Origin of the sequence: Rhodobacter sp. 24-YEA-8, assembly GCF_900105075.1 — a bacterium.
In the GTDB taxonomy this organism is placed as follows: domain Bacteria; phylum Pseudomonadota; class Alphaproteobacteria; order Rhodobacterales; family Rhodobacteraceae; genus Pseudogemmobacter.
On record NZ_FNSK01000006.1, the window covers coordinates 1 to 113,618 of the forward strand.

Annotated in this window: 99 protein-coding genes and 1 pseudogene (1 of these 100 running past the window's edge); 52 read left to right on the forward strand and 48 right to left on the reverse strand. The window is 63.4% G+C overall.

The window, feature by feature from the left end:
* The 3 genes from BLW25_RS22685 to BLW25_RS22695 all read right to left on the reverse strand — a co-directional run.
* A partial coding sequence (locus BLW25_RS22685) for an ABC transporter permease subunit (protein WP_092904465.1) occupies positions 1 to 1,575 on the reverse strand: 1,575 nt, incomplete at its 3' end.
* On the reverse strand, positions 1,572 to 2,564 hold the full coding sequence (locus tag BLW25_RS22690; protein ID WP_092904786.1) for an ABC transporter ATP-binding protein: 993 nt from the start codon (positions 2,562 to 2,564) through the stop codon (positions 1,572 to 1,574). The genes BLW25_RS22685 and BLW25_RS22690, both read right to left, overlap by 4 nt.
* A gap of 89 nt (positions 2,565 to 2,653) precedes the next feature.
* Positions 2,654 to 3,658, reverse strand: coding sequence for an ABC transporter substrate-binding protein (locus BLW25_RS22695; RefSeq protein ID WP_092904467.1), 1,005 nt, complete (start codon positions 3,656 to 3,658; stop codon positions 2,654 to 2,656).
* A 173-nt stretch (positions 3,659 to 3,831) separates the two neighbouring features.
* On the opposite strand from BLW25_RS22695, the gene hisN reads away from it, so the two are divergent.
* The 3 genes from hisN (at position 3,832) to BLW25_RS22710 (ending at position 6,985) form a co-directional block, all read left to right on the forward strand.
* Positions 3,832 to 4,602 carry a histidinol-phosphatase gene (gene hisN, locus BLW25_RS22700; RefSeq protein WP_216279498.1) on the forward strand — a complete coding sequence of 257 codons (771 nt, stop codon included), beginning with the start codon at positions 3,832 to 3,834 and terminating at the stop codon, positions 4,600 to 4,602.
* Positions 4,603 to 4,619: 17 nt separating this feature from the next.
* Complete coding sequence (locus BLW25_RS22705; RefSeq protein WP_092904470.1) at positions 4,620 to 5,414, forward strand: DeoR/GlpR family DNA-binding transcription regulator; 795 nt, start codon at positions 4,620 to 4,622, stop codon at positions 5,412 to 5,414.
* A gap of 89 nt (positions 5,415 to 5,503) precedes the next feature.
* Complete coding sequence (locus BLW25_RS22710) at positions 5,504 to 6,985, forward strand: phospholipase D-like domain-containing protein (RefSeq protein ID WP_092904472.1); 1,482 nt, start codon at positions 5,504 to 5,506, stop codon at positions 6,983 to 6,985.
* Between the two features lie 83 nt (positions 6,986 to 7,068).
* Here BLW25_RS22710 and BLW25_RS22715 read toward each other — a convergent pair whose 3' ends face one another.
* From BLW25_RS22715 to BLW25_RS22730, 4 genes are all read right to left on the reverse strand, one after another.
* Positions 7,069 to 7,512 (reverse strand): TspO/MBR family protein, encoded by a 444-nt coding sequence (locus BLW25_RS22715; protein ID WP_092904474.1) that lies wholly within the window; start codon positions 7,510 to 7,512, stop codon positions 7,069 to 7,071.
* A gap of 142 nt (positions 7,513 to 7,654) precedes the next feature.
* Positions 7,655 to 7,972: a hypothetical protein gene (locus BLW25_RS22720; RefSeq protein WP_092904477.1), complete on the reverse strand. Its 318-nt coding sequence runs from the start codon at positions 7,970 to 7,972 to the stop codon at positions 7,655 to 7,657.
* Positions 7,973 to 8,033: 61 nt separating this feature from the next.
* Positions 8,034 to 9,485 (reverse strand): UdgX family uracil-DNA binding protein, encoded by a 1,452-nt coding sequence (locus tag BLW25_RS22725; protein WP_092904478.1) that lies wholly within the window; start codon positions 9,483 to 9,485, stop codon positions 8,034 to 8,036.
* Positions 9,482 to 10,711, reverse strand: a complete 1,230-nt coding sequence (locus BLW25_RS22730) for a putative DNA modification/repair radical SAM protein (protein ID WP_092904480.1) — start codon at positions 10,709 to 10,711, stop codon at positions 9,482 to 9,484. The genes BLW25_RS22725 and BLW25_RS22730 overlap by 4 nt, the downstream gene beginning before the upstream one ends.
* 387 nt (positions 10,712 to 11,098) lie before the next feature.
* Here BLW25_RS22730 and BLW25_RS22735 point away from each other — a divergent pair, with 387 nt between their 5' ends.
* The 4 genes from BLW25_RS22735 to BLW25_RS22750 are packed head-to-tail and all read left to right on the forward strand — an operon-like array spanning position 11,099 to position 14,461.
* Positions 11,099 to 12,022 (forward strand): branched-chain amino acid ABC transporter permease, encoded by a 924-nt coding sequence (locus tag BLW25_RS22735; RefSeq protein ID WP_092904482.1) that lies wholly within the window; start codon positions 11,099 to 11,101, stop codon positions 12,020 to 12,022.
* Positions 12,019 to 13,008, forward strand: coding sequence for a branched-chain amino acid ABC transporter permease (locus BLW25_RS22740; RefSeq protein WP_092904484.1), 990 nt, complete (start codon positions 12,019 to 12,021; stop codon positions 13,006 to 13,008). Before BLW25_RS22735 ends, BLW25_RS22740 begins: the two co-directional genes overlap by 4 nt.
* Positions 13,005 to 13,763, forward strand: a complete 759-nt coding sequence (locus BLW25_RS22745; RefSeq protein WP_092904486.1) for an ABC transporter ATP-binding protein — start codon at positions 13,005 to 13,007, stop codon at positions 13,761 to 13,763. Before BLW25_RS22740 ends, BLW25_RS22745 begins: the two co-directional genes overlap by 4 nt.
* A complete protein-coding gene (locus BLW25_RS22750; RefSeq protein ID WP_092904488.1) occupies positions 13,763 to 14,461 on the forward strand; it encodes an ABC transporter ATP-binding protein in 699 nt (232 codons plus the stop codon). Before BLW25_RS22745 ends, BLW25_RS22750 begins: the two co-directional genes overlap by 1 nt.
* A 21-nt stretch (positions 14,462 to 14,482) precedes the next feature.
* Here the strand turns inward: BLW25_RS22750 and BLW25_RS22755 are convergent, their stop codons facing one another.
* Positions 14,483 to 15,535: an AraC family transcriptional regulator gene (locus BLW25_RS22755; protein ID WP_092904490.1), complete on the reverse strand. Its 1,053-nt coding sequence runs from the start codon at positions 15,533 to 15,535 to the stop codon at positions 14,483 to 14,485.
* Between the two features lie 299 nt (positions 15,536 to 15,834).
* Here BLW25_RS22755 and BLW25_RS22760 point away from each other — a divergent pair, with 299 nt between their 5' ends.
* From BLW25_RS22760 to BLW25_RS22770, 3 genes are all read left to right on the forward strand, one after another.
* Complete coding sequence (locus tag BLW25_RS22760; protein ID WP_092904492.1) at positions 15,835 to 17,073, forward strand: flavin-dependent oxidoreductase; 1,239 nt, start codon at positions 15,835 to 15,837, stop codon at positions 17,071 to 17,073.
* A 65-nt stretch (positions 17,074 to 17,138) separates the two neighbouring features.
* Entirely contained in the window at positions 17,139 to 17,615 is a 477-nt protein-coding gene (locus tag BLW25_RS22765; RefSeq protein ID WP_249497191.1) for a cupin domain-containing protein, read from the forward strand.
* Between the two features lie 116 nt (positions 17,616 to 17,731).
* Entirely contained in the window at positions 17,732 to 18,901 is a 1,170-nt protein-coding gene (locus BLW25_RS22770) for an ABC transporter substrate-binding protein (RefSeq protein WP_092904494.1), read from the forward strand.
* Positions 18,902 to 18,982: 81 nt separating this feature from the next.
* Here BLW25_RS22770 and BLW25_RS22775 read toward each other — a convergent pair whose 3' ends face one another.
* Positions 18,983 to 19,699 carry a LuxR C-terminal-related transcriptional regulator gene (locus BLW25_RS22775; RefSeq protein WP_171909723.1) on the reverse strand — a complete coding sequence of 239 codons (717 nt, stop codon included), beginning with the start codon at positions 19,697 to 19,699 and terminating at the stop codon, positions 18,983 to 18,985.
* Between the two features lie 322 nt (positions 19,700 to 20,021).
* Between BLW25_RS22775 and BLW25_RS22780 the strand changes: the two genes are divergently transcribed.
* From BLW25_RS22780 to BLW25_RS22800, 4 genes are all read left to right on the forward strand, one after another.
* The gene (locus BLW25_RS22780; protein ID WP_092904498.1) at positions 20,022 to 21,242 is read left to right on the forward strand and encodes an acyl-CoA dehydrogenase family protein; all 1,221 of its coding nucleotides are present in this window, start codon (positions 20,022 to 20,024) and stop codon (positions 21,240 to 21,242) included.
* Between the two features lies 1 nt (position 21,243).
* Entirely contained in the window at positions 21,244 to 21,783 is a 540-nt protein-coding gene (locus BLW25_RS22785; protein WP_253188627.1) for an NAD(P)H-dependent oxidoreductase, read from the forward strand.
* Between the two features lie 32 nt (positions 21,784 to 21,815).
* Entirely contained in the window at positions 21,816 to 23,060 is a 1,245-nt protein-coding gene (locus tag BLW25_RS25435) for an alpha/beta fold hydrolase (protein WP_216279499.1), read from the forward strand.
* A gap of 85 nt (positions 23,061 to 23,145) precedes the next feature.
* Positions 23,146 to 24,411, forward strand: a complete 1,266-nt coding sequence (locus tag BLW25_RS22800) for an MFS transporter (RefSeq protein WP_216279500.1) — start codon at positions 23,146 to 23,148, stop codon at positions 24,409 to 24,411.
* A gap of 51 nt (positions 24,412 to 24,462) precedes the next feature.
* Here the strand turns inward: BLW25_RS22800 and BLW25_RS22805 are convergent, their stop codons facing one another.
* From BLW25_RS22805 to BLW25_RS22815, 3 genes are all read right to left on the reverse strand, one after another.
* A complete protein-coding gene (locus tag BLW25_RS22805; RefSeq protein WP_092904502.1) occupies positions 24,463 to 25,296 on the reverse strand; it encodes an alpha/beta hydrolase in 834 nt (277 codons plus the stop codon).
* An 11-nt stretch (positions 25,297 to 25,307) separates the two neighbouring features.
* Positions 25,308 to 25,514: a hypothetical protein gene (locus tag BLW25_RS22810; protein WP_143040598.1), complete on the reverse strand. Its 207-nt coding sequence runs from the start codon at positions 25,512 to 25,514 to the stop codon at positions 25,308 to 25,310.
* 150 nt (positions 25,515 to 25,664) lie between these two features.
* Complete coding sequence (locus BLW25_RS22815) at positions 25,665 to 26,129, reverse strand: MarR family winged helix-turn-helix transcriptional regulator (RefSeq protein ID WP_253188628.1); 465 nt, start codon at positions 26,127 to 26,129, stop codon at positions 25,665 to 25,667.
* A 129-nt stretch (positions 26,130 to 26,258) separates the two neighbouring features.
* Between BLW25_RS22815 and BLW25_RS22820 the strand changes: the two are divergent.
* Positions 26,259 to 26,569, forward strand: a pseudogene (locus BLW25_RS22820) (IS5/IS1182 family transposase); the annotation flags it as partial.
* Positions 26,570 to 26,709: 140 nt separating this feature from the next.
* On the opposite strand, the gene BLW25_RS22825 reads toward BLW25_RS22820, so the two are convergent.
* The 4 genes from BLW25_RS22825 to BLW25_RS22840 form a co-directional block, all read right to left on the reverse strand.
* Entirely contained in the window at positions 26,710 to 27,420 is a 711-nt protein-coding gene (locus BLW25_RS22825) for a metallophosphoesterase (RefSeq protein ID WP_092904796.1), read from the reverse strand.
* 396 nt (positions 27,421 to 27,816) lie between these two features.
* Entirely contained in the window at positions 27,817 to 29,859 is a 2,043-nt protein-coding gene (locus BLW25_RS22830) for a VWD domain-containing protein (protein WP_092904506.1), read from the reverse strand.
* A gap of 10 nt (positions 29,860 to 29,869) precedes the next feature.
* Positions 29,870 to 30,433: a hypothetical protein gene (locus tag BLW25_RS24570; RefSeq protein WP_092904508.1), complete on the reverse strand. Its 564-nt coding sequence runs from the start codon at positions 30,431 to 30,433 to the stop codon at positions 29,870 to 29,872.
* 1 nt (position 30,434) lies between these two features.
* A complete protein-coding gene (locus BLW25_RS22840) occupies positions 30,435 to 30,899 on the reverse strand; it encodes a hypothetical protein (RefSeq protein ID WP_216279501.1) in 465 nt (154 codons plus the stop codon).
* 171 nt (positions 30,900 to 31,070) lie between these two features.
* Here BLW25_RS22840 and BLW25_RS22845 point away from each other — a divergent pair, with 171 nt between their 5' ends.
* Complete coding sequence (locus BLW25_RS22845; RefSeq protein WP_092904510.1) at positions 31,071 to 32,180, forward strand: helix-turn-helix transcriptional regulator; 1,110 nt, start codon at positions 31,071 to 31,073, stop codon at positions 32,178 to 32,180.
* 8 nt (positions 32,181 to 32,188) lie between these two features.
* On the opposite strand, the gene BLW25_RS22850 is transcribed toward BLW25_RS22845, so the two are convergent.
* A complete protein-coding gene (locus BLW25_RS22850; RefSeq protein ID WP_143040600.1) occupies positions 32,189 to 33,175 on the reverse strand; it encodes an AraC family transcriptional regulator in 987 nt (328 codons plus the stop codon).
* Between the two features lie 100 nt (positions 33,176 to 33,275).
* Between BLW25_RS22850 and BLW25_RS22855 the strand changes: the two genes are divergently transcribed.
* Complete coding sequence (locus BLW25_RS22855) at positions 33,276 to 34,472, forward strand: MFS transporter (protein ID WP_092904512.1); 1,197 nt, start codon at positions 33,276 to 33,278, stop codon at positions 34,470 to 34,472.
* 377 nt (positions 34,473 to 34,849) lie between these two features.
* Complete coding sequence (locus BLW25_RS22860; RefSeq protein ID WP_092904514.1) at positions 34,850 to 36,220, forward strand: NtaA/DmoA family FMN-dependent monooxygenase; 1,371 nt, start codon at positions 34,850 to 34,852, stop codon at positions 36,218 to 36,220.
* Positions 36,221 to 36,246: 26 nt separating this feature from the next.
* Here BLW25_RS22860 and BLW25_RS22865 read toward each other — a convergent pair whose 3' ends face one another.
* From BLW25_RS22865 to BLW25_RS22905, 9 genes are all read right to left on the reverse strand, one after another.
* Positions 36,247 to 37,134, reverse strand: coding sequence for an NAD(P)/FAD-dependent oxidoreductase (locus tag BLW25_RS22865; RefSeq protein WP_092904516.1), 888 nt, complete (start codon positions 37,132 to 37,134; stop codon positions 36,247 to 36,249).
* A 4-nt stretch (positions 37,135 to 37,138) separates the two neighbouring features.
* The gene (locus BLW25_RS22870) at positions 37,139 to 37,582 is read right to left on the reverse strand and encodes an Rrf2 family transcriptional regulator (protein ID WP_092904518.1); all 444 of its coding nucleotides are present in this window, start codon (positions 37,580 to 37,582) and stop codon (positions 37,139 to 37,141) included.
* A 90-nt stretch (positions 37,583 to 37,672) separates the two neighbouring features.
* Positions 37,673 to 38,995, reverse strand: coding sequence for a type II toxin-antitoxin system HipA family toxin (locus BLW25_RS22875; protein ID WP_092904520.1), 1,323 nt, complete (start codon positions 38,993 to 38,995; stop codon positions 37,673 to 37,675).
* Entirely contained in the window at positions 38,985 to 39,377 is a 393-nt protein-coding gene (locus tag BLW25_RS22880; protein WP_253188629.1) for a helix-turn-helix transcriptional regulator, read from the reverse strand. Before BLW25_RS22880 ends, BLW25_RS22875 begins: the two co-directional genes overlap by 11 nt.
* Positions 39,378 to 39,437: 60 nt before the next feature.
* Complete coding sequence (locus tag BLW25_RS22885; RefSeq protein ID WP_171909724.1) at positions 39,438 to 39,797, reverse strand: DUF3325 domain-containing protein; 360 nt, start codon at positions 39,795 to 39,797, stop codon at positions 39,438 to 39,440.
* A gap of 2 nt (positions 39,798 to 39,799) precedes the next feature.
* Positions 39,800 to 41,392 carry a PepSY-associated TM helix domain-containing protein gene (locus tag BLW25_RS22890; protein ID WP_092904524.1) on the reverse strand — a complete coding sequence of 531 codons (1,593 nt, stop codon included), beginning with the start codon at positions 41,390 to 41,392 and terminating at the stop codon, positions 39,800 to 39,802.
* Positions 41,389 to 41,721: a DUF3649 domain-containing protein gene (locus BLW25_RS22895; RefSeq protein ID WP_092904526.1), complete on the reverse strand. Its 333-nt coding sequence runs from the start codon at positions 41,719 to 41,721 to the stop codon at positions 41,389 to 41,391. Before BLW25_RS22895 ends, BLW25_RS22890 begins: the two co-directional genes overlap by 4 nt.
* Positions 41,722 to 41,838: 117 nt before the next feature.
* Positions 41,839 to 43,200 carry a Vgb family protein gene (locus BLW25_RS22900; RefSeq protein ID WP_092904528.1) on the reverse strand — a complete coding sequence of 454 codons (1,362 nt, stop codon included), beginning with the start codon at positions 43,198 to 43,200 and terminating at the stop codon, positions 41,839 to 41,841.
* 66 nt (positions 43,201 to 43,266) lie between these two features.
* Positions 43,267 to 45,345, reverse strand: a complete 2,079-nt coding sequence (locus tag BLW25_RS22905; RefSeq protein WP_253188630.1) for a TonB-dependent receptor domain-containing protein — start codon at positions 45,343 to 45,345, stop codon at positions 43,267 to 43,269.
* Between the two features lie 267 nt (positions 45,346 to 45,612).
* On the opposite strand from BLW25_RS22905, the gene BLW25_RS22910 reads away from it, so the two are divergent.
* The 3 genes from BLW25_RS22910 (at position 45,613) to BLW25_RS22920 (ending at position 49,542) form a co-directional block, all read left to right on the forward strand.
* Positions 45,613 to 46,155 carry an RNA polymerase sigma factor gene (locus BLW25_RS22910; protein WP_171909725.1) on the forward strand — a complete coding sequence of 181 codons (543 nt, stop codon included), beginning with the start codon at positions 45,613 to 45,615 and terminating at the stop codon, positions 46,153 to 46,155.
* The gene (locus BLW25_RS22915) at positions 46,152 to 47,123 is read left to right on the forward strand and encodes a FecR family protein (RefSeq protein WP_092904532.1); all 972 of its coding nucleotides are present in this window, start codon (positions 46,152 to 46,154) and stop codon (positions 47,121 to 47,123) included. The genes BLW25_RS22910 and BLW25_RS22915 overlap by 4 nt, the downstream gene beginning before the upstream one ends.
* Positions 47,124 to 47,376: 253 nt before the next feature.
* Positions 47,377 to 49,542 (forward strand): TonB-dependent receptor, encoded by a 2,166-nt coding sequence (locus BLW25_RS22920; RefSeq protein ID WP_171909726.1) that lies wholly within the window; start codon positions 47,377 to 47,379, stop codon positions 49,540 to 49,542.
* A 34-nt stretch (positions 49,543 to 49,576) separates the two neighbouring features.
* Here BLW25_RS22920 and BLW25_RS22925 read toward each other — a convergent pair whose 3' ends face one another.
* Together BLW25_RS22925 and BLW25_RS22930 are read right to left on the reverse strand one after the other, a co-directional pair.
* Positions 49,577 to 50,884 carry an NtaA/DmoA family FMN-dependent monooxygenase gene (locus BLW25_RS22925; RefSeq protein WP_092904536.1) on the reverse strand — a complete coding sequence of 436 codons (1,308 nt, stop codon included), beginning with the start codon at positions 50,882 to 50,884 and terminating at the stop codon, positions 49,577 to 49,579.
* 70 nt (positions 50,885 to 50,954) lie between these two features.
* Complete coding sequence (locus tag BLW25_RS22930; RefSeq protein ID WP_092904538.1) at positions 50,955 to 53,039, reverse strand: TonB-dependent receptor; 2,085 nt, start codon at positions 53,037 to 53,039, stop codon at positions 50,955 to 50,957.
* A gap of 196 nt (positions 53,040 to 53,235) precedes the next feature.
* Here BLW25_RS22930 and BLW25_RS22935 point away from each other — a divergent pair, with 196 nt between their 5' ends.
* Positions 53,236 to 54,039, forward strand: a complete 804-nt coding sequence (locus BLW25_RS22935) for an IclR family transcriptional regulator (RefSeq protein WP_092904540.1) — start codon at positions 53,236 to 53,238, stop codon at positions 54,037 to 54,039.
* On the opposite strand, the gene BLW25_RS22940 is transcribed toward BLW25_RS22935, so the two are convergent.
* On the reverse strand, positions 54,030 to 54,824 hold the full coding sequence (locus BLW25_RS22940; RefSeq protein ID WP_092904542.1) for an ABC transporter ATP-binding protein: 795 nt from the start codon (positions 54,822 to 54,824) through the stop codon (positions 54,030 to 54,032). The two genes, BLW25_RS22935 and BLW25_RS22940, sit on opposite strands and share 10 nt — an antisense overlap.
* Before the next feature lie 208 nt (positions 54,825 to 55,032).
* Between BLW25_RS22940 and BLW25_RS22945 the strand changes: the two genes are divergently transcribed.
* The 6 genes from BLW25_RS22945 (at position 55,033) to BLW25_RS22970 (ending at position 62,924) form a co-directional block, all read left to right on the forward strand.
* Positions 55,033 to 55,896 (forward strand): siderophore-interacting protein, encoded by an 864-nt coding sequence (locus tag BLW25_RS22945; protein ID WP_216279502.1) that lies wholly within the window; start codon positions 55,033 to 55,035, stop codon positions 55,894 to 55,896.
* Positions 55,897 to 55,916: 20 nt separating this feature from the next.
* Entirely contained in the window at positions 55,917 to 56,855 is a 939-nt protein-coding gene (fepB, locus tag BLW25_RS22950) for a Fe2+-enterobactin ABC transporter substrate-binding protein (RefSeq protein ID WP_092904806.1), read from the forward strand.
* A 50-nt stretch (positions 56,856 to 56,905) separates the two neighbouring features.
* Positions 56,906 to 57,865 carry a FecCD family ABC transporter permease gene (locus BLW25_RS22955; RefSeq protein WP_253188631.1) on the forward strand — a complete coding sequence of 320 codons (960 nt, stop codon included), beginning with the start codon at positions 56,906 to 56,908 and terminating at the stop codon, positions 57,863 to 57,865.
* Positions 57,862 to 58,902: a FecCD family ABC transporter permease gene (locus BLW25_RS22960; protein WP_253188632.1), complete on the forward strand. Its 1,041-nt coding sequence runs from the start codon at positions 57,862 to 57,864 to the stop codon at positions 58,900 to 58,902. Before BLW25_RS22955 ends, BLW25_RS22960 begins: the two co-directional genes overlap by 4 nt.
* Positions 58,903 to 59,151: 249 nt before the next feature.
* Entirely contained in the window at positions 59,152 to 60,276 is a 1,125-nt protein-coding gene (locus BLW25_RS22965) for a metallophosphoesterase family protein (protein WP_092904808.1), read from the forward strand.
* A complete protein-coding gene (locus BLW25_RS22970) occupies positions 60,273 to 62,924 on the forward strand; it encodes an AAA family ATPase (protein ID WP_092904548.1) in 2,652 nt (883 codons plus the stop codon). The genes BLW25_RS22965 and BLW25_RS22970 overlap by 4 nt, the downstream gene beginning before the upstream one ends.
* Before the next feature lie 186 nt (positions 62,925 to 63,110).
* On the opposite strand, the gene BLW25_RS22975 is transcribed toward BLW25_RS22970, so the two are convergent.
* The 10 genes from BLW25_RS22975 to BLW25_RS23020 all read right to left on the reverse strand — a co-directional run bounded on the left by BLW25_RS22975 (position 63,111) and on the right by BLW25_RS23020 (position 72,980).
* On the reverse strand, positions 63,111 to 64,076 hold the full coding sequence (locus BLW25_RS22975; protein WP_092904550.1) for a branched-chain amino acid ABC transporter permease: 966 nt from the start codon (positions 64,074 to 64,076) through the stop codon (positions 63,111 to 63,113).
* Between the two features lie 48 nt (positions 64,077 to 64,124).
* On the reverse strand, positions 64,125 to 65,009 hold the full coding sequence (locus BLW25_RS22980; protein WP_092904552.1) for a branched-chain amino acid ABC transporter permease: 885 nt from the start codon (positions 65,007 to 65,009) through the stop codon (positions 64,125 to 64,127).
* Positions 65,010 to 65,018: 9 nt separating this feature from the next.
* Positions 65,019 to 65,738, reverse strand: coding sequence for an ABC transporter ATP-binding protein (locus BLW25_RS22985; RefSeq protein ID WP_092904554.1), 720 nt, complete (start codon positions 65,736 to 65,738; stop codon positions 65,019 to 65,021).
* Entirely contained in the window at positions 65,731 to 66,489 is a 759-nt protein-coding gene (locus tag BLW25_RS22990) for an ABC transporter ATP-binding protein (RefSeq protein ID WP_092904556.1), read from the reverse strand. The genes BLW25_RS22985 and BLW25_RS22990 overlap by 8 nt, the downstream gene beginning before the upstream one ends.
* A 72-nt stretch (positions 66,490 to 66,561) precedes the next feature.
* Entirely contained in the window at positions 66,562 to 67,752 is a 1,191-nt protein-coding gene (locus tag BLW25_RS22995; protein WP_216279503.1) for an ABC transporter substrate-binding protein, read from the reverse strand.
* A 93-nt stretch (positions 67,753 to 67,845) separates the two neighbouring features.
* Positions 67,846 to 68,625 carry an SDR family oxidoreductase gene (locus tag BLW25_RS23000; protein WP_092904560.1) on the reverse strand — a complete coding sequence of 260 codons (780 nt, stop codon included), beginning with the start codon at positions 68,623 to 68,625 and terminating at the stop codon, positions 67,846 to 67,848.
* A gap of 21 nt (positions 68,626 to 68,646) precedes the next feature.
* On the reverse strand, positions 68,647 to 69,426 hold the full coding sequence (locus BLW25_RS23005; protein WP_092904561.1) for an enoyl-CoA hydratase-related protein: 780 nt from the start codon (positions 69,424 to 69,426) through the stop codon (positions 68,647 to 68,649).
* On the reverse strand, positions 69,426 to 70,628 hold the full coding sequence (gene pcaF / locus BLW25_RS23010; protein ID WP_092904563.1) for a 3-oxoadipyl-CoA thiolase: 1,203 nt from the start codon (positions 70,626 to 70,628) through the stop codon (positions 69,426 to 69,428). Before pcaF ends, BLW25_RS23005 begins: the two co-directional genes overlap by 1 nt.
* Before the next feature lie 13 nt (positions 70,629 to 70,641).
* A complete protein-coding gene (locus tag BLW25_RS23015; protein WP_092904565.1) occupies positions 70,642 to 71,451 on the reverse strand; it encodes an enoyl-CoA hydratase/isomerase family protein in 810 nt (269 codons plus the stop codon).
* Positions 71,448 to 72,980, reverse strand: a complete 1,533-nt coding sequence (locus BLW25_RS23020; RefSeq protein ID WP_092904567.1) for a class I adenylate-forming enzyme family protein — start codon at positions 72,978 to 72,980, stop codon at positions 71,448 to 71,450. The genes BLW25_RS23015 and BLW25_RS23020 overlap by 4 nt, the downstream gene beginning before the upstream one ends.
* A gap of 129 nt (positions 72,981 to 73,109) precedes the next feature.
* Here BLW25_RS23020 and BLW25_RS23025 point away from each other — a divergent pair, with 129 nt between their 5' ends.
* Positions 73,110 to 73,853: an IclR family transcriptional regulator gene (locus tag BLW25_RS23025; RefSeq protein WP_092904569.1), complete on the forward strand. Its 744-nt coding sequence runs from the start codon at positions 73,110 to 73,112 to the stop codon at positions 73,851 to 73,853.
* A gap of 36 nt (positions 73,854 to 73,889) precedes the next feature.
* On the opposite strand, the gene BLW25_RS23030 is transcribed toward BLW25_RS23025, so the two are convergent.
* The 3 genes from BLW25_RS23030 to BLW25_RS23040 form a co-directional block, all read right to left on the reverse strand.
* The gene (locus tag BLW25_RS23030) at positions 73,890 to 75,383 is read right to left on the reverse strand and encodes a 3-hydroxyacyl-CoA dehydrogenase (protein WP_092904571.1); all 1,494 of its coding nucleotides are present in this window, start codon (positions 75,381 to 75,383) and stop codon (positions 73,890 to 73,892) included.
* Between the two features lie 113 nt (positions 75,384 to 75,496).
* Positions 75,497 to 76,288 (reverse strand): enoyl-CoA hydratase-related protein, encoded by a 792-nt coding sequence (locus BLW25_RS23035; protein WP_092904573.1) that lies wholly within the window; start codon positions 76,286 to 76,288, stop codon positions 75,497 to 75,499.
* A 223-nt stretch (positions 76,289 to 76,511) separates the two neighbouring features.
* On the reverse strand, positions 76,512 to 77,888 hold the full coding sequence (locus BLW25_RS23040) for an aminotransferase-like domain-containing protein (RefSeq protein WP_092904574.1): 1,377 nt from the start codon (positions 77,886 to 77,888) through the stop codon (positions 76,512 to 76,514).
* A 449-nt stretch (positions 77,889 to 78,337) separates the two neighbouring features.
* Between BLW25_RS23040 and BLW25_RS23045 the strand changes: the two genes are divergently transcribed.
* The 6 genes from BLW25_RS23045 to BLW25_RS23070 all read left to right on the forward strand — a co-directional run bounded on the left by BLW25_RS23045 (position 78,338) and on the right by BLW25_RS23070 (position 85,442).
* Positions 78,338 to 79,315, forward strand: coding sequence for an ABC transporter ATP-binding protein (locus tag BLW25_RS23045; RefSeq protein WP_092904576.1), 978 nt, complete (start codon positions 78,338 to 78,340; stop codon positions 79,313 to 79,315).
* A 1-nt stretch (position 79,316) separates the two neighbouring features.
* Entirely contained in the window at positions 79,317 to 80,300 is a 984-nt protein-coding gene (locus BLW25_RS23050; RefSeq protein WP_171909728.1) for an oligopeptide/dipeptide ABC transporter ATP-binding protein, read from the forward strand.
* 57 nt (positions 80,301 to 80,357) lie between these two features.
* Positions 80,358 to 81,953, forward strand: coding sequence for an ABC transporter substrate-binding protein (locus BLW25_RS23055; protein WP_092904580.1), 1,596 nt, complete (start codon positions 80,358 to 80,360; stop codon positions 81,951 to 81,953).
* 100 nt (positions 81,954 to 82,053) lie between these two features.
* Positions 82,054 to 83,004 (forward strand): ABC transporter permease, encoded by a 951-nt coding sequence (locus BLW25_RS23060; protein WP_216279504.1) that lies wholly within the window; start codon positions 82,054 to 82,056, stop codon positions 83,002 to 83,004.
* Positions 83,005 to 83,007: 3 nt separating this feature from the next.
* Entirely contained in the window at positions 83,008 to 83,922 is a 915-nt protein-coding gene (locus tag BLW25_RS23065; protein WP_092904582.1) for an ABC transporter permease, read from the forward strand.
* A 50-nt stretch (positions 83,923 to 83,972) separates the two neighbouring features.
* Entirely contained in the window at positions 83,973 to 85,442 is a 1,470-nt protein-coding gene (locus BLW25_RS23070) for an amidohydrolase family protein (protein WP_092904812.1), read from the forward strand.
* Between the two features lie 77 nt (positions 85,443 to 85,519).
* Here BLW25_RS23070 and BLW25_RS23075 read toward each other — a convergent pair whose 3' ends face one another.
* Positions 85,520 to 86,326, reverse strand: a complete 807-nt coding sequence (locus BLW25_RS23075) for an FCD domain-containing protein (RefSeq protein WP_092904584.1) — start codon at positions 86,324 to 86,326, stop codon at positions 85,520 to 85,522.
* A 179-nt stretch (positions 86,327 to 86,505) separates the two neighbouring features.
* On the opposite strand from BLW25_RS23075, the gene BLW25_RS23080 reads away from it, so the two are divergent.
* Genes BLW25_RS23080 through glcF form a run of 3 tightly spaced genes read left to right on the forward strand, consistent with a single transcriptional unit; the run spans position 86,506 to position 90,381 of the window.
* Entirely contained in the window at positions 86,506 to 87,954 is a 1,449-nt protein-coding gene (locus BLW25_RS23080) for an FAD-binding oxidoreductase (protein ID WP_216279517.1), read from the forward strand.
* Positions 87,951 to 89,084, forward strand: a complete 1,134-nt coding sequence (locus BLW25_RS23085; protein WP_092904588.1) for an FAD-binding protein — start codon at positions 87,951 to 87,953, stop codon at positions 89,082 to 89,084. The genes BLW25_RS23080 and BLW25_RS23085 overlap by 4 nt, the downstream gene beginning before the upstream one ends.
* Entirely contained in the window at positions 89,074 to 90,381 is a 1,308-nt protein-coding gene (gene glcF / locus BLW25_RS23090) for a glycolate oxidase subunit GlcF (RefSeq protein ID WP_092904590.1), read from the forward strand. Before BLW25_RS23085 ends, glcF begins: the two co-directional genes overlap by 11 nt.
* 4 nt (positions 90,382 to 90,385) lie before the next feature.
* On the opposite strand, the gene BLW25_RS23095 is transcribed toward glcF, so the two are convergent.
* On the reverse strand, positions 90,386 to 91,210 hold the full coding sequence (locus tag BLW25_RS23095; RefSeq protein ID WP_092904592.1) for an IclR family transcriptional regulator: 825 nt from the start codon (positions 91,208 to 91,210) through the stop codon (positions 90,386 to 90,388).
* 124 nt (positions 91,211 to 91,334) lie between these two features.
* Here BLW25_RS23095 and BLW25_RS23100 point away from each other — a divergent pair, with 124 nt between their 5' ends.
* Positions 91,335 to 93,491: a malate synthase G gene (locus tag BLW25_RS23100; RefSeq protein WP_092904594.1), complete on the forward strand. Its 2,157-nt coding sequence runs from the start codon at positions 91,335 to 91,337 to the stop codon at positions 93,489 to 93,491.
* A 46-nt stretch (positions 93,492 to 93,537) separates the two neighbouring features.
* On the opposite strand, the gene BLW25_RS23105 is transcribed toward BLW25_RS23100, so the two are convergent.
* From BLW25_RS23105 to BLW25_RS23125, 4 genes are all read right to left on the reverse strand, one after another.
* Positions 93,538 to 93,696: a DUF2474 domain-containing protein gene (locus tag BLW25_RS23105; protein ID WP_216279505.1), complete on the reverse strand. Its 159-nt coding sequence runs from the start codon at positions 93,694 to 93,696 to the stop codon at positions 93,538 to 93,540.
* Positions 93,696 to 94,706: a cytochrome d ubiquinol oxidase subunit II gene (gene cydB / locus BLW25_RS23110; RefSeq protein ID WP_092904596.1), complete on the reverse strand. Its 1,011-nt coding sequence runs from the start codon at positions 94,704 to 94,706 to the stop codon at positions 93,696 to 93,698. The genes BLW25_RS23105 and cydB overlap by 1 nt, the downstream gene beginning before the upstream one ends.
* 3 nt (positions 94,707 to 94,709) lie before the next feature.
* Positions 94,710 to 96,119, reverse strand: a complete 1,410-nt coding sequence (locus BLW25_RS23115; RefSeq protein WP_092904598.1) for a cytochrome ubiquinol oxidase subunit I — start codon at positions 96,117 to 96,119, stop codon at positions 94,710 to 94,712.
* Between the two features lie 514 nt (positions 96,120 to 96,633).
* A complete protein-coding gene (locus BLW25_RS23125; RefSeq protein WP_143040601.1) occupies positions 96,634 to 97,311 on the reverse strand; it encodes a GntR family transcriptional regulator in 678 nt (225 codons plus the stop codon).
* Positions 97,312 to 97,506: 195 nt separating this feature from the next.
* On the opposite strand from BLW25_RS23125, the gene BLW25_RS23130 reads away from it, so the two are divergent.
* The 13 genes from BLW25_RS23130 to BLW25_RS23190 all read left to right on the forward strand — a co-directional run.
* The gene (locus BLW25_RS23130) at positions 97,507 to 98,853 is read left to right on the forward strand and encodes an aminotransferase family protein (RefSeq protein WP_092904604.1); all 1,347 of its coding nucleotides are present in this window, start codon (positions 97,507 to 97,509) and stop codon (positions 98,851 to 98,853) included.
* Positions 98,854 to 98,893: 40 nt separating this feature from the next.
* Entirely contained in the window at positions 98,894 to 99,847 is a 954-nt protein-coding gene (locus tag BLW25_RS23135) for a TRAP transporter substrate-binding protein (RefSeq protein ID WP_171909729.1), read from the forward strand.
* 94 nt (positions 99,848 to 99,941) lie between these two features.
* On the forward strand, positions 99,942 to 100,448 hold the full coding sequence (locus BLW25_RS23140; RefSeq protein WP_171909730.1) for a TRAP transporter small permease: 507 nt from the start codon (positions 99,942 to 99,944) through the stop codon (positions 100,446 to 100,448).
* A gap of 3 nt (positions 100,449 to 100,451) precedes the next feature.
* Positions 100,452 to 101,732, forward strand: coding sequence for a TRAP transporter large permease (locus tag BLW25_RS23145; RefSeq protein ID WP_092904609.1), 1,281 nt, complete (start codon positions 100,452 to 100,454; stop codon positions 101,730 to 101,732).
* A 435-nt stretch (positions 101,733 to 102,167) separates the two neighbouring features.
* Positions 102,168 to 103,661, forward strand: a complete 1,494-nt coding sequence (locus BLW25_RS23150; RefSeq protein WP_171909731.1) for an aminotransferase-like domain-containing protein — start codon at positions 102,168 to 102,170, stop codon at positions 103,659 to 103,661.
* Between the two features lie 318 nt (positions 103,662 to 103,979).
* A complete protein-coding gene (locus BLW25_RS23155) occupies positions 103,980 to 105,776 on the forward strand; it encodes a hydantoinase B/oxoprolinase family protein (protein ID WP_092904613.1) in 1,797 nt (598 codons plus the stop codon).
* 1 nt (position 105,777) lies between these two features.
* Positions 105,778 to 107,850 carry a hydantoinase/oxoprolinase family protein gene (locus BLW25_RS23160; RefSeq protein WP_171909732.1) on the forward strand — a complete coding sequence of 691 codons (2,073 nt, stop codon included), beginning with the start codon at positions 105,778 to 105,780 and terminating at the stop codon, positions 107,848 to 107,850.
* A 29-nt stretch (positions 107,851 to 107,879) separates the two neighbouring features.
* Positions 107,880 to 109,082 (forward strand): ABC transporter substrate-binding protein, encoded by a 1,203-nt coding sequence (locus BLW25_RS23165; RefSeq protein WP_171909733.1) that lies wholly within the window; start codon positions 107,880 to 107,882, stop codon positions 109,080 to 109,082.
* A 23-nt stretch (positions 109,083 to 109,105) separates the two neighbouring features.
* A complete protein-coding gene (locus BLW25_RS23170; protein ID WP_216279506.1) occupies positions 109,106 to 109,846 on the forward strand; it encodes an ABC transporter ATP-binding protein in 741 nt (246 codons plus the stop codon).
* On the forward strand, positions 109,839 to 110,543 hold the full coding sequence (locus BLW25_RS23175; RefSeq protein ID WP_092904621.1) for an ABC transporter ATP-binding protein: 705 nt from the start codon (positions 109,839 to 109,841) through the stop codon (positions 110,541 to 110,543). Before BLW25_RS23170 ends, BLW25_RS23175 begins: the two co-directional genes overlap by 8 nt.
* On the forward strand, positions 110,540 to 111,451 hold the full coding sequence (locus BLW25_RS23180) for a branched-chain amino acid ABC transporter permease (protein WP_253188633.1): 912 nt from the start codon (positions 110,540 to 110,542) through the stop codon (positions 111,449 to 111,451). Before BLW25_RS23175 ends, BLW25_RS23180 begins: the two co-directional genes overlap by 4 nt.
* Positions 111,452 to 111,454: 3 nt before the next feature.
* Positions 111,455 to 112,474 carry a branched-chain amino acid ABC transporter permease gene (locus BLW25_RS23185; RefSeq protein WP_092904625.1) on the forward strand — a complete coding sequence of 340 codons (1,020 nt, stop codon included), beginning with the start codon at positions 111,455 to 111,457 and terminating at the stop codon, positions 112,472 to 112,474.
* A gap of 12 nt (positions 112,475 to 112,486) precedes the next feature.
* Positions 112,487 to 113,618 carry the 5' portion of an NtaA/DmoA family FMN-dependent monooxygenase gene (locus tag BLW25_RS23190; protein WP_092904627.1) on the forward strand. It continues 200 nt past the right edge of the window, so 1,132 of the gene's 1,332 nt are visible here — the first part of the coding sequence; its start codon is at positions 112,487 to 112,489; its stop codon lies beyond the right edge, outside the window.

Consider the following 113,618-nt stretch of genomic DNA (forward strand, 5'->3'; position numbering starts at 1 on the left):
CGCGGCCTGTGTCGATGAGCCTGCCTGATCAAGCCGCATCACCGAAACCGCGCCGACACTCAGCTTCGGGGTGATCAGGAAAATCACCGCCGACAGTGTCACCATCCCGCGCATGAACAGGAAGAAGAACACCGAAATCAGCGTTGGCACCATGATCGGAATGATCGCATCGCGCAGGTTGGCCCAGACACCGCCACCGATCGTGGTCACGGTTTCCTCAAGCTGTCGCGGCACATTGCGCACGCCCGTTACCATCGTCAGGAACCCCTGCGAGTGGTAATGGTAGAAGTTGCAAAATGCGATCAGCAGGGCCGAGCCGTAAAGAATGCCGGGAAAGACCGGCTTCACATTGAAGGACAGCACGTAGGAAAGCCCCAGCACCAGACCGGGCACGCCAACCGGAATGATCGCCAGCAGATAGACAAGCCTTGCCGGGCCGCGCGACATCTTGCGTTGCGCCAGAACCAGGGCGAACAACATCAGGGTGCCAAACGTCGCGGTGATCAGCGAGGCATAAAGTGAGGTCCAGAGCGGATCATAGCCGCCATGGGTGGTGATATTATAGTTCTTCAGCGTCAGGCTCATTTTATAGGGCCAGAGCTGCACAAAGCTTGCGAAGATCACCACGGCGACAATCGCGATCAGGAAAAGCGCGGTCAGGTAGCTGGCGGCCCAAAGCGGAATATCGCGCGGCGCCCAGCGGTCGGGCTCGACCGGGATCGCGCCTTCCTGGGTGCCGCCGCGCTGTGCGGCGACTTTTTCAAGATAAAAGGCCAGCAAAGTGGGGATCAGCAGCAGGATCCCGACCACCGCCCCCATGTTGAAATTCATCTGGCCGACGACCTGAGCGTAAATCTCGGATGCCAGCACCCGGTAATTGCCGCCGATCACCGCCGCATTGCCGAAATCGGTGATGGTCACGGTGAAACAGACAAAACCCGCGCTCAGAAGGCCGAACCGCAGCGATGGCAGCGTGATATCGACAAAACGCCGCCAGGGCGAGGCGCCCAGCACCAGCGCCGCATCATACTGGCGCCGGTCGGCATAGCGCAGCGCGACCGCAAGGATCATTACGGCCTGGGGCAAAGCATACATCGAATTGGCGATCACCAGGCCGGGCAGACCGTAGATCTGCATTTGCATCCCGGTCAGATAATTCAGCAGGCCATTGCGGCCAAACATGAAGATCAGACCAAGCGCCTGTACCAGCGAGGGCGCCAGCAGTGGCAGGATCAGTGCCAGCGAGACCAGCCAGCGCAGCGGTATCCTGCTGCGGCTCATCGCATAGGCGATCACAAGGCCAAGGCTGACACAGATCAGCGCGGTCAGACCGCTCATCACCATCGAATTCCACACCACGCGCCAGAGGTGATCAAGCGCGAGGATCTCGCGGTAATTGCCAAAGCCCACCGCCCCGTCGCGTTGCAACAGGCTGCGCCAGATCACAATCGCCAGCGGATAGAGGAAGAAAAGCGCCAGCCCCGCCAGCGGCACCAGCAGCACCACGCGCTGAAAAAGCCGCTCTTCAAACGGGGTATCCAGGCCGCGCGCGACGCGTTTACCTGCAATGCTCATGGCTGAACCCAGACACCGGCACCCGCCTGCAGGCTGAGGTCAACCGAAGCGCCTTCGCTGAAACCGGGCAGGCGGTGGGTTTCGGCCAGGATGGTTTCGCCCTGCCAGTCCACCTCGACGCGGCTGACATTGCCGAGGAAGGTGATCGACCGCACCCGGCCCGTGGCTGCCGCATCCTCGCGGATAAGCACATCTTCCGGACGCAGTGCGAAAAGGCTGTCGCCCTGGCCCTGGGGCGGCGTGACGCCGAACCCCGCCGCGCGCGCGGCGCTTAACAGGGTCGAACTGCCGACGAAATCTGCGACAAAGCGGGTCGCCGGCCGCGCGTAGATTTCCGCCGGAGAGCCGATCTGCTCGATCCGGCCCGCGCTCATGCAGACCACGCGGTCCGACATGGTCAGCGCCTCTTCCTGGTCATGGGTCACCATGATGGTCGGGATGCCAAGCCGCTTCTGCATCTGACGGATCTCGGTCCTGAGCCCGGCCCGTACCCGCGCATCCAGCGCCGAAAGCGGCTCGTCCAGCAGCAAAAGCGCCGGCTGAACTGCCAGGGCGCGCGCAATCGCCACCCTTTGCTGCTGCCCGCCGGAAAGCTGCCAGGGCAGGCGGTCGGCGAATTGTTCCAGTCTGACCAGCGCCAGAAGTTCTTCGACCCGCGCAGAGATCTCGGCCCGGGGGCGCTGCCGCAATTTCAGCCCATAGCCGATATTCTGCGCCGCAGTCATCTGCGGGAACAGCGAATAGGACTGGAAGACGATGCCGAAACCGCGATCCCGCGCCCCGATCGTGGCAAGATCGCGCCCGCCCAGGATCATCTCGCCGGTCTCAAAGCTTTCCAGCCCGGCGATCACCCGCAGAAGCGTGGTCTTGCCGCAGCCCGAAGGCCCGAGCAGACAAACGAATTCACTGTCGCCGACCGAGAGATCGATCTCGTTCAGCGCCTGAAATGTGCCATAGAACTTCGACAGCCCTCGGATGTCCAGGGTCATCATACCTCACTCAATACGGAGTTTCTGTGCAGCGGCAGCTGGTGAAGACGGGATGCGGAAAAGGCGCCGCATCCCACAGATCAGGCGTCTCAGCGCCCGACGGTCTCGCGCCATTTGGTGAGGATCGCGTCACGCGCCTCGCCCGAAGCTGCGAAATTCATCGGGAAAAGCACCGAGGAAAGATCTTCCGGCAGACCGGCTTTTTCCGCCTGGGGCGACCGCGGCACACCGGGAATGGTGACCAGATCCTTGCGCGCCGCATAGGCTTCGGCCGCGCCTTCTCCGAGCGTCCAGTCAAGGAAACGTTTGGCATCATCGGGATTTTTCGCCGAAGCCATCAGCCCGTTGGCCTCCAGCTCAAAGCCGGCGTAATCCGAGGGGATCACCATCTGGATCGGATAGCCCTCATCAATTCCCTGCATCGCCACGTAGGAAAGTGATGCCCCGATGGCGAATTCACCGGCCTGAGCCATGCGGCAGGGCCGCGAGCCAGAGGTGGTATATTGTGCCATATTCGGGTCGATATCCTTGATCAGCTGCCAGCCGGCCTCATCCCCCGCGCCCTGCAGGATCGCCGCGATCTGCAGATAGCCGGTGCCCGAAGAGGACGGATCAGGCATCACCACCTCGCCCTTATAGGCGGGGTTCTTCAGATCTTCCCAGGAGGTGGGGACCGGCGCGCCCAGCTGGGCCAGACGTTCGGTATTGACGCAGAAAGCGCCGACATAGCCCGTGGGCGCGAACCAGCGGCCATCCTTGTCGCGGAACTGCGCGCCAAGGGCATCTTCGCCTTTGGCGTCATAGCCCGCAAGCTGATCATAGATCGCCGGGTTAAGCATATTGGTGAGGGCAAAGCCCCAGATGACATCGGCCTGCGGATTGCCGGCCTCGGCGATCAGCCGCGCGCCAAGGTCGCCGGTCGAAAGCCGCAGCAGGTTGACGGTGACATCCGGCATATCGGCGGCTGCCCGCTCCAGGTAGGCAGCAATCTCGTCTTCTTCCAGCGCTGAATAGACCGTGATCTCGCCCGCCAGTGCCGGTAATGCCGCCACCCCGAGAGCAAGCCCGGCAAGAAGTGAAATAGTATTCTTCATAAGCCTTCTCCTGTTGATTGGTTTTATTTTTCAGAAACGGTAACGCAGGCTTGACGATGTGGCAATCTGTGCATTTGTGCTATATTGAGGTTTTTTAAAAATCATCATTCCAGCACGGGAGTTGTCCGGACATGGTTACAGACGCGCCAGGAAATCGGACAGTTCCGGCCGAAATGGCTGATTATGCGTTCAAAATCGCGACCGAGGCCGGAAGGCTGGGGATGCAATGGTTTCGCAAGCCGGTCGCAATTGACATCAAAGAAGACCAGAGCCCCGTCACCGAAGCAGATCGCGCGGTCGAGGCCTTTCTGCGCGAGAGACTGCGCGCGGCCTTTCCGGAACACGCAATTCTGGGCGAAGAATTCGGCCTGGAAGGCCAGTCCGGCGCTCCGACCTGGGTCGTCGATCCGATTGACGGCACTCGGAGCTTTATCACCGGCTGGCCGATCTGGGGCACCCTGATGGCGCTGACCACCGATGATCGCCCGCAGCTTGGCATCGTGCATATGCCGGCCCTTGGCGAAACCTGGGTCGCAAGCGCCGGCAATGGTTGTCGCTTTCACGGCGCTGACGGAACAAGCAGTGCCGCGCGCACCAGCAGCTGTGAAGACCTGGCCCAGGCGCGGTTCTACACTACATCTCCCGACTATTTCGACAGCAGCGAACGCTCGCATTACGAGGCGATCCGCGATGCGTCCCGGGTCCGGCGGTTCGGCGGAGACTGCTATGGATACGGCTTGCTTGCCTCGGGACATATCGACCTCATTGTCGAAAGCCGCCTGCAGCCTTATGATTTCCTTGCCATCGCGCCCGTGGTCACCGAGGCTGGCGGCGTCATCACTGACTGGCAGGGCAAACCATTGACCCCAGGCTCCGGCGAGCAGGTCATCGCTGCCGCAACGCCCGCATTGCACCGCGAAGCCCTGGCCTTTTTGAACAGCTAACAAAAGGTCTTCGCCCCATGTGGCAGGCAAAGCGTCATCAGCGGATCCGCGCCCTACTGGAAACTTTTGGTCAGGTCAGCATCGACAGGATCGTCACCGAACTTGGCGTCTCACGCGAGACGGTGCGGCGCGACCTGAAAGAGCTGGAAGAAGCGGGGGCCCTGCGGCGCGTTCATGGCGGTATCGTACCGTCACATGCCGAGAATGAAGCACCATATCCTGAACGGACCCGCCAGAATCTGCGCGAAAAGCGGGCGATTGCCGGGGCTTGCCTCGGGCTTGTCAGCCCCGGCCAGACCTTGCTGATCGATGCGGGCAGCACCACCGCCTGCCTTGCCGGGCAACTGGCCGGGCTGAGCGGCCTGCTGGTCTTCACCAATTCGGTCGAGGTCGCCAATCATCTGAGCACGGCCACATCGCGCGCGCGCCAGAATCGCGCCATTCTGTTTGGCGGCGATTTCATTTCTGCACCGGCCTCGACCTGTGGCATGACGACCCTTGCCGCAATCGCCAATGTGCGGGCCGATATCGCGTTTTCATCGCCCTATGGCCTGAGCGCGGCGGATGGCGCGACCAGCATGCTCGTTGAAGAGGCCGAGATCGCGCGGGCTGTCTTTGCCAGCGCCACGCGCCGGATCCTTTTGGCAGACGGATCGAAACTGGGGCGCTGCGGGCGCATCTCTTTTGCATCGGCCGGTGAACCCGACCATATCATCATGGACGCCGCCGCGCAGGAACATCCCCATTTCACGCTGCTGCAGGAAAAAAGCGGGAACCGCATCATTTGCGCGGGTGCAGAAACGCCGCAGTGACGCGCTGAAGGCCGATGCCCGTGCCGGTTGCGAGGGAACCTCTGCCAGGTCCGGGCGTTGCCGATATGATGCTTGCGGTGTGAGGGAAAATGTCCGAAAGCCCACTGCTGCGACCAGGTGAAACCTGCTGGAGGGTCGAGACCGCGCAGCGATTTGCCTTTGTCGTTGATGGCGCGGATTATTTCGTATCCCTGCGCAAGGCGCTTCTTCAGGCCCGGCATTCGATCATGCTGGTGGGCTGGGATTTCGACACCCGGATCACCTTTGGTGACAGCGGGGACGGGGGGCCCGAGCGGCTGGGGGATTTTATCCTCTGGCTGGCGGATCGGACGCCGTCGCTTGAGATCAGGCTGCTTCGCTGGGATACCGGTGCCTTCAGGGCGATGCTGCGCGGCAATACGATCTTCACCATTCTGCGCTGGAAGGCGCATCCCCGGATCACGCTGAAGCTTGATGCCAAGCATCCGCTGGCTGGATCGCATCACCAGAAGATCGTGGCGATCGACGACAGTATCGCCTTTGCGGGCGGCATTGATCTGACCATGCAGCGATGGGACACACGCGATCATCTTGATGATGATCCGCGCCGTGTCGGCCCGGGCGGACGGCCCACGGATCCCTGGCATGATGCGACCAGCGCCTTTGACGGGGACGCCGCGCGGGCCATCGGCGATCTGGCGCGGGCGCGCTGGCTGACTGCCACCGGGGAAAGCCTTGAACCCTGTTCGCAGTGTCACGACTGCTGGCCCGAAGGCCTGGCGACTTCATTCACAAAGATGCGGCTTGGTATTTCGCGGACCATCCCGAAGATGGACGGGCAGGAGCCGGTCCATGAGATCGAGGCCGCCTGGATCGATATGATCGCGCGGGCAAAGCGGATGATCTATGCCGAAAGCCAGTATTTCGCCTCGCGCAGGATCGCGCATGCCATTGCCGAACGGCTTGCAGAGGCGGACCCGCCGGAGATCGTTATCATCATGCCGCATACCGCCCATGGCTGGCTGGAACCGCTGGCGATGGACACTGCCCGCGCGAAGCTGGTCGAAGCGTTGCAGCGGATCGACCACCACGGCCGTCTGCGCATCTGGCATCCGCAGACCGCAGGCGGGCAGCCGATCTATGTCCATGCCAAGGTGATGGTTGTGGACGATCAGATCCTGCGGGTGGGATCTTCGAATTTCAACAACCGCTCGATGCGGCTCGACAGTGAATGCGATGTGATCCTCTCGGCGGATGAGGCGGGCAATGCGGATCTGAAGGATGAAATCGCGGCGCTGCGCAATGATCTGCTGGCCGAACATCTGGGCGTCACACCAGCAGAGGTTGCCGCCAGCCTGAAGGCGACCGGCTCGCTGATCGCCACGGTCGGGGCGCTGCGCGGACCAGGTCGCAGCCTCGTCCCGTATGAGGTTCCGGACCTCTCTGCCATCGGAGCATGGCTTGCCGAGAATGAGATCCTCGACCCGAACGGCCCGGACGAGATGTTCGAGAGCCCCTCAAAACGCGGGATCTTTAAAGGGTGGGAGCGGTTGAAAAGCCGCTTCCGCCGCCCGAAAAAGGGTCAGCGGTAGCTCCGTCCTTTCAGAAGCTCAATGATCAGCACCGATTTCTCTGCCTGGGTGCGCAGCGTGGGAGTGGTTATTCGCGTTTCGGCTCAGTTCAGGCGCCAGATCGCGATATTGAGCAGTGAAGCAAAGGCGACCCAGGCGATATAGGGCAGAAACAGGAGGGCTGAGACCGGCTCTCTCGTCCTGGCTCTCAGACTGAAGGCGATCAGCGTTGCGAGCAGGGCAAGGATGATGACCAATGCAAGCGCAATGTTCTGCAGCCCGAAAAAGGCGGGCGACCAGGCGAAGTTCAGCCCCAGCTGCAGGGCCCAGAGCCAGCGGAGCGGCTGATCCTGTATTCTGTCAAAGACCCTCCAGCCGACGATGCCGATCAAAACATAAAGAACGGTCCAGACCGGGCCGAAAACCTGGTTTGGTGGGTTGAAGCCGGGCTTTGCGAGGCTCTCATACCAGGCACCGGGGATGTTGAGCCAGCCAATCAACAACCCGGCCAGGACCACCGGCATGACGAATAAAAGAGGTCTCAGCATGGTTGGGGCTCTCCTTCGGGCTGTCCTGGTCGCGAGGCCATAAGGGCGCGGCCCGCGTTTAAATACACGGGCCGCAGCAGGCCGGGGCGGGGCAGGGAGAGGGAGGAGGCCGGGCCCCGGCCATCAGATGCCGAAAGAGGCGTCAGCGCCGGCGATCACTGGCGCAAAGTCCTGCCAGCACAAAGCCCGCTGCAACGCCCATCAGGCCAACGGAGGTCAGAACGGTTGCCGTTGTGCCGGGGTTTTCGCGCATGGCGCCGACCGTAAGACTGGCCTGTTCGCGAACTTGCGACGCGACCTGACGCGCACGGCCTTTGCCTTCCTCGAAGGCATCTTCCGCGTCATCCATCGCGTCTGACGCCCGCGACGCGAGAGATTTGCTCATTCTGGAAACTTCTTTCTTCAGATCGGTGATCTGCTTCTCCAGATTGGCGCGGATATCGTCTGCTGCCTCTGCCATAGTCAGCTCTCCTTTTAGAACAAGTAAACGAACTCACACCTGTCCAACGGTAAAGCGGCTCTCAGGTTCCCTGGGATGACGTCACGTTCATTAGGGGGTGATGGCGCGCCGTCGCAATATCGGCTGCAAGGTCTTCGGTCATCCGGGCCCGGGCCCCGGGGTCCTGCTGCCGGAGGACTGCCGATGGATGCCAGGTGATCAGCACCGGCCCGCCATGAAGGCCGGTTTCGATCTGCCCGCGCCGTGCGGTCATCGGAGCCTCGCTGCCGGTCAGGGCGAACGCCGCCGTGGCGCCAAGCGCCAGCACAAGATCTGGCCGGATAAAGCCCAGTTCCAGCCCGAGCCACCAGCGGCAGTGCAGGATTTCCTGCCGGTCCGGGTTTTGATGCAGGCGCTGTTTGCCGCGCGGGCTGAATTTGAAATGCTTTACCGCATTGGTAAGCCAGACCGAAGCCGGGTCGAGGCCTGCCGAGGCCATGCTCTGCCGCAAAAGCTGCCCGGTGGGGCCGATGAAGGGGCGCCCCTCCAGATCCTCGCGGTCGCCGGGCTGTTCGCCGACCAGCATCAGGCGGGCGGTCGCAGAGCCCTCTCCCCAGACAGTCTGAGTAGCCGCCTCGCACAAACCGCAGCGACGGCATTGCAGCGCCGCATGCTGCGCCGCCGCCAGCGTCTCTGGCAGATCCTGTGCGACGGGCATCGAGGCGCGGTAGCGGGTCGAAACAGCGGCGGCACCGGGGCGCGGTGCGCTGGCCGCAGCCTCGCGCATCCGCTGTACCCGCGCTTCCGCATCCTTCAGCATATCAGGGATCAGCCGCGTCTCGGGCAGGTTCTTCCAGTATTTCTTCGGCATCTCCGAACGCATTGCATCAAGTTTCACCCGTGCCGGGTTGAAGATATTGGCGAAATAGGTGGCCCAGAGGCTTTCTGACGCATCTTCGGGAAGATCGGGGCGCGCCCCGCCGGGATGAAAGGCAAGCTGCCCGGCCTCGAACCGGGCGGTCAGGCGCGGCGTGGCGATCATCCAGTCCATATCGGCAAAGCGTTTTGCGAAAAAGCTGCTGCCGGGTTCCAGCGTGTTATGCCCGGGCTCGAACCAGGCCGCAAAACGGCGCCTGCCTTCGGAGGGCAGTTCGCGAAACCGCACGAAAGCGTGCATCTTGTGGATGTCGCGGCCCACGGCCTTTGCCATCAGGTTCAGCCGCCGCCCCAGCGGATCGGTTTGCGACAGAGGGTCCCCCTCGCGCGCGTCCAGTCGCCAAAGCGCCTGATAGAGCAGGGCGAACCGCTCTGGCGCAGAATGCCAGATGACCGAGCCTGCCAGTTTCACGAATTGCTCGGGCACCCTTGCCTGATGCGGGCCGGGGCTGTCCGGCAGCGGATCGGCCGCGAAAAGCCCCGCCCCGCCGGTCCAGTCGATATCGCCTGGGGGGATGCGGTGGCTGATCGCAAGCCGTGCCGCCTGCCGCCAGGCCCCGAACTGCCCCTGTTCGGGCAGGGTGACGGCGAAGCTCATAAAAGCGACAGCTGCTCTGGCGGTGGCGCGAAACAGGCGCGCAGGCCGGCGCTGTCAGTCAGCCCGCCCGGCGACCAGCCCGGGGCCGTGATGAAGGGCCGCGCTTTTTTCATCAGAGCGCCCATCCGCACGAGATCCTCATAGCGTAAGCCGCGCGAGCGGCGCGCCGCCAGGATGCGGTCGACCGTACGGGTGCCAAAGCCCGGAACCCGCAACAGCATATCCTTTGCGGCCCGGTTCACATCCAGCGGGAAGAGCCCGCGATGCTGCAGCGCCCAGGCCAGTTTCGGGTCGATCTCCAGATCCAGATGCCCGGCAGTCGTGCCGGTCGCGATCTCTTCGGCGCTGAAGCCGTAAAAGCGCAAAAGCCAGTCTGCCTGATACAGCCGGTGTTCGCGCAACAGCGGCGGCTGGACCAGGGGCAGGGCCGATGACGCATCCGGGATCGGCGAGAAGGCCGAGTAATAGACCCGCCGCAGCTTGTAGCCGGTGTAAAGCCGGGTCGAGCTTTGCAGGATTGTCACATCATCGGTGCCATCTGCGCCGATGATCATCTGCGTCGACTGGCCGGCAGGGGCAAAGCGCGGCGGGCGCCTGCCGGTCAGGGTTTTCTCTTTCGCGGCCTCCCCCTCGATCCGCACCTGCGCCATGGCAGAGCGTATTGTCTCGGGGCGTTTTTCCGGAGCGAAGCGGCGCACCGAGGCATCGGCGGGCAATTCGACATTGATCGAGAGGCGGTCGGCATAAAGCCCTGCCTCGCGGATCAGATCCGGGCTGGCATCGGGAATGGTCTTCAGATGGATATAGCCCCTGAAACCGTGATCCTGGCGCAGGACCCGTGCGATGCGGGCCATATCCGCCATGGTCTGATCGGGCGAACGGATGATCCCCGAAGACAGGAACAGCCCTTCGATGTAATTGCGCCGGTAGAATTCCAGCGTGAGCGTGACGACCTCATCGACCGAAAACCGCGCGCGCTCGACATTCGAAGAGACGCGGTTGATGCAATAGGCGCAGTCGAAGATGCAGAAATTGGTCATCAGGATTTTTAAAAGGCTGATACAGCGCCCGTCCGGCGTGTAGGCGTGGCAGATGCCGGCGCCGCCCGAAGACCCGATGCCACCCTTGCGGGAATCGCGCTTCTCGCCTCCGCTGGAGGCGCAGGAGGCATCATATTTTGCCGCGTCCGAAAGGATCGCCAGCTTGTCCTGAAGGGGTCTTGCCATGCGCAGGACAATATATGTTCACTATATGTTCGTCAATTTCCTCTCTGCCTTATGAGCTGAAATGTGACTGGCGGCCCTGGAGAGCGACCGCCCTATCCGCCAGGTACCACAAATGGCCTTGCCGCACGCACCGCGCCGGGGATTTTTCCCGCCAGAGCTGAAAAATGCCCTTCCCGGGCCCTGCCCGCATGTAAAAAATTGCGTGGGGGGCCGCATTCCGATTGAATCGAGATGTTTCGTATATAAAATAAATTGCAGAACCGGCGCGGCATGACGCTGGAAGCGAACTGCAAACAGAGAGGAAGCCATGATGATGAGAGCTTGCGGCGATCCGGCCGGGGCGCGCGCTCCCTTTGGAAAGGTGGCCTCCTGGCAAGGAGGGCTCGTATGAGCACCCTGCTTTTGTTGCAGGTCATGAATGGCGTTCAGTTCGGGATCCTCCTCTTCCTCGTTGCTGCCGGCCTGACGCTGATCTTCGGGATCATGGATTTCATCAACCTGGCCCATGGCGCGCTGTACATGGTCGGGGCTTATCTGATGGCGACTTTCGCCGCGACGACCGGCAATTTCTGGCTCGGGCTGGCGCTGACCCTGCCGGCGATGCTGGTGGTCGGATTGTTGCTCGAACTCGGGATCTTCCGAAGACTCTATCAGCGACCGCATCTCGATCAGGTTCTGGCGACCTTCGCGCTGGTGCTGATCACCTCTGAGCTGGTCAAGATGATCTGGGGGGCGGCACCACTGAACGTCCCGATGCCCGAGAGCCTTTCGGGCTCGATGCCGCTGGCCGGGCCGATGCGCTTTCCGGTCTACCGGCTGGCGATTATCCTTGCGGGGCTCGGTCTCGCGCTTGGGCTCTGGTATGTGATCGGGCGCACAAGGCTCGGGATGCTGCTCAGGGCAGGCGCCTCGAACCGCAATATGGTCTCGGCACTTGGCATTGATATTTCACGTCTTTTCACCGTGGTCTTCGCCTTTGGCGCCATGCTGGCCGGCTTTGCAGGGGCCATTGTCTCGCCCATCCTCTCGGTCGATCCGGGGATGGGAGATTCGATCCTGATCCTCGCCTTCGTGGTGATCGTGATTGGCGGCGTCGGCTCGGTCCGGGGGGCCTTTATCGCCGCGCTGCTGGTCGGCATCATCGATACGGTCGGGCGGATTTTCGGGCCGATGCTTCTGAAAATGGCCTTTGATCCGGCGGTGGCCAATCAACTGGGCCGTACCCTTGCCCCCATGCTGGTCTATCTTCTGATGATCGCCATTCTCTGCTGGCGCCCGAACGGGCTTTTCGGTCGGAGCCATGCCAAATGACCCAGATCCCCTCGCAGATTACCCGCACCGGCGACCCGCGCATCCGCATCGCATTATGCATCTTCGTGGCCCTTGCCATCGTGCCGCCGCTCCTCAACCTTGCCGGGCTGGACTATTACACCTCGGTCGTCACTCGGATGATGATCTATGCCATCGCCGCGCTGTCACTGGATCTGATCCTGGGCTATGGCGCGCTGGTTTCCTTTGGCCATGCTGCCTTTTTCGGGATCGGCGCCTATGCGGCGCTGTTCCTGCAAACAAGGGGGATCACCGATTTCTTCCTGCATCTCGCGGGGGCAAGTCTTGCAGCCACAGCCTTCGCGCTGGTGACCGGGGCCATCGCTTTGCGCACCCGCGGGGTTTATTTTATCATGATTTCGCTGGCCTTCGGCCAGATGGCGTTCTTCTTCTTCATCTCGCTCTCGGCCTTTGGCGGCGATGACGGGATGAGCCTGCCGCGCGCCACCCTTTTCGGCCAGGACTTGCTGCGCAGTGAGATCACACTGTTCTATCTGGTCCTCGCAATCCTCGTGGTGATCTTCGGCTTTCTCTGCCGCCTGACCCGGTCGCGCTTTGGCAGGGTGCTGATCGGCACCCGCGAAGACAGCCTCAGGATGGAGGCGATCGGCTATCGGATCATGCCTTATCAGATGGTCGCCTATGTGATCTCGGCCGTGATCTGCGCCATCGCCGGGGTGCTGATCGCGAACCAGCTGCAATATGTCTCGCCAACGCTTTCAAGCTGGCAGCGTTCGGGCGAATTCATCATCATGGTCGTGCTGGGCGGCGTCGGAAACCTCGTCGGGGCGCTGGCCGGTGCCCTCCTGACCATCGGCCTCGAAGAGGCGCTCGCGCGGTTCTCGGAACACTGGAAGCTCTGGTTCGGTATCCTGCTTCTGGCGGTCGTTCTGTTCTCGCCCGGTGGCCTGACCCGCCTCGTGGAGCGCGTCGGCGGGCGCGTCAGCGGCAAGGGAGATGACAGATGAGCCAGCCCCTGCTTGAAGTCACGTCGCTGCGCAAATCCTTTGGCGCGCTTGCCGTCACCAATGACGTTTCGCTGAAGGTCTTTCCCGGTCAGATCCACGCGATCATCGGGCCGAACGGGGCAGGCAAGACCACGCTGATCTCGCAGCTTTCCGGCCAGCTTGCGCCCGACAGCGGCGAAGTGCGTTATGATGGCGAGACCATCACCCATCTCGACATGGCGGGGCGGGTGCGCCGCGGCCTTGCGCGGTCGTTTCAGCTGACGCGGATCCTGCCCGGGCTGTCGGTGCTGGAAAATGTCGCCATCGCGGTTCAGGCGCGGACGGGATCCTCCTTTCGCTTCTGGCAGGTTGCCGCCCAGGAACGCGCGCTGAATGACGAGGCCATGGCCTGCCTGACCGAGGTCGGGCTGGACGCCCAGGCCCAGCGGCCGGCCCGCACCCTGTCGCATGGCGAGAAACGCCAGCTTGAAATCGCGATTGCCCTGGCGACAAAGCCACGCCTTTTGCTGCTGGATGAACCCCTTGCCGGCACCGGCCCGGAAGAGGCCGAGATCCTCGTCGCGCTGATGCTCAGGCTGAAATCCCGCGTCACCATGATGCTGATCGAGCATGACATGAGCGCGGTGTTCCAGCTTGCCGACTGGATCTCGGTGCTGGTTTACGGCGAAATCGTCGCCGGCGGCACCGCCGAAGACATCCGCAATCACCCGAAGGTGCGCGAGGCTTACCTCGGCGAAGAAGAGGAGGGCACCTGATGCTGCTGGTCGAGGATCTCGAGGCCTCTTATGGCGACAGCAAGGTGCTCTTCGGCATGTCCCTGTCCATCAGCCAGGGCGAGGTCGTCACGCTTCTGGGCCGCAACGGCATGGGCAAGACCACGACGATCAACACGATCTTCGGCCTTGTAAAACCACGCGGGGGCCGGATCTCGGTGCATGGCCGTGACGTCGCCGGCCTGTCGCCGCACAGGATCGCGCGGATGGGGCTTGGGCTGGTGCCCGAGGGGCGGATGATCTTCCCTAATCTCACCGTCGCCGAAAACCTGATCGCCACCGCCCGTACCGGCGGAAAGAAGGGCAAATGGACGCTTGAGCGCGTCTGCGCACTTTTCCCGCGCCTGAAAGAGCGGGCGTCGAATATGGGCAACCAGCTCTCGGGCGGTGAACAGCAGATGCTGGCCATCGGGCGGGCGCTGATGACCAACCCGGATCTTGTGGTGCTGGACGAGGCGACCGAAGGGCTCGCGCCGCTGATCCGCGATCAGATCTGGGATTGCCTTGCAAAACTGAAAGCGGAAGGTGAGGCGATCCTTGTCATCGACAAGAATGTCGATGCGCTGACCCGCTTCGCTGACCGCCATTATGTCGTGGAAAAGGGCCGGGTCGTCTGGTCAGGAACCACGCAGGCGCTGAAAGACAGCCCCGGGATCAAGGATCGGTTTCTCAAGGTCTGAGGCGGGCCAGCACCCCGTAAGTCAGCGCTGCGCGTGGCGGCGGGACAGCTCGGATGGCGGCGCCCCGAAGCGGCGACGGAAATCAGTGGCGAAAGCGCCAAGATGGTTGAAGCCAAAGCGCAGTGCCAGATCGGTGATGCCATTTGGCGGACAAAGACCGGCCTCGATCTCGGCCCGCACGCGCTGCAGGCGCATCTCTTTCAGGGCTGCCAGCGGCGTGGTGCCGCGCTTGTCACGCATCAGCCGGTGCAGGCTGCGCACACTTGTCCCGACCGCCTGCGCTATCGCCGCCGGGTCGATCACCTGGTCAAGATGGCTGGCCATGAACGCCTCGGCACGCAAAAGCATTCTGTCACTTTGCGAGCTGGTGTTCGGCGACTGAACGGCCACAGCGCCGGGCTGAGGGGGCAGAGCCGCTTCTGCGGCGGCGCCCCAGGCCGCGCCGCGCCTGCCGCCCGCCGGCATATGGGCTTTCAACGCGCGGGCGATGGCGCCGATCAGGCTTTGCTCCAGGCCAAGCGCCAGCGGGCTGTCGCCCACCAGCACCCCGGATTCCAGTTCCGTCAGAAGATATTGCGCCAGCCGCCACAGCTGCGCACCTTCCGGCGTGGCAAGCGAAAGACTGCCCGAGGGCAGCGGCCCACAGGCCAGTGCCGTGATCTGCGGCGCGCTCAGATCGACGATGAGCATCCGGCTGTCCTGGGAGAAATCCAGATCCAGCGCGGTTGGCGCATCGACCACCTGGGCCTCAAGGCCCGAGCGGAAGCTCTCCTCTCCCCTTCGCCCGCTGCGCGCAAGGAAGGTGCCCCCGACGGGGATCTGCAACAGCGAAATGGCCCGGTCCGGCGCCACCCTGACCGAAGCGGGCGCGCCCAGGCGCACCGCCGTCAGCCCCAGTCCATTGACCCGCTGATGCAGGATCTCGGTCCGGTATCCGCGCCGCGCCTTGCCCCGCACCCGGCAGGGGCGCAAGAGATCAGACATCACCGCCTCGAATTCCTCGAGCGAGCTGCTGCGCTTCCACAAAGGGGGCGGCGACAGAGGCGGCAAGGGCGGCGGCGGCAAGGTGTGCATTAACGCGATCAACCGGGTCAGTGAGGGGCGGAATTTATTTCAGGCTTATAGTTTCAGACGGCAATTCAACCATGGGCCGGGCGACCTTTGCAAAAGCTTTCTGCACAGGATGCCTCTGACCGCGCAGGTCTTTTGTCCCCTCACGGGCCTGCATGCGGGAAAAAGCGTATCAGATGGCGCTCTGCTGATAGTCTGGCGCTGTGGCGATAGCTGGCGCGGCCCCAGCCCTCAAGCATCGGCCCAAATGACGGCCGCAGGCAATAACAGCAGGCAGCCGCGACAGGGAAGTGAGGAAAGACATGAATGTATTGGTGAGTGGCGCCGGCATTGGCGGGCTGACGCTGGCCCTGATGTTGCAGGCGCGCGGCATTTCCTGCCAGATTTTCGAGGCCGCCCCCGAAATGCGCGAACTGGGCGTTGGCATCAATGTGCTGCCGCATGCGATCCGCGAGCTCACCGAGCTGGGCCTTTTGCCCGAGCTGGACCGGATCGCCATTCGCACCAGCGAATTGCGTTACCAGACAAGGCAGGGCCAGGAGGTCTGGCGCGAACCGCGCGGTGTCGAGGCTGGCGGCGACTACCCGCAATTCTCGATCCATCGCGGGCGGCTGCATAATATGCTGCGCGAGGCGGTGCTGGACCGGCTTGGCCCTGCTGCCGTGCAGCTTTCGCGTCGCAGCACCGGATTCCACCAGGATGCGGATGGCGTCAGGCTGGAATTCGACACCGGCCAGTCAGCACAGGGCGATCTTCTGGTCGCGGCGGATGGGGTGCATTCGCCGATCCGCGCACAGCTTTACCCGAACGAACCCGGCCTGAAATGGAATGGCGTCATGATGTGGCGCGGCGCGGTCGAAACGGATGCTTTCGCAGATGGCCGCACCATGATCGTTGCAGGCGGCTTTACCTATAAACTGGTGCTCTACCCGATCGCACCCGGATCCGCACCCGGCAAGGTGCTGATGAACTGGGTCGTAACCTACCGCCCCGGTGCCGAAGGCAGCCCGACCCCGAAACGCGAGGACTGGAACCGTCAGGGCACGCTGGAAGAGCTGATCCCGCATGTGCGCGCCTTTGATGTGAATGTGATCGACCTTGAGGCGCTGGTGCGCGCCACGCCGGTCTTTCTGGAATATCCGATGTGCGACCGCGATCCGCTGCCGGGCTGGAGCCATGACCGTGTGACGCTGATCGGCGATGCCGCGCATCCGATGTATCCGGTCGGATCAAACGGCGCGAGCCAGGCGATCCTTGATACCAGAGCACTGGCGGATCTGCTGGCCGGGGCGACGACACCGGATGCCATCCGGGCCGCACTTGCCGCCTATGATGCGGCACGCCGCCCTGTCACCGCCGAGATCGTGCGGCTGAACCGGCTTGGCGGCCCCGAAGGGCTGATCGACGAGGTCGAGCGCCGGGCGCCGGCGGGCTTCTCCGATCTCGACCAGGTGATCACGCCTGAGGAACGCGCCGCCATCGTGCGCGGCTATGCTTCGACCGCCGGTTTTTCGGATGACCAGACCCGGAAACGCCAGTGAGGCGCAGAAATAGCTTTACACACAAAATTTTTAAATCTGAATGAGATGAAGAAGGAGAGCAAAAGATGACCACCCCGACCTATCCGCTGCCGCCCGTTCCCATGCCCCCCGGTGTGGTCGCCGGTGAAGATGGCATCAAAGGCATCGTCTGGAACATTCTGGGCCAGACCTATACGCCGAAATCCTGCAGCGAAAGCTCGATGTCCTGGCATGCGGTTTTCCCGCCCGGCACCTTTGTGCCGCATCACATTCATTTCACCCAGGATGAATTCGTCTATATCCTCTCGGGCGAACTCGAGGCCGAGGTCGGCGGCAAGCTGCGCCGTGCTGGCCCGGGCGATCTGGTTGTCCTGCCGCGCGGCATTGCGCATGGGCTCTTCAACCGGTCGGGGGCGGATGTGGTCGCAATGTTCTGGGTTTCCCCGACGGCAAAGCTGTGGGAAATGTTTTCTTTGATCCATAATGTGCCGGACCCGGCCGAAGTGGTGCGGATCGCCGGCTTCCACGAGCTGGAATTCGTGCCGCCCCCGGCGCTTGACTGATCACGAGACCTGACGGCGCGCGCCCGCCTGGCGCGCGCGCGTCCAACAAAAATTGGCCGCCAACAGACCGGCCACCAGAAAACACTGGGCGCCAACAGGCCCGATGGAGGTAATAAATGAATAAAGTGAAAGCATCCCTGCTGGCTGGCAGCATCCTCGCCGGGCTCGCATCCGTGGCCCGGGCCGATGATGATGTTGTCCGGATCGGCCTGATCTACACGCTGTCGGGACCGGCGGCCGTTCTGGGCGAACAGGCGCGCGACGGCTTCCAGCTGGCGCTTGACGATCTGGGCGGCCAGATCGGCGGCAGGCAGGTCGAGCTGATCATTGTCGATGACGAACAAAAGCCCGAAGTCGCCGTCAGCCGGGCGCGCGAGCTGGTCGAGGGCAATAAGGTCGATTTTGTGGTCGGCCCGATCTTTTCCAACATCCTGAACGCGATCATGCCGCCGGTCACAGAAGGCGGCGCCTTCCTGATTTCGACCAATGCCGGCACCTCGACGCTGGCGGGCAAAGAATGCAACGCGAACCTCTTCGTGACCTCCTATCAGAATGACCAGATCCACGAGGTTTCGGGCAAGGTAGCCCAGGATCGCGGTTACCAGAATGTCTATCTGCTGGCGCCGAACTATCAGGCCGGCAAAGACGCGATGGAAGGCTTCAAGCATTCCTATAAAGGCGGCATTGCCGATGAGATGCTGGTCCCGCTGGGGCAACTGGATTTCTCGGCCGAGCTGGCACAGATCGCCGCGACCGGCCCGGATGCGATCTATGCCTTCATGCCGGGCGGCATGGGTGTTAATCTGGTCAAGCAGTTCAACCAGGCCGGCATGAGCGGCATTCCCTTCCTCTCGGCCTTTACGGTGGACGAATCCACCCTTCCGGCGCAGCAGGATGCCGCGCTTGAGATGTTTGCCGGGTCGAACTGGGCACCTGATCTCGACACGCCGCAATCACTGGCTTTCACCGATGCTTTTATCGCCAAATATGACAAAGTGCCCGCGACTTTCGCGATGCAGGCCTATGATGCGGCGCTGCTGATCGACAGCGCGGTCAAAGCGGTGGATGGCAAAATGTCGGACCGGGACGGGCTGCGCACCGCGATGCAGAAAGCCGAGTTCACCTCGCTGCGCGGCGATTTCTCGTTCGGCAAGAACCACTTCCCGATTCAGGATTTCTACCTGACCAAAGTCGTGAAACGGGAAGATGGCCGCTATGCCACCTCGGTGGTCGAGAAGATCTTCGATGACTACCAGGACACCTATGTCAATGATTGCGGCTTGTAAGCCGGAGCATCGGCCCTGACCCGAAAAGACCGCCCCCGGGCGGTCTTTTTTGCTTCTGCCCCCCGGGCCAGATCCCCCGGCCTAATGCAAAAACCCCTGGCGCAGCAGGGCGACGGCAAGAGCGGTGCGATTGTCGGCCCGCAGCCTTTGCGCAAGGCGCTGGACATATTCCTTGATCGTATGTTCCGAAAGCCCCACGGCCCGGGCGATTTCCTTGTTTGAAAACCCTTCGCAGACGAGGGCAGCAACCCGCGCCTGCTGCGGCGGCAGGTCGCCCGCGACAGGGGTAGGCCGCACCAGCGAGCGCAGTGCGATCCCGGCGCCCCGGCACAAAAAAACCAGCTGCTCACGCGCCTGGGGCGTGAAAGGTCCGGTGCGCTGCAGCGTGGCAGTATAGATGACCCCCATCGTCGCCGCGTCGATCGGGATCAGCCCGCACATATTATGCCCAAGCCCCCAGGAGCTGAGCAATTCTCGCAACCCGCTGCGCGCCCAGTCCGCCTCGCCAAGACAGGTCCGGCCATCGGTGACGGGCACCTGCGCGCTCAGCTGCCGGATCAGCGGATCATCGGTGCCGTAAAGCGTTGCATAATCTTCCAGAAAACCACCCGGCACACCGCTGGAATACAGCAGTTCCGGCACGCCGCTGCGCAGAACATAGATCCCCATCCCCGAAGCGCCGCAATGCCGTTCCAGCGCGGCATGACATTGCGCGCCAAGCAACGGGATGGAGGCCGCAGAAATAACCTCCATCAGCTCCGCAGCGCTGAGATCGGCAGAGAGTGGCGCTGCGGTCATGGTCCAGTCCGAAAGTGCGGCCGGAAGTGGCCTGCGTCGCACAGTTTCAGAGGAGAGGATGATTCGGTCAATTCTGTCTGCAACTTTCATGATCATTCGGGTGTAAAAATTTCGTAGTCAAAGCATTCCTGCCGCCAGCCCGCCGCAACAGCCCCCCTGTTCGGGGGGATTGAGGCGGGCCGGCCCCAACCACCAGGATCGTCCGACAGATCGGCCCTGTCTCCGCCCGCGCGGCGCGGCAGGCCGATTTGCGCAGTTCTTTAAAAGCGGCCAGCCCCGGCAAGGGGTGCAGATACGAGTCGCGCTACAGAGAGGTATCCGGATGAACATCAACGTGACCGCAGAGCCGCCGACCGCCACAGAGCTGATGGCACGCGCAGAGGCGCTTCTGCCACTGATCGAGGCGCAATCGGCCGAAGCGGAACGGCTCGGGCATCTGACCGATGAGGTCGTGCGCGAATTGCGCAAAGCCGGGCTTTTCACCATGCTTTATCCCCGCGTGGTCGGCGGCCCTGAGATCAGCCATTTCGATGCGATGCTGATCCATGAAAAGATCACCTATGCTCATGCTTCCGCCGGCTGGTATGTCGGCGTGAACAATATGGAAGGCACCACCATGGCGGTCTATATTGACCAGGCCGGGGTGGATCATGTCTTCGCAAAAGGCGTTGATATCACCATCGCCGGCAATGGCGTGCCGCGCGGTTTCGCCCGCAAGACCGATGGCGGTTACATGATCTGGGGCCAATGGGCCTATGGCAGCGGTATCCAGCACGCCGACTGGATCCATACCGGCGCCTTCCTTGTGGATGAGGCGGGCGAGATGATCATGGGGCCGGGAGGCCCGAAAGTGATCATCGCCCATCACCCGCGCGAGACGATCGAGCTGAAAGGCAACTGGGATGTGCTGGGGCTGCGCGCCACCGGCAGCTTTGATTACGCCGTCAAAGAGGGAACCGAGATCTTTGTCCCCGATGAAATGGTCTATGATTTCGATATCGAGGCGCCTTTGCGCGGCTCGCATCAGGGCACGATCGGGCTTGCCGGCTTCAGCGCCTGGGCCCATACCTCCTTTGCGCTTGGCACCGGGCGGCGGATACTCGACGAGCTGATCAAGGTCATCGTTCCGCGCCGCGATGCCTTTGGCCCCTCGGCCCAGAGCGCCAGTTTCAGGTTCCAGTTTGCCCAGAACGAGGCCAAATTCCGCGCCATGCGGGCCCTGGTGCTGGAGACCTGGAAAGGCGCATCGGACACGCTGGAGGCCGGACAACCGCTCAGCCAGCATCAGATGACGATGATCAAGCTCTGCCTGCGCTACAGCCATGATGTGATCTCTGACATTGCGACCTTTGCCCATAGGGCGGCGCGCGGCGCCTCGCTGCACAATACCGTCATGCAGCGGGTTTACCGCGATATTCACGCGGGCACCCAGCATATCCTGATGTCGGATCAGATCTTTGAGGAATGCGGCCGCGCGCTGATGGGAACCACCGATCCCAATGCGCCCTGGACGGTGTTCGGCGTGGCAGACGGGGGCAAATGACGTGCCCCCGGTCCTCGCGTTTTCCGCAACGAGCTGGCGCCCCGCCAGCCCGCGCCGCCTCGTCGAGGCGGCGGTCGACCGGCTGGACCGGTTGCATGGGATCGGGGCAGAGACCTGCGATCTGCTGGATGCAGGCCCCGGCATTGCCGCCTTTCGCCGCGAGGAGATGGGCGCTGACGCTCAGGCTCTTATCGCGCGGATCGAGGCGGCGCCGGCGCTGATCATCGGCTGCCCGGTGTTTCAGGGCGGTTATCCGGGCCTCTTCAAGCATCTCTTCGACCAGATCCCGCCGGGTGTCCTGAAAGGCCGCCCGGTGCTGATCACGGCCTGCGGCGGGGGATTGCGCCATGCGCTGGTGGTCGAACATCAGCTGCGCCCGCTTTTTGGCTTCTTTGAGGCGCTGACCATGCCCACGGCAGTCTATGCCTGCGCGCCGGAACTCGACGCGGATGACGCCCCGACCGGGGCGCTCGCACAACGGCTCGAGACCGGCGTGGCCCAGCTCGCCGCGTCTTTGCGTGAAATCCGCTGCGCCGCCTGAGGCGCTGCCCCACCAACATCACAGGAGCAGACATGTCTGACCCACTCGCAAATCTGACCGCCGGATTTCACCGGCAGGATCTGGTCGTGAATGGCATCCGCACCGCCGTTCTGACCCTCGGGCAAGGGCCCGATCTCGTCTTTCTGCATGGCACCGGCACCTTTACCGGGTTCGAGGCCGCGCGGCACTGGGCAGCCACGCATCGGGTGGTCATCCCCTTCCATCCCGGCTTTGGTCTCAGCGACGACGCGCCCGGGATCACGACCATCGAGGATGTGGTCTTCCATTACATGGCGCTGTTTGACGCGCTGAAGATGGAGCAGTTCGCGCTGGCGGGATTTTCGCTTGGCGGCTGGATCGCGGCCGAATTCGCGGTGCGACAGCCCGGGCGCGTCTCGGGCCTCGTGCTGATCGCACCGGCCGGTCTGATCAGCGAGGCCGCCCCCGCACCTGCGATGACCTCAATCACCCCGCCTGAACTGCCGGCCTATCTGGCGCATGATCCGGCCAGGATCCTGCCGCTCTTCCCCGCCGCCCCGGATCCGGCTTTCGATGCGGCCCTCGGGCGCGAGGTCGGTGGCTTTCTGAAACTCTCGGCGCCCCATCCCGAAGGGAACCCGGATCTGGCGCGCAGGCTCTGGCGTCTGACGATGCCGGTTCTGCTGCTCTGGGGGGCAGAAGACCGTTTGCGCCCGACTGGCCAGGCGCAGGACTGGCTGGCACAGCTGCCCGGGGCCGAGCTTGCGCTGGTTCCGGCGACGGGTCACCTCGTCCTGGAAGAAACGCCTGAAAGCGCCGGCCTCGTGACCGGGTTCCTTGCCCGCACAGTGCCCGCCATGCCCGGCGGCATCACCGCGCAATCGGGTGCCTGGGAAAGCGTGACCTGGAACATTCTCGGCCAGACCTATACGCTGAAACAGGCCGGGCCTGACAGCATGGCCTGGCATGCGATTTTCCCCGCCGACACTTTCGTGCCGCCGCATGTCCATCCGGATCAGGACGAATTCATCTGGGTGCTCAGCGGAGAATATACGATCCGCCTCAACGGGGCCGAGCAAAAGGCCCGTCCCGGAGATCTGGTGGTGATGCCGCGTGGGATCCCGCATGGGATCTTCAACCTCTCGGGCAGTGAAGCCACCTGCCTGTTCTGGGTCGCGCCCACCCGCGATCTGCGCGCGCTCTTCGAGGCGATCCATCAGGTGCCGGACCCGGCCGAGGTGGTGCGCCTGGCTGCTCTGCACAATATCCACTTCCTGCCGCCACCCGCCGGGGCCTGACCCCGGTACCCTCTCCCGCGCCGGGGCGGGAGGGGGGGATGGCCTGAATCCGGCGAAAAAACAAAAATCAACAGGGACTGATGAAATGACAACATGGGACAATCTTGCCCCGCCTGATCAGGCAAGGATCAGGCGCTGGCAATGGGGAGTGCTGGCGCTCGGGCTGTTTTGCGAGATCATGCTGGCGGCGGACTGGTATGGTCTGGCCGCCGTTCTGCCTTTCCTGTCACCTGATCTCGGGCTGGACGAGGCCCAGGCCGGCTTTGCCCAGGGCATTTTCGCGCTGACCTATGGGCTTGGCATGGTGGTCTGGTCGGCGCTCAGCCGCGACTGGTCGGCGCGGGCGATGCTGTTGACCGGGCTGATCGGCACCACCATCGGCATGGGCCTGCAGATCTATGTGCAAAGCTACGGTCAATTGCTGACGCTGCGGCTGATCATCGGCTTTTTCGACGCGGGCGTCTTTATCGGGGTGATGAAGCTTTTGCTGGCCTGGTTCCCGCCCGCACGGCGCGGGCTGGTGGTCGGTCTGATCCTTGCGGCCTACAGCCTTGCGATCACGCTGGATTTCGCCATCGGGATTCCGCTGACCATCAGCTATGGCTGGCGCAATTTCTTTGCGATCCTGACCTGCGGCACCGCATTTGCGGCGGGGCTGGTGCTTTTGTTCGCAAAACCCGGCCCGGCGGCGCTTGGGTCAGCCTTTGCCGGGTTCAGATGGTCTGGCGAGCCACCAAACCCCGACAGGCTGGAGCTTGCATCGATCTTCCGCAAGCCCTGGGTCTATATCGCGGGCTTCGGCATCGCGTCCTGCACCTTTGCCATCGCGGGCACGGCCACCTGGGTTGTACCGGCCTTTATCACGCATCAGGCAATGCCCGAGGCCAGCGCTGCGCTGATCGGCACGCTGATGGGCCTGTCGCAGGTGGTCTTCCTGGTGATCGGCGGACTTATGGCCGACAAAGGCGACAAGCTGAAGCTGATCCGCGTCTCGGTCATCATGGCGATCCTCACCGGCCTGATGTTTCTGGCCGCAACGCTCTGGGCGCTGCCCTTTGCGGTTCTGGTTCTCATGGCGGCGATCAGCGGCATCGCCGTGATCGGCGGCGGTGCGATCTTTGCACTGATCTCGGACACCTACGCCCCGGCGCTGGCTTCGGCCGCGATCGGTTATGCCGAGGTCTTCGGCATCCTGTCGAGCTTTGTCGCGCCGAGCATCATGGGCGTGATCATTCGCGGCAGCGGCGGTTTTCCGATGGCCTTCACCGCCTTTGTCATTGCCGAAGCGCTGTTCCTCATCGTGCTGATGACGCTATGCGCAAAGCGGCGGCTGCCGGTGGCAAGCCTCTGATCGAAACGCAAAAGCCCGGCTTTGCGGCCGGGCTTTTCTGATACCGCGCCCTCAGGCAGGCAGATCAAGCAGCGCCGCGACCAGCGGATGATCCGGCAGCGCCATGCCGTCGATCACGTTGAAATGGTGGCGATTTGGCTCGACCACCGCCCTTGTGGCCACGCCGAGCCCGGCCCAGATATTCGCAATCAGCGCATTCTGCCGCAGGAATTCCGAGGTCTCCATCGCGCCCGCCCAGGCCGTCAGCCGCGTTCCTGCCAGGGGCACCTGCAAGGCCGGGCTTTCCGAGACCGCTTCTGCCGCGTCGATCGCAAGCGTCGCATTGCGCCAGATATTGCGCATGGGCCGCAGGTCATGCAGCCCCGAAATCGACAGCACAGCCGCGATCCTGTCGCGCAGCTCCGGCGCCAGCGGTGTATCCTCGCAGACCATCCGCGTCACCAGATGGCCGCCCGCCGAATGGCCCACCAGCCGCAGCGGACCCGCGATTTTCGCCGCTGCCGCCGTGATCGCGGCGCCGATCTCCTGCGTCATCGCGTGGATCCTGGCTTCGGGCGCCAGAGTATAGCTCGGGATTGCGACCGCATAGCCCTGCGCCAGCGGCCCGGCGGCAAGATGCGACCAATAGCTCTTGTCGAGCCCCATCCAGAAGCCGCCATGCACAAAGACCACAAGCCCCTTCGGCTGGGTGGCGGGGCGGAACAGGTCAAAGATCTGCCGCGCGCCGGGGCCATAGCTCAGATCCGCCTCCAGCAGGCCTTTCGCAGCCTGGTCTGTGCGAAACGTGGCGGCTGGCTCGACCCAGGCCGCCGGCCAGTCCGCGCCGCGCGGGGTATTGGGCGCATTGTCATAGACTGCGTTCCAGTCAGAGATGTGATACCACATCGGTATTCCTTTCAATGGGATGCTTCAAAGGCGCGCGTCAACGAGTGGCGCCGGATCCGGTCCGCGGTGCCCCTGTCCACCATCTGGCCAGTCAGTTCGACCGCTGCATCGGGATGTTCGGGATATATGGAAGCACCTGGCAGGAAGACCGGCATACCGGGTTCGGTCAGCAAATCATCACTGGTAAAGCCGTCAGTATGAGCCGTCGCGCCAGGCATGGCGGTCTCCGCGATCATGAGCCTGTGATTATCATGCGAAATGCAGCCGAACTACTTCAAGCTTAAATCATATAAGCGCGTAAAATATTTGCCATCTTGCCGCATACGGGGAAGAGGCGACAGTTCTGACCGGGCTTCGCGGGCGCGATCTCAGACCGCGCGGCCACAGCTGTGGCGCAGGTCCATCATGATCGCGATGCCCCGGGCAAGGTCATGTTCTGGGATTCCCGCGAAAAACTCGTCGATCCAGCCGTGATGCTCCTCCAGCATCTCCGTCATTTTCGCGCGCCCTGCTTCGGTCAGCGAAATGCGAAAGGCACGGCGGTCGGTTTCTTCGTTCTGCCGCAGCGCCATACCATCCGCGACCAGCCGGTCCACAATGCCTGTGACATTGCCATTCGACACCATAAGTTGCTGCGACAGATCCGTCATCGTCAGCCCCTGCGGTGCGGCATGCAACGCCGCGAGCACATCGAATCGGGGCAATGTGGTGTCAAAACTGCTGCGCAGACGACCTCGCAATTCGGTCTCGATGCTGCGGACCGATTTCAGCATCGAGACCCACAGGCGCAACCTCTGTCGGGCGAGTTCACGGTCTTCGACGGGATCGGCCATGTTCATTCTCACATCCAGCTGTGATCCTTTATGTCTCAAATTCTTCGGCCAGGCAAACCAATCGGAACGCATGGCGTGGCTGGGATCGGTTCCTTACAGGTGAAGCCGCTGGCCACTGGGCCGAGAGACGATGCGGGATCTCCGGAGGTTCGGGCCGTGGGGATAACAGGCAGCCACAGCGGCGATGCGCCGGTGTTACCAGGTCTGCTCAGACAGATCCTGGCGCATGAGCAGATCGGCGGCGTCACCTGCGACAGCCGCAAATGCTGCGATGCCAATGCTGACCGCAGCGCCCGGACTGTCATTTCTTCCTGCAAGAACGCCAAGCCGTGGAAGACAGTCACCGCTGGCGTGGTCGCAGGAAACGAACACGGCGGGCATTGAAATACCCCGGTCGTGCGATCTGGCGAAGGTGGGGCGCAGAACAGCGCAGACGCCGCGCCGGGATATGAGGAGGATCAGAAAACGATCCGGGGGATCATTTTCCCGACGATTGGAGGCCCTGTATCAGCCGAAGGACCGCGAAGCGAAATCGCGGCCCGGCTGGCGCGCCGGCAACCGCCGGTCACGGTCCGCCGGTTTACGGGGTGACGGCGATCATCAGCCGTTCGGTTTCGGGCAGGTCAGGGTCGATCACCGCGAAACTCAGCCGGCCGGTCGCATAGGCGCCGGTATCCAGTGCGATCCGGCCGGCATGGGCAAAGGCACGGTCCATCACCGTATGTCCATGCGCAACCCAGATCCCGTCGGTCCGCAGGATGCGACCGAAATCCCGGTGCCCCCATTGCAGCACCTGCGGCTCCTGATCGGTGACCGGGCGCTGCGGGTCCATCCCGGCATGGGCCGCGGCCAGAGTGCCGCTTTGCCAGGAAAGCGGCAGGGCCCGCAGCCAGGCAATCATGTCTTCGCCCAGTGTGGCCCGGATGCGGTCGCAAAGGGAATCGGGTCGGTCGGGTTCCAGCCCATAGCTGGCCAGCATCTCGACCCCTCCATGTTTCAGCCAGGAGAGGCCCTTTTCCGGCTGGTCAAGAAAATCAAGAAACATCGCCTCATGATTTCCCGAAAGTGCCACAGCGCCTTTCGCGACCTCTTCGCGCACAAGGCTCAGTATCCCGGCGCTGTCCGGGCCCCGGTCGATCATATCTCCCAGAAAGATGATGCGGGCATTGGGGAAATGCGCGGCGCGCAGGGTCAGAAACCGCTTCAGGAGATCGCTGCGGCCATGCAGGTCGCCCAGAAGGCACACCGGTTCATCCGGGCAGGGCGGCGGCAGGCCCGGACGGGTGGTCATACGCTCATCCGCGCGCAAGGCCGGCCGGCGGGCAGGGGTAGCGGCACGTCTCAGAAAGGAAAAGACCATTGCATTTACATCCAGGATCTTCGCCCCAGATGCCATGGTCGGGCCCCGGAAATCCAGTCCAAAGACATTCTGTTGCGGTCACACCCGCCTGATGACCCTTGCCTCAGGCCGGTGCGGATTGCGGCTTTCCGGAAAAACGACGAAAGCTCCTGCATCGCCAGAAATACCGTGGTTATGCAGGATATGTGTGAAAACCCTGGTACGGGGCCGAGCGCGGCCTGTCGGCACTCACATGAGCTGCGAACAGGACCGGCAGAAGAAGGGCGGCAGCGAAATGCGGAGATATCAGGCGCATGGCTTCGGCCTTTCGGTCTTTCAGCAAGGATTTCACGGGCCGGTCACCACGCTCAGCCGCGTCTCGCCTGTGCCGACCACTTTCAGGTAGTAGATGCCTGCCGGAATATCGCCCTGGTCATTGCGCGAGAAAGAGGAATCGCTGCCGGAATGGGTGAGCGGGATGATCGTCGCGCCGGTCGCATCAAAGAGGCAATAGCCCGGCAGACCCTCGGCATAGGCGCCTGACCAGGAGATGCCTGCCTGTGTCATCACCGTAATTCCACCATTTGTTTCAATGCGGTAGAGGCGCGGGGCGGCGGCGGTCGTGGTCACCTCGATGGTGCCCCCTGCGGGCGTGGTGGCGGTGGTGATGTCGTCGCCCTCTGTCTTGCAGAGCCCGGCTGCAGATGCGAATGGCGAGTTCTTTGGCGCGAGCGTCGTCAGCCGGGTCTCTGCCGCGATCGCGGATCTGGCAAAGCTTTCTTCGCCGGTGACGGCGACATCGAAGAGGCAGGCCTCCTGCAGGAAAGGATGGCTGACACTCCCGCAGAGGGTTTGCGCGAGGTCGGCAGCCATCCGGGCCGGCGCCTCATAGGGGAAGCCGAGGTCGGTGAAATCTGCTGTTCCCTCGTCATCCGCATAGGAGAACACCGATTCCTCATCGCTCACCCGCCAGCCATTGACAAAGTCCGCAAGCTGCACGGCATCACCGGCCCTGGCCACGGTGCCGTCACGGCCGGTCAGATCATTTGCCGCATCGCCATCATCCAGCCCCAAAAGCCCGCGCCGCGTCGTATCGGCCCGCCGCCATTGCACCGAAAAATCCAGATACCCCGCGTGACGGTCGACCCAGAGCGTCGAGAGATCGGGCCAGATCAGCACCACATGTTTCATCTCATCGCCTTCGCGCCAGAGGCCAAGCGCGCCGCCATCCGGCAGGTCGTAGCGCAGTGTCTCGCCCGGCCCGACCAGGGCACCATCGATGCGCAGGCTGCCATCTGCCAGAACCTGGATCACCACACCCCCGGCGCGGATCGCAAAACCAGTGATCGCGCTCACGGAACGACTGTCCTTCCAGGGGCGGATCCTGGCCTGCAACTCCTGGCCCGCGATGCCGGTGGCCAGCACGAATTCGCCCACGGCCTGGGTGGAAAAGCCGGTGCCGTCAAAGGTTAGAAAATGTGGCTCTCCAATGCCGCTGGCGCTGCCTTTGCCGCCGTTTCCGGCGCCATCGGGTCCGGCCGGGCCATTGGTGCCGTGCCAGTTCTCTTCCGGGTCCAGATCGATCCTGCGATTGCCCTCCGGGTCGATATATTCGTGCGAACCATCGGCATGTTCGATTTCGCGCGAGCCGTCCGGCCCGGCCAGTTCGATGTCGCCATTCGGGTCGTAATGCGACATCCAGCCATCGCCCATATCGAAGAACCGGTCGATATTGCCGTCATTGTCGCGATACCAGCCGTCGCGTGACCCATCTTCGCGCGGGGCATCGCCATGCCAGTGGCCGCTATCGTCCCAGTAATCATAAGAGCCGTCGCCATGGCTGACAGAGCCGCGGAAGCCGCTCTCCCAGCCCTTGCCGCCCCCCGGTGAGGCGCCGTAATTCGTGCCGCTTCCCGTGCCACCACCCGGGGGCGACATAGTATGCGTCCCCGGGCCGATCGGCTCCAGTCTGACCGGGCCGGGATTCGGGCTGGGCCCACGCGCCAGGATCAGCTGATCCGTGCCGCTGCGCTGGCCCCGAGCCAGTTTCAAAAGCGCCGAGGTCCGGCTTTGCACCGGCGGCGCCTTGCGCAGGCCAAGGTCAGCGCGAGCGGGGAGGGCGTTGCCATCCGGGCCAACCGGTACGGTCAGCGGCCAGTTCAGCGGATCATTCCAGTCTGTACCGGGCAGGGGATCGGGGTGATCTGCAGGCAAAGAGGCAGGTTGCGGCGCGGTCGACATGGCCGGCTCTGCCGGCGCCGGCTGTGATGCCCCGGGCGGTGCAGGTTCGGTCAGGGAAGACACGGTCCGGGCCCCGTAATGCCACAGGCCACCGCCTCCCGCCGCCAGCAGCAGCACCACTCCGGCCAGCGTCCAGGTCTGGCGGTTCATTCCGGCCTCCTCACTTTGTGCAGTCGATATAGGTGAAGCCGTCGCATCTCCCGGCGTCACATTCCTTACCGGTCGCGAGCGTGATGGTATGGCCGATATTCTCTTCGATCTGCCAGGCCGAGGCCCTGGCAAAGCCCTGCGAGGAGCAGAACCGATCCGCCGATGGCGCGCCGCATTGCGCCGCGAATTCGTAACACCAGTCGAGCCTGATCCCGCTGAAGGCGGGTGCTTCAAACCGGGTGCTGCCGGTGGGGCCGGGCGCGAGACTGCCTTCACAGGCGATGTATTCGAAAGTGCCGCAATCATCGGCCTCGCATATCCGGCCATCGCTGATCAGCATTGTCGGCTCGCCAAGGGGCCCCGGCTTCTCGCCGAAATCCACTGCTTCGGCGTAATCGTTCATGACGCAAAAGCGGTCGGCGGCGGGTTTGCCGCAATCGGCACCCCAATTGTAGCACCAGTCGAGCAGGGTGCCATTGATCCGGGGCAGCTCGAATATCTGTGACTGCGCAAAGCCTGCCTGCGGAAAGACGGCCAGCACGAGGCACAGCAGAGCCGGAGAGATGCGTTTCATATCAATGCACCTCGATTTTCGCCTTGCTGATGAAGAAGCCATGCCCGGCCTGCGAACTGCAGGTCAGCCCGGTTTTTGACGACAGGCAGGTAAAGGGGCCCTCCGACCAGCTGTTGCCGTATTGCAGCGGCTGATCGAGGGAACAACAGCCCTGTTCGCCCGGCTCATTGATCCGCTTTGCCTTCGCTTTGGCGCCAAGGATCACTGTGACATAGCTCGGCGCGACCCGGTCGCATTGCAGTTCGGCCTGACCATCGGCACTTTCATAGACAGAGGTGCCGCCCGCCGGGATATAGATGCAGCCGATATTCCCCGATGGCGTGACGAAGATGACCTCGCCATCCGGCCCGCTGCTCAGCCGCTGGGCTTCGGCCCGTGCCGCCCCTGGGGTCATGACCGGCAGAGCCAGCGTCGCGCTCAGCGCAAGGGTCGCAACCCGCCCCCGGACAGGAGTAAAAAACACCATCAGACCCTCCATTTCCCTCGGCTCCAGCTAGCGACAGGCTGTTGTGGAAATCCTCCCCCGTTCGGGTAGGATGATGGAATTCCAGACCCGCAACCGGCCCGCCCTGCGAGTTAGTCACCGCAAATCTCTCCGGGATCGTGCCGCTGCGGATTTCCAGGTCGGGAGACCTTGATGACCAGTGCCGTTGCCGAACTGCCCGAGGTTGTGGCCCGTTTCTATGCGGCGGCGCTGAATTCGGACCTTTGGACAGAAGCGCTGGATCTGATCACCCTTGCCTTCAATGCGCGCGGCGCCATTCTGCCCGCCGCGACCTTTGTGAAAGGGGCCCTGCCGCATTCAAAGGGGATGGAGCCGGTGCTGCAGCAGTTCTTCGAGGAGAACTGGCATCTGTGCGATGCCCGCACCATCGCCGCACAGCGTTATGTCAGCGCGCATGAGGTGGTGACCGATCAGCTTTTGTTTTCCAGGGCAGAGATCGACCGCAGCCGTTATTATGACGGGTTCGCCCGTTCGGCCGGAGTGCCCTGGTTCTGTGCGGCGTCCCTGGCTATAGACCGGACCCGTAATTATGTCGCGCTCTCGTTGCAGCGGACCGAGGCGCAGGGCCTGTTTGACGATCATGACCTGGCAAAACTCGCGCAGCTCCTGCCGCATCTGCGCAATGCGGCCGAACTTGCACGCAAGGTGGCCCATGTCCAGGCCGGCGGCATTTTACAGGGGCTAGACCGGGCGGGCACGCCGGCGCTGATCGTGAATGGCTGGGGGAAAGTGCTGTTTTCCAACAGTTGTTTTGATCGTCTGTCGCATAGCGCGATCCGGGTCAGTGCGGGGCGCCTCGTGGCCAGTGACCCCGGCCGTCAGTCGGCGCTGGCCGGCATGATCGAAGCCGCCACGCAGTCGCGCCTGTCCCTTGGTCACAGCCCTGGCCCCCTGATGCTGCCCGGCGATGAGGGCATTGCGCCGCTGGTTCTGCGCGCCTCGCCCTATCACGGGGCGATGATCGGGGCCTTTGGCGTGGAAGGTGCGCTCCTGACGCTGGTGGATCTTTCCACCACCCCGCAGACCTCGGCCGCGGCTTTGCGCGCGGTGTTCGATCTGACCCCGCGCGAGGCGCAGGTCATGGCGCTGATCGGGCATGGCCACGACCTCGACCGGATCGCGGGCCTGTTGCAGGTCTCGCGCGAGACGGTGCGGTTTCACCTGAAGGCGATCCTCGGGAAAACCGGCACCCATCGGCAAAGCGAAGTCGCGGCGCTCGCGCTGCGGATTGGTCCGGGCTGATCCCTGGGTCAGGCCTGTTTCACCGCAAGGCGGGCAAGGCCTGGCGGCTGCCCCGTTGCGCGTTTGAAGGCGCGGCTGAAGGCGGCCTGTGAACTGTAGCCCAGACGATGCGCCGCCTCTTCGATCCCGATCCCGCCCTGTGCGATCCATTGCCCGGCCAGCCGCATTCGCAGATCGGTGATATAGCGGATCGGCGTCAGGCCGGTCACCGCAAGGAACCGTTCGGCAAAGACCGAGCGCGAGGCGCCCATCTCATGGGCCATCGTGGCGACCGTCCAGGCCCGGCCCGGATCCTGGTGCAAAGCCAGCAGCACCCGGCCAAGTTTCGGATCGCGCAAAGCCTCGACCCAGCCTGAGGCGCTGCCACAGCCGCTTTCGACCCAGCCCCGGATGATCGAGGCCGCGACCACATCCGCCAGCCGCGCAAGGATGCCGGCAAAACCCGCGCGCCGGGTGCGGGCCTCACGCTCCATCGCCTCCAGCACCGGAAGGATTTCGGGCTGGCGGTCGGCAAGCTGGCTCAGCTGCATCACCTCGGGCATCATGCCGATCAACGGCAGCATGGTGCCAAGGTCGAGATCCATGCAGCCGCTGAACAGGATCACATCCTGGCTGCGGCAGGCCGCCTGATCACAGCTTTTGATCTCATCCACCGCGTCACAGATCGGCGCGCTGGCGAAATCGGCGAGGTCGCGCAGCGGCGCACCCGGCTGTGAGACCAGCGCATGTCCGGTACCGCGCGGCAGGAAAACCGCATCTCCACAGCCAATGCGGCGCGGCGTGCCGTCGATCACCAGCCAGGCCTCGCCCCTGGCCACGAAATGCAGCTGCGCCTTGCCGGGCGCGCCGCCGAATCCGATGCCAAAGGGGGCCGACAGCTGCATCCGGCGATAGCTGATGCCATTAAGCCGCATGCCCATCAACAGCTCGCTCATCATGTCAGGGGTACTGGCACCGCCCGTTGGCAGCGTGGCATTGGGAGATCGGTCGAGCATGGCGGACGCCTGATCAAAAATTGCGGACATGCCATCATAGATCGTCCGCAACAGGAAGGATAGACCACCAGTCCCGACTGACCTTCGAAAGTTCTGACAGATGCACGGATCGCTCTCCCTCCCCGCCGGCCCTGACCGGATCACCCCGCGCTGGAGCGCCGTCTATGCGCTGAGCGTCGGTGTCTTTGGCCTGATCACCGCCGAATTCCTGCCGATGAGCCTGCTCACACCGATGGCAGAGGACCTGCAGATCAGCGAGGGCATGGCCGGCCAGGGCGTGACGGCGACTGCGGTGGTCGCGCTCTTCACCGGGCTTTTGATTGCCACACTGACGCGGGGGATCGACCGGCGGCATGTGCTGCTGAGCTTTTCGGTCCTGCTGGTCGTGTCGAACCTTCTGGTGGCGACCGCGCTCAATTTCCCGACCCTGCTGGCCGGGCGGCTTTTGCTTGGTGTGGCCATTGGCGGGTTCTGGACCATGTCGGCCGCGACCGCGATGCGGCTTGTGCCGGGCGAGGATGTGCCAAAAGCGCTGTCGCTGATCTTTGCCGGCGTCTCGCTGGCGACGGTTGTGTCGACACCGCTGGGCAGCTGGCTTGGCGCGCTGGTCGGCTGGCGCGCGGTGTTCCTCTGGTCGGCCGGGTTCGGCGCCATCGGGCTTTTGCTGCAATGGCGGACCCTGCCCATGATGGCCGCAACCGGAAGCGCAAGCATCGGCACCATCTTCCGCGTTCTGTTGCGCTCGGGCGTCTGGCAGGGGATCGTCTGCGTCACCCTGGTCTTCACCGGCCAGTTCGCGCTTTTCACCTTTATCCGGCCATTTATCGAAACTGCCCTCGGCGCGAGTGTCGGCTGGCTTACGACCTTTCTGCTGGGCTTTGGTGTGGCGAATTTCATCGGCACATTGCTGGCCGGGCCGCTCCTGAAACGCAGTGTCAGCTTCACGCTTTTTGCCATGCCGCTGATCGCGGGTGTCTGCGCGCTGATCCTGTCGGGGCTTCATACTGCATCGCTGCTGAGCCTTGCTCTGATCGCGCTCTGGGGTATGGCCTTTGGCGGCGTGCCGGTGGCCTGGACGACCTGGAATACGCGGATCGCGCCGGATGATGCCGAAAGCGCCGGGGGTCTGATCGTGGCCGCGATCCAGTTCGCCATCGCGCTTGGTGCGGCAAGTGGCGGCGTTATTTACGACACGACCGGGGCGAACGGGGTCTATGCTTTCGGCGGGATGCTTCTGGTTCTCGCCGGTCTGCTGATCGCGCTTGGGGTGCGCGCCCCGGCTGCGGCGCCGGCCTGAACATGCGTGGTGCCGGGGGTCTGATCCCGGCACCCGTCCAGCACAGGGGCCGCGCGGGCAGCTGCGGCCCGATGCATCAGAGCCCTGCCTGCCGGGGCGGCTTCCCGGCTGTCGGCAAACAGAAAATCCTGCCTGCCTGAATGCCCGGCTTTGGTTTCCGCACTGCGGCACTGACCCTGTATTTGAAATCAAATACCCGCATCGGCAGCTATACTCATCGCATCAAAGCGGCCCCACCCGCAGCGCCCCCACGCCCGCAATTTTCAGCCGAGGCAAGATGTCTTTCCCTTTGGCAATGAGGCCAGGCCCGGGGCTCTGCCCGGTTGCGAAATGTCGCGCCTGAGCCCCCCTGTCCCGCCTCAATCCCGGACCTTACGATGACCAAGAGACTGATTTTCAATGCCTTCTGCATGAATGCTTTGTCGCATGTCTATCACGGCTACTGGCGCCATCCCGAAAGCCGTCAGGTCGATTTCAACGATCTGAAGGTCTGGACCGATCTCGCCCGGCTGCTGGAAGAGGCGCGGTTTGACGGGTTGTTTCTGGCCGATGTGATGGGCGTCGACCCGGTCTATAACAACAGCCGCGACATTTATATCGAACAGGGTATCCATTTCCCCTCGAATGATCCGTCAATCCTCGTGGGCGCGCTGGCGGCTGCGACCGAACATCTGGGGCTGATGTTCACCTCGTCGATCATCCAGGCGCATCCGGTCGAATTCGCCCGCCGCGTCTCGACGCTGGACCATTACACGAAAGGCCGCGTCGGCTGGAATATCGTCACTTCGGCCAATAAGGCCTCGGCGGATCTGTTCGGCCATGACGGGCTTACGCGGCATGATGATCGCTATGCCTGGGCGCAGGATTATGTCGAGGCCACCTACAGACTCTGGGAGGGCTCCTGGCAGGAGGGCGCGCTGCTGAAAGACCGGGCGGGGGGTCGTTTCGCCGATCCGGCGCTGGTGCATGACATTCATCACCAGGGGCCGCGCTACCGTATCAGGGGCGTGCATAGTTCGACCCCATCGCCGCAGCGGACGCCGTTTCTGGTCCAGGCCGGGTCATCGCCCAGCGGGCGTGCCTTTGCCGCGGCCCATGCCGAGGCGACTTTTATCGTGGCCCTGACGCCGGATGGCGCGCGGCGTGCGATTGCCGATATCTACAGCCAGTTGCCTGCCAATGGCCGTGCCCCCGGCGATATCCTGTTCTTCCAGGGGTTGTCTTTCGTGATCGGCTCGACCGATGAAGAGGCGCAGCGCAAGGCGCGCGAAGCCGATGACTGGGTCAATTTCGACGCGCTTTCGGCACATGTCGGGCGGGACCTCGGCGTGGATCTGGCAAGGCTGGACCCTGATCAGCCGGTGCGCGAGCTGAAGATCGAAGGGTTGCAGGGCTTCACCACCTTTGTTGAAGAGGCCAATCCCGGCAAGGTGGTGCGGCTGCGTGATCTGAGCACGGCGATGAGCTATAATGGCCGCATCATCGGCTCGCCCGAGACCATCGCGGACCGGCTGGCAGAGTGGCGCGACGCCGGGATTGACGGGGTGAACATCGCCTATCAGACCCTGCCGGGCAGCTTTGCCGATTTCGCGCAACATGTGATGCCGGTTCTGCGCCAGCGCGGGCTGGCACAGACCGATTATGCGCCGGGCACCTTGCGCGAAAAGCTGTTTCCCGGCCGGGGCGCGCTGCTTGGCCCCGGCCATCCGGCCGCCGCGCATCGCGTTCCGGCCCTGCTGCCAGCGTGAGATGCCGGGGGCTCAGCCTCGGGATCTCACCCTTCCGGCCAGACAAGCGAGCGATGGATCTGCGCCCCGGCCCAGGCGCCATCGCCCACCGCCAGCGAGACCGAATGCGGCGCGCGGGCGGTATCGCCGCAGGCAAAGACACCGGAAATCGTGGTCTCCTTGCTGTCGCCGGTGAGGATCTGGCGGCCCATCGGCGTCTCGGTCATCGCGCAGCCAAAGTCTTCGGCCAGAGGGCAGGCCGGCGAGGTGCGCGTCGCGGTGAAGAGCCCGGCAAACTGCAGCACCCGGCCATCTGTCAGTTCAAGATCGGCGTGTCCGGAAAGGCGGGCAATCGGGGTCGCCTCGATCTCTGCACCGCGCCGCGCCAGATCCGCGCGCTCTGCCGCATCGGGCGCGCAGAGGCCGTGGGTCAGAAAGGTGACCGCGCCCCATTCCGGCAGCAATTGCGCCTGATGCAAAGACATCGGCCCCGTGGCGATGACACCGATCCGGCCCTGATCAAGCTCATAGCCATGGCAATAGGGGCAGTGAAACACCGATTTGCCCCAGCGTTCCGCAAGTCCCGGGATTTCGGGGAGCTGATCTTTCACACCACTGGCAAACAGCAGACGCCGACCCTGGACGGGATCTCCCGCCGCCAGGGCAACCTGGAACCGGTCACGCTGGCCGGAGACCCCTGAGGCCTCGTCCCTGATCCAGGTCAGGGTCGGATAGGCCAGCAGCTGGTCGCGCGCCTGTGACCAGATCAGCGCCGGGTCGACCCCATCCTGGCCCAGAAACCCGTGTGACTGGCCGGCAAAGCGGTTGCGCCTTTCGCCCGCGTCGATCACCGTCACTTTGCGGCGCGCGCGCAGCAGTTGCAGGGCGGCTGCCATTCCGGCGTAGCTGCCCCCGATTACGATCACATCCTGCATCTTTCTACTCCTGAGCGGCCCGCCTTGCGGCATGACGGCGGGCGAAATCCCCGGCCAGATCGGCGAGGGAAACGGCGGCGAAACGCTTCAGCAGCAGCGTCTCGGCCTCTTCGAAAGCGTGGTCCAGCGCCGCATTCACCGCTTGTTCAACGAGGCAGTCCGGCGTCTCGTTGCGATTGCCGATGGCGAAGATCGCGGGCTCCCCCAGGGCCTCATGCAGCTGGCGCAGGCTGACTGTCCTGAGATCGGCCGAGATCCGCCAGCCCCCGGCATGGCCGCGCGCGGCAGCCACCAGACCGGCTTCGCGCAGCAGCCCCATGGTGCGGCGCACCACGACCGGGTTGGTGCCAAGGCAGAGGCCGAGCGCCTCGGATGTCATGGGCCCGTCATGCTCTGCCATATGCAAAAGCGCATGCAGGACCGAGGAAAGGCGGCTGTCACGTTTCATGTAACTTCATATGTTTCAAATTGGGATATGTGTCAAGAGGGCCGCCGAAACCACGCGCGCATCGCGGCCCGGGGGCGGGCTAAGATGCGTTCAGTCTGCCATGATGCTGCTGCGCGCCTGGTCGAATGCGTCACGCAGCGCCGGGTGGCCCGTCAGCGCCTCGATCGCATAGGCATTGAGGAACTGGCGACCCGCGAACAAGCGCCGGTCAACCGGGCTGAGCGCCGCCTCTTCGCAGATCGGCCGCCACAGGGTCGCAATCGTTTCGATCTGGTGCTGCATCAATGCCAGTGCCGCCGCCTCGCTCAGATGGAAATCAGATGCGGCAGTCAGGCAGGTCGCCAGGCGGCTTGCGCGCGCGGTGCCCTTGATCAGCATCGCCTGACTGGCCTCTCTGCCTGTCCGGCCCTGGGGGCAGATGTCATAGGCCGGTGTCAGGCTCAGCATCCTGCCATCCCAGAAGGCAGCATGGTTCCTCGCATGATCATCGGTATTGCCGCAAAGCACATTGAAACAGATCCGCGCGTAAAGCTCGTGCAGCGTCGCCTTCGGATCGGTAAAACGGTGGCGGATCAGCTCTGCCAGATCCTCGTAAGAGGCATAGCGGGCCATCATCTCGTCAAGCCCGAGCATGGTCAGGGCCGAGACCATCGCCTGCCTTGTCCAGCCATGGCCCGTATGCCGCCGGTCAAAGCGTTCGATCAGAAGCACATCCTTATGTGCGGCGCGGGTCAGCTGCACGGGGGCAACATTCAGGCCACAGGCCCGCGCCAGTCGCATGGCAATGAACTCGGCCTTCACCACGCTGTAGGTGTCATTGCTGGCGGAAAACTTGGCGATGAATTTCCGATCGCCGTCGTCAATCAGCGCCTTGGGCCGCGCGCCCCCGATCGAAGTGCCGTGATTGAGCGCCTGATCCAGCGCCGGCGGCAGCGGTATACCCTGTTCGATCAGGGCCGCAGCCTCTGTCAGTTCGCCGAGCGAGGCCTCGGTGGCAAGCCGCGGAATATATTCCGTTGCCGAAGCCTGAAAATCCAGCGCACCGATCCGGTCTGATCCCGAGTTCAGAAGAAAGGTCAGCTCGCTCAGTTCCGGCACATCCGGGGCATCCGGGCGTCTGGCCGTCAGCCGGTTGAGGATCACCCGGCGCCCCCAGGCATCCGGCGAGCCGTCGCGGATCGCGCTGGCCATCTGCAGACCGGGTGCCGGTTCGATCAGCCCCTCGCGCAGCGGCAGTTCGGGGGTGTAAAGTGCAATTGCCCCGGCCAGGCGCCGGTAGCTTGCGCCATAGGTGAAATTCAGCCGCTGGCCGTCGCGGTCGAGACGCCCGGCCACAACCGGCTCTGTCGCATCCGGCAGCCAGACCCAGACATAAGCGCTTGTCGGGGCGCTGAAGGGCGTGTCAGAAGTCATCATCAGCCTCCTTCACGCTGCGGCGAACCGCTTTCGGCAGCAAAGCCAGCTTTTCGCCCAGATGCGCATTTTGTAGCTTCAGGCCGCGTTCCCCTTCGCCAAACAGCGCGACACCGACCAGCGCCGCGACCTCGAACACCGTACCGATCTCGGGACCGGGCGCGCCCTTTTCGATATTGGAAAGCGTGGTGCGGCTGATCCCGGCCCGATCGGCAAGATCCTGTGCCGTCAGCCCGCGTTCAGCCCGGCCAATGCGGATCAGGCGACCCAGCATCAGGAGCGCCTCGCGGGTGACGCGGGAATAGGTTCTTCTGCGCGGCATGACGGGGCCTTGTCCGGTTTTCCCGACATAAGACGTGATCGGGTCCATAAGTCCGGACATGATGCTGCTGCGGCCGGACCCTTGTCAACGAATGATCATTAAACTGAACATAAAAGCGTATCACGTCCATAATTCTGGACATAAAATCCTGGCAAGGCCAGCGCCAAGCATCACCAGCGCCGGCAGAAACGGCAGAAGGCGGCGGTTCTTCCCGGTTGCGTAAGTCAGCACCATTGCCAGCGCGAAGGCCGAGACGGTCAGAAGCCCCAGCCAGGCCGAGACTGCAATCGCCGGGTTGGACCGGGCCCGCATCGCGCCCAGAAAAGACAGGCTCAGAAAAACGATGCCGGCCAGGCGGAAGAGGTGCTTTGCCGCCTCGCCCGGCTTCCCGCCGCGCAGTTCCTCGTGATGGCGCGGCATCGCAAGGGCAAGGGCGGTGAAACCGGCATAGCTCAGGATCAGGGCAGACCACGCATACATGATCATTCTCCGGCGATCTGGGGGGCAGGGGGCGCCACCGGTTTGCGGGCGCGCCTGGCAGGTTGTTTCTGCCGTCCGGGCCGCGCTTTCCAGCTTGCGTAAAGGCAGGCGGACCCGCTGAAAAGCGCCATCAGATCGACTGAGACCAGCACCATATTGCCCTGCCACAGCGCCCGGATCAGGTCTGACGGGCCGGTCAGCGCGTTCAGGATCGGCAGCGTCAGCAAAAGCACCGCCGCAAGGCTGAACTGCTCACACCAGGATTTCGCGGGCGCGCGCAGGAAAGGGTGGATCAGCGCCAGCGCCCAGATCGCGAAGAAGGCATAAATCTCGAGATCTGCCCGGTCCTTCGCCCCTGCCGGGATCAGCCGGTTGGCCCAGAAATAGCCCGCAGTCGCCACTGTCAGCCCGGCAATCGCGCCGACATTCAGCCGGTCAACCAGCCGCAGGCCAAAAGGCTGCACCCCGGATTTTGCATGTTTCGACGCCCGTTTCGACACCCAGAGCACCAGGCCCGATCCGACCATCACTGTGCCCGCGACACCCGCGACAAAAAACAGCCATCGCAACCCGGTATCGGCAAACCGCGCCCGGTGCAGCGCACCAAGCGCCATATTCACATTGGCCACCGCCGAGGCCTCGGGCCGACCGGTCGCCTCGATCAGCGTGCCGTTCAATCCGTCAAACCGCATCCTCTCGGACCCGTTGGAGCCAGAGCCGCTCTGCACCGTCACCACCGACTGGCGGAGCGGGATCAGAAGGATCTCGGGCCGGCCGGTATCCAGTTTTTCGATCTGGATCCGCCCGACCGGCATGCCGTTCCAGGCGGTTTCGGCCTGCGCCAGCAGCGGTGCAAGCGCGGTCAGCTGGGCCAGCGGGCGAGACGGCAGGGCTTCTGCGACCTCCACGGCAGGCGCGGGGCCACGCGCAGGGCCGCGTTCGATCACAAAGGGCATCAGCGTGGCGACAAACAGCACCAGCCCGGAAAAGGTGATCATTATATGATAAGGCAGCGCCAGAACAGCGGTCATATTATGCATGTCGAGCCAGGAACGCTGGCCCTTTCCGGGGCGGAAGGTGAAGAATTCCTTGAAGATTTTCTTATGGGTGATGACGCCCGAGATGATCGCGATAAACATTGCCATTGTGGCGATGCCGACGATCCAGCGCGCCAGCTCACGCGGCAATCCGTGCAATTCGAAATGGAAACGGTAGAGGAATTCACCCCCCGCCGTCTCGCGCGGGGTGAGGGTCTCGCCTGTGGAGGCATCAAGCACAGTCGCGGGCGCGCCGCGCCGGCCCGGGGCCTCGCCGGGCTTGGCCCAGGAAACCGAGAGCACCGGGCTGCGGCTTTCGGGCAGGGTGATCGACCAGGACGCCGCCGCAGGTGCCAGCTCCTTCAGCCGCGACACAGCGAGCCCCACGGGGTCTTCGGAGACCACCGAAGCGTGCAGTTCGGGTTTCATCCACCAGGTCACCTCCGTGCGGAAATAGGCCACGGTGCCGGTGAGGAAGATCGCGAACAGGAGCCAGCCGAGCAAAAGCCCGGTCCAGGTGTGCAGCCAGGCCATCGACTGACGGAAGCCGTTTTTCATGCGCGGGCCTCCGGGGCGAACCACCACAGGGCTGCACAAAGCGCCACCGGCACCAGAATGCCGATCCAGGCGCGCCATGCGTCACGGGTTGCAAAGGCCCAGATCGCGGCCAGGGCGAAGACGACAAAGGACAGCATCAGCGCAAGCTGGCCTGCGTCACGCGGCTCCATCGGCACCTGCGCGCGGAAGGCCAGCACGAAGAGGTTCGCCAGTAAATAGCCCCCCGCCAGGGCCGCAAGGCTGCGCGAGATGACTGCGAGGCGGTAGCGCAATCCCTCATCTTCGGGTTTCGGCCTTACGGCTTCGGTCTGGCGCGCGCGGGCTGGCATATCGGAATCCGGATCGGGAAAGCTGCGGGGGGGCGGGGATCACCCCCGCGCCCGGGCGAGGTCCGGGCGCGGGAGATCTGCGGCACGGGAGCGGTGTGCCGCAACGGGGGGAACCGCTTACTCTGCGGGGGCAATCCGGGTCAGCTGATCGCCTTTGGTATCCTCGGGGCCACGCGCCTTGTTGACCGCGAAGACCACGCCTTCGGGGGTTATGGCGAGGTGGTTCGGGAAGGAATGGCCGTCGAGATTTGCGGTGATCGCCCCCGTCGCCGCATCAACAACGGTGATCGTGTCCGAGGCCCGGTTCGCCACATAGAGCTGGCCGGAAACCGCATCAAAGACCACATTCAGCGTCTGCGCGCCGACCGGCGTGTCAAAGAGCACCTTGCCGTCGGCCTCCAGCGCGATCACGTCATCGCTGCCTTGCGAGGCGATGAAGATCCGCCCGGTCGCCGGGTCGATATCAACGCCCGACGCGGTCTTCGCCCCCGGCAGCGCGATGATTGTGGTCTCGCGGCTGGCGAGGTCGATCCGGGCCACTTCCGGCGTGCGCAGTGACACGGTGTAAAGCTGGCCTTTATCTGCGTCGAGAACGAGGCTCATGGTGCCAAACTGACCGCCACGTTCGGCCGATTGCACCTCGAAGCCTTCCAGCTTTTGCAGCGTTTTCAGATCGAATTCCTCGATCCGCGTGCGGTGGGTCGAGATCCAGGCCCGGCCGCGCGCCTGGTCGATCACCACATCGCGGGGCTTTTCGACCGAACCCGGCTCGAACTGCTTCACCAGCGAGAGGTCATCCTGCTTGTAAATCGCGACCGAAGAGGTACGGGTATTCGTCACCCAGACGGTGCCATTCTCGTCATCCACCGCGATGCCAAAGGCGCCGTAAAGCCCGTTTTCCTTGTCGAAATAGGGCGAGGCCTCGGCCAGTTTTTCCAGCGTGGTCGCGTCGAATTTGACGATGGAAGAGGTGCCCTTGTCGCCGCGCCCGGTGGCAGATGCGGTAAAAACGGTGCCATTTTTGGCGCTATGGGCGACCTGATAGACGCCCGGCGCGGTTTTCACGCTGATGCCGGTATAATTCTGCCCGCCCGAAAGCGGGATCTCGGGCGAGATTTTCAGGTCGACCACGGCAGCGCTGTCGGGGCCTTCGGCCTCGACCACGATCGGGTGCTGGCCGGTCACCGCATCCGCCGGCAAGGTCAGCGGGAAGGCAAATTTGCCCTCCTGATCGGCGCTGAGGCCCTCGGGCGAAATCAGATCGCCGCCCCGGCTCAGGGTGACGATCTGGCCAGGGGCGAAGCCTTCGCCCGAGACCTCGACCGCGCCGCCGGCATAGGCGGGGCTGCGGTTCGGCCCCGAGAAGGAAACCTGGCCTGTAAAGGGCGCGGGCGCATCAAACACCGCATCGGCGGCGACAAGCGAGCTGCTGCCCATCAGAAGGACGAGCGCGAGAACAGGGCGGGAAAGACGGGTCATGACGGCTCCTGGAAGATCGGTGAGAAAGCGCCCGGCCCCCGTGACAAGGGCCGGGATCGGATTGGCTCAGAAGGTGGTGGTCAGCCCGACAAAGAAGCGGCGGCCATCATTGTAATTGGTGGAGCCGAAGGTCTTGTCGCCGATATTATAGACCGCGACCGACCCTTTGACGTTCTCGTTGAACTCGTAATCGAGCCCGATATCAAAGATCGCATGTTCCTTGATCCTGCTGTTGCCGGTGTCAAAGGAAGCGCTGCGATATTGCGCATTGCCCCAGAGCGACAGCGCCTCATTCGCCTGCCAGTCAACGCCGAGATTGGCGACATGCAGCGGGCTGTTGTTGAACCTTGTGCCGGTGCGCGCCCCTTTGGTCACCTTGCTGTCGGCATAGGTGTAGTTCAGGTTGAAGCCGACATCGCCCAACACCCAGTCGACGGTCGCCTCGACCCCGTTCAGCTCTGCTGCGTCGCGGTTCACATATTGGTTGATCCATTTGATCGGATCGGTGGGGGTGTTCATGCCGCAATTGGTGGGCAGGCCGGGGTAATTGACCGGATCGGCGGGGTTCATACAGATCCGCTCGGTCGTGATCCGGTCCTTGAAGCGGGTGTGATAGGCGGTAAGGCCGATCTGCACACCACCCTCCGATTCCCAGATCGCGCCGATCTCGAAATTGGTACTCTCTTCGGGTTTCAGATTGGTATTGCCCTGGTCGCGCGCCCGGCCGTCGCCGCCCGAAGGTTCAAAGATATTGCTGTCGGCCTGTTTCAGCGATGGCGTCTTATAGCCGCCCGAGACACCCCCCTTGATCGTCAGCGCGTCAGAGGCATGCCAGACCGCATAGAGGCGCGGCGTGACATGCGAGCCATAGCGCTCGTTCTCGTCATAGCGCAGGCCAAAGGTCACCGTCACATCATCGGTCAGGTGGAAATTGTCCTCGCCGAACACCGCCCAGTTCCAGCGCGTCATCACCGGATTGACGCTGACGCGGTTCGGCGAATGGCGGGTGGTCTCGTCGCGGTAATCAAAGCCCAGTGTCAGGTCATGGCGCCCGAAACTGACATTGGTTTTTGAATTCAGGTTCCAGAGCTCATAGCCCGAGATATTGGTGCCGTTCCTGAAATCGACATCTTCATAGGTGACGAAGCTGTTGGTTTCATAGCCCTCGCCCCAGGTGATCTTGTGACCAAGCGCGTAGTTCATCCGCTCGACCTTCACGCCGCCGGGGGTGCCGCCGGGGGTCAGGTTCACGGTGTCCGAGGTGCCGGACGCCACTTCGAAATCCAGGCCCTGATTGTCGTCGATCATCCAGGTCAGCTTGGCCCCGATGGATTTGCGTTCGGTATCCTGCGAAGGGCGCGCGCCGGTGCCCGCAACCTGCAGCGCCGGCTTCGAGCGGTCATGGATCGAGCCATAGACCGCAAGGCCAAGGCGCCCCTCGATCAGCGGCCCGCTCAGATAGAACCGCCCCTCATGCGCAGAACCGGCATTATTGTCCTGCCAGGTAGAATTTCCCAGCATCAGCGAGCCGGACCAGACATCGGCAACTGGCTTGGTGATGACATTGATCACACCACCCGATGCCGCGGTGCCATAAAGCGATGACATCGGGCCGCGGATCACCTCGATCCGTTCGATGGCGGAAGGCGGCGGCAGGTAAGACATCGCGAGGCCGGAGCCGAAGCCGTTATAGGTCGCCTCCTGCGAATTGCCAATGGGGCGGCCATCGACCAGGGTCAGCACATAGCTTTCGCCAAGGCCCCGGATCGAGATGGTCTCGGCACCGGAGCGCGCCGATGGCGAGGACACAACCACGCCCGGCACGCGGCGCAGCACATCGGCGATCGAGGCATAGGGCCGTGAGGCGATCTCTTCACCGGTGATCACTGTGACCGTCGCAGGCGCGTCAGGCAGGGCCTGAGCCTGGCCGGTTGCGGTCAGAACAATGGTGCCAAGGTTCTGCGCTTCTTCCTCTTCGCCGGTCTCCGGGGTCTGGGCCATCACAGCCGTCTGCGGCGCGATCATGGCCAGCGCAAAGGCCCAGACCGGCAGGCCCGATAACAGCCCGGCCCTAAATTTGTGGTTGTTTCTCATCACATCCCCCCAGCAGGGCCAGGTCGGGCCCAGAGCAAAATTCGGTTTCATGAAGGGTTCACGCGGCAGAGAGGCGGTCACTGAACCGACGTGCAAAGTTTTTTTGTCGGTTTTTTGCTGCACCTTTGCAAAACCGGAGACGGGGCGGGGAAAATGGCGCCAATATGCAACAGCGACCTGCCCGGGCCCGCCGGAACCGTCGCAGCCGGTGGACAGGGCCCGGGGCGCGAAATAGGGTCTGGCTCCAGCCGGATGCGGGCCATCGCGCCCCTCTATGCCAGATCTTTCATCCCTGTCCCGGATCCTCTGGCGCCCCTGATGTCTTCCACCGAGTCCGACGAAATCGGCCGCCTCTACAGCGAGGAAAGCGCCCGTCTTGAGCGGCAGATTGCGCGGCGAACGGGCAATCCCGCGATTGCGCGCGACCTGGTCCATGAGGTGTTCCTCAGGGTCTGGGAACGGACACGCGGGGTGACAGGTGCGTTTTCCGGCAATCCTTCGGCCTTTCTCAGCCGTTCCGCGAGGAATGCGGCCATCGACCATCTGCGGCGCGAAAAAGTGCGCGACAGCCATACCAGCAATGCGCTGCCCGAAGCCGCACCCGCCGATCCGGCTTTCGCGGAAATCGCCGCGCGCCAGTCGCAGGAGGCGGTAAAACGCGCGATCCGCGATCTGCCGGAAACGACGCGCCGTCTGTTCCTGATGAACCGGGCCGAGGGCCTGACCTTCCAGGAAATCGCAAGCCGCTGTGGCATGTCAGAGCGCAATGTGGCAAAACATATGGCGAAGGCGGTGGCGCGCTGCGCCCGCGCGCTTGAAGATCCCCCCGCAGACAGCCCCGCCCAACAGCGCAGCGAATGAGGCCGGTTCTTTTGGCGCAAAGCCCCGTTTCCCAGGATCAGATCCGTGATGAGGCCGCCGGATGGCTGGTCGCAGTGACCGCGCATCCGGCGCTGGAGCAGGACAGGGCTTTCCGCGCCTGGCTTGCGGCCGACAGCCGCAATGCCGCAGCTTTTGCCAAAGCGCAACAGGCCTGGCAGATTGCCGGTCTGATGGGTGCTGATCTCGCGGCGGAGGCGCCGGTTGCGGTCGTTCCACTGCGCCCTGTCGGGCGGCGGCTCTGGCGGGCCGGCGCCGGGCTCGCGCTGGCGGCCTCGCTGGTGGGCGCATTCTGGCTGAACCAGGTGCGCCCGGATCTGCGGCTGAGGCTGGTGGCGGATCACGTCAGTGTTGCGGGCGAGATCCGTGATTTCGCGCTGCAGGATGGCAGCCGTACATTGCTTGACGGTGGTTCGGCGCTGGATTTCACCGCTGACAGCGACAGCCGCCGGGTGACGCTGCTGACCGGTGCCGCCTGGTTCGATGTTGAAAAAGACGGCCGCCCCTTTACCGTGCGGCTGGGCGAGACCGAAATCCGTGCGCTTGGCACGCAATTCGGGGTTCGCGATTGCGGCAATTGCGTTGAGATTTCGCTGGAAGAGGGCAGTATCGCGATCACGACGCCCGGCCTCGCCGAGATATATCTGACCCCCGGCCAGCAAGTGCGCCTGCGCCCTGGTGCGCCACCGCAGCTTGCCGGCAGTGATGCGCCCGAGGCGCTGGCCTGGCGCGACGGGCGCTATATCTTTTACGATGTGACCCTGCGCGAAGTCGCCGGGGTGCTGGCCCGCCATGGTGCCGGCGCGATCCTTTTCGGGGATGCGGCACTGGCTGATCGCAAGATCTCGGGCAGTATCAGCCTCTCCGATACCGGCGCCGAATTGCAGGCGCTTTCAGAGGCGATGGGCTTTCGCATCTTCGCCCTGCCGGGTGGCAATCTGTTGATGTGACCCTCTCGCCAGCCGCCGGGGCCAGCGACGTCGCCTGCCAGCCCTCCCTCTGCCAGCGATATTGCCGCAAATCCGCCAGGGCGCGGGTTCAGTGGGGCATGGCCTCATGCGTGAAGGTCAGGCAAGGGCCCGTGCCGGGCACGGCCAGAGAAAGGACAGGATGCGAGCCAGCCGCGCCAGATCATATTGCCCCGCGCGGCCGCCCCATTGCCGGGCCGCGCGCGGCAGTGTTTTGTGCGCGGCGGCGCTGGCCATGTGCCTTACATCCCTTACCCCGGTCCCATCACCGGCCGAGCCGGGCGCGACCTTTGATCAGCCCGCACTGCCGCTGGCGCGGGCGCTGACCCGCATCGGCGAAAGCGCGGGCATTTCGGTTCTGATCAAAGGCGACAGCGCCGGGCTGAATGCTCCGGCGGTCCGGGGCATTACAGGGTTGCAGACGGCACTGGATCAGGTGCTGTCGGGCAGCGGCGCGGTGTACAGGTTCACCTCGGATGGCAGCCTTGTCGTCACGCTGCCTGCGGCGGCACCGGTATCACCGGCCGAAAATCTCGGGACCATCGTCCTGACGGCGAGCGGCCAGCCGCAGCATCTGATCGATGCGCCCGCCTCGGTGACCGTGATCCCGGCAGAGGGGCTTTCGGGCCGCCCGATGGCGAGCCTCGCCGATGCGCTGCGCAGCGTTCCGGGCCTGTATGTGCCCGGCCCGGGGCGCGAAGGGCTGCCGGCGATTTCCCTGCGGGGCATGGGGCAAAGCTATGTGCTTCTGATGATCGATGGCCGCCCGCTCAGCGCCTCGGAAGAGGCCAGCTATAACGGCCATGGGCTGAACACGCGGATCGGGTTCCTGCCGCCCCTTCTGGCGCTGGACCGGATCGAGGTGATCCGTGGCCCGTTATCGGCGCTGCACGGGTCGGCAGCAGCGGGCGGCGTGATCAATGTGATCTCGCGCGACATTCCCGGGATCTGGGGCGGCGAGGCTATGCGGGGCTTTGGCAAGGCCAGTGATCCGGCCTCGGGGAACAGCCAGGAGGCGCGGGTCTGGCTGGGCGGGCCGCTGGTTCCGGGGCGGCTGGGGCTTGCGCTGTTCACATCGCTCACGGCCCGGCAGGAGGATGACCGGATCAGCGCGGGCTATCAGAGCCAGGGCCTCGGCGCGGCGCGGCGCAGCATATCGGGCCTTCGGCTGCGCTGGATCCCTGTGGCGGATCAGAGCCTTGAGCTGAGCCTGCAGGAAAGTCGCGTCGATTTCAGCCGCAGCCCCCTGTCCGCGCGCAGCCTTGCCGATACAAGGGTGACCGACCGCATCGCGGCGCTGTCACATCGCATCAGCTGGGGCGAAAATCGCGAGACCACCAGCTTTCTGCAATGGGAAGCGACCGACTTCAGATCGGGCAATGAAAGCGGCCATGATGCGCTGGTCTTCAACACCCGCACCACGCTGGGCGAGGGGCGGCGCAACCTCACCCTTGGCTATGAATACCGCCGGGAGCGGACCAGGCACGACCCGGACCGGCTGCCCGATCTGGCGAACCCGCGCCTGCATCGCTGGCATCATTCGGTCTTTCTGGAAGGCGCGCTGCCTTTGGGCGAAGACCTGACGCTGACCCTTGGCCTGCGTGCCGATCAGAACCAGAAATACGGCTTCGCGCTGACGCCGCGCGCCTCTTTCATCTGGTATATGACACCGGATCTGGTGCTGAAAGGCGGCATTGGCAGCGGCTATAAGGTGCCTGCGCTGAAACAGGCCGATGATGGTGTGGCCGAGCCCTCGGGCGGCGATGGACGATCGCGCGACCGGGGCAATTCCTCGTTGCGGCCGGAACGCAGCACCAATGTCGAGCTTGGCCTGATCTGGACCGGACCCGAAGGGCTGCACCTGGGCGCGACGCTCTGGCACAGCCGTTTTTACGACCGGATCGCCCGGGCCGATCTGTGCCGCACGCCGACCGGCCAGGCGCCGGGCTGCCTGCTGGACGGAACGCCATATGTTGCCGTGACGCAATATATCAACGATGACAGTGCGCGGCTCAGCGGGGCCGAGCTGGCGCTGGATCTGCCCCTGGGCGACTGGAATATCGCCGCGAGCTATACGTATTCGGAGTCGCGCGTGACCCGGGGCCGTAATGTCGGGCAACGCTTTCACAACCTGCCGCTGCATATGCTGAATCTCTCGCTCGACTGGCAGGTGGCAGATCGGCTGAACCTCTGGGGTCAGGCCCGCGCCCGCAGCCGCGCGCCCGCTTCGGGACGGCAGCCGCCGATCCCTGCGCATGTGATTGTCGATCTGGGCCTGAGCTTTGATCTCAGTGACCGGGTCAGCGGCGTGCTGGCGGTCTATAACCTGAACGACCGGCATGAGGGCGATGTTCTGCCCGAAGGTCGCCGGCTCCATCTTGGCCTGACCACCCGGTTCTGAGCCCGGACAGTCCTGGCCCGGACCGGCGCCCGGGTCAGTCTTCCGTCAGATGCGAAAAGAATGTGTCGCCCGCATAATCCCGGCGGAAGCGCCCGTCGCTGACCAGTCGCGGCACGAGGTCCTCCAGTGTCAGGCGCAGGCTTTCAGGCGAGCCGCCGGGCACAGCGATAAAGCCGTCAATCGCGCCGGCGTCATGCCAGACGGCGATTTCCCGGGCCGCGTCTTCGGGGGTGCCGACGATCTGCCAATGCACCGATGACAGGATCTCGGGCCGCGCCAGCAGTTCGGCCACCGTTGGCTGCGTGTCAGACACGATCCGCTGCAAGAGGGCACGATGGCTGGCAGACCGCATGGAGTGATGCGTTTTCGGCAGATCGGCCGGGGTGAGGCGGCGATCATCGGGCCAGCTGCTCAGATCCAGCCCGATGGCTTCCTGGATGCGCTGGAGACGCTGCGCGCGTCCGACGCGGCGGTGGTTGTCCTGAAACAGCGCGCGCGCCTCTTCGCGGGTCGGGGCCAGATAGAGGCTGAGCCCGGGCAGAAGCCGGATATCACGCGGCGCGCGGCGATGCGCCACGGCGCGGGCGGAAAGCTGGCTGCGCATCTGCTGCGCCGTTGCCAGATCGGGGGTCATGCCAAAGACCATATCCGCCACCTCCCCCGCGAAATCGATGCCGGTGGCCGACCCGCCCGCCTGCATCAGCGGGATCCCCGGACCGGGAAATGCCGGCAGGTTCAGCGGCCCCTTAACCTCGAATCCCTGGCCGCGATGGTTGATCGGCAGGATCAGATCGGTATCGGCATAGCGCCCGGTCTCGCGGTCAACCAGCAGCGCCCCGGATGGAAAGCTGGACCACAGTTTGCGCACGACATCGGTAAATTCACGCGCGCGCAGATAGCGCGCATCCGAGGAAGGCATCTCTGCCACGCCGAAATTCTCATTGCCCTGCAAGGCGGTCACGACATTCCAGCCGGCGCGGCCCTTGCTGAGCCAGTGCAGCGACATCAGCTGCCTCGCGGCCTGATAGGGATGGCCGAATGTGGTCGAGATCGTGGTCACGAGGCCGATCCGCCGCGTCTCGCGCGCGACCGAAGTCATCAGCAAAGTCGCGTCCAGGCTGGAAAAGCCAAAGGACTGGTCCATGATCGCCAATGGCAGAAAGCTCGCATCGGGGCGGAAGGCGAAATCGAGATGGGCGGCCTCGGCGCGCTGTGCGGTTTCCAGTGCAAAATCGCTGGAATAAAGCCCCTCGATGCCGCTGCCATCCAGCCGCCAGCCTTCGCCAGACAGCCAGGTCGGCGCCAGCGAGATCCCAATGCAGAGTTTCGGTCGGAGCTTCATCGCCCTGCCTCGTCAGTTCATGAATCGACCGGCCCAGAGACGGGCCGGCCGCAGTTTCTGTCGCGATGGCTCAGAACGTGCCGCGAATGCCGATGCCAAACATTCGCGGCGAGGTCATCGAGCCCTGCGTGAAGGCCACTGTGCCGCGCGCGGCCTCGAGCAGGGTCGGGCTGCGTTCGTCGAAGAGGTTGTTCACATAGCCATAGACTTCAAGATTGTCGCGCAGCTGATAGCTCGCATGGATATCCACGAGGGTGTAATTGTCCACCTCATAGGCCGGAGTATTGGCGGTATTGGAATAATAGCCGTCAATAAAGCGCACCTGGCCACCAAGCTTCAGCTTGTCACTCGCATCCCAGCTTGCGCCAAGGGTAAAGGTCTTGCCGGGCGAGCGGGCAAATTCATTGCCCTCCCAGGCCTTTGCCGAAGACATCTCGTCGATCTTCGTCCTGAGGAAACCGGCACTTGCGCGCAGCGTCAGGCTGTCGACGGGCTTGTAATCCGCACCGATCTCAAGCCCGTAGGAATGGGCTTTTTCAGCATTCAGCGTCTGGGTCTGGTTGATCCCGGACGAGGTCATCTGGGTCACACTGTGCTGGGCGTTGGTGTAATCCATATAAAAGAGGTTTCCGGTCAGGAAGAGCGTCTCGTCAATCAGGCTTGCCCGGCTGAAGAGTTCATAATTCCAGACGGTCTCTTCCTTGTATTTCGTCCAGTCGTGGGTGCCGACGAAATCAAGCGAAATGCCGCCGGGATTATAGCCCTTCGAGATCATCGCGCCGACGGTCCAGTCCGGCGTCGCCGCATAGGACAGGGTAAGCTTCGGCAGCACCTCCTCAAACGTCTGATCATAATCGATATCGCTGTTGGCAAAGAGCGGCGAGACATCGCCGGTGCGACGCAGATGGTCACGCTGATAGCGAAGGCCGCCCGAAAGCGTCCATTGGTCATCAATACGCCAGCTGAGTTCGGCATAGACGCCTAGCTGGTTCTTCTTGTCGTTGAAGGTCGAGATACCGCCCTGGTTCAGCCATTCATCCTGATCGCTATAGGCGACGTAAAGACCGGCCACCCCAGAGAAAACATCTTCGGGCGTGCCAAAGGCCAGCTTCGATTCATTCGAGAAATTCTTGCGCCACATATTGGCGTCACCGGCGGTGGGCGTGCCGACGCGGCGTTCAACATCGGATTTCGAGGTCTCGAATTTATTGGTCAGCACAAGGCCGTTGCCCAGATCGTAATCGACATCCAGCACAGCGGTATCGGTCACCGTATCCCAGCCCGGCATCCAGATCGTGATCGAACGCAGATCGCTGTATTCGGGGTCTTCCGCCGCACCTTCGGCGCTTGGTCGGGTCACATCCGAGCGCGAATAGGTCAGTTTGACCGTCAGCCCGTCAATATCGGCGGGCTGCCACAGCAGCTTGGCCCGACCGGTGAAATTGCTGAAATCCTGGCCGATTTCGTTCTGGATAAAGCGCGGGCTGACATAATCGATAAAGGTGTCGCGCGCCGCGTAATCCAGCGCGATCCGTGCCGCGAGCTGGTCATTGATCGGCCCGCTCCAGGCAAATGAGGCGCGGCGCTGGTTGTAATTGCCGAATTCCAGCCGGTAGCTGCCCTCGGGCTCCCAGGTCGGGTCTTTGGTATTCACGAGGATCGCGCCGCCAATGGCATTGGCGCCCTGGCTGGTGGTTTGCGGCCCGCGGAAGACCTCGACGCTGCCGACATCCCAGGTGGCAGTGCCGCCGAAATACAGCTCGGCCCAGCTGAGATAATGACCATCCACATTGACTGTCGCGCGCGGCATGGTCCCGGCAAAGAACGCCGTCGCGCCGGTATGCGGGCCTTCAGAGTTCTGGCCCCGGATCACGGGGGTGGAGACATTGTCGGTATAGATGACGTTCGGCGTGCCCTGCAGCACAGTGCGGACCTCATCCTTGCCCGGCTTGTCCTGTTCAAGCTCTTCTGCGGTCACGAGGGTCACCGAACTCGCGGTATCCTTCAGATCGCGCTGCTGTTTTTCGCCGGTCAGATAGATCGTGCCAAGATCGACAGGCGTGTCCTGGGCATAGGCAGCATGGGCCGCGAGGGCTGCAATTATGGTCAGCAGGCTGGCCCCACGCGCCAGCCTGCCATGATGAAAGTTCGGCATGATGTTCCCCGGTTTCTGGTGAGGCACATGCGGAGGCGGGCGATGGGCTGGCGGCATATGATGCGTTCCGAATTGCATAACGCGTTATGCATGTCAATTCGGCTGCCATGTGCGGGCCTTTACCCCGGCGCCCATGCTGCATTAAGATCCCGCAGAGCCTTTCATGGTCGCTGCCCGAGGCAAAGGAATCCCAGGGATGATGGAATTCGAGATTTTCCCCGACGAGGATGCCGGCGCTGTCGATACAAGGCGGGTGACCACCATTCAGTCGATCTCGGTCGCGATGCGGTTCCTGAACATCCTCGCCGCCGCCGAACGTGCGCTGCCTCTGGGAGAGCTCGCGCGGCTGTCGCGCACCGGACGTTCGACCGCGCATCGCTATATGCAAAGCCTCGTGAAAGAGGGGCTCGCGGTGCAGGATCCGGTCTCCAGCCATTACGATCTGGGCGCGGCGGCTCTGTCGATAGGCATTGCGGCGCTGCGCCGGGTTGATGCTGTTGAAATGGCCGGGATGCAGATGAAGCAGCTGGCCACCAATCACGCGATCAGCGGCGGGGTCGCGATCTGGACCGAACGGGGCCCGACCCTTGTCCGCTGGTATCGCAGCGCGCTTTTCGCGATTTCGCCGGTGCAGCTGGGGGATGTGCTGCCCATCGACAATTCAGCCTGTGGCCAGGTGTTTCAGGCCTTTCTGCCGCGCGCCGTGATCGAGGCCGCGCGCCGGATCCAGCCCGCCGCTTTCGCCGGCGACCCGGTGCAGCGCCCGCAGCTTGACCAGATCCGCCGCACCGGCTGGGTCGAACTGACAAGCCATCTTCTGTCAGGTATCACCGGCCAGGCTGCTCCGATCCTCGATGCCCAGGGCGAACTGGTCTGTGTGGTGACCTCGGTCACCGATCTGGGGAAGCTGAATGCGCCGGGCGACCGGCTTGCACTACAGGATGTGGCGAGGCTGATAAACCGCGCTACAGGTGGGCAAAGCGCGCTTGATCAGCCCTGATCCCCCGCGCGCGGGCAGGGGATCACCATCGGACGCGCGGTCAGTGGATCGGGCATCACCAGCGCCGGCAGATCAAACACCTGCCGGATCAGATCTTCGGTGACGATGACATCAGGCGCGCCGGTCGCGATGATCTGTCCCTCGCGCATCGCGATCAGATGGGTCGCATAGCGGAAGGCGAGGTTCAGCTCATGCAGAACCGCCACCACCGTGCGCCCGGCGCGGTTCAGACGTGCCAGCATTTCAAGCAAATCAACCTGATGCACGATATCAAGGAAGGTCGTCGGCTCATCCAGCAAAAGGATCGGGGTTTCTTGGGCGAGCGCCATCGCGATCCAGACCCTTTGCCGCTGCCCGCCTGACAGTTCCGCCAGCGGCCGGTCGGCCAGATCGGCTGTGCCGGTATCGCGCAGCGCCGCCGCGACCGCTGCCGCATCCCCTTGCGACCATTGCCGCAGAAAGCTCTGATGCGGAAAGCGTCCCCGCGCGACCAGATCCGCCACGCTGATCCCCTCGGGCGCGACCGGCGACTGTGGCAAAAGGCCAAGCCGGCGCGCCACCTCACGCGAGGGCAGGGTATGGATCGCCTTTCCGTCCAGCAGCACCCGCCCGCTTTCCGGGGTTAAAAGCCGCGACAACGCCCGCAGAAGAGTGGATTTGCCACAGGCATTTGGGCCGACGATCACCGTGAAAGATCGGTCCGGCACCTCCAGCGACAGATCCCGCGAGATCATCCGCGTCTCATAGCGCAGCGTCACATTCTCGGCGCTCAGACGGTGATGCATCATATTCTCCTTTCGCCCGACCGCAGGCCCGGCGGGTTTTTTGGCGGCTCTTCGTATTGCATTGCGGGATGCGCTCTGCAATATGGGAACCAGCTACCCCCTTCCGATGTCGTTTCCGGCCGGGGCCAGCCATTCCCCTACAGTATCCCCGGCAGCACAGAGGCAAATTCGCGCCCGGCTCCGGAGCTGCGCGCGCAAGGATGAGCATATGGCCAGGATCAGTACAGAATCCGTCGAAGACCGCAGCGGGATTCTTGAGGAAGAGGATCACATGCGCGGAATGGAGCGGATCGGGATGGAAGTCATCTCGATCAGCAGGCCTTTCGCTTCGGTCGCACGGGTGACCGGCCGGATCGCACCTGCAGATCCTGCGCCATGGATGCCGCCAAACCAGGCCGTGCGCATTGCGGTCGGGGAACCCGAAGGGCAGCGCCCGGTGGTGCGCGTTTACACGATCCGCGCCTTCGATCCTCTGCGCAGCGAAGTCGAGATTGATTTCGTGATCCATGAGGATGACAGCCCGGCGATGCGCTGGCTGAAAGCCGCGCGTCCTGGCACGGTGCTGCCGATGATCGGGCCGCGCCAGCATTTCATCCCGCTGCCCTCGGGCGACAGGCGGGCGGCGATCTTTGCCGACGAAACCGCGATCCCGGCGGTCTATGCGATCCTGAAGGCCTGGCCTGCCGGGCTGAAAGGCTCCGCCTGGATCGAGACCCCGGACCGTGGTGCCTTTGACGAATTGCCGCGCCCTGACGGGGTTGATCTGCATCTTATCCTGCGTCCGGCGGGCGTCGCGGCGGGAACAGCGCAGAGTTTGCTTCAGGCGGCGACGGCCCTGCCCGATCCGCATAACTGGACGGTCTGGGCCGCAGGCGAGCGCGTCGAGATGCGCGATCTGCGCAATCATCTGCGCAAGGCCGGCGTGGCGCGCGCTGATCTCCAGGTGCTTGGCTACTGGAAAAAGGGGATGAGCAGCTCGGATCTCGACCGCGCGCGGCTTGCCGAATATGAGGCGCTGCGCGCCCGGGGCCTCACCCTGGAAACTCTTGGCGATATCGATCTGCCGGTCTGAGAATGACAAAAGGTATCCGTATGTTGCGCCTTTCCCTGACCGTTTTTGCCCTGATCACCCCCCTCACTGCCAGGGCCGAAGAAGGCTGGCCGCGCAGGGTGACCGATGCGCTTGGCGAGGTCGTGATCGCGGCAAAGCCGGTCAATATCGCCTCGACCGCGCCCAGCCTGACCGGGATCCTGCTGGCAATTGACGCGCCGGTGAAATCGACATCAATGGCGATGATCGGGCCACTGACCGACGAAAAGGGCTTCTTCCTGCAATGGGCGAAGACGGCGGATGAACGCGGCGTCGCGCAGCTTTACGGCAATCTGACCTTTGACATCGAATCGCTGATCCTGGCCGACCCGGATCTGGTTGTGGCCTCTTCGACCGGCGGAGATGCGATCCTGCCCTATGTCCCGGCGTTGCGCGCACAGGGCATGACAGTGGTCGTACTGGACTATTCCTCCGGGTCCTGGGAAGATCTTGCCCGCCAGCTCGGCCGTGCCACCGGGCATGAGGCGGGCGCCGAGGCGGTGATCCGGGATTTCGACGCGTGCGCCGCTGATCTGGCGGCACGGCTTACGATCCCGCCGGGGGATGTGTCGCTGGTATCGTATAATTTCAGCGGCACTTACGCGGTATCAAAACCGACCAGCGCCCAGGCAAAGCTGCTCTCGGTCCTTGGCTTCACGGTGACGGGTCTGCCGGAGGCGATGGCGGGCAATGTTACCCGGGCTTCGGATTTCGATTTCATCTCGCATGAGAATCTTGGCGCGGCGATCACCGGCGAGGGGGTCTTTCTCCTGAACGGCACCGAAGAAAGCGTGGAGGCGTTTATGGCCGATCCGGTTCTGGCCAATCTGCCGGCGGTGAAATCCGGCCAGGTCTGGCCGCTGGGGCCGACCTCGTTCCGCGTCGATTACTATTCCGGCCGCGATATTCTGGAAACCATCGGGCGTTATTTCGCCAGATGACGGGCAATGGCGGCAGGAGGAGCGCAGGGATCTGGCTGGCCGGGTTGCCGGTGCTTTTTTTGCTGTCGCTTGCCAGTCTCGCCATCGGTTCGCGCGCGGTGCCGCTGTCGGAGCTCTGGCGCGCCCTGACCGCCTTTGATCCCGGCAATGACCTGCATCTTGTGCTGCGCGAATTGCGGCTGCCCCGCACCGCGCTGGCGCTTGGCGCCGGTGCCGCGCTTGGCCTTGCCGGGGCGGTGATGCAGGCGGTGACGCGCAACCCCCTGGCCGAGCCGGGACTTCTGGGTGTGAATTCCGGTGCGGCGATGGCGGTTGTCCTGGGGGCATCGGCTTTTGGCCTGACCCAGATCACGCAATATGTCTGGTTCGGCTTTGTCGGTGCCGGTCTGGCGGGGGTTGCGGTCTTTATTCTGGGCCGCGCGCATGGGTCGGGCACAGATCCGGTGCGTCTTGTGCTGGCGGGCGCCGGGCTTTCGGTGCTTCTGGGGGCGGCGACCGGCTTTGTGATCCTGAATTCCGGGCTGGATGTGCTGGATATATTCCGCAACTGGGGTTCGGGCACGCTGGAGGGGCGCGGCATGGCGGTCGCTCTGGTGATGTGGGCGGCCCTTGTACTGGGCGGCGGGCTGGCGCTGGTGCTGGCGCGCGATCTGAATGCCCTGTCGATGGGGGTCGAGATCGGTCGCGCGCTCGGGTTGCGGCCGGGGCCGGTCTGGGCGCTGTCCTGCCTTTCGGTGATGATCCTGGCCGGGGCGGCAACCGCAAGCGCCGGGCCGATTGCCTTTGTCGGGCTGGTCGCGCCGCATCTGGCGCGGGCGCTGAGCGGGCCGGACAATCGCAGCCTCCTGCCGCTTTCCGCGATTATCGGCGCAGGCATCCTGACCGCGGCCGATATCCTTGGCCGTATCGTGGCCCCTCCGGCCGAGCTGGCAGCGGGCATCGTCGCAGCGATCCTTGGCGGGCCGTTCTTCATTCATGTCGCGCGGCGTTTCCGGCTGGTGCGGCTGTGAGGGCCAGAGGCCAGCGCGTCTTGCGGATCGGCGGGCTCAGCCTGTTATGGCGCCCCCGCGCCATGCTGGTCTGCGGGCTGCTGATCGCATTTGGCCTGCTCCTTGGCCTTTTCCTGCTGGCCAGCGGCACAACGCGGCTTACGCCTGCCGGGGCGCTGGCGGGTCTGACCGGCCAGGCCGAAACCGATGTGATCAACCGCCTTGTCCTGCGCATCCGGCTGCCGCGGCTGCTGACCGCCGCGATGGTCGGGGCGGCGCTTGGCATGTCCGGCGCGGTGTTTCAGTCGATCTCACGAAATGCGCTCGGATCGCCGGATGTGATCGGTTTCACCACAGGCGCGGCAAGCGGCGCAATTGCGCAGATCATCCTGTTCAATGCCGGGCCGGTGCAGACCGCGCTGGCGGCAGTGGCCTCGGGGGTGATGACGGCACTGGTCGTCCTCTGGCTGGCGCGCGGCCGGAAAGGCGGGCGGGAAGGGGGCGGCGGCTACCGGCTGATCCTTGTCGGTATCGGCATGGGCGCGCTGATGTCGGGGCTGAACACGCTGTTGATGGTGATGGGCGATCTGGAACGTGCGATGTCAGCCCAGATCTGGCTGGCCGGATCCCTGGCCGCGCGTGACTGGACCCATGTCGCAACCGCCTTTGCCGGGCTGGTCGTCTTCGCGCCGCTGGTTTTGTGGAATGCACGGCGGCTTCTGGTCATGTCGATGGGTGATGATCTCGCGCGCCAGCTCGGGCTGGACCCGGGGCGCACGCGGCTGGTTCTGGTGCTGGCCTCGGTCGGGCTGGCATCCGTTGCGACAGCCTGTACCGGCCCGATTGCTTTTGTCGCGCTGGCCGGGCCGCAACTGGCGCGCTGGCTGACCCGTTCGCCCGATGTGCCGGTGGTTTCGGGAGCAATTGCCGGGGCTCTCCTGCTGCTGAGCGCGGATCTCGTCAGCCAGAATGCGCCTTTCGGCCTTGCTATGCCGATCGGGCTGACCACAGGGCTGCTGGGTGGGTTATATCTGATCCTTGTTTCGCGCCGCCTCTAGGCGCTGTTGTCGTGATGACAGGCCAAAGGTATCCGTAAGGGCTCCGGCATCATAAGACCCAAAAGCGGTCGCGCAGAGCGGATCCCGGTTGTCGTGGTACAAGGATATGTCCATTTCAGCCGCATTGATAACCGGATCAGATCGGACAGGGCCAGTATTGCGGCAAGCCGCGCCTTGCGCGCCTCGTCCGTATCGCATCAAACTGCGATCAGCGGCCGGGCCGCCCTGATCCCCCGCCTGGAACCCCGCATGACCTATACCTTTCTTCACACCTCTGATCTGCATCTGGGTCGGCCTTTTGGCGGCTTTCCCGAAGACATTCGCGGCCGCCTGCGCGAGGCGCGCCATACGGTCATTTCCCGTCTCGCCCATGCGGCCCGCGACAATGGCGCGCGCGATGTGCTGCTGGCGGGTGATACATTCGACGCCGAGACCCCTTCGCCCGAGACTTTGCGCCACGCGCTGCGGGCCATGGCGGTCGAGGGCGATCTGCGCTGGTTCCTGATGCCCGGCAATCATGACAGCCTCGCGGCGACCGAGCTCTGGCGCCGGATCCTTGCCGATGCGCCGGCCAATCTGACGGTTCTTGACCGGCCCGGCGCGCTGGAACTTGCGCCCGGTATCTGGCTTTTGCCGGCGCCCCCGACACAACGCCGCCCGGGGCGCGATCTGACCGAAGCGATGTCGGCGCCAACCCCGGAGGGCGCGATCCGCATCGGCCTTGGCCATGGCGCGATCATGGATTTCACCGATGGCGAGGGCAGCCCGGGGATCATCCCGCCGGATCGGGCGCGGCTGTCGGGTCTTGATTACCTGGGCCTTGGCGACTGGCATGGGCGGATGCAGATAGGCCCTGCGACCTGGTATTGCGGTACACCCGAGGCGGATGGGTTCAAACATCCCACAGCGCCGGGCGCGCTTGCGGTCGGCCTTGACGCCGGCGGCGCGCCGGCACGGGTGGAAGTCACCCCAACCGGTCAGTTTCACTGGCTGCGGCCAGAGCTCGATCTGCTGCCGGGCGAGGATATTGCGGGCCATCTTGCCGGGCTTCTGCCCGGCGAAAACCAACGCCGGGACAGTCTCTTGCGGATCGAGGCCAGCGGCCGTCTGACCCTGGCCGAACGCGCCGGCCTTGAGGCCGCGCTGGCCGCGATCGCCCCGGATTTCGGCTGGTTCGAGGCCGATCTTTCCCGCCTTGGCACAGATGTGCAGCCGGATGATCTCGACCTGATCGACCGGGGCGGTGCGTTGCGCCGGGCCGCAGAAGGTTTGCTCGACGAGGCCCGCGACCCGGCGCTGGCCCGGATCGACCGCCAGCTGGCCGAAATGGCACTGTCCCGGCTCTATGCGCTGGTGCAGGAGGTCGAGGCATGAAGATCCGCGCGCTTGAGCTGACCAATCTGCGCCGCTTTGGCGCAAAACGTGCCCGGATCGAGGGCATAGGCGACGGGGTCTCGGTGCTGTCGCAGCCCAATGAGTTCGGCAAATCGACCTTTTTCGACGGGCTGCATGCCCTGTTCTTCCAGCCGCATCGGTCATCGCGCGCGCCGGTGAAAGCATTGCAGCCCCATTCGGGCGGTGCCCCCGAGGTCGCGGTCGAGCTTGACCTTCCCGAGGGCCGGTTCCGGCTGGAAAAACGCTGGCTGTCGCGCCCGACGGCGCGGGTGCTGGATGCGGCGGGCCGGCTGATCGCGCAGGAGGACGAGGCCGAGGCCTGGATTGACCGGCTGACAGGTCAGGGGCTGGCCGGGCCTTCGGGGCTTTTATGGGTGCGCCAGGGTCTTCTTGGGATGGAGCCGGAAGGCGCCGGTGCCGCCGATAAATCGGACCGCGAAAAGGCGCTGACAGCGCGGCGCGATCTTTTGTCCTCGGTCGCGGGCGAGATCGAAATGATGACCGGCGGGCGGCGTATGGACCAAGTTCTGGCGCGGGTGAACGAGGCGCTTGCGAAGCTTGCAACCAATACGCTGCGGCCGAGATCGGGCGGGGAATGGGCGCGCGCCACCGACGAGGCCGAAGCGCTTGCACAGGACCGCGCGGGGCTTGAGATCAAGGTGGCCCGGCTTTCCTCTGAACTGGCAAACCGCGCGGCGATCACCCGCGATCTGATCCGGCTGGCCGACCCGGATCAGGCGGCGCGCGACCAGGCCGCCTTTGATCAGGCAGGCCAGGCATTGCGCGCGGCCGAAACCCATGCCGAACAGGCCCGCAAGGCCGAAAGCGACCTTCGACTGGCGCAGCTGACCGCAGGGCAGGGCGCGGAAACGATCCGGCGGCTTGAAGATCTGAAACTCCGGCTTGGCCAGGCCATAGCCGCGCAGGCGAAGACCTCGGAAGAGCTGGCGAGAACCGAGGCCCTGACCAGCGAGGCCGCAGCCCTTGATACGACAGCGGCCCGCGAACAGGCCGCCGCCGCGGGGGCGGTGCAGGCCCTTGCCGCGCGGCTGGATCTTGCGCAACGGGCCGGGCTGGCGCTGGCCGCACGCGATCGTATGGCAGGTCTTGCCGCGAGGCTGGAACGCGCCGACCGTCAGCGCGCGGCGCTTGATGACCATCTCGCGGCCCGCAGCCCTTTGAAGGTCACGCGCGACCTGCTGGATCTGGCGGAAAAAGCCCAGGGCGAGCGCGACCGCCTGGCGCTTCAGGACGAAGCGCGCCTTGTTGCGGTGACCCTCACCTATTCGGGCGCGGCGCGGGTCACGGCCGCAGGTCAGCCCATTGGCGCGGAAGGGCTGAAGCTCAGGGGAAGCACCGCGCTGAATCTGCCCGGCATCGGCCGGATGGTGATCGACCCGGGCCTCGTTGCGGCAGGTGATATCGGCGCAAAGCTGCAACAGGCGCAGGACCGGCTGGCCACAGCGCTGATGGCCTGTGGCGCGGCGGATCTGGCGGCCGCGCGTCATGCCTTTGCCGAGACCGGGCGGCTCGATGCGGCCATATCCCAGGCGAGGGCGCTGCTTGCAGAGCTGGCGCCCGAGGGGACCGACGCCCTGCGTACGGCGCTGGCGGTGGCGCGCAGCGAAGCGGGTGATCTGCCGGGCGCGGCGCCGGAGGCGGCGGCGGCGGAAGACATTGCCGGTCTGCAAAACCAGCTCCGCAGTGCCAGAGAGACCGAAGAGCGCGCGCAGGTGCACAGGCGCGAGGCCGAAGCCCGCCATGCCCGCCTGCGCGAGGCGCGCGCCGCATCGCGTGCGGCGGAGCTGGCCGCCAGGCAGGTGCTGGACGCGGTCCGAGCCGAGGCCGGTGATCCGGTGGACCTTGCTGCGCGGCTTTTGCACCTCGCCCAGGTCCAGACCGGGCTGGCCGGGGCCGAAACCCAGGCCGCCGGGACCCTGGCCCGGCTGACCACCAACGCCCCCGATCTGGAGACCGCCCGGGCGGCTGTCACCCGCCTTGCCTCGGTGATCGAGGGACGGAGGCGCGACCGGGCACGGCTGGAAAGCGACCTTGCCGGGGTGAGCGGCTCAATCGGGGCGCTGGCCGATGAGGGGATCGAGGAGGCGCTTGGCGATCTGCGGGGCCGCGAAGCGACCGCCCTTGCCCGCGCGGCCCGTTATGAACGCGAAGTGAAGGCGCTTGCCCGGTTGCGGACGGCGCTCGAAGCGGCCAGACGCGAGGCGCGCGAAGCCTATCTTGGCCCGGTCCTGCGCGAACTTGACCCGCTTCTGTCGATCCTGCATCCGGGCGCATCGCTCAGGATAGACGATACCAGCCTCCTGCCGGTGGCACTGATGCGCGACGGTCAGGATGAAGAGATCGAGATCCTGTCCGGTGGAACCAGGGAACAGCTGGCGGTGCTGACGCGGCTGGCCTTTGCGCGGCTCTTTGCCCAGTCGGGCAGATCGGTGCCGGTGATCCTCGATGATGCCCTGGTCCATAGTGATGATGACCGGATCGAAGCGATGTTCACCGCCCTGCACCGGGTGGCGCAGGATCAGCAGATCATCGTCCTGACCTGCCGCCAACGCGCCTTTGCCTCCCTGGGGGGAGAGCGGCTGCACGCGCAGATCAGCTCGGTTTAAGGGCGTGGTTTTGCGCAAGGACCTCTGCGCTGCTGCCTCTGGCATATGCTTGCTGACAGGCGGTTTCGGAGGCCCTGCGCAACCTGGAGCAAACGGCCCGGGACCAGGCCTGTGGTGGTGCTGAGAAACACGGGGGACCCGGCCATCCGGCGCCTGTGAGGCGGCACAGGACGACCCTGATGATCTTCAGACCTTAAGGCCCAGCCTGTCGGCAATGGTCCCGAGCAGGCCTTTGCGGAAGACGAGGATGCAGGCCATGAAAACCAGCCCCTGCATGATGGTGACCCAGGCTCCGAAAGCGGCCAGCTCATTTTGCATCCAGATCACCAGCAGCGCGCCGACCAGCGGTCCGAAGAATGTCGCCATGCCACCGATCATCACCATAAGCACCACCTCGCCCGACATGCCCCAATAGACGTCGGTGAGGCTCGCCAGCTGAAAGGAAATCGCCTTCAGTCCGCCCGCCAGCCCGGCGAAACCGGCGGCCAGAACGAAAACTGCCCATTTGTAGCGGTCAACCCGGTAGCCCAGCGAGATCGCACGCGGTTCATTGTCGCGGATCGCCCGCAGGACCTGACCAAAGGGCGACCAGGTGATGCGGTAGAGAGCCAGCACCGCGACGAAAAACACGACAGCGACAAGGGCATAAAGCGCCATATCGCTTTGCAGCGAGAAGAGGCCGAACAACGCCCGGCGCGGCACATTCTGAATGCCATCCTCGCCGCCGGTAAACGGAGCCTGGAGCGAGAAGAAGTAGATCATCTGGGCGAAGGCGAGCGTCACCATGGCAAAATAGATGCCCTGGCGGCGCACGCAAAGTGCGCCAAACACCGCCCCGGTCGCAACGGCCACCAGCACCGCAAAGCCAAGTGCGAATTCGGGGGTGAAACCCCAGACTTTCGCGGCATGGGCCGCAGCATAGGATGACAGGCCGAAATAGGCGGCATGACCGAAAGAAAGCAGCCCCAGATTGCCCAGCATCAGATTGAGCGACAGGGCAAACAGTCCGAAGCAGAGGACTTTGATCACCAGCAAAGGATAGGCCAGGAAGGGCGCCACAGCGACGATCACCAGCAAAAGCAGGAAAAGGTTGCGATGGCTTGCGCTCATGCCAGGCAGGCCGGCAGCGGTGATCTCGGGTTGCGTGGTCATGTGCAATGCTCCTGCGGTCTGAAGGGCCTTGGTTTCTGACGGCCCATCTCAGGCCTGCTTGCCGAACAGCCCGGCAGGGCGGATCAGAAGGACGATTGCCATGATCACGAAGATCACCGTCGTCGAGGCCTGTGGCCAGAAGACCTTGGTCACCCCTTCTATCAGCCCCAGCATAAAGCCGGTCAGGATCGCGCCCGAGATCGACCCCATGCCGCCGATCACCACCACCGCAAACACCACGATGATCAGGTCAGACCCCATCATCGGATTGACCGAATAGATCGGCGCGGCGAGGACACCGGCAAAGCCGGCAAGGGCGACACCAAAGCCGTAAGTCAGTGTGATCAGCAAAGGCACATTGATGCCAAAGGCCTCGGTAAGCGCCGGTTTTTCGGTTGCCGCCCGCAGCCAGGAGCCAAGCCTCGTCTTCTCGATCACCAGCCAGGTCACCAGACAGACCGCCACTGAGGCGAGGATCACAAAGGCGCGCGAGGCCGGCAGAAACATGAAGCCGAGATTATACCCGCCCTGCAAAGCCGCGGGCATCGAATAGGGCAGGCCGGTCGCGCCATATTGATTGCGAAACAGCCCGACAATCACCAGCCCCATGCCGAAGGTCAGGATCATGCCATAGAGATGGTCGAGATCATAAATCCGGCGCAGGATCAGCCGTTCGATAACACAGCCCAGCAGACCGATGGTCAGCGGCACCACAAGCAGCGCCAGCCAGTAATTCATCGCAAAGTGATCCAGCATCAGCAATGCGCCAAAGGCCCCCATCATGTAAAAGGCGCCATGGGCGAAATTTACGATGTTCAGCAGGCCAAAGATGATCGCAAGCCCAAGGCTGAGGATCGCGTAAAATGCACCATTGATCAGACCCAGCAGGATCTGGGTCGACAGCAGCTGCAGTGGTATTCCGAATATAAGCATGTTTGCGCCTCAGACCCCCAGATATGTGCTGAGCTTCGCCATGTTGTCGGCGATTTCCGTGCCAGGGATCATGTCGACCACCTGACCGTGATCCATCACGTAATGGCGGTCGGCCACCGACGCCGCGAAGTGGAAATTCTGTTCGACCAGCAGCACGGTATAGCCGCGCTCTTTCAGCTGGCGGATGGTGGCGCCGATCTGCTGCACAATCACCGGAGCCAGGCCCTCGGTCGGCTCATCAAGCAGCAAAAGCCGGGCGCCGGTGCGCAGGATCCGGCCGATCGCCAGCATCTGCTGTTCGCCGCCTGAAAGCCGGGTGCCCTGGCTCCGGCGGCGTTCGGCGAGGTTCGGGAAAAGCGTGTGGATCTCGGCCACGCTCATGCCACCGCTGGCCACCACCGGCGGCAGCATCAGGTTCTCTTCCACGGTCAGGCTGGAATAGATGCCGCGATCTTCCGGGCAAAAGGCGATCCCGGCCCGGGCGATGGCCCGGCTGGAGGCGCGGCCCAGCTCTTTTTCCCGCAGCCGGACAGAACCCTGCCGGCGTTTGATCATGCCCATGATGGATTTGAGCGTGGTGCTTTTGCCGGCGCCATTGCGGCCCAGCAGCGTCACCACCTCGCCTTCGCGGATGTCGAAACTGACCCTGTGCAGCACATGGCTTTCACCATACCAGGCCTCAAGATCCGTGACCTGAAAATGCGGGTTCTGAGAAAGCCTGTCAGCCATTGGGCACCCCGATATAGGCATTGATGACCTGCGGGTCTTTGGAAACCTCGTCATAGCTGCCCTCTGCCAGGATGGCGCCGCGTGCGAGGACGGTAATGCGGTCGCAAAGCGTGGCGACCACCGAGAGATTATGCTCAACCATCAGCACGGTGCGGCCGACAGCAACCCGCGCAATCAGCGCGGTGATGCGCGCGACATCCTCCTGCGTCATGCCGGCCATCGGCTCGTCGAGCAGCAGGACTTTGGGATCCAGCGCCAGCGTGGTGGCGATTTCCAGCGCACGTTTGCGCCCATAGGAAAGATCGCTGGCCTGTTCCCGGGCGAAGCCTGTCATGCCGACCTGATCCAGCAGGTCCATTGCCTCATCTTCGAGGCGCGCCAGCACCTTCTGGCTGCGCCAGAAATCCCAGCTGTCGCCATGGCGGCGCCGCTGCAGGGCAATGCGCACATTTTCAAGCGCCGTCATCGAGCCGAACACCGCCGAAATCTGAAACGAGCGCACAAGACCCATCCGCGCGATCACCTCCGGCTTCAGGCGGGTGATATCTCGGCCATCATAGGTGATGGTGCCGGCACTTGGAGTCAGGAACTTGGTCAAGAGATTGAAACAGGTGGATTTTCCGGCGCCATTCGGGCCGATCAGGGCATGGACGGAACCGCGCTGAACATTCAGGTTCACCGCATCCACGGCACGGAACCCTTTGAAATCCTTGGTCAGACCCGTCGCTTTCAGGACAATATCATCGGACATTTGACATCTTTCGGGCTGCGCTGAAGCGGGGAAAGGCAGCGGCCATCCGCAGGGGGCCGCTGCTCCGGGGCTTTATTTCACCAGCGGGCAGGCGCTGTCTGCGAGCGGGCGGAAGGCTTCGTCACCGGGGACGGTTGCGAGAATATTGTAGTAATCCCAGGCGCCGGTGGATTCCGCCGGGGTTTTGACCTGGGCGAGATACATATCATGCACCATGCGGCCGTCCTCGCGGATCACGCCATTCTCGGTGAAGAAATCATTGACCGGCGTTGCCTTCATCTGCGCGATCACCGGACCGGCGGCATCGGTGCCGGTTTCAGCGATGGCATTCAGATAATGGGTCACGGCCGAATAGACCCCGGCCTGCGACATGGTCGGCATCGCCCCGTGCTTTTCAAAGAACCGCTGCGACCAGGCGCGGCTTTCATCGGTGCGATCCCAGTAGAAGCCGGTGGTCAGATAGAGACCCTGAGCGGAATCGAGACCCATCGAATGCACGTCGGTCAGGAAGATCGCAAGACCGGCCAGCTTGGCCTGCATGGTCAGACCGAACTCCTGCGCCTGCTTCAGCGAGTTGATCGTATCGGTGCCGCCATTGGCGAGGGCGATCACATTGGCCCCGGCCGAAGGGGCCTGCAGCAGATAGGTCGAGAAATCGGCCGTGTTCAGCGGTGCGATCGCGGTGCCGACAACCGAGGCACCGGCGCCTTCAACCACCGTGGTCACATCGGCCTGCATGGTATGGCCGAACGCATAGTCGGCGGTCAGGAAGAACCATTTGTCACCCCCCTGGGCAACCATGGCCTTGCCCGTCGAAACCGCCACCGCATAGGTGTCCCAGGTCCAGTGAATGCCGTTGGGCGAGCAGTTCTCATTGGTCAGGCTGGCAGTGCCCGCACCCGAGACGATCAGCAGCTTGTCCTTTTCGCGCGCCAGTTCCTGAACCGCCAGCACCACCGAAGAATTCGGCACGTCAACGATCAGATCGACGCCTTCGACATCATACCAGCGCCGTGCAATCTGGGTGCCGATGTCAGCCTTGTTCTGGTGATCTGCACTGACCAGCTCGATCTTGCCGAGCCGGTCGCCGAAATCCGCAATCGCCATCTCAGCTGCGACCACAGAGCCGGTTCCCGCCAGGGAAGAGAACACCCCGCTCTGATCGGTCAATACGCCGATTTTGACCGAGTTATTTGAAATTTCAGCTGATGCAGCAGTGGCACCTGCGGCCAGCAATGCCAGCGCAGAAACGAAAATCCTCATGAGCTTCCTCCCTCTCATTGCGGACAATATGGCCGCTCTTTGCCCCGCCAGCATCACCACAATGCGGCAAAGCGTTCCGCTCTGCGGAAGACCTCAGAGCAGCCCGCGGGTCAGACCGCCATCCACCGCGATATTCTGGCCGGTGATATATCCGGCATGGACCGAGCACAGGAATGCGGCGATCGGACCGAAGTCTTCCGCCGTGCCCAGGCGCTGCGCCGGCACCGATCCGGCCATGGCAGCGGCGGCCTCGGTCTCGGTGATTCCCTCGCGTTTTGCCTTCGCGCGGATGACACGATCAAGCGCGCCGGTCGCCATCAGACCGGGCAGGACATTGTTCACTGTCACCCCCTGCGCGACGGTCTCACGCGCCAGTGTCGCCATCGCACCGGTCAGGCCGGCCCGAACCGAATTGGCCAAGGCCATATTCGGATAAGGTTCTTTCACCGCGAAAGAGGTGATGTTCACGATGCGGCCAAAGCCGTCCGCAATCATATCCGGCAACAGCATCTGGGTGGCCGATATGGCCGAAAGCATATTGGTCTCCAGCGCATGGCGCCAGGTCTCGGTATCATGATCGGTGAACCGCCCGGTGGGCGGCCCGCCGGCATTGGTCACCAGGATCGAAATCTGTCCCGCCCTGGCCTGTGCCTCCGCGATGACCCGGGCGGTGACGCCCGGCTGCGACACATCGCCCTGCACGAAAAAGGCGCCATGGCCAAGCCCGGCCGCGGCGGCGGCGCCTGCCTCGGCGTCGCGGCCATTCAGCACGACCCGCACCCCCGCCGCCGCCAGATGGCGCGCGGTTGAATAGGCAAGACCCTTGCTGCCGCCCAGCACCAGCGCCACCCGACCCGAAATGCCCAGATCCATGATTTCCTCCCGCTTTGCTGTTCAGCGGCCCGTATAGCTGGGCCGTCTTTTTTCGGTGAAGGCGGCCATGCCTTCAAATTTATCCTGCGTCGAGAACAGAATCTGCAGCGCCTTGCGCTCCAGCGCGAGTGCCGCAGAAAGCGAGGCATCCTGACCATGCAGGATAACCTCTTTGACCTGATTGACCGCGATAGGTGGCAGGCCGGCGATCCGCCGTGCCAGCCCCATGGCGTGGTCGAAGACCTGATCGTCTTCGACAACTTCGCTGACCAGTCCCATTGCCGAGGCCTCGTCTGCATCAATGATCTCGCCGGTCAGGCAAAGCCGCATCGCCTTGAATTTACCAACCGCGCGGGTCAGCCTCTGGGTGCCACCTGCGCCTGGCATGATACCGACCTTAACCTCTGGCTGACCGAAGCGTGCGGATTTTCCGGCGACAATGATATCGGCATGCATCGCAAGCTCCATACCGCCGCCAAGCGCAAAGCCATTGACCGCTGCGATCACCGGCACCGGGCAGCGGGCCACCGCTTCCCAGAGCCGCTCGGTATGGCGCAGATACATATCGACACTGTCGATCTGCGCCATATCGGCAATATCTGCCCCCGCCGCGAAGGATTTCTCATCGCCGGTCAGCACCACCGCGCGCAGGGTGCCTCCATCGGTAAGGCCTTCAAAGATTGTCGCAAGCTGGCGGCGCAGCGGCATGTTCAGCGCATTCAGCACTTCGGGACGATTGAGACGCAGCACGACCACCGCACCCAGATCCTCGACCAGCACCAGATCATTTTTCTCTGTCATCATACTGCCTCAAGCCCGAGGGCAATGCCCTGACCGACACCGACGCACATGGTGGCCAATGCGCGGCCGCTGCCGGCCTTGTGCAGCCCGAGCGCAGCGGTGAGGGCCAGACGCACGCCCGACATCCCCAGCGGATGGCCAAGGGCAATTGCACCACCCAGCGGATTGACATGTGCGGCATCATCGGGAAGGCCAAGCTGGCGCAGACAGGCAAGGCTTTGCGCGGCAAAAGCCTCATTCAGCTCGATCCGGCTGAAATCCGCGATGGACAGCCCCAATCGCGCCATCAGTTTCTGACTGGCCGGAACCGGCCCCATTCCCATGATCGCCGGCTCGACCCCGGCAGTTGCCAGCCCGGTGATCCGTGCCATCGGCGTCAGGCCGAAGCGTTTTACCGCTGCTGCCGAGGCGACGAGCACCGCCGCCGCCCCGTCATTGACGCCGCTGGCATTGCCTGCGGTGACCGAACCCCCCTCGCGGAACGGGGCTGGCAGTTTTGCCAGCGCCTCCAGCGTGGTCGGGCGCGGATGTTCGTCGCGACTGAACACCACCGGATCACCTTTGCGCTGTGCGATGCTGACCGGGAGGAGTTCATCGTCAAAGCCACCCGCCGCCTGGGCGGCCGCCACCCGCTGCTGGCTGCGCAGGGCGAAAGCGTCCTGATCCTCGCGGGAAATTCCAAAGCGTCCGGCGACATTCTCGGCCGTCTCCGGCATGGAATCGACACCATATTGCCGTTTCAGCACCGGGTTAACAAAGCGCCAGCCAATTGTGGTGTCGTAGATATCGGCCTGCCGCGAGAAGGCGGTTTCAGCCTTGCCCTGCACGAAGGGCGCGCGTGTCATGCTTTCGGTGCCCGAGGCGATAATCACCTCGGCATCGCCCGCAAGAATGGAGCGCGCCGCGAGCCCAACCGCATCCAGCCCCGAGCCGCAAAGCCGGTTCAGCGTGGTCCCGGGCACGGATTGTGGCAGGCCAGCCAGCAGCACCCCCATCCGGGCCACGTCGCGATTGTCTTCGCCCGCCTGATTGGCGCAGCCGGTGAACACATCGTCAATCGCCAGCGGGTCCAGGCCCGGCGCGCGTGCCATGACCTCTGCCAGCACAAGCGCCAGCATATCATCGGGCCGGATTGTCGCCAAGGCGCCGCCAAAGCGCCCGATCGGGGTCCGAACCCCGGCGCAGATAAAAGCTTCTCTCATGGTCACATGATCCTCAGAGCGGGCAGTCCTGATCGAAATTCGGGCGTCTCTTTTCCTTCAGAGATGCCAGCCCTTCGCGCGCATCCGGGCCACAAAAGCCCATGAATTCCAGCGCCAGCGAAGTGTCGAAGGTGGGGCCGGCCATGCGCAGCCAGTTGTTGAGCGCATATTTTGTCCAGCGGATCGCGCTTGGCGAGCCCTTGGCCAGTTTGCGCGCAACCTCCAGCGCCTTGTCATGCAATTCGTGATCTTCGGTGACCAGCGAGATCAGCCCGATCCGCTCAGCCTCTTCGCCTGAAACCGATTCACAGAGCAGCAGATAGTATTTGGCCTTGGCAAGACCGCAGAGCAGCGGCCAGACGATAGCCGCGTGATCACCCGCAGCCACGCCAAGCCTTGTATGGCCATCAATGATGCGCGCGGTCTTTGAGGCAATCGAGACATCGGCCAGCAGACCGGCCACCAGACCGGCCCCGACCGCCGGCCCCTGCATCGCAGACACAATCGGCTTTGAGCAGTTGATGATATTGTAGACCAGATCGCGCGCTTCCTTCCACACCCGGGTGAGCGTGGTGAAATCCTCGGTCATCTCTTTGACGAGATCGAGATCGCCCCCCGAAGAGAAGGCCTCGCCCGCGCCGCGAATGATGACGCTGCGAACATCATCGGCAGCGTCAATATCGCGCCAGACCCGGCACAGCTCGCCATGCATGATCCGGTCGGCCGAGTTCAGGCGGCCCGGATTGTCCATGGTAATGCGCAGGATGCCGGCATCCGGCCAGTCGAATTTCAGCCGCTTATAGGTGGTGATGTCGAGGCTCATATGTTCTTCTCCCGGCCCGCCCAAAAGGGCTCTCGCAGTAGGTTCTTCTGGATTTTGCCAATCGGCGTCTTGGGGAAACTTTCGACGAAAGTGACAATGCGCGGACGTTTGAACCGCGCCAGGGTCTTCTCGCAATGCGCGACAACGGTTTCGGTTTCCAGCACCGCCCCGGCCTTGAGCAGGATATAGGCAGCCGGCACCTCACCCCATTTATCATCGGGAATGCCAAAGACCGCGCATTCCGCCACGGCGTCGAGGCCGAAAATCGCGTTCTCGATCTCTTTGGGATAGATGTTCTCACCACCCGAAATGATCATGTCTTTCGAGCGGTCAACGAGGGTGACAAAGCCCGCCTCGTCCATCACCGCCAGATCGCCGGTCCAGCCCCAGCCATGCCGGAAGAACTTCGCGGTCTGTTCCGGCTCGTTGTAATATTCCAGCATGACATTCGCGCCGCGTGAAACCAGCTCGCCGATCACCCCCGGCGCCACGGCATTGCCATCGGGGTCCACGACCGCAAGATCGACATTATAGGCCTGCTGGCCGATGGAACCGAGACGCTCGGGCAGATGCCAGTGGCCAAGGGTGGTGATCACCCCCACTTCCGACTGACCATAGATCTGGGTCAGCCTGATCGCGGGCAGCTTTTCCATCAGATCGCGCTGTACCCAATCGGGCATCGGGGCGCCGGCAAAGGCAAGCTTTTCCCATTGCACATAATTCGAGGCCTGGAAATTCGGGTCCGAGACCACCATTGCGACCTGGGTCGGCACCATGAAACAGGCGGTCATTCCGGTGCGCTGCGCCATATGCGCAAAGTCCTGCACGTCCCATTTGGTCAGGAAAGTGCAGGTCGCCCCGGCCAGCACTGCCGGCTGAAACATGATGTTCAGTGCCGCGACATGGAACAGCGGGGTGACAATCCCCACCACATCGCGTTCCTGGATATTCTCGTGATGCATCACCGTATGCGCGGTGGTGATGCGGTTGCGATGGCTTGCCAGCACCCCCTTCGGCCGCCCCGTGGTGCCGCCGGTATAGGTCATGCAGAAGGGATCATCCTCGTGGATCTCCACTTCGGGCACATGATCGGGCTGATCCGCGATCAGGGCCTGGAAATCATGCGCACCGGGCTGCGCGGTGCCGAGGCTGATAAGGTGACGGATCTTTGGCAGTGACTGCGCCGCCTCGGCGACACGGGCGGCAAAGACATCTTCATAGACCAGAATTTCGACATCGGCCTTATCCAGCACATAGGCCAGCTCTTCCGCCGCATAGAGCACGGAGATATTGACGATCACCCCGCCGGTGCGGGCGGTGCCGAAAAACACGCTGCCATATTCGATGCGGTTGCGGCTGAGGATGCCGACCTTGCCGCCCTTGCCAAGACCAAGGCCCAGAAGGGCATGGGCAAAACGACTGGCCTCCCGGTCCAGATCGCCATAGCTGATGGACCTGTCCTGCCACAGAATGGCGCGCTTTTCCGGAAAGCGCTCGGCTGAGCGCCGCAACATATCACCGGTGAGCATATCCCCTCCAGGTTACTCCGAACCCGCATTTGCGGATTTCCCTTGCGCCGGAGACTGGATTTTCATCCGGCATTCTGCAATGCCATAGGCAGGGAATTCATTTCGCAGAGCGGAATACTGGAGCCAGGGATGTCGCAGGAAGATCGTCAGTTTGTCGAAGCATTCGCCCGGGGGCTGCAGTTGTTCGAGGCGCTGTCCAAACAGAAAAAGCCGATGTCGAACAGTGATCTGTCAAAAAGTACCGGCCTGCCGCCTTCGACCATCAGCCGGCTGACTTATACCGCTATGCGGTTGGGATATCTGCGCCACAGCGAAACCGGCCGCAGCTATGAACTGACCCCGAAAAGCCTGAATCTCGGCTATTCGGTGCTGACCGGATTTGCCCTGATCGACCGTGCAACGCCGTTGCTGAAGGTGCTGGCCGAAAAAACCGGCCAGACCGCGGCGCTTTGTGTGCGCGATGGGATGTATCTGACCTTTGTCCAGGTGGTGTCCGGCTCGGATATTCTGGCGGTGCGCTTTGCAGTGGGCGGGCGGCTGCCGATTGCCACTTCGGCGGCCGGGCCTGCCTATCTCTCGATCCTGCCCGAGAAAGAGCGGCGCCAGCTTGCCAGCCGGATCCGTGGCCAGCTCACCCAGCAAAATGGCAATGTCACCGCCTTTAATGCGGCATTGGAGGCGGCCTGCAAGGACGGAGTCTCTTTCAGCCGCGACACCTGGCGCCGTGGCATCAGCGCGGTATCGGTCGGTATCAGCACCGCGCATGAACAGGCCGCGATTACGGTGCCCTTTGCCACCGGGTCGATCTCGGTTGCCAATATGCGCGGTATCATTGCCCCCATCCTGCGCGAAACCGTGCAGGAACTGCTGTAAAGGCGGCGCCGGCTGCGGTCCCGGCGCCCTTTTTTATTACAGGCTGCGGATATCGAGCCCCAGCGTCGCGCGCCGCCGCAGCCAGGCGCTCGGGCGGTAACGGTCATCCCCGCTGAGCGCCTGCATATTGCGCAAAATCGTCAGCATCCGCGTCGCGCCAACCCGATCCACCCATTCCAGCGGACCGCAGGGGTAATTCATCGCAAGCCGCATGGCCTTGTCGATATCACCAGGAGCGGCAAGCCCCATCTGCGCCATTTCACAGCCGAGATTGGCCACTGCCGCAACGATCCGTTGCGCGACAAAGCCGGTGGAATCGGCAATCGCGGTGACCCTGCGCCCGCTTGCACTCACCGCCGCAGCCACCGCATCGCGCACCGCCGGATCGGCGCCGACCGTGGTCATCAGCACCACCCGCCGCGTGCTGTCAAAGGCCAGATCAACCGCCACCAGCCTCGTGGCCGGCAGGCCGAGCCGGGCTGCATGACCCGCCAGATCTTCGCCCACCGGGAAGGCCAGCACCGGGCTGGTACCATCATCCCCTGCCGCGACCCTGCAGCCGAGAGAGGCCGCGAAATCACGCAGCTCGGCCAGATCTTCGGCCAGAACCACCTGCTGTGCCGGCGCGGCGGTGCTGATGAAATCTGCCGACGGCTGTTCGGCGCCATCGTGATAGGCGTAAAAGCCCTGCTGCGTCTTGCGGCCCAGCTGGCCGGTCTGCAGCAGATAGCGGTGATAGGTGGTCGAACGCAGGCGCGGTTCGGCGAAATAGCTCTGATGCAGGAACTCGCAGACGGTGAAATTCACATCCATTCCGGTCAGATCCATCAGCTCGAACGGGCCCATGCGGAAATCGCAGCAGTCGCGCATGATCGCGTCGATTTCAGCCGGGCTGGCCACCCCCTCCTGCAACGCCATCAGCGCTTCGGTCGGATAGGCCCGCCCGCCATGGTTCACAAGAAAGCCGGGCGTGTCGCGCACCTCAACCGGTTCCTTGCCAAGATGGCGTGCGACCGCGAGCAGCCGCTCCATCGTTTCACGGCTGGTGCGCGGGCCGGGGATCACCTCGACCAGTTTCATCAGCGGCACCGGATTGAAAAAATGCAGCCCCGCGAAACGCTCCGGATGTTTCAGGTCGCGCGCGATCACCCCGATCGGCAGCGAGGAAGTATTGCTGGCGATCAGCGCCCCGGGGGCCAGAAGATCCTCCAGCCGGGCAAACAGAGCCTGTTTTGCGGCGGGGTCTTCGATGATCGCTTCGACCACCAGATCGCAATCTGCCAGTGCATCCGGGCTGTCGGCGGCGATCAGCGCGCCCGCAAGGGCGTCATATTGACCCTGGGAGAGCTTGCCGCTGCTGACCCGCTTTGCAGCGCGGGCGAGAATTGCCGCAATGGCGCTGGCAGCCGCCCCCTGCCGCAGATCGGTCAGGATGACGGGAATGCCACTTGCAGCGGCGGTTTCCGCAATCCCCGCCCCCATCGCGCCGGCGCCGGCCACACCAATTTTCAACGGGAGTTCCGCTGCCATTCTCGCCTCCGCAAGCCTGTTTCTCTGCTCTCCAGTGACCGCAGGGCGCCCGAAAGGTCAAAGCCAATATCCCCGGCTTCGTCCCGCAGAGCGGAAGGACTGCCCCGGCGGGCTCAGCTGCCGCGAAACAGCGCCGGGCGTTTCTCGAGGAAGGCGGTCACCCCTTCGGCATAATCATCACTGAAGCCTGCGGATTGCTGCGCCAGCCGTTCCGCCTCCAGCTGGCTGTCGAAATCACGCCCGCCGGCCTCCTGGATAAGTGTTTTCATCAGGCCAAGCCCAAGGGTCGGGCCTGCGGCCAGTTTGCCAGCCAGCGCCCGGGCTTCATCTGCAAGCTCCATATCGGGAACTGACTTGCTGATCAGGCCCAGCTCTGCCGCGCGCGGCGCCGGGATCGTCTCTCCGGTCAGCAACAGCGCCTTGGCGCGGGCTTCGCCGAGAATTCTGGTAAGACACCAGCTGGACCCGGCATCAGGAACCAGCCCAAGCCTGGAAAAAGACAGTACAAACCTGGCACTCTCGCCCGCGATAACAATATCACAGGCCAGGGCTAGCCCAACACCGGCGCCGGCTGCTGCCCCGTTCATTGCGCAGATCACCGGCTTTTGCAGCCGCCGGAGGGCGCGGATGGTCGGGTTATAAAACCGGCCCAGCGACTGGCCGAGATCGCTGCGCGGCCCCGGCTGGCGGGGATCGCGGTTGTTAAGATCCTGTCCCGCGCAAAATCCTTTGCCACGTCCGGTCAGGAGCACGGCCCGCACAGCGTGATCTTCAGCCGCGCGCGCAAGGATCTCGCGCAGCCGCAGATGACTTTCTTCGGTGAAAGCATTCATCCGCTCGGGGCGGTTCAGCTCGACCAGCAGCACACCCTGATCAAGGGACGACAGCACAGGCTCTTGCGACATCTCTGGCTCGCTTTTGCGGATGGGTTCCGGCTTTCAGGGGTGGGGCAAAGCCGATCCGGCTGCAAGATGATGCCTTCCGCACTGCGGAAAACAATCCCCCGGCGCGCGGCATGACCGATGAACTGGCAGGCAAAGATCCGACGTGCAGCTCGGAGGTGCAGATGAAAACAACCTGACAATGCTCTCCCTGATAAAGCCCGTACCGGAAGAGCCACGGCTGCGATCAGACCACGGCCCGCATAGCCCCCGCTGGCCGCTGCATCAGCCCGGCCAGCTGCTGCAACCCTTCTTCAAGCACGCCCCGGTCTGGTGCCACGCCAAGCGAGATCCGCACATGCGCCGAGACATGTTCGCCGGTCGCAAAGGCCGAGGCGGGTACGATCGAGACACCGGCGCGGTCGGCATGTTCGGCAAAGTCCGTCGCCCGCCAATGCGGCGGCAGGCTCAGCCAGAGGTGATGGCCCTCGGGGTCAGCGCGGAAATCGGCCCCCCGGAAGGCCTCGGCCGCCAGGGTCTGACGGGTGCGGTTCTCGGCGCGGATCGCGGCGGCGATCTCATCCACCACGCCTTCGCGCAGCCAGCGGGTCGCAAGACTGGCCAGAAGCGGCGGCGCCATCAGGACAGTCGCCCGCAGAACCGAAGCCAGCCGCAAGGCCCGCGCCGGATCGGGCGCCACGACATAGGCCACCCGCAATGCGGGCGTGACCGATTTCGACAGCGTGGCCAGATGCCAGGTCAGATCCGGCGCCAGCGCAAGGAAAGACGGCAGCTGTTGGGCGCGCAAAGGCGCATATGGGTCATCCTCGATGATGGCGACGCTGTATTTGCGCGCGATCTCTGCAATCGCGATGCGCCGCGCCTCGGGCAGGGTGGCGGTTGTGGGGTTGTCGATGCTGGGCGTGACATAGAGCGCATGCGGCGCCCGCGCCTCGCACAGACGGCGGAAGTCATCGGGGATCAGCCCGCCGGCATCCATCGCAATCGGGTCGATCATCACGCCACGCTGCGCCGCGCTGGCCTTCAGCCCGGGATAAGTCATCTCGCCGGCGGCGATATGCCCCCCTGGGGGAACCAGCAGATCGGTCAGCGCGGACAGCGCCGACTGCGCGCCGGCGGTGACCAGCACCCGGTCATGCGACAGCGCCCCATGGCGCCGCGAGAGCCACTGCGTCGCGGCGATCCGGTCTGCCATGCCGCCGCTGCTTTCCTGATATTGCAGGCTCAGCCCGCCACGCGGGCCATTGAGGATCGCAGCCAGCCCCTGCGGGATCAGTTTGCGGAAATCGACCCCCTCAGGCTGAGGCGGGATGTTCATGCTCAGATCCAGCACCGGCGCGGGCTCGTCGGGGAAGAATTCGGCCGGATCATCGCGCACGAAAGTCCCGCGCCCGGCCTGGGCCGCCACAAGCCTTCGGCGGCGCGCTTCGTTGAAGGCGCGGGTTACGGTGGTCAGATCAACACCCAGCTGTTCGGCAATGCTGCGCTGTGGCGGCAGCCGCTCGCCCGGCCCGATCCTTGCGGCGCGAATATCCGCTTCAAGCGCTTCGACGATGCCGAGATATTTCAGTCTCGCGCCATCGGTGATCCAGGGGGTCCACATGCTCCGCCTCTGCTGCCCATGATTGCACGCATACAATTTATGTCATTGTATGGTGGTGCGGCAAGATGATATCCGCACACAGTTCCGCCCTCACCCGGCAAGCCGAATGATGGCCTGCCGCCTGCCCGCATGTTGCGCGCAGCGGCGAACCAGGGATGGCTGTCGTGCAGGGCGGCACATCTGTGACCCTGGTGGAATGCCATGTTTCGTCAGATGTGGAGATGCGCCAGGCTCGGTCGGGAAAAGCGGTATTCTAAACCACAGAGCGCAGCCTCGCGCGCCGCATCTGGTCCCCATCATCCTGGTCGCCACCTCAGGTCAGCCGCAGACTGCATCAGATCTGGCGGGAATGATTGGCCTCATTTGTTGATATATGTTTATTAAATTTCGACATAATAACTCTTCAACTTCCGAATAAGTTCGGGTGACAAATTCACTCGGACAGGTAGATGACGGACGCACCCATACTTGAGGTGAACGGCTTTTCTGTAGGCTTTGCCACGCCAAACGGAACTGTCGTCGCAACTGAAGATATAAGCTTTTCGGTATCTTCCGGGGAAATTCTCGCCATCATCGGCGAGTCAGGTTCAGGGAAAACCGTGACCTCGATGGGGCTGGCCCGTCTGATCAGCACACCGCCGGCGATCTATCTTGGCGGGACGGTAAATCTCAGGGGGCTTAATCTGCTGGGCCTCAGCGAAAAGCAGATGGCCGAGGTCAGGGGGCGGCGGATCGGGACGATTTTTCAGAACCCGCGCGCCTCGCTTGACCCTTCTTTCACCATTGGCGCGCAGCTGATCGAAACGCTGCGACGTCATGAACCCGGGCTCAGCAAAGCCGCGGCCCGCGAGGCGGCCATCCTGTCGCTGAACCAGGTCGGCTTTAACGAGGCTGATCGTGTCATGGCAAGCTATCCGCATCAGCTGTCGGGCGGGATGTGCCAGCGGATCGCGCTTGCGATGACACTGGCCTGCAAGCCCGAGATCCTGATCGCCGATGAGCCGACCACCGCGCTGGATGTGGGGGTTCAGGCGCGCATCCTTTTGCTGCTGAAACGACGCAGCCTGAGCACGGGGTTGCCGATTGTCATCATCACCCATGATATGGGCGTGGTTGCAGCCGTCGCGACACGGGTTCTGGTCATGTATGGCGGGCATATCCAGGAATCGGCGCCGATTGATGCGCTGCTGAGCGATCCGAAACACCCCTATACCCAGGCCCTGATCGCCGCGATCCCGGACCCCGACGAGCCGACAGCCGAGTGGCGGTCAATCGAGGGTGAGCCGCCGAACCTCGCCCTGGCGCCGAAAGGATGCCGGTTCGCGCCGCGCTGCGGCCGCGCCGAAGCGATTTGCCGCGCAGAGGTTCCGGACTGGCGCAGCCTTGCAGACGAGCGCTTCGTCAGATGCCATTTTGCCGAGGTCTGAAGTGAAAAACCTGATTGAAATCCGCAATCTGTCGAAAACCTTCCGCGTCAGGCGGGGCTCGTTCCTGAGGCGCGAGATCTCGGAAAACCCTGCCGTCAGCGATATTTCGATCGATATCCGCAAAGGCGAGATCCTTGGCTGTGTCGGCGGGTCCGGCTCGGGCAAATCAACGCTGGGCCGGATGATCCTGCGTCTGATCGAGGCCGACAGCGGCAGCATCACCTATGATGGTGCCGATCTGCGCAGCTTTGGCCCCGCCGAGTTGCGGCTGCACCGGCGGCGGGCGCAGATCGTGTTTCAGGACCCGCTGCAATCGCTGAACCCAAGGCGGACGGTCGCCGAGAATGTGGCCAGGCCGCTTTTGAATTTCGGGATGCGTGCGGATGAGGTGCAGGCGCGGGTCGATGAGGTTTTGCAGCTGGTCGGGCTCGATCCCGGGCAGGCTTACCGCTATCCGCATGAGTTTTCCGGCGGGCAATGCCAGCGGATCGCCATCGCGCGGGCGCTGACGCTGGAGCCGGAATTCCTCTTCCTCGACGAGCCTGTCTCGGCGCTGGATGTCTCGATCCAGGCGCAGATCCTGACGCTGCTCAGGGATCTCCAGGCCAAACTCGGGCTGACATTCCTCTTTGTCTCGCATGATCTGAAAATCGTCCGGCAGTTTTGCGACCGTACCATGGTGATGTATCGCGGCAAGCTGCTGGAAACCGGCGAGAGCGATCAGGTGTACCGTCAGCCCATGCACCCGTTCACTCAGGATTTTCTGGGTACCGTGTTGCACCTCAGGCGCGACAATCGCTGGGAAGCGGCGGCCGAGCGCGCGGAAGATCTGGAATCGGCGGCCCCCGCCATGTCCGGCCCCTGCTGCCCCTATGTCTCGAACTGCCAGCAACGGATGCCCGAATGCGCCCGGGCAATGCCCGCGCTCAGAACCCTGCATGATCAGCGCAGTGTGGCCTGTCTTCTGTACCCCGCCACCGCCTGACCCAACAAAAAAACAACAAAAAACCAACAAAACAAAAATCCCAACAGGAGCACTGGAATGTCAATTTTTGTCAAAGGCCTGCGGCGAGGGATCGCCTCCACCGCGCTTCTGGGTCTCATGGCCGGGTTCAGCCCGGCACTGGCTGAACGCACCATCGTCATGGGGGTCGAGGCAGATTTCAGCCGCATGGACCCGGCAGCGGCGCGAACCTGGAACACCTTTAAAGTGATCCGCCATGTCTACGAGACCTTTGTCGAGGAAGATCTGACGAAAGGCGGCGACGCCGTTCCCGAGATTGTCCCCGCCCTGGCCGAGAGCTGGGAAATCTCGGAGGACCGCAGGACCTATACGTTCCATCTGCGCAAAGGCGTAAAATTCCACGACGGCAGCGACTGGAATGCCGACGCGGCAAAGTTCAATCTCGACCGCATGACCAACCCTGATTTCGAATATTTCGTGCCGGCCTCTCCGGGGCTGATGGGCTGGGTCTGGGGCGATCTGGAAAGCTACGCGGTCGTTGGCCCCTATACGTTCACCATCACGCTCACCCAGCCGAATGCTGAGTTTCTGCGCCGTCTGACGGCGGGCGGGTCCGGGTCGCCGCGCATGGTCTCTCCGACGGCGGTGGCGACTTTCGGCAATGACGGGATCGAGCAGAACCCGATCGGGACGGGGCCTTTCAAATTCGTCGAGCGGGTGCCCGGGGAACGCGTCACCATCGCAAAGAACCCCGATTACTGGAACCCGGAGCGGATCCCGAAAACCGACCGCATCATTCTGCGCGCGATGCCGGAAGTATCGACCCGCGAACTCGCGATCATGTCCGGCGAGGTCGATATCATCGGCACACCCTCGCCGGATTCCATCGCAATGCTCGAAGCTCAGGGGCTTCAGCTGATCACCGGGCCGTCCCCGATGATCTACGTCATGTGGTTCAATACAAAGGACGAAATCTTTAAGGATGTGCGGGTGCGCAAAGCGGCCTGTATGGCGATCAATCGCGAAGAAATGGCGCTTTATCAGCGCATGGGCTATGCGCAGCCGACCTGGGGCGTGCTGAATCCCGGCGGCCCCGGCTATGATCCGGACTTCCGCGATTGCGATTATGACCCGGAAGGCGCGAAGGCGCTGCTGGCCGAGGCCGGCTATCCCGACGGGCTGGACACCAGAATGGACTGGACCTTCGGCGGCGGCGCCGATGTGAATACCAAAGGCGATGCGGAATGGCTGCAGCGCGACTGGGCAAAGGTCGGTATCCGCGCCAAAATCGAAATGTTCGACAACAATGCCTTCTGGGATATGATGTCGGCGGGGATGCGTGACGGTACCGGGATCACCTCGGCCTCCTGGGGGGAAAGCACCTTCTCCTGGCTTGACCAGCTGCTCCCGACCACTGTGATGCCGCCGAACTGCTGCAATTCCGGCTATTACGACAACCCTGAGATGGACCGGCTGCTGAGTGAAGCGCGCGCTGCCGGCTCGGAAGAGGAGATGGTCGCCAAATTGCAGGAAGCCCGTGATATCGTGGCCGAGGACATGGCTTTCTCAAGCTATTTCGCGACGAATTCCGTCTATGTCGCGGTTCCGGGCATCAAAGACTTCCGGCTTGCCCCGCAGCACTGGTTCGATCTGACCTCCATCGTCAAGGAGTAAGCCGCGCCGAACCGGTCTTCAGATCGCGCCCCCGTTTCCGGACAAAGTGCTTTCGGCAATCGTCCGGAAACGGGGAACAGGCAGGCAAGAGAAAGTCTTCATGCAAATCCTTCAGTTCACCTTCATGCGGATGCTGTCCGCGATCCCGGTCCTGATCGGCGTCACCATTATCGTCTTTCTCGCGGTCCAGCTGGTTCCGGGGGATATTGCGCTTTCCATCCTTGGCCGGATGGCCTCGCAGGAACAGCTTCAGGCCCTGCGCGAGCAGATGGGCCTCGACCGTTCGCTTGTCGTGCAATACGGTATCTGGTTCACGGCGCTTTTGCAGGGCGATATCGGCACATCGCTGTCGCAGCAACTGCCTGTCGCCGGGATATTGGGCCCCAAGATCATCAACTCGCTCATCCTGATGGCGGGCAGCCTTTTCATCGTGCTGGTCTTCGGCTTTCTGCTGGCGGTGCTGTCGGGGGCAAAATTCCGCAGCATCACCGACCGGGTCGTGGTGGTGATCACACTGGTCCTTGCCAGTCTTCCGGCCTTCTGGCTGGGCATCATCATGCTCTATTTCTTTGGCTTCAAATGGAAGCTCTTCCCGATTTCGGGAATGTATAATGTCGCCAGTCCGGGTGGGTTCTGGGATCTGATCCATCACCTCATCCTGCCGGCGGCCGTGACCGCGGCGGGCTCGGTGGCGGTCGTGGCCCGTGTCACCCGCTCGCGGATGATCGACGTGATGGCGCAGCCCTATATCCTTGCCGGCAAGGCCCGCGGGCTGAAGCAAAGCCAGCTGGTTCTGCGCCACGCGGTGCGAAATACCCTGCCCACCTTCGCCAGTATCGGCGGCCTGCAGATCGGCTATCTGTTCGGCGGCGTGATTTTCACCGAAATCATCTTCAACTGGCCGGGGATCGGCCTGCAGGTCTATGACGCGATCCTGCAACGCGACATCCCGATGATCCAGGGCTGTGTGCTCGTCGTGGCGGTGGTCTTCGTGATCGGCAACCTGCTGTCAGATATCGCGGTTTACGCGCTTGACCCCAAGAAAGGCTGAGACATGAGCGATGTGTCCCTTGAGACCGGCCGCGCAAGGCAGCCGGCAGAAAAGCGCCGCTCGAACCTTTATTTCGTCTGGCGCGGCGTCCTCGGTGATCCGGTTGCACGTATTGCGGTCGGCATCATTCTGATCTTCTTCCTCGCCGCGGTTTTCGCGCCCTGGATTGCACCCTGGCCTCCGAATGAGGCCGACCCGTCAATGCGCCTGCGCCCGCCCGGCACGCCCGGCCACTGGCTCGGCATTGACAATCAGGGCCGCGATATCCTTTCGCGCCTGATCTATGGCGCCCGCTACACGCTGCTTTGCGGCATCACCCCCGTCGTGCTCGGCGCGGTGATCTCTGTGCCGCTGGGGATGTTCGGGGCCTGGTATCCGGTTGCGGGCTCAGTGATCATGCGATCGATGGATGTGCTTTTCGCCTTCCCGATGGCATTGCTTGCCATTCTGCTGGCCGCGCTTATGGGGCCCGGCATCGGCAATATGATGATCGCGCTGGTGGTCACGCTGATCCCCTATAACACCCGCGTCGTCTATGCCGCCGCCTGTCTTGAACGCGATCAGGCCTATGTCGAGGCGGCAAGGGCCATGGCAACGCCGGGCTACAAGATCATCCTGTCCGAGATGATGCCGAATGTGATCGCATCGTCGGTGGTCTATTCCTGCACCATCGTCGGCGCCGTGGTCATCACCGCCGCCGGGCTGAGCTTTCTTGGCCTTGGTGTGCAGCCGCCCACCGCCGAATGGGGCATCATGACCAGTGAAGGTCGCAACTTTATCTTCAACGCCCCCCATATCGCCGCAGTCCCCGGCCTTGCCATCACCATCCTCGTCATGGCGTTCAATCTGCTCGGAGATTCGCTGCGCGATTCCCTCGATCCGCGCACAAGGCTCATGCTGATCAGGCGCCGCAAGTGACCATGCCTGCCGCCCTGCCCCTTTCTGAAATCGAATTCCAAGGACCAGCCATGTCGTCGACCACCACCCGTATCCGCGCCCGCTATGTCATCGCCTGGGATGGCCGCTCTCACCGGACCTTGCTGAATGGCGAAGTGGTGTTCCGGGGCGACACGATCCTCTATGTCGGCAAAGCGTTCGAGGGTCAGGTCGATACCGAGATCGACGGCGGCAATGCCGTCCTGGGGCCGGGCTTCATCGACCTGAATGCGCTTGGCGATCTTGATACGACGGTGCTGGCCTTCGACAATCAGCCCGACTGGGCCAAGGGGAGGACCTGGCCCGAGGATTATCTGAAATCCGGCCCGATCGAGATGTACAGCGAAGAAGAGCAGACCTTCAAAATGAAGTATGCTTTCGCGCAGCTGATCCGGAATGGCGTCACGACGGCGCTGCCGATCACCTCGATGTTCTACCGCAAATGGGCGGAAACCTATGCGGAATTTGCCAATTCTGCCGCCAGCGCCATCGAGCTGGGGATCCGCGCCTATCTTGGCCCCTGCTATATGACCGGCGTAGAAGTGGTCCGGCCCGATGGCAGTTTCTACACCCATTGGGATGAGGAACGCGGGCTGAATGGTCTTGCCGATGCCGAGCGGTTCATCCGCGATTTCGACGGCAAGGCAGGCGGGCTGATCCGGGGGATGCTGGCCCCCGACCGGATCGAGAATTGCACCGAGGCCCTGATCCGGCGCAGCCGGGATGTCTCGGCCGATCTCAATGTGCCGATCCGGCTGCATTGCTGCCAGTCGCTGAGCGAATTCAATGCGGTGGTCGACCGCTATGACATGACACCGCTGGAATGGCTGAACTCGCTTGATTTCCTGAACGAGCGTGCCCTGTTGCCGCATGGTGTTTATATCACCGGCCACAGCCAGGTGGAACGCAAAGGCGATGATGTCGGCCTGCTGCGCGACAGCGGATCAACACTGATCCATTGCCCTCTGGTACTGTCACGCTATGGCGGATCGATGGAAAGCTTTGGCAGGCTGCGCCAGGCAGGGGTCCGGATCGGCCTTGGCACCGATACCTTCCCACCGGATATGGTCGAGAATATGCGCCTTGGGGTCAGCCTGTGCCGGGTGGCGGATCATTCGGTGACCGCAGCCAGCGCCGCCGATCTTTATGACGCCGCCACCATTCATGCGGCCGAGGCTCTGGGCCGGCCGGATCTTGGGCGTCTCGCCGTTGGCGCAAAGGCAGATATGACGCTGTTCGATTTGTCTGACTTTGCGATTGGCCAGGTCATTGACCCGATCCAGACCATGATCCTGTCGGGGACCGGGCGCGATTTCCGCAGTTCGGTGATCAATGGCAGACTGGTGATGCATGACCGCCAGCTGCCCGGCGTCGATCTTGCGGAATGGGGCCGCCGCGCGCAGGCACAATTTGACGGGCTGATCGCGAAATACCCGCTGCGGACGCTGAACCATCCGCCGGTTTCCGAGATCTTCGCACCCTCCTACGCCTGGCTCGACTGAGACCCCGTAAAGCCCGCGCCCTCACCAGGGCGCGGCCATGGGCCCACCCGGGTGCGTGCTGAAAGCGGCGTCGCCGGTCAGGTGGCCCCGCCTTTACCATTGGTCAGATCTGGCCCCTGGCGCCTGCGCTCCGCCACCTGCCGCCGCGCTTCTGCGTCCCGGATCTCGCGCGTGGTGTGGCGCAGCCAGTCAAGGTGATCATGCGCCGCGGCCTGTGCTGCCGCCGGATCGCGGGCAAGGATTGCCGCGCCGATCCGGTGATGCTGCGCGCGCATTGCCTCGCGGGTGTCGGGCCGCGTGAACAGCCGGTTGCGGTTTTGCACCACGTCATTGCGCAGACTGACCGAGAGCGCGCGCATGATGTGCAAAAGCACCAGATTATGGCTCGCCTCATAGATGGCCAGATGCAGCGCGGCATCGACTTCGGCCTCCAGCGCCGGATCGCCCGCATCATGCGCCGCGTCGATCCGGCTCAGGCACGCGCGGATATGCGCCAGATCGGTGTCACTGGCCCGCCTCGCCGCCAGTGCCGCCGCCTCGCTTTCCACGATATCGCGGAATTCAAGGCAGTCATCGGCCAGTTCGCCATGGTCAGCCAGCAGTGCCAGCAACGGATCGCCAATCGCCTGCATCCCGAGCGGAGCAATCTGCAGCCCGCGCCCCGCCGGGGTCAGCAGCCCCTTTTCTTCCAGCAGCTTCAGCCCGTCGCGCAGGGTCGGGCGCGACACGTTCAGCCGCGCCGCAAGCTCGCGCTCGGCCAGCAGCGCGTCACCCGGGCGCAGGCTGCCCTCAAGGATCATCGCCTCAATCAGGCGGGCAACCGCTGCGGCGGCGCGTTCGGGCTGGATCCCCGGCGACCCGTCCCTGATGTCACAATCTGCCATATGGTGCTGCCTTTATCCCAGGGACGAAACGCGCGGCATCTGCCGGACCGGGCAAGAATGACGCCGGTTGACAGCATTGGTAAAATTATTTTACCAAAACCCAACCGATGCAAGTGCCTGCCGCAGAAATACCATGCGCAGGGCCAGCCAAAAGAGAGATCAGCCCTGTGTCAGGCACAATTGTGATGCCCGCGCCCGATCAGCATATCCTTGCCCGTCGCGACGCCATTCATCAGGCGCTGGCGGCGGTTCTGCCCGCGGATGGGCTGATCACCGCGCCCGACGAATTGCGGGCCTATGAATGCGATGCGCTGACCGCCTATCGCTGTGCGCCGCTGGCCGTGGTCCTGCCGCGCAGCACCGAAGAGGTCGCCGCCGCGATGCGCGTCTGCCACCAGATGGGCGTCAAGGTGGTGCCACGCGGGGCGGGCACCTCGCTCGCCGGGGGCGCCCTGCCCACGGCGGATAGTGTGGTGATCGGTACGATGCGGCTGCGCGACGTGCTGGAGCTGGATCTGGAAAGCCGTTTCATCCGGGTGCAATGCGGCGTGACCAATCTTTCGGTCTCGGCCGAACTTGAACCACATGGGTTTTTCTACGCCCCTGACCCCTCTTCCCAGCTGGCCTGCACCATTGCCGGCAATATCGGCATGAATTCCGGCGGCGCGCATTGCCTGAAATACGGCGTGACGACCAATAACCTGATGGCCGCAAAGGTGGTGCTGGTCACCGGCGAGGTGGTGGAATTCGGCGGGCCGGAACCGGGCGCGGCGGGGCTGGATATGCTCGGTCTGTTTTGCGGCTCGGAAGGGCAGCTTGGCATTGTGACCGAAGCGATCCTGCGCATCCTGCCCCGGCCCGAAGGTGCACGCCCGGTGCTGATCGGGTTCGGTGATGCAGTGACGGCGGGGGAATGCGTGGCGCGGATCATCCGCTCGGGCGTGCTGCCGGTGGCGATCGAATATATGGACGAGCCATGCCTGCGCGCGGTCGAGGCCTTTGCCAGAGCGGGCTATCCCGAATGCCCCGCTGTGCTGATCGTCGAGGTTGAGGGCGCAGCGGAAGAGATCGACCATCAGATCGCCGCCATCCGCGAGATCGCGGGCGCGCTGAACCCGGTCGAGTTCCGCGAAAGTCGCAGCGAGGCTGAGGCGGTTGCGATCTGGAAGGGGCGTAAATCCGCCTTTGGTGCCATGGGACGGCTGGGGGATTACCTCTGCCTTGACGGTACGGTTCCGGTCTCGAAACTGCCCGCGACACTGAAGCGGATCGGCGAACTCTCTGCGCAATACGGGCTGGAAGTGGCCAATGTCTTCCATGCCGGTGATGGCAATATGCACCCGCTGATCCTTTTCAACGCCAATAAGCCCGGCGATCTGGAAAAGGCCGAGGCCTTCGGCGCCGATATCCTGCGCGCCTGTGTCGAGGCCGGCGGTTGCCTGACCGGAGAGCATGGCGTTGGCATCGAAAAGCGTGATCTGATGGGCGCGCAATACGGGCCGGATGATCTTGCGATCCAGATGGAGATCAAAAGCCTTTTTGACCCGGACTGGCTTCTGAACCCGGCCAAGGTCTATCCGCTGGAGGCCAGCGCCCCGTTCCGGGCCGGAAAAGGCGGTGCAGCATGATCCGGCATATACCCCGCTCTGAGGCGGAGCTTTCGGCGCTGATTGCCCGGCAGCATCAGATGGCCGCGCCGCTGGTGATCGAGGGCGGCGGCAGTTCCGGCATATCCGCCGGGATCGGCGGGGAAATCCTGTCGACCACTGGCCTGAGCGGCGTGGTGGAATATCAGCCGGGCGAGCTGACGCTGATCGCACAGGCGGGAACGCCGCTTGCCGAGATCGAGGCCCTCCTGTCGCAATCGGATCAGTGCCTTGCGTTCGAGCCGCCTGATCTGCGCCATGTGCTGGGGACCATGGCGGCAGAGCCGACCATTGGCGGTGTGGTGGCGGTGAATTCTTCGGGTCCGCGCCGTCTGCTCTCGGGGGCCTGCCGCGACCATATTCTGGGCATAAGGATGGTGGATGGCCGGGGGCGCATTTTGCGCAATGGCGGCCGGGTGATGAAGAATGTCACCGGGCTGGATCTGTCGCGCCTTCTGGCCGGATCTCATGGCACGCTCGCGGTCCTGACCGAGGTCGCGATCCGCACCCTGCCTCGCGCGCCGGTGTCATTGACCCTTGCGGTGTCGGATCTGGCCCCGACGGCAGCGCAGGCGCTTATTGCGAAAGCCCTCGCAACACCCTGGGAGGTTTCCGCGGCGGTCTTCCATCGCGGCAGGGTCTGTCTGCGTCTTGAAGGGCCAGGCCCCCAGGTCGCCTTGCGCCGGGCGAAACTGCTGCACCTGCTCGGATGCGAGGTCGAGGAACTTGAGGGAGACGCCAGCCGCACCCTCTGGCGCGGCTTTCGGGATCTGGAGATGTTTGCGGACCACACCCTGCCGCTGTGGCGGCTGCAGGTCCGGGCACGGGATGGCGTGGCGATTGCGCAGCGGCTCGCGGAGCACGGCGAGGTGCTGACCGACTGGGGCGGCGGCCTGATCTGGTATCAGGGTGCGGCGGATGCTGCGCTGATCCGCAGCCTTGCGCCCTCCGCCAGGCTGATCCGGCGCGCCGGCCTTACCAGCGCGCGCTTTCCGACCGAGGCGGAGGGCCTCAGCCGTCTCTCGGCAGGGCTGCGCCAGGTCTTTGATCCGGCGGGCATTTTCAATCAGGGCCTGATGGGCGGGTCCATGGGGGCGGCAGATGCAGACTGAATTTTCCGCCGCACAATTGCAGGATCCCGGCACCGCCCGCGCCAATGAGATCCTGCGCTCCTGCGTCCATTGCGGTTTTTGCACCGCGACCTGCCCGACCTATAAGGTGCTGGGCGATGAACTCGACAGCCCGCGTGGACGGATCTATCTGATCAAGGATATGCTGGAAAACGAGCGCAAGCCGGATGCGACGGTGGTGCGCCATATCGACCGCTGCCTGTCCTGCCTGTCCTGCATGACGACCTGCCCGTCTGGGGTGCATTACATGCATCTGGTCGATCATGCCCGCGCCTATATCGAAAAGACCTATCGCCGCCCGCTGTCGGACCGCCTCCTGCGCGGTGTTCTGGCCAGGGTGCTGCCCTATCCGGGCCGCTTTCGTCTGGCGCTGCTGGCGGCGAAGATCGCCCGCCCCTTCCGCCGTCTGATGCCGGATGCGCGGCTGCGGGCGATGCTGGAGATGGCGCCGAAGCGGATTGCCGGGCCTGCCCGCGACGATGACCCGCAAAGCCATATGCCCGAGGGGGCGCGCCGCAAACGGGTGGCGCTGCTGACGGGCTGCGCGCAAAAGGCGCTGAACCCGGCAATCAACGCGGCGACGATCCGGCTGTTGCGCCGTCATGGCTGTGAGGTCGTGATCCCGAAAGGGATCGGCTGCTGCGGCGCGCTGCCCCATCACGTGGGCCGCGAGGCGCAAAGCCATGCCCTGGCCGCGGCCAATATCCGCGCCGTGATCCGCGAGCTGGACGGTGAAGGGCTGGATGCGGTGGTGATCAACACCTCCGGCTGTGGCACCACGGTCAGGGATTACGGCCATATGTTCGCAGAGACCCCGCTTGCGCAGGACGCCGCGCGGGTGGCGGCGCTGGCCCGCGATATCACCGAGGTGATGACGGACCTGGGCCTTGCCTCAGCCGGCCATGCCGCGCCGCTGCGCGTGGGCTATCACGCCGCCTGTTCCCTGCAACATGGCCAACAGATCCGCAATGCGCCGAAGGATCTTCTGCGGGCGGCGGGGTTCACGGTGCTGGAGCCGAAAGACAGCCATATCTGCTGCGGCTCGGCCGGCACCTATAACCTGATGCAGCCGGAGATCTCGGGCCAGCTGCAGGCGATGAAGGTCGACAATCTGGAGGCGATCCGGCCCGATATCATCAGCGCCGGTAATATCGGCTGCATGATGCAGATCGGGGCGGGCACCAGGGTTCCGGTCGTCCATACGGTTGAACTGCTCGACTGGGCGACCGGCGGGCCAAAGCCACCGGCACTGGCGGCGGGTGACGTGGCAAATGGGTAAAGGGTCAGGTTGCCGGGTCCAGATCGGCCTGTGATCCGGCCTCTGGTGACCCCGCCTCCGGCCCATAGGCCCCCGCGCCCGCGACGCCGCCAAGTGCTGCGGTCATCTCGCGCGCAACTGCGAGCACCTGAAGCCCGATCCGCACCGTTTCGCGGCTGGCCATCCGTTGCGCCAGCGCCGAGACCGAGATCGCGCCCAGAGGCTCGCCCAGAGGGGACCAGACGACGGCTGCGATACAGCGCAGCCCGGGGGTGAATTCCTCATTGTCCAGCGCGAAGCCGACACGACGGATGCGGCGGATCTCATCCATGACTTCGGTGGTGCTGCGCAGGCTGTGGCTGGTCATCGGGCGCAGACCGTGGCTGGCGATCAGGGCTTCGATCGCCGGATCCGGCCAGGTGGCGACAATGGCCTTGCCCATGCCGGAATTCATCACCGGCGTGCGGCCCCCGGGTGGCGCGATGGCGCGGATGATCTCGCGGCTTTCGACCTGGGCCACGGTGATCACCTCGCCCTCGGCCAGGATGCCCAGATTGGCGGTCTCACGGGTCAGATCACGCAGGCGGCGCAGATAGGGGCCGGCGGCGGCGATAAAGCTTTGCCAGCGGGTGAAGGCCAGCCCGGTGGTGAACGCGCGCTGGCCGATCAGCCAGTGCTGGCCCTGAGGTTCAAGTCGCACGAAATCGCGCTCTTCCAGCGTGGTCAGCAGGCGATGTGTGGTTGAAGCGGCCAGTCCTGCCTCGCGCGCGAGATCGGAAAGGCGCAGCCCTGCGGGCGCTTTTGACAACAGTTCCAGCAGGAAAAGCGCGCGGTCAACTGCCTGAACCATCCCCGATCCTTTCCATTTTCACGTATCATTTTCCACATCGTGGAAAACTTCAACCCAAAGATGGCCAGTATGTCCCCCTGGCGGCATGGTGAGCGCAACCCTTTCTTGTACCGGAGTCATCGAGATGACCGCTCCCTTCACCCGCGCCGGGCTGCAGATCGCAACGCCCCTGCTTGAGTTTGTCGAGACCCGCCTTTTGCCAGGCCTGCCGCTGACGGCCGAAGCTTTCTGGCAGGGCTATGCCGGGCTTTTGCGTGATTTTATGCCCGAAAACCGCAGGCTTCTCGCGCGGAGAGAGGAACTTCAGCGTCAGATTGACGACTGGCTTCAGGCCCGGCGTGTGGCCGGGCAGACCTGGGATCAATCCGCCTGGATGGGTTTCCTGCGCGAGATCGGCTATCTCCTGCCGGAAGGCGATGATTTCACCATCGAAACCGCGCCCTGCGACCCCGAGATCAGCGAGATCGCCGCGCCGCAGCTGGTGGTTCCGGTGATGAATGCCCGCTTTGCCCTGAACGCGGCCAATGCGCGTTGGGGCAGCCTTTACGACGCGCTTTATGGCACGGATGCGCTGCCGGGCACCGCCACCGGCACGGGGTTTGACAGCGCGCGGGGGGCGCAGGCAGTGGCCTGGGCGGCGGCTTTCCTCGATCAGGCGCTGCCGCTGGCACAAGGCAGCCATGCCGATGTCAAAGGCTGGCGGGTCGTGGATGGCAGGGTGCTGGCGGAGTTGGAAACCGGCGAAACCCCGCTCGCCGATCCCGCCGCCTGGGCCGGAAAGGGCGCGGCAGGCGACTCGCTGCTCTTCCGCCATAACGGATTGCATATCGAGCTGGTTTTCGACCGCACCCACCCGGTCGGCGCGGCCAGCCCCTCGGGGTTGCGCGATGTGGTGCTGGAGGCGGCCCTGACCGCGATCCAGGATTGCGAGGATTCCGTCGCCGCGGTCGATGCAGATGATAAGGTCGCGGCCTATGCCAATTGGCTGGGGCTGATGAAGGGCGATCTGCAGGAAACATTCGTGAAAGCGGGGCGTAAGGTTAACCGGCGTCTGGCCGCAGACCGCGCCTTCACCGGGCCTGATGGCAAAGCCTTCACCCTGCCGGGGCGCGCCTTGCTGCTTTGCCGAAATGTCGGTCATCTGATGACCACCGACGCGGTTTTGCTGGATGGCGAAGAGACGCCCGAAGGGCTGATGGATGCGATGGTGACCGTGACCGCCGCGCTGCATGATCTGCAAAAGACCGACGGGCTGCGCAATTCACGCAGCGGTTCGGTCTATGTGGTCAAACCCAAGATGCATGGCGCTGAAGAGGCCGCTTTCGCCAATCGCTGCTACGGGCGGGTGGAAGAGATTCTCGGACTTGCGCCCGGTACCGTGAAGCTGGGCCTGATGGATGAAGAGCGCCGCACTTCGGCCAATCTGCGCGAGGCGATGCGGGCGCTGAAAGACCGGCTGGTCTTTATCAATACCGGCTTCCTTGACCGCACGGGTGACGAGATCCACACGCTGATGCAGGCCGGGCCGGTGTTGCCCAAAGCGCAGATCCGCGACGCCGCCTGGCTTTCGGCTTATGAGGACGGCAATGTCGATGCGGGGCTTGCGACCGGTCTCGACGGGCGCGGCCAGATCGGGAAAGGCATGTGGGCGAAACCCGATGACATGGCAGAGATGCTTGCAGCCAAGATCGGCCATCCGCAGGCCGGGGCCAGCACGGCCTGGGTGCCTTCGCCGGTTGCGGCGGTGCTGCATGCGACGCATTACCACCGGGTTGATGTGGCCGCGCGCCAGGCCGGGCTGGCCACTCGCCCCCGCGCCAGCCTTGAGGTGCTGATGACCCCGCCGCTGATGGAAGGATGCAATCTCACGGCGGCAGAGATCGCGCGTGAGGTCGATCTGAATTGCCAGTCGATCCTTGGCTATGTGGTTCGATGGGTTGATCAGGGGATCGGCTGTTCCAAAGTGCCCGATATCGACGATATCGGGCTGATGGAAGATCGCGCCACATTGCGGATTTCAGCGCAGTTTCTGGCGAACTGGATGCTGCATGGTCTGGTTTCCGGGGCTGCGATCGACGAAAGCCTGCAGCGTATGGCGCTGCGCGTTGACCGCCAGAATGCGGATGATCCAGCCTACCGCCCGATGGCCCCGCATTATGACGGCACCGCTTTCCTCGCCGCCCGGGCCCTGATCCTTGAGGGGCAGTCGCAGCCATCAGGCTATACTGAACCCCTGCTCCATGCCGCGCGTCGCAGGGTGAAAGGCAGCCCGACCTCATGACCTCTCTCAAAGGCCCCGAATTGCCGGGGCCTTTCCTTTTTGCCCCTTATAGGCTCAGGCCCACGGCTTTCATCACAAAGCGAAATCCGTAAGCGACCAGGCCCAGGGCCAGGACGCTGGCGAGCCAGATCGTCACCAGCCAGCCGATCCGTTTCAGCCAGGACCCGGATGCGTTTGACTGCCGCGCGATCACCATGCGTTTCATCAGTGATACCCATCCCCCACCCGCACCTTGCCGCGAAAGACGTAATAGGCCCAGGCAGTATAGGCGAGGATCACGGGGATGATCAGCAGCGCGCCCACCAGCGCGAAGCCCATGCTCTGATCCGGGGCCGCCGCTTCGCGAAGCGTGATCGCGGGCGGGATGATATAGGGGAACATGCTGATCCCAAGGCCGGTATAGCCGAGGAACAAAAGAAACAGTGTCAGGATGAAGGGCGAAAGCCCCGGATCCCCTGTCTGCAATGACCGCAAGAGCAGGAAGGCTGTCAGCGCCACCAGCACCGGCACCGGCGCAAAGAAGAAGAGGTTCGGCAGGCTGAACCAGCGCTCTGCGACCGCCTGATGCGCAAGCGGCGTCCAGAGGCTGACGACCACGATCACCGCCAGCAAAGCCAGCATCAAAGGCCGCGCAAGGCTGACGAGACGGTCATGCAGCGGCCCCTCGGTCTTTACGATCAGCCAGGTTGCCCCCAGAAGCGCATAGGCGACCAGGAGCCCCAGCCCGGTGAAGATTGCAAAGGGCGAAACCCAGTCCATCGCGCTGCCGGTATAGCGCGTCCCCTCCATCTGAAAGCCGTTCAGGAAAGCGCCCAGCGACACCCCCTGGAAAAAGGTCGCCGTGACAGAGCCGAGCATGAAGGCCTTATCCCAGAACGGCTTGTGATGCTCATCTGCCTTGAAGCGGAATTCGAACGCCACGCCCCGCCAGATCAGCCCCAGAAGCATCAGCGCCAGCGGAATATAGAGCGCGGTCAGTATGATCGCATAGGCCAGCGGGAAGGCCGCCATCAGCCCTGCGCCGCCAAGGACCAGCCAGGTCTCATTGCCATCCCAGACGGGCGCGACGGTATTGACCATGACATCGCGGTCATCGCGCCCCCTGATGAACGGAAACAGGATGCCGATGCCCAGATCGAACCCGTCCATGATGACATACATCATCAGGCCAAAGGCGATGATACAGGCCCAGACGATGGGAAGATCGATGCCCATGGGTCAGTGCTCCTTGCTGAGATCGGGGGCGGCAGAGAGCGGCCGCGCCGGGCTCTGGCCGGGGTCGTCATTGTCGGTTGCGGGGTCGTCTTCGCCCGCTTCCGGCCCTTTGCCGACAAGTTTCAGCATATAGCTGGTGCCAAAGCCAAAGACGAAGAAATAGGCGATGATAAAGATCACCAGCGTCACGCTCATGGTCAGCGCCGAATGGTCCGAGACCGCGTCACTGGTACGCATCACGCCATAGATCACCCAGGGCTGGCGGCCGATTTCGGTGGTGTACCAGCCTGCCAGAATGGCGATCAGCCCGGTCGGCCCCATCAGAAGCGCGAATCGCTGGAACCAGCGCCCCTCATAAAGCGTGCCACGCCAGCGCCGCCAGGCGGCCCAGAGGCCAAGCGTGATCATCAGCATCCCAAGGCCCACCATGATGCGGAAGGTCCAGAACACCACGGCGACCGGAGGGCGGTCTTCGGGGGCGAATTCCTTCAGGCCGGGGAATTGTCCGTCAAGGCTATGGGTCAGGATCAGGCTGGAAAGATTGGGGATCGCGATCTCGAAATGGTTCTTTTCGGCCGCCTGATCAGGCCAGGCAAAAAGGATCAGCGGCACACCTTTGCCGGGTTCGTTCTCCCAATGCCCCTCCATCGCGGCGATTTTCGCGGGCTGGTGTTTCAGCGTGTTCAGCCCGTGCTGATCGCCGATCACCGCCTGCAGCGGCGCCACGATCAGCAGCATCCACATCGCCATAGACAGCATCTTGCGCACGCGCGGATTGTCATTGCCCTTAAGCAGATGCCAGGCCCCGCTTGCGCCGACAAACAGCGCGGTGGCAAGGAAAGCCGCCGTCACCATATGGGCCAGCCGGTATGGGAAGGAGGGGTTGAAGATCACCTCGAACCAGTTGACCGGCACCACCACGCCATTCACGATCTCGAACCCCTGCGGTGTCTGCATCCAGCTGTTCGATGCCAGAATCCAGGTGGCCGAAATCAGCGTGCCGATTGCCACCATCACGGTGGCAAAGAAATGCAGCCCCGGCCCGACCCGGTGCCAGCCAAACAGCATGACGCCCAGAAACCCCGCCTCAAGGAAGAAAGCGGTCAGCACCTCATAGGCCAGCAAAGGCCCGGTGATTGACCCGGCAAAGGAGGAAAAATAGCTCCAGTTCGTGCCGAACTGATAGGCCATCACCAGACCCGAGACGACGCCCATCGCAAAATTCACCGCGAAGATCTTTGACCAGAAATGGTAAAGATCGCGGTAAACGGCGGTCTTCTTCCACAGCCACAACCCTTCCAGCACCGCCAGATAGCTGGCAAGGCCGATGGTTATGGCCGGAAAGATGATATGGAAGGAAATGGTGAACCCGAACTGGATACGGGCCAGCTCAAGTGCGGTCAGTCCGAACATCTGGCATGCCCTCCGGGAAAGCAGCTCGCTCTGTGGTCGCGGCAGCGAAACCGCCGCCAAAGGATAACACCGATTGCAGTCTTGTCGTCACGATAACCGAAAAAAGCACTCCGGCGGCCAGAAATGCAGGGGGCATCTTGCCGCATGTGATCCGGATGCTGAAAGAGCAATGCGGCCATCGCCAACGCTTCGACAGCATCCGGCATGCAAAATGCGCCATCGGGGACTGGACCGGGTGAGGCACAGGGACCCGTTTCTCCAGGGCAATATCGCTGAACAGCGACCTGCTTGCCTCGTCTGTGGCCTACATCGTCACCCCCCCCCCGCCACGGACTTGCAAGGGGGATGCATGTTGCAGATGCCCCGGCGATACCCGACCAAGCCAGCGCTCTGTCATGATATAAGGGCCAGGAAATCTGGCCCCCGATGACACCGCATATATAAGCTGCCTGGCAGGGTCCCGGCATTGGAGACAGGGCATCGCGGTGCCAGACGGCTGCGACAACTACGGCCGTCAGACGGCAGGCCCGTTCGCAGATGGGTCAGTCAGCCGGATGGCGTCCTGATCCGTGTGACGCCGCGCGAGTTCATGCGCGCGCGCGCTGTCGCCGGAACAAATCGCTGCCAACAGCGGTTCATGCAGGTCGACAATCGTCTGAGGTTCTTCATAAAACCCATCCGCCAGCAGTAGAAACAGCAGCGCGGGGCCTTCCAGCCGCTTATACATGTCCTGCAGCAGCTTGCTTTGCGCAATCTCGACCACAGTACGGTGAAAGCGCAGGTCCAGTTCCAGCAGGTGCCGACGCTGGCGATTGTTGGACGCGCGTCGCATTTCCTCGACAACTTCCGCCAGACGGGCCCGGCCGGCATCGGTGATCCGCTCGGTCGCGAGCTGCGCCGCAGCCGATTCAAGAATATCGCGCATCAAAGAAATATCGCGAATGTCTTCCTCGGAGACCGCGATGACAAAATTGCCGCGCCGCGGCCGGTGCTCGACCAGTCCGTCAGCCTGAAGATATTTCAGGGCCCCCCGGATCGTGCCCTGGCTGACGCCGAATTTCTGGGCAAGCTCCATTTCGACAAGCCGGTCGCCAGGCTGCCATTCCCCGTCGAGAATGCCCTCCTGGATTGCCGATGCAATCTCGGTTTCGAGGCTGGGGCGGACATGGGCTGCGTCTCGGGAATGCCGCACGGATCTGTCCTTCGCAATCAACTCTGCCCTTCGATAGCCAGCTTGGCGACCAGTGTCATCATCTGGATACCGCCATCTCGGCGTAATTTTTGGGCAGTTTTCGTGGCGTGCACGAAATTTTCCCTACCCGTTGCCATTATTATTGATAATCATTAATCGGTCACATCAGGGTGAAGCCCTGATAAGGAGAGACTGATGAGCGGCGTGTTTTCCAGAGATTTTGCGGTTTCCACTCCGCTGGTCGAGCGGGCAGAGGGTGTCTGGATTCACGGGGCTGATGGCCGGCGCTATCTTGACGGCATGGGCAGCGCCGGGGTGATCGGCATCGGTCACGGCCGCACAGAGATCTATCAGGCGCTGGCGGAGGAAGGCTCGAAGGTGAGCTATGTCTATACCGCCTCTTTCACGCATCCCTGGCAGGAGGCGCTTTCGGCTTCGGTCCTTTCGGTCGCGCCCGAAGGCATGTCAGGTGTCTATTTCGTTTCGGGCGGATCCGAGGCGAATGAGACCGCGCTGAAGCTTGCCCGCCAGTATCACGTCGCGCGCGGCGAGACCGGTCGCCACAAGATGCTCGCCCGCTGGCAAAGCTATCACGGCGTTACCATCGCCACGCTGTCCCTGTCGGGGCGGACCTCGTGGCGCGCACCTTACGACCCCTATATGTTGCCGGTCGTTCATGTCAGCCCGCCCTATAATTACCGCTGCAACATCTGCGGCGAAGGGGGCGACTGCACCGATCACTGCATCGAGGAACTGGAGCGCACGATCCTGATGGAGGGGCCGGAGACCATCTCCTGCTTCTTTGCCGAAACTATCATCGGCACCACCGCGTCAGGGGTTACGCCGGGTCCGGATTACTACCGCCGGGTCCGCGAAATCTGTGACCGCTACGGCATCCTTTTCATCTGTGATGAGGTGCTGATGGGGTATGGCCGCACCGGCCGTGCCTTTGCGATCCAGGACTGGGATGTGCTCCCCGATATGATCACCTGCGGCAAAGCGATCGGCTCGGGCTATGCGCCGCTTGGGGCGGTGATCGTTTCGGAAAAGATCACGGGGTTCTTCCGCGAGGGCAAACGCCGCTTTGTCCATGGTTTCACCTATTCCGGTCATGCGATGTCATGCTTCGTTGGCCAGAAAGTGTTCGAGATCATGCAGCGTGAAGACCTTTTCAACCGCCCGGCCAGCATCGGCGCCTATATGCATCAGCGCCTTGACGCGCTGCAGCAGCGCCATGAGGTGATCGGCGATCTGCGCGGGCGCGGGCTTTATGCCGGGCTTGAATTCGTGGCGGACCGTGCCAGCCGTGAACCTTTCCCGGAAAGCACCGGCTTTACCGGTCGTCTGGTCGGCATGATGCGCGAACGCGGCGTCATCGTCGGCGGCGGGGTTCCGGGCGCGAATTTCGGCAAGGGCGGCGACCATATCCAGATCAGCCCGCCCTTCACCATCAGCGAAGGTGAGATCGACACTCTGGTCGATACGCTGGACGAGGTTCTGACCAGCCTTTCGCGTGATGCGCGCGGGCCGGCCGCGAAATAAGACTGCGACAAAACAAACAACTTCTGACAGGAGGACTGCGATGAAGAAACTGATCACCGTCTCGCTTTTTGCACTGATGGCCGGCACGGCGGCCCAGGCCGAAGTGACCCTGCGCATCGGCGGCGCGGGCTCTGACACCAGCCCGGACACCAAGGCGATGGAGGTCTTTGCCGAAAAGCTGAACGAGCGCCTCGGTGATGGCGTCGCGGTCGAGCTGTTTCCGAATTCGCATCTGGGTACCGTCGATGAGATGGTCGAACAGGTGAAGGGCGGCGTGCTGGAATGCATGTATGAAAGCGTGGGCGTGCTGGGCTCGTTTCATCCGGCCGCCAATATCGAGGGCGTGGCCTATGTCTATCATGATGTAGATCACTTCTTCCGCATCTGGCGCGGTCCGGTCGGCCAGGAGATCCTCGATTCCATCGCCGATGAGGCAGGCTTCCGGGTGGTCGGTCCGGCCTTCCACGGTTTCCGCCAGATCCTGACCAATGTGCCGATCGAAAAGGCCGAGGATCTCGACGGGTTGAAAATCCGCGCGCCCGGCATTCCGGCCTATATTGAATCGATCCGCGCCATGGGGGCGAACCCCGCCACGGTCGCTTTTGAGGAAGTCTATGCCGCATTGCAAAGCCATGTGGTGGACGGGGTGGAACAGCCGCTGACCGCCATCAAGGACAAGCGTTTCCATGAGGTGGTGAAGAACCTCGCGCTGACCAATCACATGGCCGAAACCATGGGCTTCATGTGCAACAGCGACTGGTATGCCGGCCTTGACGACGCGACCCGCAATGCCATCGAGGCCTCGGCTGTCGACAGCGCCGACTGGTATCGGACCTATACCGAAGAATCGCAGGCAGCCCTTCTGGCCGACCTTGAGGCCGAAGGCGCGATTGTGACCCGCCCCGATATCGCGCCCTTCATCGCGCGGGCGGCCACGGCACAATATGACGCCACGCTGCAGCCGATCATCGAAAAAGTGCGCGCGGTCGAATAAGACCTGTCGCCATGGCTGCCTCCCGATTTCGGGGGGCGGCTTTTTCTCAGCGGCCCTTCCGCCGCCTCCCGACACCCTGATGCCCGGACCCCCGATGAGCAAAATCCTCTTCCGGATCGGCGATCTGCTACGCGCCGTCCTTGCCACCCTTGTCGCGATCGCCCTGTTGCTGATCGTGGTGCTGGTCTTCTACCAGGTGATCACCCGCTATTTCACCGGCACAGCTACGCCGCAACTGGCAGAGTTCGCGCGCTTTCTGTTCATCTGGCTGGTCTTTGCCGGTTCGGCCTGGCTGGTCTCACGCGGGGATCTGATCGCGATTGACTTCTTCTCGGTGCAGATGGGGCCGCAGGCAAAACGCGTGCAGATGATCTTTGTCGAGATCTGCACCGCCGCGCTCATGGTGGCCCTGCTGATCTATTCGCAAAAGCTGCTGGATGTGGTGGCGATCAAGCGCGCGCCGGCAACCGGCATCCCCTATGGCTGGGTCTATCTGGCGCTGCCGACCTTCTGCGTGGCGGGGCTTTATTTCATTCTTGAGCGCGCGGTGAAGACGCGTCTCTTCGCGGCGATCACCGCCGACAGCGGCAAGAGGGCCTGATCCATGCTGATGCTTCTGACCCTTGCGCTGGTTCTGTTCGCGCTGATGTTTCTTGCGGTGCCGATTGCGATTTCGCTGGGCATCGCCTCGCTTGTCATCATCCTGATCTGGGACACGCCCGGCTTTGTCCTGGCGCAAAAGATGCTTAACGGGATCGACAGTTTCCCGCTGCTCGCGGTGCCCTTCTTCATTCTCGCCGCCTCCATCATGAATGCGGGCGGCATCACCACCCGCATCGTGGATCTGCTGGGCTCGGCCATGGGGCGCCTGCGCGGCAGTTCGGGCCAGGTGAATATCGGGACGAACCTGTTTCTCGCCGGGATTTCCGGCTCATCGGTGGCAGATGCCTCGGCCACCGGCGCGCTTTTGATCCCCGAGATGAAGAAAGAGGGCTATTCGGGCGCTTTCGCGGCCGCGCTGACGGCTACCGCGGCACTGCTCGGCCCGATCCTGCCGCCTTCGATCCCGCTGGTGATCTATGGCGTGATCGCCGAGGTCTCGATCGTCAAGCTCTTCATCGGCGGTTACATCCCGGCGCTGATGATCGTCGTGGCGCTGGTGATCTTCGTCAACCACCACGCGAAAAAGCATGATCTGCCGCGCCGGGGTCGCCAGGGGGGCGCGGTGATCTGGCAGAAATTCCGCGTCTCGGTCTGGGCCATGTCGATGCCGATCCTGTTGATCATCGGCGCGCGGGGCGGCTATTTCACCATCACTGAGATTGGCGCCGTTCTGGTCGTCTATGCGATCTTTGTCGGCTGGGTGATCCACGGCGAGTTCCGCTGGGGCAAGCTGCCCGCGATCCTGACCGATGCCGGGATGCAGACCGCAAATATCATGCTGGTGGTCGCGACCTCTTCCTTCGTGGCCTATCTGATGGTGGTGCATGGTGTGCCCAAGGATCTGTCGCGCTGGATCCAGGAGGCACAGCTTTCGCCGGTGGTGTTCCTGCTTCTGATCAACCTGATCCTGCTGATCGCCGGGGCCTTCCTGGATTCCACCCCGGCCACCATCATCATCGTGCCGATCGTGCTGCCCTCGGCCATCGCGCTCGGGATCGATCCGGTGCATTTCGGGCTGGTCGTGGTGGTCAATCTGATGATCGGCCTCATCCATCCGCCGATGGGGCTCAACCTCCTGATCACGCAATCCATCGCAAAAGAGCCGATGGGGGCGATCCTGAAAGAAAGCCTCCCGCTTCTGGGGATTATGCTGGTGATCCTGATGCTGGTGACCTTCGTTCCGGCAACTGTGCTCTGGCTGCCAAAGGTGATGGGCCTCTGACAAATCAGCCTCGCGTCGCCGGTCATGGCGACGCGAGGCCTGTTTTTGGCCCGGGTGAACTCGGTTTCTGGGGCGGGAAGTGCTCCAATACGACCCACGCCCCGACAACGGATCCGGATGCGAAAGATATGTCCATCGCCAGGCAACCGTAGCGGTTGTGGGATATGGTGCGGGGCATCGGTTCAACTCTATGAGCCGCAAGATGCGCGGTCACAGTATTTGCGCGACAAACCTCTGCGCCTGGGCGATCTCGCGGATCGACAGCATCTGCTGTAAGTGCATCTGGCGAATGATGTTCAGAACTCCCATGTCCATAACTGCATTGCCACCACCGCTCGCCGCTTCGGGGGAACGTTCACGTGGCTCAATTCGGAGTGGAAGTTTCGTGCCTGTCCGGCTCAGTGGCGGATGGGCATTAACAACCAGGTGGTTCCTATGGCCAGACCCTCTGCGGTCCCCCGCAACTTTGCGACGCTACAAAGTCTGCAGGTCGCCCGCGGCACTACCAGACGCGATAGCCTCTATGCCGCTCTTGTAGCGCTGATCAATGACGGCGTGTTTTCTTCCGGCGACGCGCTGCCTTCGACGCGCCAGCTGGCCGAACAGCTTTCGCTTTCACGCAATACGGTTATTTCCGCCTATCGACGGCTTGTGCTCGACGGGCTGGCCAGCAGCGAAGAGCGGTCAGTCTTTCGGGTCAGCGAGATGGTGCGCCCCCGGCACCTGCCGAAGGCGGGTCTTCCCGGGACCCTGCCGCCTGACCCGGATAAGGGAAAGACGAGCCTCCCGGGATCGGTCAGCTCTCTGCCGCGCATCCATAAGGATAAGAACTGGCGTATTGCGGAATATCCATTCATCTATGGTCAGTGCGACCCCGCGACATTCCCGACCGCAAACTGGCGCTCTGTTCTGCGCGACCTGAATTCGCTGAACGGCATTTCTGTCTGGACCCGCGAAGTCTATGACGAAGATGACCCCGAGCTGATTGACGCGCTGCGACGGGTTATCCTCCCGCAACAGGGGCTTTGGGCGCAGGAAGATGAGATCCTGATCACCGGCGGCGCGCAGAATGCGCTCTTTATGATCACCCGTCTGCTGGCCTCTGGCGGGCAAAAGGCGGTGGTCGAGGATCCGGGCTATACCGACATGACCTCGATCCTGCGGATGAACGGTGCCGAAGTTACCTTTGTGCCGGTCGATCAGGAAGGCCTGATCACCGACGCCATCCCGGCCGGCAGCGATCTGATCTACTGCACCCCCGAGCGGCAGTTTCCCACGTCTGTCCGCATGTCTTTGCGCCGCCGCGAAGCGCTGATTGAACGGGCCACGCGCGAAGGCTTTTACGTGATCGAGGACGGCTACGATTCTGAACTGCCGTTCCAGGGCAATATACTGCCCTGCCTGCGGGCCATGGCTCCGGGCGAGCGGATGATTCACGTCGGCAGTTTCTCCAAGACGCTGGCCCCGGGGCTGCGGGCGGGCTATGTGGTTGCCTCGCGTGAGATCATTGCCGAATTGCGGCTTTTGCGCCGGCTGATCATGCGCAATCCCTCGACCTATATTCAGGCGGCGATCGGAAGGTTTATCCGCAGCGGCTATTACAATGCCCATCTGCAGAAACTGCGCAGCACCTATCACGGTCGCTACAAGGCGCTGACCACAACCCTGCGCCATCTGCTGCCGGATGCCGGGTTCATGCCGGTGCGGGGCGGCACCTCTGTCTGGCTGACGCTGCCCGAGGGAATCCGCGCAGCACCGCTTTATGAAAACCTGCTGGCCCGGGGTGTCTTTGTCGAGAACGGTGATGCCTTCTTCGTGGCGCCGCCTGAACGTTCCTGTCTGCGGCTCGGCTATTCCTCGATCAGGGCGCAGCTGATCCCGCGTGGAATCGAAATCATCGCCGAAGAGGTCAGCGCCCTGCGCAAATAATCTCATCCGCCTGGGACAGGGCGATGAATTGCAGCGAAGAGAAGGATCCAGTTATTCCGAATGGAGGGATCCAGAATGGACCAGTAGTCGCGCTGGTCCGGTCGAAATTTCTTCAGATGCGCGGCATATCTATCTAAGAATTATAGATATTTTATTCTTCATTCTCTTTGGGACCAATGGCGGAAAACAAACCCTCTGTTTGCCGTCCGGTGAGAGAATTGACTGAAAGCGGCCCATTTCTAAGGTGCGCGGAACGTCAGGAACACGGCCGGATCTTCCCGGGGGGCAGCCTTCCCTCCTCTGGTCGGAAGGAGAACTATGTCTGCCCCAACCGCCCCGGATTTCGATCCCGTGCTGCTGTCCGTTCTGTCAGCACGGATCGAAACCATCATCCGCGAAATGATCAATACCGTGTCAAAGGCCAGCCGCTCGGCTGTGATCAAGAATGCGCGCGATCTGTCCTGTGGCGTATTGACTGCCGATCATCGCCAGCTTTGCGTCGAAGAGGGGATCCCTATCCATATCTCGGCGCTGGATCTGACCACCCGCGCGATCACCGATCTTTTCGATGATGTGAAAGAGGGCGACGCTTTTCTGAACAACTGTTCCTATACCGGCGGAACCCATCACGCCGATCTGACAGTGGTGATCCCGGTTTTCTATGAGGGAGAGCTCTTGTTCTGGGCGCTGGCGCGCTCGCATCACGCCGATATGGGGGCACCGCTGCCGACCACCTATCTGCCCGAAGCGGCCACGATCTATGAGGAAGGGCTGAACTTCCCCTGCATCCGCATCCAGGAGGATTTCACCGATAAGAAAGACTGGATCCGCTACGCGATGTATAACATCCGCGTCAGCAATATCTGGTATGGCGATTACCGGGCGCAGGTGGGGGCCTGCCGTGTCGGCGAACGCCGCCTGAAGGATCTGGTCGCGAAATACGGCATTGAGACGATCCGTCGCTTTTTCGACGAATGGACCGCCTATGGCGAGCGCCGCATGATCCAGGAACTGAAACGCCTTCCCGCCGGAGAGTGGAGCTATGAGACCCGCCACGATCCGATCCCGGGCGTTGCCGATCAGGGCGTGCCGGTGCGGGTGACCGTGATCACCGATCCGGAAAACGGCCTGATCACCATCGATGCGCGCGACAATGAAGACAATATTCCCGGCGGCTTTAACCTTTCCGAAGCCTGTGCGCTCGGCTCCTGCCGGATCGGGGTCTATTTCAATCTTGACCCGACCCTGCCGCATAATGCGGGCAGCGACAGCCGGATCCGGGTGCTGCTGCGCGATGGCGCGGTGGTGGGGCGGCCAAAATTTCCCGCTGGCACTTCGATTGCCACAACCAATGTCAACGAACGGCTGATCAATGCGGTTCAGGCCTGTTTCGCGCAGATGGGTCGCCCCTTCGGCCTTGGTGAAGGCGCGGTGCAGCAGCAGGCGGGCGAGTCGGTGATTTCGGGGATTGATACCGATAACGGCAACCAGCCCTATGTGAACCAGCTTTTCGTCACTTATGGCGGCGGCCCGGCCAAACATGGCACCGATGGCTGGCTGACCTATCTCGGGTCGGTCAATGCCGGGGTGATCGTTCTCGACAGTGTCGAGATCGATGAGGGCATGTATCCGATCCTGATCGAAGAGCGCAAAGTCGCCACGGGCACCATGGGTCCGGGCGAATGGAATGGCGCGCCGGGGATGACGGGCACCATGATCCCGCTGGGAGATGAGCTGACCGCGATCTATTGCAGTGACGGCTGCGTCAACCCGCCGAAAGGCGTGCTTGGCGGTGGTGCCGGGGCGGCCGCGCGCAACATGAAACGGCTCGCCAGCGGTGAGGTCATCGACCTGCCGGGCTTTCACAGCGAGACTTTGCGCCGGGGTGAGGCGCTGGTCTGGATCAATAACGGCGGCGGCGGCTATGGCGATCCGCGGCAGCGTGACCCCGAGCGTGTGACGCAGGATATCAATCGCGGCTGGCTGAGCCCCGAGGCCGCCGAAACGGTATATGGTGTCGCAGTGCGCCCCGGCGACCTGCCAGGCCTTGTCGTCACCGATCAGGCCCGCACTGGGCAGCTGCGCGCCACGCCCCTCGCAGCGGGAGGCAAGTGATATGAGCTTCCGCATCTGTATTGATATCGGTGGCACCTTCACCGATGCCGTTGTCCTGCAGCAGGGCGGCCTTCCGCGCATCTTCAAGGCCTCTTCGACGCCGCCGGCATTTGAGAATGGCTTCATGGCGGCGCTGGAGCTGGCGGCGCAATCCTATGGCTTGTCGCTGGCGGATTTCCTGTCCAGGACCGAAAGCATCGTGCATGGCACCACCGTCTCGACCAATGCCCTGGTCGAGAACAAGGTCGGCCGCGCGGGGCTTTTGGTGACTGCCGGCCATCCCGATATTCTTCTGCTGCGCGAGGGGCCGCGCAAGCGGACCTTTGACTGGTCCGTGCCCTATCCCGATGCTTTCATCCCGCCGCATCTGACGCACGAGATCGGCGGCCGGATCGATGCCAGGGGCCGCGAGCATCAGCCGCTGGCCGAAGAAGATGTGCATCAGGCCATTGCCCGTTTCCGCGCGCTTGGAGTCGAGGCGGTGGCCGTCAGCCTGCTCTGGTCGGTGGTGAATGGCAGCCATGAACGCCGGATTCGTGAGATCTTTGCGGCGGAATGGCCGGAAGTGCCGGTTACCCTCGGCCATGAGCTGAACCCGATCCAGCGCGAGTATCGCCGCACCATTGCCACGGCCTTCAATGCCGCGCTGCTGCCGGTGGTCCGCTCATACGTCGAAGGACTGGAGACGGCCCTGCGCGCTGCAGGCTACCGCCGCGAATTGCTGATCGCCAATTGCGTGGGGGGCATGATGCCGGCGCGGGTGATTGCCGAAAAGCCGATCTTCAGCACCATGTCCGGCCCGACGCTGGCGCCGATTGCCGGGCGCCGCCTGCTGCCGGGGTCCGATCTGATCATCGCCGATATGGGCGGCACCACGCTGGATGTCTCGGTGGTGCGCGATGGCCAGCTGATCATCACCCCCGAAGCGCTGATCGGCTTTGACATGCTGGGCGTGCCGAAAATCGACGTGCGCTCAATCGGCGCCGGGGGCGGCAGCATCGCCTGGGTAGATCCCGGTGGCCTCCTGCGGGTCGGGCCGCAAAGCGCGGGGGCGGCACCCGGACCGGCCTGCTATGGCCGGGGCGGCATTTTGCCGACCGTGACCGATGCCAATGTGGTACTGGGGGTGATTGACCCTGAGAATTTCCTCGGCGGCCGGATGAAGCTCGACCGAAAGGCCGCCGAAGCCGCCATCCAACCCATTGCCGAAGCCCTCGGTATCGGACTGCAGGAAGCGGCCTGGGCGATCTGCACCACCTGCAATCATAATATGGTGGGCGCGATTCAGAATATCACCATCAATGAGGGGATCGACCCGCGCGAGAGCGTGCTGGTCTCGGGCGGTGGCGCAACCGCCTGCCATATCGCCGAAATGGCCGAGGTTCTGGGCATCCACAGCGTTCTGGTGCCAAAGCTGACCGCCGGGCTCAGCGCCTTTGGCGGGCTGGTCTCGGATCTGCGGTTCAATGAGACCGGCACCGGCCAGACCTCTTCGGCGGGCTTCGATCTTGCAAAGGTGAATGATCTGCTCTCGGCCCTGCGGCAACAGGCGCTGGCCGGGCTGAAAGAGGCCGAAACCAGCGTCGGGCGGATCGATCTCGAATATGCGTTTCTCGGGCGCTACGAATACCAGTCCTGGGAAATCGAGGTGCATTTCTCCCCTGAAAACGGGGTGCTCACCGAGGCGGATGTTCCCGCGCTCATCCACAGTTTCCACGAAACGCATGAGCGGATCTACGGGGTGCGCGAAGAGGCGGATATCGTTGAATTCACCACCTGGAAGGTCGCGGCCCTCGGGCGCAACCCTCTGAACGAGGTCGATCTGAACCAGACCGGCACGCCAGGCGAGGCGGGTGGCAACACCGGACCCACCGGCTGGCGCGAGGTCTGGTCGCCCGCCCATCGCAGTCTGCGCCGCGTGCCGGTCTATGATGGCAACCGGCTTTTCCCCGGCGACCGGATCCCCGGCCCGGGCATCATCGAGGAAAGCACCACCACGCTTCTCCTGCTGCCGCAAACGGTGGCCGAGGTCAGGCCTGGCGGTGACTACCTCGTCACAACCGAGACAGCCTGAAACAGGCGATAACCCTCAAGGAGATGAAATTGTCTGCATATATCAAAAGGTTGCTTGCCTCGTCGGCGGCAGCCACGTTCTCGCTCATGCCTTTGGCGGCCCTGGCTGACGACAATAGCATCGTGATCGGGGCAGCCATTGCCGAAAGCGGCTGGATGGCCCCCTATGACGAGGGCCCCTATAACGCGGTTAAACTCGCCGTTGAAAAGATCAATGCGAATGGCGGCCTGCTTGGCAAGACGCTGGTGCTGGAAAAGGCCGATACCAAGACCGAAGTCGCCGGAGCCGCCCAGGCCGGGGCGCAGCTTCTGGATGCCGGTGCTCAGGTTCTGATCATTTCCTGCGATTTCGATATGGGGGCGCCGACAGCGCTGGTTGCCAACCAGAAAGGCGTGATCTCCTTCTCGACCTGCGGCGCGGATGCCAAGCTCGGCAATCATGCAATCGGCCGCTATGTCTTTTCCCTCGCAAGCGAGGCCGAAGCCAATGGCAGCCTGCTCGCCAGCTGGTCGGTGCATAAACAGGGCTGGAAAACCGCCTATCTGCTGACCGACAGCAGCTTTGAATATACCAAAAGCCTCGGGCGCGGATTTGAGGCAGGCTGGGCAGCCGAGGCGGGCGAAGGCACGCTGATCGGCAGCGATACCTTCCGCAATGACGATGCCTCTTTCTCGGCGCAGATCACCCGCATCAAGGCGTTGCCCGAACAGCCCGATGTCATCGCCCTTGCAGGCGTCACGCCCGGCTTCCCGGCCATCGTGCGCCAGTTCCGCGCGGCGGGCATCACCGCGCCCTTCGTCACCGGCACCAATGCGGATGGCGATGGCTGGCGCGATTCCGTTCCGGCAGAAAATCTGAGTGACTTCTATTACTTCTCCTATTCCTCGGCCCGCGGCGATGACCCACGCCCGGAAATCGGTGTCTTCAACGCTGATTTTCTGGCCGCGACAGGTGAGCGCCCGCAGACCGGCCAGGCCGTGACCGGCGATTCGGCCGTCACCGCCTGGGCACGTGCTGTCGAACGGGCCGGCACTTTCGACTCTGACGCCGTTCTGGCGGAGCTGGAGAAGTTCCGGGATGAGCCGCTGCTGGCCGGTCTGACCACCTTCACCGCCGATCTGCATATCACTGCGGGCCGTCCGATGCTGGCCGTCGGCTATACCAATGGTGAACCCGCAGCCATCGGCTATTACAGCCCCGCCAAACGCGACTACATCCAATGGTGGGATTAAGCCCCGAAACGGCGCCGTCCCCGGTGGCAAAGCTTGTCGGAACCGGCCTATCGGTCGGTTTCGGTGGCATCAAAGCGCTGAGTTCCGTCGATATCAGCCTGGATCAGGGCGGTATTCTGGGGGTGATCGGCCCGAATGGTGCGGGTAAGACCACGCTTGTGAACGTTCTGACCGGCTTTCAGCGGCCCGATCAGGGGGATGTGCTGGTCAATGGCCAGCACATCACCAGGGGCGGTCCGCGCGGCGCGGTCCGGGCCGGGGTGGTGCGCAGCTTTCAGGCCGCGCGGCTTTTCCATGACCTGACGGTCGCTGAAAACGTCGAGGTCGCGCTCTGCGCGGCCGGGCGCAGCCGCAGGGCAGCCGGGCCTGCAGCGCGGGAGCTGCTGGACTGGATGGACCTTGGTCACCGGGCAAATCTGCGCGCCGGAGACCTTTCTTTCGGCGAGGAGCGTCTTGTTGGCATTGCGCGGACGCTTGGCTCGCAGCCGCGTTTCCTGCTGCTGGATGAACCCGCTGCCGGATTGAATGAGGTGGAATGCGCGGCGCTTTCCGGGCGGATCCGCGCGATCCCTGCCCGCTTTGGCTGCGGGCTGCTGCTGATCGAACATAATATGGATGTGGTCCTTGCGACCTGTCCGCAGCTGGTGGTGCTCGACCGGGGCCACAAAATCGCTGACGGCCCCGCGGATCTCGTCCGCCGGGATGACACCGTGATCGCCGCCTATCTGGGTGTTGGTCATGAGGAGGACGGGGAAGATGCTTGAACTCAGGGATCTGCGGGTCAGCTACGGCCGGATCGAGGCCCTGCGCGGTATCAGCCTGACGGCGGCCGCCGGACAGGTGACCTGCCTTGTCGGCCCGAACGGGGCCGGAAAATCCTCGGCCATGCTGGCGGTCGCCGGCGCGTTGCGCCAGGTGAGCGGCTCCATCCGGTTTGAAGGCGAGGAGATCCTCGGCCTGCGCGCCGATATCGTCGCACGGCGCGGCCTTTCGCTGGTCCCCGAGGGGCGCGGCGTCTTTTCCACGCTCAGCGTGACGGAAAACCTCGGGCTTGGGCTGCGCCCGGGCCAGAAGCTCGACGATACCATCGCCGAGACGGTCGCGCAGTTTCCCGCGCTGGAGACCCGCCTTGCCACACCGGCAGGCAGGCTTTCGGGGGGCGAGCAACAACAGCTGGTGATCGCACGCGCCCTGCTGACCCGGCCCAGACTTTTGCTGGTGGATGAACCCTCGCTGGGTCTTTCCCCCAAAATGACGGCGCTGGTGCTTGGCGCGATCCGGGGACTGAAGGCGCGCGGTGTCGCGGCGCTGGTGGTCGAGCAAAGCGCCGAACGCGCGCTCAGCATCGCAGATCATATCTGCGTCCTGCGAAACGGGCGCATCACCTTTTCCGCCCCGCGTGCGGAGATCCTCTCAGCCGAAAGCCTGCACCAGGCCTATTTCGGGGAAGCCGCATTATGAGCCTCATGCAATATGTGATTGATGCCCTTTCGCTTGGCGGGCTTTATGCGCTGGTGGCGCTTGGTGTCGCGCTGATCTTTGGCGTGATGCGGCTGATCAATTTCGCCAGTGGCGATTACATCACCTGGGCCGCCTATGCGCTGGTGGTGCCCTCGGCGGCCCAGGTGGCGACGCCGTTCATCGGCACCTGGCCTGCACCGCTTCTGATCCTTGCGGTGATCGCGCTGATCGTACTGCTGGCGCTGGCGACGGAATGGCTGGCTTTCCGCCCGCTGCGCCATGCCGAGCCCGCGACGCTGCTGATCTCTTCATTCGCGGTGAGCTATGCTTTGCAGAACCTGATCCTCCTGGTGCATGGCGGGCGGCCGAAATCGATCAATCTCTGGCCGGAACTGATGGCCCCGGTGCGTTTTGCCGGGGGGCAGGCTCCAATCATCGATCTGGTGACCATCGCCACCTGTTTTTCCGCGCTTGCAGCGGTGGCGCTATTTCTGAAGCGCACCCGTTTCGGCGCCGAGATGCGGGCCGCCTCCGAGAATTTCCGCATGGCGCAATTGCTGGGCATCCGGGCGGACCGGGTGATCGGCACGGCCTTTGCCATTGGCGGCGCGCTGGCGGCGCTGACCGCCCTGCTGATTGTCGTGAAGACGGGCACTCTCGATTACCGGATGGGCGTTCCGATCACGCTGATGGGCTTTATGGCCACGGTGATCGGCGGCATGGGGGGCCTGCTGGGCCCGGTTCTGGCCGGTTTCCTGATCGGGATCGCCACCACCGCCCTCCAGGCCTTTCTGCCCGATCACCTGCGCGAGGCGCGCGACGCCTTCGTCTTCGGCTTTGCCCTCATCCTGCTGGTGATTGCGCCAGGCGGGCTGATCCGCGCCAAATCCCATATCGAGAGGGTCTGACCCATGGCCGCACGTCCCGCTTTCCGCTTTGCCACTGCGGTCAACCTGTCGCTGGCCATCGGGCTGATCTGGATCCTGGGCCAGAGCTTTGGCCCGCCCGCGCTGAACCGCTTCCTGACCGAGATGTTCATCTATGTCGTCGCGGTGGTCGGCCTGCAGATCTTCATCGGCAATTCAGGGATCGTTTCATTCGGGCATTCCGCATTTATGCTGATCGCGGCCTATGCCTCGGCCTGGCAGACCTGCTGCCCGGGGCTGAAGCCGCTCACCCTGCCCGGCCTGCCCGACTTCCTTTTGCAAAACACGGTGCCTTTGCTGCCCGCGACCCTGATCGCAGCCAGCCTCGCGGCCCTTGTCGCGGCGCTGATCGGGCTGATCCTGATGCGGCTGAGCGGTATCGGGGCCTCTATCGCGCTCTTTGCTTTCCTTGCGATGATGCGCGCGATCTATGAGAGCTGGACCAGCTGGACGGCCGGGGCCAGTACGCTGATCGGCCTGCCACTAGACGTTTCTACGGGCACTGCCGCCGCCTGGGCTGTGGTGACAGTGGCCGCAGCGGTGCTGTTTCGCGAAAGCCGCTATGGCCTGATGCTGCGCGCCTCACAGGATGATCTGATCGCGGCCCGGGCCTCGGGCGTACCGGTTCTGCTGCTGCGCATCCTCTCGCTTTCACTGAGCGCGTTCTTTGTCGGGGTCGGCGGGGTGCTGCTTGGCCATTTCCTTGGCGCGCTTTCGGTGCGGACCTTCTGGCTGGATCTCACATTCCTGATGCTGGCCATGCTGATCTTTGGTGGCCGTGCCAGCGTGACCGGCGCTGTTCTGGGGGCGGTTCTGATCCGCAGCGTCATCTCGGGCTTTCGGGTCCTGGAATCCGGCGTCACGCTTGGAGAAAGCCGGTTCAGCCTCCCCTCCGGCAGCCAGGAACTGCTTCTTGCCATAATCATTCTTGTTGTTCTGACCCGGCGTCCAGGTGGCCTGACCCGAAGCAGAGAACTGGCCTGGCCACTCAGAACGACACGCTGACAGGAGAATACCATGGGCAAACCCCAGATCCATCTCGCCGCTTTTCTGATTGCCGGTCCCGTGGCCCACAGCCACGCGGTCTGGCGTCATCCCGAAACAAAGGGCAGTTTTCTGGATCCCGCACTTTACACCGCAACGGCCCATGCGCTGGAAGAAGGTCTTTTTGACTTCCTGTTCTTCGCGGATCGCCTGGCTGTCTCGGAACAGCTGGCTGAGGGGCGCGAGACCGGTTTTCGCTATGGTGCCCAGGATGCTGCGCGTCTGGATCCGGTGCCGATGCTGTCCTACCTGGCGGCACAGACCAGCAGGATCGGCCTTGGTGGCACACGTTCGACCACTTATTTCGAGCCGAACCATGTCGCCCGTTCCTTCGCGACACTCGACCATATCTCAAAGGGACGGGCCGCCTGGAATATCGTCACCTCGATGAATGACAGCGAGGGCCGGATTTTTGGGGCGGATCAGCATCTGGCCCATGACCTGCGCTATGACCGTGCCGATGAATTTGTCGAGGCCACGCTGGCGCTGTGGAACAGCTGGACGCCGGATGCGCTGATCCATGACAAAGAGGCCGGGATTTTCGCCGATCCGTCCCGTATCCGCCCGGTCTCCTATGAGGGAAAATGGATCAGGGTAAATGGCACGCTGAACATTCCGCCAGGGCCGCAGGGTCACCCGGTGATCATTCAGGCCGGCTCCTCCGGCCGAGGGCGGCGTTTTGGTGCCCGCTGGGCCGAGGTGATTTTCACGATCCACCGGCAGCCGGAAGAAATGCGCCGTTTCCGCAAATCCGTGCATGAAGAAATGCGACTGGCCGGGCGGCAGCCGGAGGACTGCAAGATCCTCACGGCGGTGATGCCCTTTATCGGCGCGACCCGGGCCGAGGCAGAGGACAAGCTGCGCTTTCACAACAGCCTCGCGAGGCCCGAACTGGGTCTTGTCACGCTTTCGGGGCAGCTGAATTTTGACCTTGGGCCCTATCCGCTGGACCTGACCGTTGATGCCCTGCTCGAGCGCCCGGAGGTGCCAGCCTATGTCCGTGAGAAGCTACCCTTGATCCATGCCCCGCATGAGACCCTGGGTGAAATCGGTCGGATCTGGGCCGCGAGCATCCGGGTCCCACAGATTGCCGATACCGGCGTGG

Coding starts and splice junctions, on each gene's coding strand:
- hisN (WP_216279498.1), top strand. CDS start 3,832: ATGGCTGATTATGCGTTCAAAATCGCGACCGAGGCCGGAAGGCTGGGG.
- BLW25_RS22725 (WP_092904478.1), bottom strand. CDS start 9,485: ATGAGCTTCGCCGTCACCCTGCCCGAACAGGGGCAGTTCGGGGCCTGG.
- BLW25_RS23150 (WP_171909731.1), top strand. CDS start 102,168: ATGGCCAGACCCTCTGCGGTCCCCCGCAACTTTGCGACGCTACAAAGT.
- BLW25_RS22965 (WP_092904808.1), top strand. CDS start 59,152: ATGACCTATACCTTTCTTCACACCTCTGATCTGCATCTGGGTCGGCCT.
- BLW25_RS23145 (WP_092904609.1), top strand. CDS start 100,452: ATGCTGATGCTTCTGACCCTTGCGCTGGTTCTGTTCGCGCTGATGTTT.
- BLW25_RS22980 (WP_092904552.1), bottom strand. CDS start 65,009: ATGCTTATATTCGGAATACCACTGCAGCTGCTGTCGACCCAGATCCTG.
- BLW25_RS23035 (WP_092904573.1), bottom strand. CDS start 76,288: ATGTCGCAAGAGCCTGTGCTGTCGTCCCTTGATCAGGGTGTGCTGCTG.
- pcaF (WP_092904563.1), bottom strand. CDS start 70,628: ATGAGAGAAGCTTTTATCTGCGCCGGGGTTCGGACCCCGATCGGGCGC.
- BLW25_RS22730 (WP_092904480.1), bottom strand. CDS start 10,711: ATGGCAAGACCCCTTCAGGACAAGCTGGCGATCCTTTCGGACGCGGCA.
- BLW25_RS22985 (WP_092904554.1), bottom strand. CDS start 65,738: ATGGCTGACAGGCTTTCTCAGAACCCGCATTTTCAGGTCACGGATCTT.
- glcF (WP_092904590.1), top strand. CDS start 89,074: ATGCAGACTGAATTTTCCGCCGCACAATTGCAGGATCCCGGCACCGCC.
- BLW25_RS22900 (WP_092904528.1), bottom strand. CDS start 43,200: ATGACCCGTCTTTCCCGCCCTGTTCTCGCGCTCGTCCTTCTGATGGGC.
- BLW25_RS22720 (WP_092904477.1), bottom strand. CDS start 7,972: ATGGCAGAGGCAGCAGACGATATCCGCGCCAATCTGGAGAAGCAGATC.
- BLW25_RS23075 (WP_092904584.1), bottom strand. CDS start 86,326: ATGGCAGATTGTGACATCAGGGACGGGTCGCCGGGGATCCAGCCCGAA.
- cydB (WP_092904596.1), bottom strand. CDS start 94,706: ATGGGCATCGATCTTCCCATCGTCTGGGCCTGTATCATCGCCTTTGGC.
- BLW25_RS22870 (WP_092904518.1), bottom strand. CDS start 37,582: ATGAAACGTGACAGCCGCCTTTCCTCGGTCCTGCATGCGCTTTTGCAT.
- BLW25_RS23065 (WP_092904582.1), top strand. CDS start 83,008: ATGAGCGATGTGTCCCTTGAGACCGGCCGCGCAAGGCAGCCGGCAGAA.
- BLW25_RS22850 (WP_143040600.1), bottom strand. CDS start 33,175: ATGCTCGACCGATCTCCCAATGCCACGCTGCCAACGGGCGGTGCCAGT.
- BLW25_RS23025 (WP_092904569.1), top strand. CDS start 73,110: ATGTCGCAGGAAGATCGTCAGTTTGTCGAAGCATTCGCCCGGGGGCTG.
- BLW25_RS23055 (WP_092904580.1), top strand. CDS start 80,358: ATGTCAATTTTTGTCAAAGGCCTGCGGCGAGGGATCGCCTCCACCGCG.
- BLW25_RS23135 (WP_171909729.1), top strand. CDS start 98,894: ATGAAGAAACTGATCACCGTCTCGCTTTTTGCACTGATGGCCGGCACG.
- BLW25_RS23070 (WP_092904812.1), top strand. CDS start 83,973: ATGTCGTCGACCACCACCCGTATCCGCGCCCGCTATGTCATCGCCTGG.
- BLW25_RS22825 (WP_092904796.1), bottom strand. CDS start 27,420: ATGACCACCCGTCCGGGCCTGCCGCCGCCCTGCCCGGATGAACCGGTG.
- BLW25_RS22735 (WP_092904482.1), top strand. CDS start 11,099: ATGAGCACCCTGCTTTTGTTGCAGGTCATGAATGGCGTTCAGTTCGGG.
- BLW25_RS22865 (WP_092904516.1), bottom strand. CDS start 37,134: ATGCAGGATGTGATCGTAATCGGGGGCAGCTACGCCGGAATGGCAGCC.
- BLW25_RS22890 (WP_092904524.1), bottom strand. CDS start 41,392: ATGAAAAACGGCTTCCGTCAGTCGATGGCCTGGCTGCACACCTGGACC.
- BLW25_RS23185 (WP_092904625.1), top strand. CDS start 111,455: ATGGCCGCACGTCCCGCTTTCCGCTTTGCCACTGCGGTCAACCTGTCG.
- BLW25_RS23000 (WP_092904560.1), bottom strand. CDS start 68,625: ATGGATCTGGGCATTTCGGGTCGGGTGGCGCTGGTGCTGGGCGGCAGC.
- BLW25_RS22775 (WP_171909723.1), bottom strand. CDS start 19,699: ATGACCGCAGCGCCACTCTCTGCCGATCTCAGCGCTGCGGAGCTGATG.
- BLW25_RS22755 (WP_092904490.1), bottom strand. CDS start 15,535: ATGCACACCTTGCCGCCGCCGCCCTTGCCGCCTCTGTCGCCGCCCCCT.
- BLW25_RS22995 (WP_216279503.1), bottom strand. CDS start 67,752: ATGAGGATTTTCGTTTCTGCGCTGGCATTGCTGGCCGCAGGTGCCACT.
- BLW25_RS22895 (WP_092904526.1), bottom strand. CDS start 41,721: ATGCCAGCCCGCGCGCGCCAGACCGAAGCCGTAAGGCCGAAACCCGAA.
- BLW25_RS22935 (WP_092904540.1), top strand. CDS start 53,236: ATGATGGAATTCGAGATTTTCCCCGACGAGGATGCCGGCGCTGTCGAT.
- BLW25_RS23140 (WP_171909730.1), top strand. CDS start 99,942: ATGAGCAAAATCCTCTTCCGGATCGGCGATCTGCTACGCGCCGTCCTT.
- BLW25_RS23085 (WP_092904588.1), top strand. CDS start 87,951: ATGATCCGGCATATACCCCGCTCTGAGGCGGAGCTTTCGGCGCTGATT.
- BLW25_RS22765 (WP_249497191.1), top strand. CDS start 17,139: ATGACCACCCCGACCTATCCGCTGCCGCCCGTTCCCATGCCCCCCGGT.
- BLW25_RS22810 (WP_143040598.1), bottom strand. CDS start 25,514: ATGCCTGGCGCGACGGCTCATACTGACGGCTTTACCAGTGATGATTTG.
- BLW25_RS22915 (WP_092904532.1), top strand. CDS start 46,152: ATGAGGCCGGTTCTTTTGGCGCAAAGCCCCGTTTCCCAGGATCAGATC.
- BLW25_RS22945 (WP_216279502.1), top strand. CDS start 55,033: ATGGCCAGGATCAGTACAGAATCCGTCGAAGACCGCAGCGGGATTCTT.
- BLW25_RS22855 (WP_092904512.1), top strand. CDS start 33,276: ATGCACGGATCGCTCTCCCTCCCCGCCGGCCCTGACCGGATCACCCCG.
- BLW25_RS23105 (WP_216279505.1), bottom strand. CDS start 93,696: ATGAAACGCATGGTGATCGCGCGGCAGTCAAACGCATCCGGGTCCTGG.
- BLW25_RS22910 (WP_171909725.1), top strand. CDS start 45,613: ATGTCTTCCACCGAGTCCGACGAAATCGGCCGCCTCTACAGCGAGGAA.
- BLW25_RS23180 (WP_253188633.1), top strand. CDS start 110,540: ATGAGCCTCATGCAATATGTGATTGATGCCCTTTCGCTTGGCGGGCTT.
- BLW25_RS23060 (WP_216279504.1), top strand. CDS start 82,054: ATGCAAATCCTTCAGTTCACCTTCATGCGGATGCTGTCCGCGATCCCG.
- BLW25_RS22875 (WP_092904520.1), bottom strand. CDS start 38,995: ATGACTTCTGACACGCCCTTCAGCGCCCCGACAAGCGCTTATGTCTGG.
- BLW25_RS22830 (WP_092904506.1), bottom strand. CDS start 29,859: ATGAACCGCCAGACCTGGACGCTGGCCGGAGTGGTGCTGCTGCTGGCG.
- BLW25_RS22990 (WP_092904556.1), bottom strand. CDS start 66,489: ATGTCCGATGATATTGTCCTGAAAGCGACGGGTCTGACCAAGGATTTC.
- BLW25_RS22940 (WP_092904542.1), bottom strand. CDS start 54,824: ATGCATCACCGTCTGAGCGCCGAGAATGTGACGCTGCGCTATGAGACG.
- BLW25_RS22695 (WP_092904467.1), bottom strand. CDS start 3,658: ATGAAGAATACTATTTCACTTCTTGCCGGGCTTGCTCTCGGGGTGGCG.
- BLW25_RS22750 (WP_092904488.1), top strand. CDS start 13,763: ATGCTGCTGGTCGAGGATCTCGAGGCCTCTTATGGCGACAGCAAGGTG.
- BLW25_RS23095 (WP_092904592.1), bottom strand. CDS start 91,210: ATGGTTCAGGCAGTTGACCGCGCGCTTTTCCTGCTGGAACTGTTGTCA.
- BLW25_RS22780 (WP_092904498.1), top strand. CDS start 20,022: ATGAACATCAACGTGACCGCAGAGCCGCCGACCGCCACAGAGCTGATG.
- BLW25_RS23130 (WP_092904604.1), top strand. CDS start 97,507: ATGAGCGGCGTGTTTTCCAGAGATTTTGCGGTTTCCACTCCGCTGGTC.
- BLW25_RS23155 (WP_092904613.1), top strand. CDS start 103,980: ATGTCTGCCCCAACCGCCCCGGATTTCGATCCCGTGCTGCTGTCCGTT.
- BLW25_RS22930 (WP_092904538.1), bottom strand. CDS start 53,039: ATGCCGAACTTTCATCATGGCAGGCTGGCGCGTGGGGCCAGCCTGCTG.
- BLW25_RS22925 (WP_092904536.1), bottom strand. CDS start 50,884: ATGAAGCTCCGACCGAAACTCTGCATTGGGATCTCGCTGGCGCCGACC.
- BLW25_RS22885 (WP_171909724.1), bottom strand. CDS start 39,797: ATGTATGCGTGGTCTGCCCTGATCCTGAGCTATGCCGGTTTCACCGCC.
- BLW25_RS23100 (WP_092904594.1), top strand. CDS start 91,335: ATGACCGCTCCCTTCACCCGCGCCGGGCTGCAGATCGCAACGCCCCTG.
- BLW25_RS22815 (WP_253188628.1), bottom strand. CDS start 26,129: ATGGCCGATCCCGTCGAAGACCGTGAACTCGCCCGACAGAGGTTGCGC.
- BLW25_RS23030 (WP_092904571.1), bottom strand. CDS start 75,383: ATGGCAGCGGAACTCCCGTTGAAAATTGGTGTGGCCGGCGCCGGCGCG.
- BLW25_RS23020 (WP_092904567.1), bottom strand. CDS start 72,980: ATGCTCACCGGTGATATGTTGCGGCGCTCAGCCGAGCGCTTTCCGGAA.
- BLW25_RS22970 (WP_092904548.1), top strand. CDS start 60,273: ATGAAGATCCGCGCGCTTGAGCTGACCAATCTGCGCCGCTTTGGCGCA.
- BLW25_RS23115 (WP_092904598.1), bottom strand. CDS start 96,119: ATGTTCGGACTGACCGCACTTGAGCTGGCCCGTATCCAGTTCGGGTTC.
- BLW25_RS23005 (WP_092904561.1), bottom strand. CDS start 69,426: ATGACAGAGAAAAATGATCTGGTGCTGGTCGAGGATCTGGGTGCGGTG.
- BLW25_RS22905 (WP_253188630.1), bottom strand. CDS start 45,345: ATGAAACCGAATTTTGCTCTGGGCCCGACCTGGCCCTGCTGGGGGGAT.
- BLW25_RS22705 (WP_092904470.1), top strand. CDS start 4,620: ATGTGGCAGGCAAAGCGTCATCAGCGGATCCGCGCCCTACTGGAAACT.
- BLW25_RS22840 (WP_216279501.1), bottom strand. CDS start 30,899: ATGGTGTTTTTTACTCCTGTCCGGGGGCGGGTTGCGACCCTTGCGCTG.
- BLW25_RS22740 (WP_092904484.1), top strand. CDS start 12,019: ATGACCCAGATCCCCTCGCAGATTACCCGCACCGGCGACCCGCGCATC.
- BLW25_RS25435 (WP_216279499.1), top strand. CDS start 21,816: ATGTCTGACCCACTCGCAAATCTGACCGCCGGATTTCACCGGCAGGAT.
- fepB (WP_092904806.1), top strand. CDS start 55,917: ATGTTGCGCCTTTCCCTGACCGTTTTTGCCCTGATCACCCCCCTCACT.
- BLW25_RS22805 (WP_092904502.1), bottom strand. CDS start 25,296: ATGTGGTATCACATCTCTGACTGGAACGCAGTCTATGACAATGCGCCC.
- BLW25_RS22800 (WP_216279500.1), top strand. CDS start 23,146: ATGACAACATGGGACAATCTTGCCCCGCCTGATCAGGCAAGGATCAGG.
- BLW25_RS23160 (WP_171909732.1), top strand. CDS start 105,778: ATGAGCTTCCGCATCTGTATTGATATCGGTGGCACCTTCACCGATGCC.
- BLW25_RS23040 (WP_092904574.1), bottom strand. CDS start 77,888: ATGTGGACCCCCTGGATCACCGATGGCGCGAGACTGAAATATCTCGGC.
- BLW25_RS22845 (WP_092904510.1), top strand. CDS start 31,071: ATGACCAGTGCCGTTGCCGAACTGCCCGAGGTTGTGGCCCGTTTCTAT.
- BLW25_RS22920 (WP_171909726.1), top strand. CDS start 47,377: ATGTGCCTTACATCCCTTACCCCGGTCCCATCACCGGCCGAGCCGGGC.
- BLW25_RS22690 (WP_092904786.1), bottom strand. CDS start 2,564: ATGACCCTGGACATCCGAGGGCTGTCGAAGTTCTATGGCACATTTCAG.
- BLW25_RS23175 (WP_092904621.1), top strand. CDS start 109,839: ATGCTTGAACTCAGGGATCTGCGGGTCAGCTACGGCCGGATCGAGGCC.
- BLW25_RS23045 (WP_092904576.1), top strand. CDS start 78,338: ATGACGGACGCACCCATACTTGAGGTGAACGGCTTTTCTGTAGGCTTT.
- BLW25_RS22975 (WP_092904550.1), bottom strand. CDS start 64,076: ATGACCACGCAACCCGAGATCACCGCTGCCGGCCTGCCTGGCATGAGC.
- BLW25_RS22860 (WP_092904514.1), top strand. CDS start 34,850: ATGACCAAGAGACTGATTTTCAATGCCTTCTGCATGAATGCTTTGTCG.
- BLW25_RS22760 (WP_092904492.1), top strand. CDS start 15,835: ATGAATGTATTGGTGAGTGGCGCCGGCATTGGCGGGCTGACGCTGGCC.
- BLW25_RS22770 (WP_092904494.1), top strand. CDS start 17,732: ATGAATAAAGTGAAAGCATCCCTGCTGGCTGGCAGCATCCTCGCCGGG.
- BLW25_RS22710 (WP_092904472.1), top strand. CDS start 5,504: ATGTCCGAAAGCCCACTGCTGCGACCAGGTGAAACCTGCTGGAGGGTC.
- BLW25_RS22715 (WP_092904474.1), bottom strand. CDS start 7,512: ATGCTGAGACCTCTTTTATTCGTCATGCCGGTGGTCCTGGCCGGGTTG.
- BLW25_RS24570 (WP_092904508.1), bottom strand. CDS start 30,433: ATGAAACGCATCTCTCCGGCTCTGCTGTGCCTCGTGCTGGCCGTCTTT.
- BLW25_RS22745 (WP_092904486.1), top strand. CDS start 13,005: ATGAGCCAGCCCCTGCTTGAAGTCACGTCGCTGCGCAAATCCTTTGGC.
- BLW25_RS23015 (WP_092904565.1), bottom strand. CDS start 71,451: ATGAGCCTCGACATCACCACCTATAAGCGGCTGAAATTCGACTGGCCG.
- BLW25_RS22880 (WP_253188629.1), bottom strand. CDS start 39,377: ATGTCCGGACTTATGGACCCGATCACGTCTTATGTCGGGAAAACCGGA.